Source organism: Myroides profundi (assembly GCF_000833025.1).
Taxonomy (GTDB): Bacteria; Bacteroidota; Bacteroidia; order Flavobacteriales; family Flavobacteriaceae; genus Flavobacterium; species Flavobacterium profundi_A.
The window spans coordinates 2,133,842-2,249,184 of record NZ_CP010817.1 but is presented as its reverse complement, the minus strand read 5'-3'; the positions used below and the strand labels follow the sequence as shown (position 1 = coordinate 2,249,184).

Sequence of the window (115,343 nt, the reverse complement as noted above, 5' to 3'; positions counted from 1 at the left end):
GTAGGGGTACAAGTATTCGTAGCTTTATTTATCAGTATTTTGGTAGCGGGAATTATTGGGCTTGTTCAAGCAGATTTTGATGTATTAGGTTTTGCTAATTTGACGTATGAAGGCTTTGTTTCTATGAATGAGATATTCTTATTGTCTATGTTGACAGGAGGTTTAGCGAAGATGGTAGAAGATCAGGGGGGTATTCAATGGCTGTTAAAGCAAATGAAGAAGCTGATGAAATCTCCTAAAGGGGCTGAGTTCGGTATCGCAGGATTAGTGTCATCGATAGGAGTGTGCTTAGCTAATAATACAGTTTCTATCTTGGTAGCAGGTAATCTAGCTAGAGATATTGCTACAGAGTATGAATTAGACAGACCACGTGTTGCTTCTATATTAGATATTTTCGCTTGTATTATTCAAGGAATCTTACCTTATGGAGCACAGATACTGATCTTACTAAGTTTTACTAATGGACAGATAGATTATCTAGATTTGATGAAATATTCGTATTACTTTGTTGCTCTGTTGATTATCACGTTAACTTATATGATTTTTTTGAGAAAAAGTACACAAACAGCATAAAAGGGGCGTGAGAAAATACAAATTGTTTATATTTGTCCTCGGTTCAAATACAAAAATTGGATTTACACATGAAATTATTAGAAGGTAAAATCGCTATTATCACTGGTGCTACAAGAGGAATCGGTAGAGGAGTAGCTTTAGCATATGCTCAACAAGGAGCAAGTGTTGCATTCACATATAGTTCTTCTGCTCAAGCAGCTGTAGAATTAGAGCAAGAATTAACAGCTTTAGGTGTTAAGGCAAAAGGATATCAATCAAATGCAGCTGAATATACAGCAGCAGAACAATTGGTAGAAGAGATTTTAAAAGAATTCGGAAACATTGATATTTTAGTTAATAACGCTGGTATTACTAAAGATAACTTATTAATGAGAATGTCTGAGGCAGATTTTGATGCTGTAATTGAAGTGAACTTGAAGTCTGTATTTAATATGACGAAAGCTGTTCAACGCACAATGCTTAAAAACAGAAAAGGGTCTATTATCAATATGAGTTCTGTAGTAGGAGTAAAAGGAAACGCTGGACAAGCGAACTATGCTGCTTCTAAAGCTGGAGTTATCGGATTCTCTAAATCTATCGCATTAGAGTTAGGTTCTCGTAATATCCGTTGTAACGTTGTTGCTCCTGGATTTATCGAAACAGAGATGACTGGTAAACTTCCTGAAGATGTAGTAAAAGGATGGAGAGATGCTATTCCATTAAAACGTGGAGGTACTCCAGAAGATATCGCAAATACTTGTGTATTCTTAGGTTCTGATATGTCTGCTTATATCACTGGTCAAGTGATTAATGTAGATGGTGGAATGCTTACTTAAGAGTGAACACATAACCATATATAAAGGCTATCTGAGTAATCAGGTAGCCTTTTTTAGTTTATGAAGAGTTTTATAGTAGTGTTTTAAGAGATTGCTTTTGAATGTGTCCGTTTTGAGTCCGATGTGAGTCCGTTAAATGGTATAAAATAACGGAGTGAATATGGATTGACGTCTCAATTACTTATTTATTATACCAAATGAATTATACGCTAAGTATTTATATGACTGAATAAAGGGAGAGTGACTGTTCGTTTTCATAAAATAACTGTCCGATAATGAACATAGGTAAGATAACTTTTTTTGTAAATGGTTGTTGTATTGGTGTTTATGGATAATAGGTTATTTGGTATGTAATTGGTGTTATTGTGTTTAGATATAATCTGATCTATATGAATTAGGCTAAACTACAAGATATTTTATATAAATGCATAGCAGGCTAAGGTAGATCGAAGTATACAAAACTATACAAAGGGTGCAGCAACATTCTAATACTTGTAACGTAACAACCAACTAAATAAAATGATATGAAAGTATTCAAGAACTTTCTACTTACTCTACTTATTTTGACCAACTGTAGTCTAAGTATGGCTAATAATACAGAGCCTAAAGCTAGAAAAATTGTCGGATTAGTAGTCGATAGTGAGACTTTATTACCTCTGGCTAATGTCAAGATTACAAATGAAAATAAAAAAACATTAGCAACTACAAATGACGAGGGATATTATGAAGTCACTGTCCATTCTACTAGTAAAGAAGGGTTTAAATTTTCGTTGAATTTAAAGAAAGAAGAGTATTCTACTTTTAGGCAAAATGATAATTGGGGAGAGGACAATGAGAAAAACCCTGTTATGTACTTTGCTTTACAAAAGCGAAAATCATCTAAAGGAGGGAGTTTCTCTGAATTATACCTTCATAAAGGTGAGGTGACTACTGCTGTTGTAGAGAGTTATTTTAATGATAAAGTAAAGGCTAGAAGTATCTTGAATAATAAGATTGCAAAGTTAAGAGCCAATAACAACCATGTGTTTTTTGAGGTAGATGGAGGGTATTACTTAGTGAATAACTATGCATGGATTAAGCTAAACAGTAAGGATGACAAGGTCTCTATTAATCAAGATAGAGTAGTCAATGCTAGTGAAGTGAATAACTATGTACAACGCAATAACGTACAGAATATGTCATCAATAGATTCGCCAGAAGCTTCTTTTAGTATAGAGACGTTTAAATAAAATAAACAATATATAAAGGCTATCTGCGTAATCAGGTAGCCTTTTTAGTTAGGAGTATAGGTTAGAGGAGGTCTGTTGTTTTTTTAGGAGGAATGGTTAATGTGTTAAAATACTGCTGTTTATAAAGTATTAATGATTACTTTTGTATATAAACTGATAGTAGTATGAATACATTGAATTTTAAAAAAACAACTTCTTTACGCCTTGATAATGATTTATACAATTATATTGAAATGTTAGCTAAAAAAGAAAATAAAAGCATTAATAACTTTATAGAGAAAACATTAGCTGAAGCTATACATTTTCACGAACTTAATGAAGAAACGATTCAAGCTATAGAGGATGCACAGAAAGAAAAAATGTCATCAAAACGTTTTGACAATACTCATGATTTGTTAAATGATTTAATGAGAGATTAATTTAGTTAGTAATGAGTGCTTATCAATTGACATATTCCAGTAAGTTTAAAAAAGACTTTAAGAAGATTCAAAACAATGCTAAAGCACTTGAAAAAACGACAACGGTATTTAAATACCTTTTAGAAGGAGGTGTTTCTTTAGTACCAAAGAAGATGAGACCTCACCTTCTGATAGGTAATTATAAAGATCACTGGGAATGTCATATATTACCTGACTTACTCTTAATTTGACAACAAGATGAACTAAATAAAGAAATTATATTAGTTCGGATAGGTTCTCATGCCGAGTTATTCAAATAACATTATATATAAAGGCTATCTACGTAATCAGGTAGCTTTTTTAGTTTCGGCACTAATTATTTTTTGTCTTTTAGGGAATACTCAGTACTTTTAAATAAAAAAATGAAGAAGGTATTAGATAAAGGAGTAGCAGTAGGAAAACAAGGCCTTAAGTCATTTAGAATCGTGTTTATATGTTTGATTCGATGGCTAGGCATGATGGCGGTAGGTGTATTTTTGTCTCTTTGGATTTTTTTCTATTCGATGAGTAAGATTTATCAGTTGAGAAAAGGAAGTGAGGCACGAGGCTTTTGGGATAACTTCACAGCCTTTTTTAGCGATATAAACTATTCTGTGATTATTATCTTTCTTCTACAAGTTGTGATGATTATCGCCTATTTCTATGTAGCTAATAAATATGCTATTCAGAAGGCAATCTCTTTATTATGGGAGAAGCAAGGAAGTGTATTTATTACCAATTACGTGGCTCAGTTGATGGAATATCTACATCAGAAAAAGCCTACACTGTTTGGAAGCCAACCTGATAAAGAAGCGATACAGAGAGAGCTAATAGCACTTAATGAAGATAATCATGTAGCGGGTATGGTACAACGAAAAACGACAAACTACGTCCTTTCAAATGCTAAATTAGGTAATGGGCCTTCTACCTTGTTACAACAATTGACAACACTTCGTTTTAACCCTTTAGCGTTACTTCCTGGGCTATGGATGTTTTATGCCTTAGTAGGGATACAGATCTTGTTTATATTGTATATTTACTATAGATATTAGATGGTTTAAATAATATAGAAATAAATGTTATGAAAATAGGAAATGATACAATAGGTATAAGTAATAGTGATAAGATAACAATACTAGTTTTCTTCTTTACAGTATATGTGTTGATAATGCTTCTTTTTGATTGGTTATTCGATGGAGCTATTAAAAGTTGGGAAAACTATCTTTTAAAAGGGTTGGTGTATAGTATTGTACTATCTGTATTGATGTATTACGCTATTAAGACCTTGACCAAAAGAGTGGAACTAAAGCTACAAATACCATTAGCAGAAGGAGAAGAGCTAGAAGTATACGGAGTAGCTAATATGTTTTTAGGTAAAGAAGCCTTAGGGGGTAAACTAGGCTTGACAGAAGACACCTTAGTGTTTCACTCTCATAAGTTTAATATACAGAAGAGTACAGTGCGTATTCCTTTTGAAGATATTAAGACGATCAAGCCTTGTAGAGTGATGTGGTTGCTTAATAATGGAATAGAAGTACAGACTGCCACAGACCGATGTGTATTTGTGGTCAATGATAGAAAAACGTGGTTAGAGGTTATTCAGAAAAAGATAAAGTGATTCAAGTTATTCTTTAAGTAAATGTGCGGTTGCTGCATGTGTAAGCTTTTCAAAATCAGCGAAACAGCAAGAGAAGTCTACTTGGTTGCCATGATGATCTTTTAGTTTAAGAGAGGTGTATAGCCCTAAGTCAAAATAATTAATCTCTTTTATAGACGCACTATGTGTGGAAATAAATTGATTAATAAATGCTTGATTTTGAGTCTTTTTGTAAATAGAAAAAATACTTAGACCAATGATACTAAATATAATTGCATAGGTAATAAAGTGCTTGTTCATCGTAGTAAGTGATTTAATAAGAGTAAGATACAATAAATATTTTGATAGAGAATGACTATATACATTATAGTCGTTTTTTTATGCCTGTATGTGAACTATAATTTAATAGATTAAATCTAAAAGATTAGCTAAAAAACTTAGCAAAGTGATGTTTTTTGTAAGTAGGCTAATAGATTATCATCAAAAAAGACTACCTTAGCTATTATGATTACAATACTTCGATGAATAAATTTACAGCTATAGATTTTGAGACAGCTCAGCCTCAGCGCAATAGTATTTGCCAAGTTGGCTTAGTTGTATTTGAGAACGGAATTATAGTAGATTCCTTAAACATTCTTGTACAACCTCCTCAGAATGTTTATTGGAGTAAATTTATTGACGTACACGGTATCACACCAGAAGATACACAGTATGCACCTACATTCGAAGAAGTTTGGCATAAGATATTACCCTTTATACAATTTCAGAATGTAGTAGCACATAATGGCTTTGGCTTTGACTTTCCAGTCTTAGAGAAGACATTAGAGTATTATAACTTGGCTGTGCCTGAATACGAGAAGCATTGTACTTATAGATTGTATAAAAAAGGGTTAGCTTCTTTGGCTGAGAAGTATAATCTTGCATTAAATCACCACGATGCTCTTAGTGATGCTAAAGTATGCGGAATATTGTTTGATCAATATTTAAAGCAAGGAGGTCTAATTTAATAATAGCAAATTATGACGAAGAGTAAAGAGTATTTAGAACACAATAAGAAGTCTTGGGATAAACAGGCGTTAGCTAATCAGCAATGGTCTATGCCTGTAAGTGCAGAGACAGTAGCAAAAGCTAAAGAAGGTGAATGGGAATTATATGTGTTGCCAACTCCAATAGATAAACAATGGTTAGGAGAGGTAAAAGGGAAGCGTGTATTATGTCTAGCATCTGCTGGAGGACAACAAGCACCTATTTTAGCAGCTATAGGAGGTAAGGTAACTGTGTTAGATTTATCTACAGAGCAACTTAATAAGGATAAACAAGTAGCACTTAGAGATAATTTAGATTTGACAACTGTAGAAGGGGATATGACGAATCTAGAGATGTTCGCAGACAATAGTTTTGACATTATTGTACATCCGATATCGAATCACTATGTAAGTGATGTGACGAAGATCTGGAGAGAGTGTTATCGCGTGTTGGACAAGGGTGGACGACTAATCAGTAGCTTTTATAACCCTGTAATATTTATACATGATAGAGATCCTAAGTATACAGTAGAGGGGATTGTGAAGCCGATGTATAAGATTCCTTATGCGGACTTGACAGATATGACACAGGCTCAGATAGAAGAAAAAAGAAATAAAGAGGAGGCTTTCGTCTTCGGACATAGTCTTCAAGATTTAATAGGAGGACAGTTAAAAGCAGGTTTTCTGATTAAGGAATACGAAGAAGCTTTTCAACCTAATCCAAGGTTTGTAGTAGATCATTATCTACCTACATTTATAGCGACAGTAGCAATTAAACTTCAATAGTATGGAGAGAAATATAGTCTGGACAGGTATCGATAATCTTTCAATAGAGAAATGTGTCTTGATTGATAAAGAAGAGACAATTCACTGTAAAGGGGAATTAGTAGGAAATAAGAATAACCAAGTATATGGTGCAGAGTATCAGGTAGTCGTAGACCAGAGATGGGAGACTAGATTCTTTGATATCACTTGTAAAGTAGGGCATAAGCACTATACTATACATGGGTATAAACTAAATAATCAATGGATTATAGATGAACAAGAGCATCCAGAGTTACACGATTGTTTAGATATAGATATTTCTGTGACACCTTTTACGAATGCATTACCTATTAATAGACTTAACTTAGCGATAGGAGAGTCTAAGGAAATAGCAGTGTTGTATATTAATCCTATAGAAGAGCGTTTTACTAGAGTAGTACAGCGTTATGAGAGACTATCTGAAACCACTTATCACTATAAAAACTTGTGGAGTGATTTCGAGTCTACGATAGAAGTAGATACAGATGGCTTAGTGACTAATTATCCGAAGTTATTCAATAGACTATAAAAAATACAAAGCCCCGATCTCTATCGGGGCTTTTTTATATATTGTTCAGAAGAAGATTATTTCTTTTTCTTTTTATTGTTTTCAATCATTTTTAAATCCTCAGCTTGTTCTATTGCGTTTCCTTCTAGGTCAAACTTAGTTTCTTCTTCAGTAGGGACAACAAACTTATCCTTCTTAGACTTGTATAGAGGGAATAAGTAAGAGATGGTATAATTAAATCCTACTCCTATATTACCACTGTGTTTTTTGTTATAACCAGGAATATATAAGTTTTCGAAATCATCAGGTTGTGTCTGAGACACTAGCCCATTTAGTCTCATGGTGAATCCCATAAAGACATTGCTAAATACTCTTGTTTTAATACCTGCTACAAATTCTACCCAGTGTGCACTAAGTCCACTTTGTTTTCGATCTACTTCTATTCTTTCTTTAGGGAAATATGGGTCAGTAGTATATGACTGATACCAATTAAGAGTTTGAGAGAAGGTCGCAAAACCGTATCTAAAACCTACATAGATCATATCTTCTCTATCTAACCAGTTTTCGTATAGGTTATAGTTACCTCCTATACGGATGTAGTTCCCATTGGTTGTAAAACCATAGCTGCTCTCATCTCTATCCATCTTATCATGACCTATCTCTGCTGCTGCATACCAGTTTTTAGTAAGACGATAATCTCCGACTACTTCAAAACCTTGATAGGTGTTATCATAGAATGAACGCGTAATTCTAAACAAATCAACTCCTACACGCAGTCCATATCGTTGAGGATAGTAATGAGGAGATTGTTCTGAAGAATCAGTAATCGGGGTAGTGGTCTCTATTTCTTTTACAGTATTCTCTTGAGCAAATGAAGAGAAAGCTAAAAGTAGAATACCACAATTAATAATATATTTTGAAGTGTGCTTTTTTACTATCTTGAATTTCATTTGTTTCAGTTGTATAATGTTTGATCCAGTTACCACTCGTTTGTTGAGATTCTCCATTTAGCATAGGAGATGTACCATCTTGATTTAGAGAGAATGTAGAGACATATCCACACGCTTTATTCAGATACTTCGTATTGATTTTATATTTAAATGTCAATGTATCATAAAGGGTGTCCGTCTGATTCTGAGTTCGTCTTATTGATTTTAAGATCCATTCAGACTCCTGGTTATCTAATCGAAGAGGAATCAGTAATTTGTTTGCTTTACTTTTAATAACATCTTTTTCTCTACCAGCTACAAAAGCTTCAACTAAGTCATTTTTAGCAATTCCTTGGTCTTCGAAATTATAGAATTCAATTAGAAAGTTAGGGGTAGTAGGTTCTTCCGTACCACAAATGTCGTCTTTCTCGCAAGAGCTAAACACAAAACTTCCTAAACCTAGAAACGCAACTGCCAATATTAGTTTTTTCATATAGATTTTTTATCTCTGTATATAAGTTGTCAAAAATACTAAAACTAATTCAGAACTCTTTAAAAAAGTTCGAAGTGAACTTCTATACTTTTAGAGTATAAATGTTTTAGAATAAATGTAGAGAAAATGATTCGTTTTTGCTTTAAAGATTCTAAATAGTGACGTTTGTTGGATTTTTATGACTGTAATTAACATAGTAATTGTAAATAACGCCTTATATTTAAAGTTCTAAGATAAGTAAAGATTAAGTAAAATGTTAGAAACTGTTTCAGGTTTGCAGGTAATATTAGCAGTTACCCCTGTTATATTGTTAATTGTATTGTTAGGTTTTTTAAAGTTACCAGGTGAGAAAAGTGCCAGTATTACTTTAGTTGTTACAGCATTAATAGCGTTATTTGGTTTTAATCTCTCTTTGATAGATACTTCTTTATCAGTAGTATATGGGATAGTGAAAGCTGTTTTTCCCATCTTGATTATTATCTTAATGGCTATTTATAGTTATAATGTACAAGTAGAATCTCAGAAAATAGAGATTATTAAACAACAGTTCTCGGCTATTTCAACAGATAAATCTATTCAAGTATTACTACTGACTTGGGGATTTGGAGGATTGTTAGAAGGAATGGCAGGTTTTGGTACAGCAGTAGCTATTCCTGCAGCTATTTTGATTAGTTTAGGTTTTAAGCCCATGTTCTCAGCCGTTGTTAGTTTGATTGCTAATAGTGTGCCTACAGCCTTTGGAGCTGTTGGTATTCCAGTTATTGTCTTGGCTAGAGAAGTAGAGATGGTAGAGCAGATTACTACGATTAGTGCTCATGTAGTTTGGCAGTTAGCAGTATTGATGTTTTTAGTTCCATTTTTAATTGTAACATTAGCAGATAAATCTGTAAAAGCTATCCCAAAGAACATTATTTTAAGTCTTCTGGTAGGAGGTGTTACCTTAGCTGTTCAGTATTATGCAGCGGTATATATAGGAGCAGAGACTCCTGCTATTTTAGGAAGTATAGCCTCAGTGATTACTATTATCCTATTTGGAAAAATCACGGCAAAGAAAGAAGGTAAAATAGAGAAGCACAGCTTTAGCCTTCTAAGTATCTTTCAGGCATGGAGTGTATATGGGCTGATCTTATTACTGGTTTTATTGACTAGCCCTCTGTTTCCTTTTGCAACGATGATGAAATCTAATTGGGAGATATTTCAAACGAATTTTAATTTTAATATAGCTGGTGGTATCCGTACTGTAGGGATATATTGGCTAACAGATACAGGAGTGCTCATCTTTGTGAGTTCTTTAATAGGAGGACTTATACAAGGAGTTTCTCTAAGTGGGTTGTTTGCTTTATTAGGCAAGACAACTGTCCAATTAAAAAAGACTGTTATCACAGTATGTTGTTTAATCGCCTTATCTACTTTAATGGATTTGTCAGGTATGATCACTGTTCTAGGGTTAGCCTTAGCGACAGCGACAGGAGCATTTTATCCATTCTTTGCGCCTGCCATAGGAGCATTAGGTACTTTTCTTACAGGTAGTGATACTTCGTCTAATATCTTGTTTGGTAAGTTACAGGCTACAGTTGCCGATAAGATTGGAGCAGATAAAGGATGGTTGGCAGCAGCGAATACAACAGGTGCTACAGGTGGAAAGATTATTTCTCCACAGAGTATTGCTGTAGCTACAACAGCTTGTGGAGAACAAGGTAAAGAAGGTATTATCCTTAAAAAAGCTGTCGGTTTTGCATTGTTATATATTTTAATAGCAGGCTTGATAGTATATATTGGAAGTTAAGAATTAAATAGATAGATATATGAGAGTTGGGTTGTTTATCCCTTGCTATGTGAACGCAGTTTATCCTGAGGCGGCATTAGCAAGTTATAAAATATTGACACATTTTGGGGTAGAAGTAGATTATCCCGTAGATCAGACTTGTTGTGGTCAACCTATGGCTAACGCAGGTTTCGAGAATAAAGCTTTGCCTTTAGCGAAGCAGTTTAATAATTTATTTGAAGAGTTTGACTATATAGTTGCTCCTTCGGGTAGTTGTGTTGGGTTTGTAAAAGATACTTACCCGAGATTAATGGAGAAGGAAGGCTGTACGAGTAAAGTAAGTGGTAAGGTGTATGATATCTGTGAATTCTTACACGATATCCTGAAGATTGACAAATTGCCAGGTAAGTTTCCTCATAAAGTAAGCCTTCACAACAGTTGCCATGGATTAAGAGAATTAAAGCTAGGAGCAGCTAGTGAATTAAATATAAAACCTTATTCTAAGGTAAAAGCCTTGCTTAGTCTTGTAGAAGGTGTAGAAGTAGTAGAACCTACTCGAGTAGATGAGTGTTGTGGCTTTGGAGGGATGTTTTCTATAGAAGAACCAGCTATTTCTATCCGAATGGGGAATGATAAGGTGAGTTGTCATGTGGCTACTGGTGCAGAGTATATAACAGGGCCAGATAGTTCATGTCTAATGCATATGGGAGGGATCATAGATAAGAATAAGATGCCTATCAAGATGATTCATGTTGTAGAAATTCTAGCTTCAGGTTTATAATTATGAGTAGTACAAAACATGCACAGAATGCTGACGCGTTTCAGCAGAATAAAGAGAAAGCTACTTGGCATGATAATGCACTGTGGTTTGTAAGAGAGAAAAGAGATAGAATGTCTAAGACGCTTCCTGAATGGGAAGACCTTAGAGCAATGGGTGAGAAGATAAAACTACATAGTGTTAGTAATCTAGCGATGTACCTTGAGCAGTTTGAAGCAAATGCTATAGCTAATGGAGTGATAGTACACTGGGCTAAAGATGCAGATGAGCACAATGCTATCATGGCAGAGATCTTAAATAAGCACAATGCAAAAAAAGTAGTGAAAAGCAAGTCTATGCTGACAGAAGAATGTGATCTTAATCATTACTTAGAGACCAAGGGTATTGATGTTGTAGAAAGTGATTTAGGAGAGCGTATCTTACAGTTGAATGGGACTGCACCTTCACATATCGTACTTCCTGCTATCCACATGAAGAGAGAAGAAGTAGGAGATTTATTTGCCGAAAAACTAAATACAGAGAAAGGCAATAGTGATCCAACTTATCTTACTCGGGCAGCAAGAGCTTCTTTGCGCAATGATTTTCTTACTGCTGATGCAGCAATTACAGGAGTGAACTTCGGTATAGCAGCCACAGGAGAGATTGTTGTTTGTACCAATGAAGGAAATGCCGATATGGGAACTTCATTGTCTAAACTACACATTGCCTCTATGGGGTTAGAGAAACTAATACCAGATTATGAGAGTTTAAGTGTGTTTACTAGATTATTAGCCCGCTCTGCAACAGGACAACCAACTACTACGTATACTTCTCATTTTAGAAAACCAATCGAAGGAGGGGAGTTTCACATCATCTTAGTGGATAATGGAAGAAGTGAAATATTGAGCAATGAAGAACATATCAAATCTCTTAATTGTATTCGCTGTGGAGCATGTATGAATACTTGCCCTGTGTACAGACGTAGTGGAGGATATTCTTATACTTACTTTATCCCTGGGCCAATAGGAATTAACTTAGGAATGCTTAAGGATCCTGTTAAACACAGTGAGAATCTATCTGCTTGTTCTCTATGTTATTCTTGTAATAATGTATGTCCAGTGAAAATAGACTTAGCTGATCAAATCTATAAATGGCGTCAAGATTTAGATTCTTTAGGCAAGGCTAATTCATCTAAAAAACTAATATCAACAGGAATGCAATTTTTGTTTACTCATCCTGCTTTGTTTAGAACGAGTTTGAAGTTTAGTTCATTGGCAAAATATGCACCGCGTTCTCTGACTTTTGGGTTAAAAGAATGGGAAGACGGGCGTAACCTACCGAATTTTGCAAAAGAGTCGTTTACAGAAATGTGGAAAAAAGGAAAAGTAAAGAAACAATAGGGGAGTTATGAGTAGTAGAGATCAAATATTAAATAATATAAGACGCAATACAAAACAGGTCTTTGACAAGCCGCAAATGAATCTGTCTGCAATTGAGTTTGACGATAAATTAACCCAATTCATAGAAGTGTCTAAAGCAGTTGGAGGTGATGCTATAATCTTAAAAGAGGGTGAAGATATCAATGAAGTGATTCGCGCTCTTTATCCAGAGGCAAAAGAAATTGCTTCAGTGGTAAATGGTATTCACTTGACAACTTTAGATCCTGATAGTGTAGAAAGCCCTAATGACTTAAATAATGTGGATTTAGCTATTGTAGAAGGAGCCTTTGGAGTATGTGAGAATGGGTGTATATGGCTTCCACAGCAACTTAAGCACAAAGCTCTATACTTCATCACACAGTATTTAGTTATTGTCTTAGATCGTTCTAAATTAGTGAATAATATGCATGAAGGATATAAACTGATTACACCGAGTGAGAAAGGCTTTGGGGTCTATATATCAGGTCCTTCTAAGACTGCAGATATTGAACAAGCTTTAGTAGTAGGAGCACATGGACCAAAAGGTCTGACTGTGATTTTAAGATAGTACGTAATAAATAAAGAGAGAGGCTAGCCTCTCTCTTATCGTTTATATCTTTTCAGTATGGACTGAAGAATCTGTTTACTCTATAATTTCTGTGAATGTTACATCTCCAACGTAGTCAATACGTTTATCTTTTAGTTTAAGTTCGAAGTAGCTTTTATTTAGTACTTGTTCTTTTACATCCTCTTTAGGAGTTGTTAAGAAATAGAATTCAAGGTCTGTATTTGGATAAGAATTAATAATGCTAATCATGCCATTTTCTATCTCACTATATGTTACGATACTAGTTAGTTGGGTTTCTGCTATTTCATGTGGATATATACGTTTTCCAAAGTCAGTAATTTTTCCATCAACACTCTTAACAGAAGCATTCGGAACTAAAAAAGAAACTGTCATAGTAGCGCTTACAGGTTTGCTTGCTTCTAATTTTAAAATATATTCATTGTGGTATGTGTTAGCAGGTTCTGAAACAATGACATCGCTAATAACCTCTTTTCCAGACTCATCTTTATACTGTGTTCTTACGATGCTTAAGGTAGCTTTATCTACCTGGTAGGTAGTACCATTGAGATAGAATGTTTTTTCAGTAGGTTCGGTTACTTTAACAGTGACAGTATTACTGTCATGGTATAAAGCCTTTCCATTACTAGCTTTAGCTTGAAAAGTATATTCACCAACTTTTAATGGTTTAAAACGCCCTTGTTTAGATACACTTTCATCACTAGTTAGATTGGTTATCGTAGCTTCTGTTGTGATATAGTCTCCATCTTGATTTTTAACAAGGAAGTACAGAGGTTTATTTACGCGAGTTTCTAGTGTTCTAGCCTCAAGGATAAGACGTCCACTTCGTTCTTGCTCTGCGTTATTATCATCGCTACTACACGAAATTAAGGTTAGCATAGGTAGTAAAAGTGCAGTTAGAATTTTTTTCATCTTTTGGTTGTTTTTATATTGAAGTAAAAGTAATCTATAATTAATATAAAATTAAGACAAATTTCGACAATGTTAACTTTAACCTTGCATTTATTTAATTTAGCGAGTATTTGGTTCGTGTTTAAAGTGAAGTAAGTATTACGTATTAGTAATTGAGTAAGATCAATTCAGTATAATTAATTTATCTTTATTCTTAACATTGATTAGAGTTGGATTAAGATATAATCTATAGTTAAAATATAAAAAGCTCTTCAAAAGAGAGCTTTTACATCATTTGTAGAATTAATTAATCTAACACTTCGAACTCATCCGTTCCTTCTACACGACCTAGTTCACTTCCTACAGGAGCGTTTAGATAAGGGATAATAGCTTTGTCATTATGAGCTACAGCATTCACACTATAGATATCTGTATTGTCAGGATTATCTAAGTATGCTTCATCTTCTGTATTGCTTAAGAATCTCCATCCACTATCAGTATCAGAGTTTGGTTCTTCTCGGTACATATAGTCTACTTTCTCGCCTTCGATCATGATTTTAGCAGAGACTAGACAGAATCCGATATCTCCTACAAGATTCTTTAAAGCTTCGGCAGGAATATTATTATCTTGGTTCATCGTTATCGTTTTATAAGATAAAAGGCAACCAAGATGATTGCCTTTTGTTGTTAGTTTATTATTTGTTATCTCAGTTCTAATAGAACTACGTTTTCTACGTGATGCGTCTGAGGGAACATATCCACAGGACGTACTTTGATCACTTTATATTTGTGATCCATAAGAGCTAAGTCACGTGCTTGTGTAGCAGAGTTACAGCTTACGTATACGATGCGTTTTGCACCTACTTTTAATAGCATTTCTACTACATCTTTATGCATTCCATCACGAGGAGGGTCAGTAATGATAACGTCTGGATGTCCATGTGTCGCTATGAACTCATCGTTAAATACATTTTTCATATCTCCTACGAAGAAATCACAGTTCGTAATATTATTGCGTTCAGCATTCAGTTTAGCATCTTCTATTGCTTCTGGTACAGCTTCAACACCGACTACTTTACCAGCCTTTTTAGAAACGAACTGAGCGATAGTACCTGTACCTGTATATAAGTCATATACTAATTCGTTACCTGTAAGACCTGCATAGTCTCTTGTGATTTTGTATAGTTCGTATGCTTGCTCAGAATTAGTTTGGTAGAACGACTTAGCATTGATGCTAAATTTAAGTCCTTCCATTTCTTCTAAGATATAATCACGTCCTTTATAAAGCACTACATCTTGATCATAGATAGTATCATTCGCTTTACCATTGACTACATACTGTAATGATGTAATCATAGGGAAGCGCTCTGCTAAGAAGTCTAATAATAACTCGCGTTCTTCTTTGTTGTCATAGAAGAATTGAATCATCACCATTACTTCACCTGTAGAAGCAGTTCTGATCATCAATGTACGCAACAGACCTTCTTGCTCACGTGGATTAAAGAAAGCTAAATTATGCTCGTTAGCGAATCTTCTGATTTCATTTCTGATTTCATTAGAAGGATCTTGTTGTAAGTGACATTTTTTGATGTCTAAGATTTTGTCCCACATTTTAGGGATGTGGAATCCTAATGCATTTTCTTTACCCATTTCTTCTCCACTAGCTACTTCTTCTGGTGTTAACCAGCGAGCGTTAGAGAAAGAGAATTCCATCTTGTTTCTGTAGAACAATGTTTCTTCAGATCCTAAGATAGGTTCGAATTCAGGTAATTCAATTTTACCTATGCGCTTTAAGTTATTAAAAACCTCTTGGTTCTTATAGAATAACTGTTGTGCATAGTTCATATTTTGCCATTTACATCCACCACAAGCTCCGAAGTGTTCACATACTGGCTCTATTCTATGTTCAGAAAATTTGTGGAATTTCACAGCTTTCCCTTCATAATACGCTTTGCGTTTTTTGAAAGTCTGCACATCTACCACATCTCCCGGAACTACGTTAGGAATAAAGATTACTTTCCCATCTGGAGCTTTAGCTACCGAAACGCCTTTTGCACCTGCATCAAGGACTTCTACGTTTTCGAATACGATTCTTTCTGTTCTTTTTCTACTCATGCCGCAAAAATAAGTTTAATTTCATTTGATAAGTATAGTTGATGCTTATTCATAATGAGTTTATATAAGCGGTGTTTTGTGTGTAAGTGATTGAATATTAGTTTAGTGTAGTTATTGGCGAAATTATGGTGTTATAGTCGTTAGTATAAGTAGTTAAATAGGAATCTTAAGGAATAGAAAGTTTTTGTGATCTCTGGTTGTCTCTACCTAATTCTGTTTGTTAAAAAGCATGTGTATTAATCATAATTATAGAAAAGGGATTGATAAATTATCTAACTTAGGGTATTAATCAATTTATATTATATGAAAGCTTTAAAACTGATTTTCTTCTTCTTTTTAGTGTCTATAGTGGGCTATGCACAGACTATTCGTTTGCCTTATGACGATGAGTCTGGTTGGATGCTCGTAGACTTGCAGGTTAATAATAAGCCGATGAAGTTCTTATTTGACACAGGGTGGGATGGATTGTCTATTAGAAGTAGTTTGCTTTCAGAATTCTATCATGGAGAAAATATAGCTGCAGTAGATGCTAATAATGTTGTACAAGCAGTTCAGACCATATATGTAGATAGTCTAAAGGTGGGAAATTATACTTTTCGCCATTTGCCGTTTACAGACTTTGAGAGCTTTCCGATGATTAACGACCCTATATTTAGTTGTTATAAAATCGATGGTATCTTAGGGAATGTTATCTATAAGGATAAGATATTAGAGATAGACCCTATCAAAAAGGAAATCTTATTACACGATTTGTCACCAGAGTTAGTGAATACTATATTGACTAATAATTTTACCCCTGTCGATACTTATCCTACGGAGCAAAAAAGTAGAATTATGGTTCCGGTAGAAATGGGGGGAAGTGTGAAACGACTATTCTTATTGGATACAGGAGATAATGGATATCTAACCATGACAGCAGATAGAGGTGTGATCGCTTACTTAAGAACTTTAAAGTTTAATTCGTACATCAGTGTAGGGAGTATAGGAGCCTTCGGTATGAATGAAATGGTGAATCGTACACTGATCACGCAAGAAGCTAAAATCAAGATGGGTAAAATATCGTTAGAGAATGAAGAGGTCACCTTTAATATGAATGATAATACCTATCAGATGGGAGTGGAGTTTATAAAACAGTTTCACTTGTATTATTTGCCTTCTTTAAATCTAGTTTATTTTAAAAAGGTTAAGGAAAGTAATGTAGTCTCTAATTTAGAGAAGATAGGATACGGTATTGCTTATATAGATGGGCAGTATATGGTGGCTGCCATTCATGAACGTGAGAATGTAGTGCGATTAGGAGACGTAGTGCTTTCTATAGATGGTATTCCCATGGAGAAGTTATGTCACTATAGAAAGTATCTTCAACAACACAAGGGGCAACCTAAGCTAGAGGTAATGAGAGAAGGCAAGAAGATTACTTTATAGGTAATTATAATATAAATGAAAGCGATAATAGGTTATGTCTCTATTATCGCTTTTTTTATGCCTATAGGTTAGAGAATATAGAAAGTGTAATGGGTGTCTCCTGTTTAATTATGGAGTGTATAAGTAGGATGCTAGAGGAATGCTAGGGGTGTTCTAGCACATTCCTTCGAGAAAATGCCTCTCTAGGCTAGGAAACTCCAAGGAAAGTGCAAGCAATCTGCAAGAATCAGCAAGGTACACGATAAAGAAATAAATAGAGTAGGAAAGGTATATAAACAAAAAAAGCGACCTATTGGTCGCTTTTTTAACTAGTGGGGAGAGCAGGATTCGAACCTGCGAAGGTTTCCCAACGGATTTACAGTCCGTCCTCGTTGGCCGCTTGAGTATCTCCCCTCCTAAGAGGTAACCTAGATAATGTATTGTATAAAAAGTCTTCGTGGGGAGAGCAGGATTCGAACCTGCGAAGGTTTCCCAACGGATTTACAGTCCGTCCTCGTTGGCCGCTTGAGTATCTCCCCTCCTAAAAGGTTTGTTAGACTATATTTTTATACAATAGATAAGACTTTTTGTGGGGAGAGCAGGATTCGAACCTGCGAAGGTTTCCCAACGGATTTACAGTCCGTCCTCGTTGGCCGCTTGAGTATCTCCCCTCCTAAAAGGTTTGTTTATCTAGGTAATATTTTCTTGTTAATGAACGTTTGGTGGGGAGAGCAGGATTCGAACCTGCGAAGGTTTCCCAACGGATTTACAGTCCGTCCTCGTTGGCCGCTTGAGTATCTCCCCTAAGCTTTTGCTTATCTTGTTTGTTTAGAACGGTGCAAATATAGGGCTGTTTTCTTAATCTGCAAGACTTGCAAGGCTTTTTTTTCTTCTTTTTTTTACCGAATTTATCTAACTGATTGGTTATAAAAAAAGTAGTGTTGAAAATATTTTTTAAAATTTATTGATTGTTTGTCTAATGTCAACCAATTTCTTCATCAAATCTTCAAAGTAATCTAAGTGTAGCATGTTTGCTCCATCACTTTTTGCATTTGCTGGATCGAAGTGTGTTTCTAAGAATAGTCCATCTACACCTACAGCGATACCTGCTTTAGCAATAGTTCCGATTAGATCAGGACGTCCGCCTGTCACTCCAGACGATTGGTTTGGCTGTTGTAGCGAGTGCGTGATGTCTAATACTGTAGTAGCATACTGTTGCATAGTAGGGATTCCTCTATAATCTACGATCATGTCTTGGTATCCGAACATCGTACCTCTATCTGTCACCATTACGCTTTCGTTATTACAGTCTAATACTTTCTGTACAGCATGCTTCATACTCTCAGGACTCATAAACTGTCCTTTCTTCAGGTTTACTACCTTACCTGTATTCGCAGCAGCTACTACTAAATCTGTCTGTCTTACTAAGAAAGCAGGGATCTGTAAGATGTCTACGTACTCAGCAGCCATAGCCGCATCAGAGTTCTCATGGATATCTGTTACAGTAGGTATACCAAACTCTTTTCCTACTTTTTGTAAGATTTTAAGTGCTTTCTCATCACCGATACCTGTGAAGCTATCTATACGTGATCTGTTTGCTTTCTTAAAAGAACCTTTAAATACATAAGGAATCTTTAGTTTGTCAGTTACTGTTACGATGTGCTCTGCGATACGCATAGCCATTTCTTCACCTTCGATAGCACAAGGCCCAGCTAATAAAAAGAAGTTATCAGCCTCAAGGTTCTTAATTAGGGGGATATTATTTAAATTCATAAAATTCGATTATTTATTATTTTTTCGTTTGTTGTTCTTTTTTTGTTTATTATTTCTATTCTCTGTTACTACAGGTTCTGCTATGTTTTTAGACTGTATAAAGTACGAAATAATCGCGATAAATACAACTCCAAAAGACAGATTATTTGTGACACCATTTCTTAAGAAAATATCGAAAGTAGCATTCTTAGTTGCTTCTTCTAGAGACATACTAGTCTGTGTCGCTAGTGCCTCCTGTAAGGTAGCCATAAAGTTAGGACTAACTTGGTTAAACGTAATGTACTGTATAATCGGGAAGAAGAATGTAATCATAATACAGATTACTAATCCTGATAAGAAAGCACGTTGCCAAGAAACAACACCGTTATAGAATTCGCGTTTCTTCTGTCTTATTCCCAACCAATAAAAGATAATCAACACAAGGTTAAAAAGTAGTTCAAAACCGACCTCATATCTAATCTTTTCTAAGTCGTGAAAACCAAGAGATTTGACAATAAACATCCAAACTAAAGCTGCTAACGTAGCATAAGAAGCCCATTTAAATTCTATAGAGAAATTTCTCATTATTCTATTTTATAATTAATAGCTCAAAAGTAAAGTTTTTATTTTATAGCTTAAAATATATTTTATATTGATATTTTTTATTAGATTTAGATATGTTTATATAATTCTTGGCAAGGATTGTGATGCATAAATTAAAAAAATACAATAAACCACCCGTAAATAAAACTATTATGAAAAAACTAATCCTTATTAGACATGCAAAATCATGCTGGAACGCTATAACAGATGATTTGTCACGCCCAATATCGACCAGAGGGGTTAATGATGCGCATTTAGTTTCGCATACTTTAATGGGACATTTACCTGCTAAAGTTATTGTATGGAGTAGCCCTGCAAAAAGAGCTAGTGAGACCGCCAAAATATTCTGTCAGAATATGGAGATTAACCTAGATTGTATCATTCAAAATCCAGAAGTATACACTTTTGAACGGTCAGGATTAACAAAAGCGATAAAAAAATGTAAAAATGAGCATGACACCCTAATTCTTTTCGGGCATAATGAGGCAATAACAAAATTTGTTAATAAATTTGGTAGCGAAACCTATGAGAATGTACCAACATCAGGCGTTGTAATCATTAACTTTGATACGAATGATTGGGGGGATATAGAAAAGGGGACAACTGAATTAACTATTTTCCCAAGAGACTTAAAGAAATAATGAATAATAATAACACAACAAAATACAAGTATATCGACCGCGAGAAAAGCTGGTTGTCATTTAATGAGAGAGTACTTCAAGAAGCAGGTGATGAAACAGTCCCTTTATTAGAAAGGCTGAGATTCATCGGTATATTCTCAAATAATTTGGATGAGTTTTTCAGAGTTCGTTATGCCACTATACGTAGAATGACATTGACAGGGGAGAGTAATCGAAGACTGGGAAGTGGAGTTATCGTAAAAGATCTATTGGCTCAAATTACAGAGAGGGTTATTCAACTTCAGAAAGAAAGTGTACGCATCTTACATGATGTAGAGCGCAAACTAGAAGATGAAGGAATCTTTATGGTCAATGAGAAAGAGATCAGTGAGACACAACAAGCCTTTGTCAAAGACTTTTTCTTACATCAAGTATCTCCTGACTTAGTGACTATTATCCTAAGTGATTTGGCTGAGTTCCCTCTTCTAAGGGATACGCATGGGTATTTAGTTGTGAAGTTAGAAGTAGACGAAAAGCTTGTAGAGAAGCATTGTACTAATAAACAAAGACGTGATAATAGCTCAGTTCGCTATGCTATTATTGAGATTCCGAATATCATTAACCGATTCGTAGAAGTACCTTCTGAAGATCCTGGGAAGAAGTATATCATGATGTTAGACGATATCATCAGATATAACCTAGATTCTATCTTTAATATCTTTGATCTAAAAGCAGAATCTGCTTATATGATTAAAGTAACACGTGATGCGGAGCTAGATTTCGATACAGATTTACACAAATCTTTTGTTGAGAAGATTTCTAGTGGAGTACGCGATAGAAAGCAAGGGGCTATCGTGCGTTTCGTTTACGATCAGGAGATGGATGATGAGCTGTTAGATTTCTTATTAGAGAACGTAGAGATTGAGCTTAACGATAGTATTATTCCTTCAGGGAGATACCATAATAGACGTGATTATATGGGCTTCCCGACTACGGGGAGAGTGGATCTTACCTATCCAAAACAGATACCAGTAGCTGTGAAGGGATTAAGTCTTGAGGATAGTATTATTCAGCAGATACAGAAGCGTGATTATATGATCTACACTCCTTATCAGTCTTATTCATATTTAGTTAAGTTCTTGCGTGAAGCAGCTTTAGATCCACAAGTATTATCTATTAAGATAACACTGTATCGACTAGCTAAAAATTCGCAGATTATTAGCTCTCTTATCAATGCTGTAAAGAATGGTAAGAAGGTAATCGCTCAAGTGGAATTGCAAGCGCGTTTCGACGAAGCGAGTAATATTTATTACTCTGAATTAATGCAGGCAGAAGGAGTTCAGTTAATATTCGGAGTGAAAGGACTGAAAGTACACAGCAAAATCTGTGTAGTAGAGCGTCTGGAAAATAAAAAGGTAAAACGTTACGGATTTGTCTCAACAGGTAACTTTAATGAGAGTACAGCTAAGGTATATACAGATGTGACTGTATTTACTAGCCATAATTCGCTAATGAAGGATGTGTCTAAAGTATTTGAGTTTCTTCAAGTGAACTATCGTGTACATCGTTATAAGCATTTATTAGTATCTCCACACTATACGCGTAAAGGGTTTTATAAGTTGATAGAAAGAGAGATTAAGAATGCTAAGAATGGATTGCCTGCTTATATTCGATTAAAGATGAATAGTTTATCAGATCTGAAGATGATCGATAAACTATATGAAGCGAGTAATGCAGGAGTTAAGATACAGTTGATCATTAGAGGAATCTGTTCGCTAATACCTGGAGTACCTGGTATGAGTGAGAATATAGAAGCGATCAGTATTGTAGACCGTTTCTTAGAGCACTCTAGAGTTTATATATTTGGGAATAATGACAATCCTGAGGTGTTTATCTCTTCAGCGGACTTTATGACTCGAAATTTAGATGAAAGGGTAGAGGTAACTTGTCCTATCTACGATGATTTAGTAAAACAAGAGTTGATCGATACATTCGATATCGGGTGGAAAGGAAACTATAAGACGAGATATCAGACAGCAGACTTGTCTAATAAGTATAGAGGATATACGGCTGAAAATATGTTTCATGCTCAGCAAGAAATGTATAAGTATTATCAAAATAAGTTAAAGTAAAAGAAGAAATTATATATGCTAAAAATAAAGAAGTATGCTGCTATAGATATAGGTTCTAACGCCATGAGACTGTTGATTATGAATATCATCGAGGAAGAGGGAAGAGAGACTATATTTAGTAAGAGTTCATTAATACGTGTGCCTATTCGATTAGGACAAGATGTTTTCACTACAGGAAAAGTATCTCCTGAGGCGGAAGACCGTATGGTGGATGCAATGAAGGCGTTCTTTTTATTAATGAAGGTAAATAAGGTAGATCGATTTATGGCATGTGCTACTAGTGCCATGCGAGAAGCTACTAATGCTACATCTATCGTAGATAGAGTGTATAAAGAATCTGGAATAAAGATCAGTATCATAGATGGTAAAAAAGAGGCGATGATCATTGCTTCATCAGATTTAAAGCACTTTATCAATAGTAGCAATAGTATTCTGTATATCGATGTGGGAGGTGGAAGTACAGAGTTTACGCTGTTCTCTAATGGTAAACAATTGAACTCTAGATCGTTTAAAAACGGTACTGTACGTCTATTAAATAATATGGTAGAGCCTCAGGTATGGACAGATATAGAGCAGTGGATCAAGAAAGAGACTAAGGAGTTAAAAGACTTAATCGTCATCGGTAGTGGTGGGAATATCAATAAGATCTTTAAAATGTCTGGAAAGACGCAAGATAAGCCTCTTACTTACTTCTATCTACACAAACAATTACTACGACTAAGTAAGATGTCTTATGACGATAGAATCTCTTTATTAGGATTGAACCCAGATCGTGCTGACGTTATTATACCTGCTATAAACATCTATAATAACGCCATGAAATGGAGTGGTGCTAAATACATCTATGTTCCTAAAATAGGGGTGTCAGATGGTATCGTAAAAGCACTTTATTACAATAAAGTAAAACTTGATTATCAAGTTATAGATTATTAAAACTTCTCAATAGCTCCTAGGCCAAATAGGGCAAAGTCATATTTGACTGGGTCTATAGGATCGAAACGACGCAAAGCCGCATCTAGTTCAGCGAGTGCCTTTGCGTCGTTTTGTTTTCGCTTTAGGATACCTAGCTTTCTAGCCATATTACCAGAGTGTACGTCTAATGGACAAGATAAATCAGCTGTACTGATTTGTTTCCATATCCCTAGATCTACTCCCTTATGATCATCCCTGACCATCCAGCGCAGGTACATATTGATTCGTTTCGCAGCAGATCCTTTGAGCGGGTCAGAGATATGTTTCTGTGTTCGCGACTGATGTTCTATCTCGAAGAATAGTTTTTTGAAGTTAGAAATTCTCTCTTGCATATTCATTTCTTGGTTTGCAAAGACATTTTCTAGTCCATTGTGGTTGGTATAAATATGTTTAAGCCCTTTTATAAAAGTTGCAAAATCGACACCATTGAAAGTTCTGTGCACAAAGCTGTTTAAACTTTCTAAGTGGTCATCATGGTGCTCCATCACGAAGTCATAAGGAGAATTTCCCATGAGTTCCATCATGCGATGTGCATTCTTAATAATCATTTTTCTATTTCCCCATGCGATAGTAGCACTTAAGAACCCAGCTATTTCTATATCTTCTTTTAGTGTATATAGATGAGGGATTTGTATAGGATCGTCCTGAATAAAAGTAGGGTTGTTATAAAGAATTACCTTTTCATCAAGGAACTCTTTAAGTTCTGCTTTAGTCATGTAAGTTTTGTTTTTGTTTAATTTGACCATCTACCATGGTTAATTTGCGATCAGCCATATTCGCTAGTTCTTCATTATGTGTAACAATGACGAATGTCTGCCCTAATTCATCTCTTAGTTTAAAGAATAACTTATGTAAGTTCTCTGCTGAGTGTGTGTCTAAGTTACCTGATGGCTCATCTGCAAAGATGACAAGGGGTTTATTGATTAGCGCTCTAGCTACAGCTACACGTTGCTGTTCTCCTCCTGATAACTCAGATGGGAAGTGATGGATACGGTGAGATAGTCCTAAATATTCTAATAGACGAATAGCTTCTTTCTCTGTCTCCTGTTTGTTTTTATTAGCAATAAAAGCTGGGATACACACATTCTCTAAAGCCGTAAACTCAGGTAGTAACTGATGAAACTGAAAGATAAAGCCAAGGTGTAAGTTTCTAAACTTAGATATTTCTTTGTCTTTAAGACCTAGAATATCTTGACCATTTATAGAAAGAGTGGTTTGACTTTCTATAGAAGGCTTGTCTAATGTTCCTAGTATCTGAAGTAAGGTTGTCTTACCAGCTCCAGATGCTCCTACAATAGAAACAATCTCTCCTTTTTTTATATGTAGATCTACTCCTTTTAAAACCTCAAGTTTATCGTAGTATTTATGAATATTAGTTGCTCTGATCATTTACTTAAATTTAGAAATACAAAGTAACGCTTTTTACCTATTTTAAAAACCTAAAAATGATTAAAAGACGAGTAATATATTTTTAAAATAAAAAAGTATCTTTATACTGCTGATGTATATAAGTCTAATATGGCTTATGATTAACTAGATAAAGCAATTAACGAATAAAAAATAGAAAGTAAGACAATGGAAAATAATAAATTAGAAACGGCAATATTCGGAGCAGGATGTTTTTGGTGTATTGAAGCTATCTATAAAAGCTTAAAAGGGGTAGAAGAAGTGCTTCCAGGATATATCGGAGGAAAAAAAGAAAACCCTACCTATGAAGAGGTATGCACAGGGGAAACTGGTCATGCAGAGGTAGTGAAGCTAGTGTATAATCCTACGGCTATTAATTATAATGAATTATTAGAGGTGTTCTTTACGAGTCATAATCCAACTACTTTAAATAGACAAGGAGAAGATGTAGGGACACAGTACAGAAGTGAGATATTCTACACGACAGAAGCTCAGAAAGCTGCCGCTAAAGAGTATTTAGATATTTTGCGTAGTGAAAAAGTATACGATGATCCTATCGTAACTAAAATATCAGAAGCGACGAAATTCTATGTGGCAGAGGATTATCACAAGAATTATTTTGAAAAGAGTGGAGATAAGAACCCTTATTGTCAGTTAGTGGTAAAGCCTAAATTAGACAAGTTTAAAGCAAAGTACAATGCGAAGCTTAAGTAAGTAACGATGATTACGAATAATAAAATTAAATATAGACAGCTGTTTATTGGGATATTTATGGACCTTATAGGGTACTTATCCTATGCTATACCTGGGGTGGGAGAGATAGCTGATGTGGTGTGGGCACCAGTGTCAGCCTACATTCTAGCGAAGATGTATCCTGGTAAAGTAGGTAAGGTAGCAGCTGTGGTTAACTTCATTGAGGAGCTGTCTCCAGGTCTAGATTTTATACCCACATATACTATAACTTGGTTTTATACATATTTTGGTAAAAAACAAGAATAGTTAATTCTTTGCAGGTAATTTGTGTAAATCATTATTATTTATTAAATTTATGTAAAATAAAAAGATCAGGAGAGTTTTAGAATTTAACAATTAATTAAAAGTATTTCTTATGAGAAAAGTTTTTACACTATTATTCGCAGCGTTAGTTTTTATGTCTTGTACCAATGCAAAAAAAAGTAGAGAATTGGGGGATCAACAAGCTGGTGAGAAGATTATAGGATGGTATTATTACAACGTTAAACAAGGGTTATACGATTCTATCCCCAACTTAGTAGATGATGACTTCTTCAATAGCGACCAAAAAGCAAAACTTGTAGAAGACTTAAAAGCTAAAAAAGAGAAATTTGGAAAGTTAGATAGCTTTACAATGGATAAATGGGAGATGACTGATAGAGATAAAAAAGCGAAGACTAAAGATTTCTATTTTGAGTACAAAGTAAAATATGAAAATGAACCAGAAACAATTACAGAGAAAATTTACCTAAGCCAAGAAGGTAATGATCTTAAGATTTCAAAGTTCGAATTCAGTAAATAATACAAAAAGAAAGCTCCTCATATTGAGGAGCTTTTTTATGCGTACTATTCTGAATCTGAGTCTAGAAAGTCTGTAATAATGCTTTGCATTTCTTCTAAGCTTACAACTTTTAGATCAGGGTGTGTTTTTAGCCAAGAGGAATTAAGTGCTCTTAAATCTTCTGTAATTTCTTTAAACGAGTTGTCTTCCAGTAGAGAAGTCGTTTCTTTTTCTTTGCCTAAATCTAGTTCGAAGAATTTCTTTAGTTTGATATTACTAAATGCTTTTACTCTGCGCATTTGTTTTTCGAAATAGTCTAAGTGTTCTTTTGCTTCCATAGCAGTAAGCCCAGCATGGATAATCTCTACTAGGTCTAGATCCCATTTACTCTTCCAAATAAAGGAAGCTAGTCCTTCTGTTTCTAATAGGTTTAGATAATAATCCACACAGTAACTAGCGAAAGCATCTGGATGTAATTCATCATCACCTACTTCTGAGTTACGTAGATAATTTACTACAGAGATATTAGAGTTAATAATATCTAATGGATTCTCACTGTTAAAGGTGTTCTCTGATATTAAGATATAGTTGAATTCTCTCATATTATAAGGTATTAGGTATAAAAAAAGCGATTCCAAATCAGTGTGGAATCGCCTTGATATGTCTTTAATTAAGATTTTTGCTCTTTGTTAAAGTAAACTAGGTAGTAATACATTTGTTTCTCCTCGTCCCATCCTTTTTCTACGAATTTATCAGCACTATCAGGGTTGATAAAATCAAGTTTAATCTGAATGTTAGTATCAAGGTTGATTACATTCTTCAGTTTCTTTCTAGCATCTGTCACTGCATTATTTGCAATAGGGAAAGATGTAGTGTCTTCGATACTGTATTTTTCTCCTTTGTCCACTTTGTAGTTTTTAAACTCCGCAGCTAAATCAGGATTGTCTATTACTTCGTTTAAGAAATTCGTTTCTTCGAATTCGTCATTTTTAGCAAAGTAGTTTACAGAACGGTTCATAAACATCACCTCTTCTTTTTTATCCTCAGCAGGAAGAACTACGTCTTTAGCGAAATCTTGACAGAACTTAAGGTATTTCTTAGTCATAAACGCTTCGTCTTGGAAGATATCTACATTTAAGAAATGCTCTAACCAATAACGTGCATCATATTTATTACTGTCTATCGTTAAGATTTTATATCCTTCTTCTTTTTTATAGTTGAAGATAATACATCCTTTATCTAATTTGTTTAAGTTGATTCCTTGTAGAAGAAGCATTTCTAGATTAGAATCTTTTTCTTGTAATTGTAAGAAATCAGTTTTAAGTTCACTCTTAAAGATACCGATAGCATCTACAACATTATTATCAATAGATAAGTTCGTTAAGTAAGTAACGTATACTTCTCCATTTTTAATGTGTGGGTGATTAGATTGCTCGTATAAGTGACGTGTGATTTTTTTAGAAACTTCTTGTACATTATCTGCTGAAGGAGCATTGAAAATCTCATTTGCAAAGTTGTACATTTCGTTGAATTCTAAATCAACATCATGAGCAAATTGGTAATAGCTTTCTTCTTTTTCGCGGAACGGTTTAAAGAAATACTCTTTTAATAAAGGAGCTATTTCATCGTTTAAATTATAAGGTTCTGCAGATAAGAAGATAGCTTCATTTCTACTCTTATTCCCAACTCTATGGATAGATAGAGTTTCAATGTGCGTATTAAATAAGTTGATCATAATGGCAATAATATATTAAGCAGTAGTATACCACTTAAATTATAAATTAAAAAATGAAATTAATAGTTATTAGTTCCAAGTGTCTTCGTATCCGAAGTCTTCAAAACTATCATCTCCGTCGAACATATCGTAGTCTTCGTCATCGAAGTCATCGTCAAACTCTCCATAAATATCTTCATTCGATACAGGATTGGCTGTGAATGATTTGCCTGGCATACTATCTGGTAAGATACCGTGAGAGAAAAGTAATTCTGGGTAAGCTGCACCTGGCTCTTCTTCTTCGATAGCTCCTAATTCAACGAAGAAAGTCCACATATTTAAAAAGTCATATACATATATGATTTTTGTGTTTTCTTCATCTAAGATAGAACCGATAGTAGTAGAGCTCATTGTTTTGTGCTCTCCAGGAGTATCTCCCATATCGAACAACGAAATTTCCTCTTCTAGTTGAGTCCATTGATCATCACACGCATAAAAAGAAGCAGCCTCCATTCCGTCAAAACCAAAAGCATTAACGATAGCATTGTGTAAATCTTCTAATGAGTCATCTTCTAAAATAGCAATGTCTCTAAATATATCTTCCTCAGTATCAAGGATTACTCTGAACTTATAAACCATAACTTTTTTGTGGATTAGAAACGCAAATTTAAACTTATTATTCATTATTGAGGAATAAAAACCAGTCTTTTTACCTACATTTTAACGAAATAGCTACACCTAGTTGAGAGCCAGTTTTTTAGTGTAAAAGCAAGCGTTTTACAGTTCATCCCTTAAACTTGACAATTCGGTAGTCTTCTTTTTTTTAGTTGTTGGTTCTGTTACATCTTTGCTTCAACAAAAAACACCAGAGATATGAAAATTATTATTACCATTACTTTATTTTTGATAACATTCTTCTTATCTATGTTTGGAATAAACAGAACAGGAGATTCAAAAAGTGTTTTTCAAGAAAAACAACAGTTTATAAATGTAAAGACTAATCTTGTTTTAAAAGATGAAGCAAAAAAATAGTATTGTAAAGATAGGAGCTGTATTACTGATAACATTTTTAATGTTTAGAAGGGTACTTAATCTCCATTACTTAGATATTTATTTATTTATATTTTATTTCAGTATACTTATTTCAATGGTATTTGGGGTAAACTACTATTTAAAGAAGCGATATTTTGGTAGACTGAATATGTATCTAAGAGAAAATGAACGAAACATCGGATGGGCTACGGTGATTACTACAGCTATCAACTTTGTAGTAATTCTCTGTGTCGCTATTCTTCTAAAGATGATTAATAGTTTCTTTGTAGAGGGGCAGCATATTGCTACTGTGTTTATGGATGGACGCTTTAGGTCTGTTTTAAACTTCACTGTGTTTTATTCTATTTTATTAGCAATCTATTTTCATATTACTTTTTCTTCTTTAGTTAAAGATCAACAAATAGAAGAACAGAAAGTAATAACAGGTAATGTGTCTGCTCAGTTCGAAAGTCTTAAGAACCAGTTAGACCCTCACTTTTTGTTTAATAGTTTAAATGTATTAGGGGCATTAATAGAAGAGGATCAAGAAAAAGCAGTAGAGTTTAACCATTCTCTTTCTAAGACTTACCGCTATATCTTAGATCAGAAGAATAAAGAATTAGTTCCTTTAGAAGAAGAACTAGCCTTTGCGAAGACTTATATTGAGCTGTTACAGATGCGATTTGAAGATAGTTTAATCTTTGAATTGCCAGAAAAGGTAAAACAAGAAGGTGCTAAAGTAGTTCCATTGTCTTTACAGTTGCTATTAGAAAACGTGATCAAACACAACAAATCTTCTTCACAAAGACCAATACATATTCTAATCAAAGAAAGTCCTGACGGATATCTAATAATCCAGAATACATTGAATAAAAAACAGGCTTTAGAGAATAGAAAAGGAATCGGGTTAGAGAATATAGCCAGTCGATATGCGCTATTAACTTCTAAACCAGTATTTATAGAAGAGTCAGAAGAATATTTTACAGTAAGAATACCAATACTAACTAAAATTATAGAACAGATGAGAATCATAGATGTACCTGAGAACGAACAAGAAATCTTAGTAGAAGCTAAGAAAAATGTAGAAAAAATAAAGAAGTTTTATGCTCATTTAACTACATTCATCATGGTTAATGTTTTTTTAATCGTGATCAATATGATTACCAATCCAACTTTTCCATGGGCATTGATTCCTTTATTTGGATGGGGAATAGGCTTAGCTGCTGATGCGATGAGAACATTTAATTACAGTCTGTTCTTAGGTAGAGATTGGGAGGATAAGAAAATCAGAGAGTATATGGATAAGCATAATAATGGAGGTACACAAAAATGGAACTAACAGGATATGAAAGAGTCAGCCATATCACCAGAAGCTTTAAGGAGTTATCAAAGGCTTCAAAGAAAGCGTTATAACAGTTTAATTTGTATTGGTATAGAGATTATTGTTTATATGGCAATTATTGCCTTTGTATTCTTTGCTAATTATTATCAGTTTAAACGAGTACGAGTACAAGTAGGTAATGATAATCCAATGAATGCATATTTACTTTTTTCTCTATTAATTCTATGTGCATTGGTAAGAGTTATTATTCTATACATAGATAAGATACCTGTGTTATCAAAGTTGCAAGAGAGAATGGAAAAGAGAGAATTCGAAAGATTAAAAAAAACATATCAATACCAAGTAAGATTAAATCATCATGATTAGTATAGTTATTATTGAAGATGAAAAGCCTGCAGCTCGTTCACTAGAGAGGAAGTTAGATAAGTTAGGTTATAGTTCTATGATAAACCTTTCTAGTGTCGAAGAGGCAGTATTATGGTTTGGTTCTAATAAGGAACCAGACCTCATCTTTTTAGATATTCAGTTGTCTGATGGATTGTCATTTGAGATATTCGAACAAGTAAAGATTAATAGTTCTATTATTTTTACAACAGCCTACGATGAGTATGCTTTGAGAGCATTTAAGTTGAATAGTATAGATTATTTACTTAAACCTATTGAAGAGAAAGAATTAAAACAAGCCATTGAAAAGTTTGAGAATAATCGAGCTGTGTTTTTTGGATTTAATCAACAATTAGATCTCTTTAAGCAGTTTATGAACTCGAGTAGTACAGGTACAGTGGAGTATAAAGAACGCTTTGTGGTAAAGGTAGGAACACAGATAAAGATAGTGATGCGCTCTGAGGTTGTTTGTTTTTATAGTGAGAATAAAGCTTCTTATGTACAGACCACAGAAGGGCGTAATTATATTATCGATTACAGTCTTGAGGAATTAGAAAAGATGGTAGACCCAACAGATTTCTTTAGAATGAATAGAAAGTTTATTGTCTCTATTCACAGTATTAAAGATATTTATTCCTATTCTAACTCTAGGTTAAAGCTAAACTTGATTAATCTAGAATCAGAAGAGCTAATCGTGAGTAGAGAGAAGGTAAATGACTTCAAAAAATGGATTGAAAAATAAGACTAAGGTTTAAAAAAAATAAATAAAACTAATAGTAATCAAATTATAAATGCATATGTATTGTAAAAAATGTTAATTTAGTTTTTAATTAAAAAATTAAGTATGAAAAAGTTAAGTGTTTTATTCGCATTGGTTTTACTGATGGTTTCTTGTCAGAAGAAGAATATTATAGAGATAATGACAGAGAATCTACCAGATAACACTAAAGTAGAGGTTTATATTAGAAGCTTAGATTTCAATGAACCTGAAGTTGTAGCTACGGGAGATATAGTAGGTGGTAAGGCTGTATTAGATAATCCTTTTACAGAAGGGGAATGGGCTTATCTATCAATAAAAGAGTCGGATGAAGTAAATCATATTGTTCTTTTTGTAGGAGAGCCAGGTGCAATTACAATTCGATTTGATAAGAATAACCCAAACAAAAGTACAGTAGAAGGGACACCTAATAATAAGAAAGTACAGCAGTTTATGGAAGATACTCGTCCCATATCAGAAAAGATGAATGCTTTCGTTGAAAAAAATATGGCGAGAATGCAAGAGTTATCAGAATCAACACTTGCTGAATCAGATCAAGAAGAACTTAAAAAGTTAAGAGAAGAATATAAAGGCTTTGCAAATGAATTTGATACAACAATCAAGAAGTATGAAGCAGCCAATAGAGATAATGCATTTGGATTGATCATGTTTGTAGAATTGATGAATATGCAAGAGAAATCATTAGTGGAGTATAAAGCTGATTTTGACAAATATCCAGAAGCATTGAGAACATCTAAATTTGGTAAGAAAGTAGAAGCACGTATTACTGATTTAGTAGAGAATGAAGGGAAAGAGGTTGTACAGTTCAAGATAGGAGATAAATTACCTGAATTTAAAGGACTTACTCCAGAAGATAAAGAGTTAACACTATCTTCATTCTTAGAAGGCAAAAAACTAGTGCTTGTAGATGTGTGGGCTTCATGGTGTGGTCCTTGTCGTCAAGAGAATCCAAATGTTGTCAAAACGTACGAAGAGTATCATAAACTTGGTTTTGACATTATAGGATATTCTTTAGATAAGGATAAAGCGGCTTGGGTTAAGGCTATCGCAGCTGATAAACTAACTTGGGCACAAGTTTCTAATCTACAGTTTTGGAAAGACCCTATCGTTGCGGATTATGGTATACAAGGGATTCCTGCTAATTACCTAATTGATGGTAATGGTGTTATTGTTGCAATGGATTTAAGAGGGAATGAATTAGGAGATAAAGTAAAAGAATTATTGGTAAAATAATTTACACATTAATATATCTTAGAACTGCTATGACTTTAGGTTATAGCAGTTTTTTTTGAAACAAAAATTAGCTCTTTTAAGACACTTATTTGTAAGGTTGAAGGGCGATAGACTCGTTGTAATTCAAGTTTTTAGCAGAATAATACAAGTTTTTAGCCAAATTTGTTAATATATTTATATGAAAGGTTAATTGTGATTAAAAGTATTCAAATGAAGAGGGTTTAGTCCTATATAATATCTATTTTTAACCGATGTAAAAACAAAAAATATCTAAATGAAGAAGTTAAGTGTATTGCTTTTTGGCGCATTGGTATTTGTATCGTGCCAAGATAAAAATGTAATTGAAATTACGACGAAGAATATCCCAGATAATGCAAAAGTAGAAATTCTGTCTAAAGAGATTGGTCAAGATACGCCGTTTGCAGTAGCAGAAGGAGTTATTGTGGATGGTAAGGTGAGCCTTAAGAATCCCTTTACAGAAATAGATGAAGCTTTTCTTTCTATCCAAGAGGAAGGACAGGTAGGTCATAGCGTTTTCTTTATGGGAGAACCGGGTAAAATTACAATTGAATATGATCAACATCATCCTGATCGTCCTATCATTGGTGGAACTGAGAATAATGTAAAGTTACAGCAGTTCTTAAATGAGATGAAGCCTTATTCTGATAAACTGACACAGTTTCTAACGGAGAATGGAGCGGTACTTAATAATGTATCTGGTGATAACGATCCAGCAGTCATAGAAAAACTGAAACAACAATATAATGTATTGACAGAAGAGACTTCTAGAGTAGTGGATAGATTTGAGATAGAGAATAATAGAACTGCTTTAGGGTTATTAATGATTTCTCAAAAGATAGGTTCGAAAGAGAAGTCATTAGACGAACTAAAAGAGGAGTTTAGTAAATATCCTGCTCAATTAAAAAAGACTAAACTTGGAAAGAAAGTACAGTCATTATTAACAGGAGCAGAAGGAGATTTAGCGATAGGAGGTAAATTACCTGACTTTAAAGGACTGACTCCAGAAGGAAAAGAATTAACGTTAACTACTTTCTTAGAAGGGAAGAAGTTAGTCTTAGTAGATCTATGGGCTTCATGGTGTGGACCATGTCGTCAAGAGAATCCTAATCTAGTAAAAGCGCATGAAGCTTATCACGATAAAGGTTTTGATATTATAGGATATTCACTGGATAAAGACGCGGTTGCTTGGGAAAAAGCAATTCAGGTGGATAAGCTAACTTGGACTCAAGTTTCTAATCTGATGTATTGGGATGATCCTATTGTACCAATATATGGGATAGAAGGGATTCCTGCGAGTTATCTAATAGATGGTAATGGTACTATTTTAGCAATGAACCTAAGAGGTGAAGAGCTAAGTAAGAAGATAGAGGAAGTCTTAGCAAAGTAATTATAAAAGATAAAGCTGTTGTGATTTAGTTCATTACAGCTTTTTTTTAGGGCATATTTTTAGCAGATCATCGATATGTGATATAGGAATAGTAGGATTTAGTTAATCATTTTAAAAAGTATATAAAAATAAGGGGTTTCGTTTAAAATAATTTCTATTTTTAAGGATTAAAATAAAAACATATTTAAATGAAAAAATTAGGAGTTTTTCTTGTAGCTGCACTTGTATTTGTGTCGTGTGAGAAAAAAAGTGTTATTGAAGTGACTGCGAGTAACTTCCCTGATAATACTGAAGTAGAAATATTAGCTATAGAAATAGGTAAAGATGTACCTACTGAGGTAGCTAAAGGAACTATCGTAGGTGGGAAGGTATCTATCGAACATAAGTTTACAGAGCTAGACGAAGCTTTTTTAAGTATTAAAAGCGAAGGAGAACAAGGGTTTAATGCCTTTTTCTTAGGTGAACCAGGAACGATTACAATTAAGATCGATAAAGAAACACCAGAGAAGACTGTTGTTGGTGGAACTGAAAACAATGAGAAACTTCAGAAGTTTCAAAATGAAATCAATCCTTACGCAGAGAAGATCATGAAGTTCTCTGATGATAATGGAATGCAAATGATGATGATGGCTCAGAGTGGTCAAACAGATTCAGAAGAGTTTAAAAAATTACAAGCTCAGTACGAAGAATTGTTAGTAGCTCCTAAAACTATTTTAGACAAATACGCTAAAGATAATGAGGGAAATGCTTTCGGAATGTTTTTACTAAATCAAATGATTCCTGCAGGAGAAAAAACACCAGCAGAATTTAAAGCAGAGTATGATAAATATTCTAAAGAATTAAAAGAATCTAAGATGGGTAAGAGAGTTGCTGAACGTTTAAGTCAATTAGTAGACGAAGGTGAAGAAGCAGAAGGATTATCAGTAGGAGAAAAATTACCAGAGTTTAAAGCACTTACTCCAGAAGGAAAAGAATTAACTCTATCTTCTTTTTTACAAGGAAAGAAGTTAGTGTTGGTAGATGTTTGGGCAGCATGGTGTGGTCCTTGCCGTCAAGAGAATCCTAATGTTGTAAAAGCGTATGAAGCTTATCATGCAAAAGGATTTGACATCATTGGATATTCTATTGATAAAGAGGATGCTGCATGGAAGAAAGCGATTGCAACAGATAAATTAACTTGGACTCAAGTATCTAACCTAAAGTTCTGGGAAGACCCAATCATTGCAGATTATGGTATCGAAGGGATTCCTGCTAACTATCTTGTAGATGGTAACGGAACTATCCTTGCGATGAACTTAAGAGGTGAGGAGTTAAGTAAAACAGTAGAAGAATTATTAGCTAAATAATCTTCATTTACAATATACAAAAAGGGCTGTTATGACAATGTCGTAGCAGCCCTTTTTGCGAATTAAAAATTAGGAATTACTGCCCTTCGGCATTAGGATAACCACCCCGCCTTTCAGGCACCCCTCCACAGGAGGGGAATGCGATGCGTGGTAAGCAGCGTGTTTGTAGTTTGTTTATGCGGTACTACTATTCCCCTCCTTAGGAGGGGTGCCCGCAGGGCGGGGTGGTTTCTTCGTTTAATTACGAATTTCAAAATTAGGAAATACGAATGTTTGCCTACGGCAGTAGGTACGTACATCACGTTCATTCGGCGCCAGTTCGCGCGGATTTGCAATCCGTGCGGTTATCACATACTCCCGACAACGCATATCACGTTCAGTATGTCATCCTGAGTGTAACGAAGGATCTCATCCTATGAGTCACGTGTGGGATCCTTCCTATTGTCAGGATGAAATACTGTATGTTTATGCGGTACTACTATTCCCCTCCTTAGGAGGGGTGCCCGCAGGGCGGGGTGGTTTCTTCGTTTAATTACGAATTTCAAAATTAGGAAATACGAATGTTTGCCTACGGTAGTAGGTACGTACATCACGTTCATTCGGCGCCAGTTCGCGCGGCAATCCGTGGCGCGATTACATAAAAAAAAAGACCGTTATATCGCTATAACAGTCTTTTCTATCAGGATCTAAAACACTTTTTAGAAATTTGGTTTCAAATTGTACTTTTTGTAGAAAGCATCAATTACCTCTACAACTTCGTCAGCTGAATCAACGATCTTGATTAAGTTCATATCTTCAGGAGAGATATTGTGGTATTTATCTAAAAGAACATCTTTTACCCAATCAATTAATCCACCCCAGAAAGCACTACCTACTAATACAATAGGGAATTTAGCAATCTTTTTCGTTTGGATCAATGTGATCGCTTCGAATAATTCATCTAGCGTACCGAATCCTCCAGGCATAACTACAAACCCTTGAGAATATTTAACGAACATTACCTTACGTACGAAGAAATAATCGAACTGTAAGTTCTTATCGCTATCAATATATGGGTTGAAGTGTTGCTCGAAAGGTAGCTCTATGTTTAGACCTACAGATACTCCCTTACCTAAGTGAGCTCCTTTATTACCAGCTTCCATGATACCAGGACCACCACCAGTAATAATACCGTAACCTGCTTTACTTACTTTAAAAGCAATTTCTTCTGCTAATTTATAGTAAGGATCATCTGTTTTAGTTCTAGCAGAACCAAAGATAGATACACATGGCCCGATACGACCTATTTTCTCATACCCATTAACGAATTCAGACATGATTTTAAAGATTCCCCATGAATCATTAGTCTTAATCTCATTCCAAGATCTTTGTTTGAACTTGTCTTGGATCTTAGCCTCTTCGCTTTCAAATGCTTCTTTCATATTCTTAATTTTTTAATTCCATTTTTAAAAACTTAGCTGTATAGCTTTTCTCATTTTTACATATTTCTTCAGGTGTTCCTTTAGCAACTATCTGACCACCTTGACTACCTCCTTCATATCCCACATCGATGATATAATCTGCTGTTTTGATAACATCTAGATTGTGTTCGATAATTAAGATAGAGTTCCCTTTATCCACTAATCTATTGATTACCTCCATCAGCACTCGTATATCTTCGAAGTGCAGACCTGTCGTAGGTTCGTCTAAGATATAAAACGTATTACCTGTATCTTTCTTAGATAACTCACTCGCTAGTTTGATACGTTGAGCTTCTCCACCAGATAGCGTAGTGCTCTGCTGACCTAGGGTGATGTATCCAAGTCCTACTTCGTTTATCGTTTTAATCTTTCTATATATCTTCGGAATATTCTCAAAGAATCCTACAGCTTCTGCTACAGTCATATCTAGTATATCTGATATAGACTTTCCTTTATAGCGAATCTCTAGTGTTTCTCTATTGAATCGTTTTCCTTGACATGTTTCACATTCTACATAGACATCAGGTAAGAACCCCATCTCTATGGTACGCACTCCAGATCCCTCACAGGTATCACATCGTCCCCCTTTTACATTAAAGCTAAAACGCCCTGGTTTATACCCTCGTATAGCTGCTTCTGGCACTTGTGCAAATAAGTTTCTTATATCAGAGAATACATCTGTATAAGTAGCAGGATTAGATCTAGGTGTTCGCCCTATCGGACTTTGATCGATAGAAATCACCTTGTCAATATGTTCTAGACCTACTATTTTTTTATAAGGTTGTGGTTTCGCTACTGCATGGAAGAAGTGCGTGTTTAAGATCGGGTATAATGTACCGTTGATTAACGTAGATTTACCAGATCCTGACACTCCTGTCACACAAGTAAGTGTACCTAGAGGAATCTCTATGGTCACATCCTTTAAATTATTTCCTGTTGCGCCTTCTAACTTCAATGTTTTACCATTTCCTTTTCTGCGTTTTTTAGGAACTTCTATTTTAAGCTTACCGTTTAGGTAATTCGCTGTTAATGTATCTTCTTTTAATAATTGAGCAGGTGTACCTTCACTTATAATCTTTCCTCCATTCTTACCCGCTTTAGGACCGATGTCGATAACGTAATCTGCGCGTTCGATCATATCCTTATCATGTTCTACTACTAAGACAGAGTTACCGATGTCTCTTAGTGATTCTAGCGATTTGATCAACCTTTCATTGTCTCGTTGATGTAATCCGATACTCGGTTCATCTAAGATGTATAATACACCTACTAACTGAGAACCTATCTGAGTCGCTAATCTGATTCGCTGCGCTTCCCCACCTGATAAAGTACGAGAGCTTCTATTCAAAGATAAGTAAGTTAATCCAACATCTTGCAAGAAAGATAGACGAGTAGTGATTTCTTTTAATACTTCAGACCCAATACTCTTTTGTTTCTCGGATAATTTGCTTGGTAATTCTTTAAACCAATGGATTAGTGTCTCCACATCCATCTGTATAAGCTCACCGATATTCTGATCACCTATTTTAAAATAAAGGGCTTCTTTTTTAAGGCGTGTACCATTACACTCAGGACAGTCGATCTCATCCATAAACTCCTTTGCCCATCTTTTGATAGTTGCACTATCACTTTCTTCAAATTGGTTTTTGATGAAATTGACGATACCCTCGAAGTCTATCTTATAGTTCTTCGTGATACCCGCTACTTTAGATACTACAGAGAAACTCTCTTGTCCACCATTTAGAATAATATCCATAGCTTCTGCTGGGATTTTTTCTATAGGATCATTTAGAGAGAAATTGTATTTCTCAGCGATAATCTCTAATTGTTTGAACATCCAAGATTTCTTCTCCGTTCCTAGAGGAATAAGTCCTCCACCTTTAATAGAAATCTTAGGGTCTGGGATGATCTTAAGATGATTAATCTCATTGATCGTACCTAACCCATTACAGCATGGACATGCTCCCTTAGGAGAGTTAAAAGAGAAATTATTAGGTTCTGGTTTAGAATAAGAGATACCTGTGGTAGGACACATCAGGTGACGACTAAAGAAACGAGCCGTATCTCCTTCATGCTCTAGTACCATGATGATATCATCTCCATAGTGCATGGCTACTTTGATACTCTCTGTAAGGCGTTGCTTAGTCTGTTCTGTATCATCTATAGCTATTCTATCGATTACTGTTTCGATATCATGCGTCTTATATCTATCCACACGCATACCTGAAGTGATGTCTTTAATCTCTCCATCTATGCGCACTTTTAAGAATCCTTGTTTAGCTATCTGTTCAAATAGCTCTCTATAATGTCCCTTTCTAGCGCGTACTACAGGGGCTAGTATATTGATGCGTTTACCTTGATATTCACTGATAATCAGCTCTAGAATCAGCTCATCAGAGTAACTCACCATTTTCTCGCCCGTATTATAACTATACGCTTCACCCGCTCTAGCGTATAGCAGACGCATAAAGTCATATATCTCAGTGATCGTACCTACAGTAGATCTTGGGCTTTTATTGGTTGTCTTCTGCTCGATAGCAATCACAGGAGACAGACCGTCTATCTTATCCACATCAGGTCTTTCTAGTCCTCCTAAGAATTGTCTAGCATAAGCAGAAAAAGTCTCTATATATCGGCGTTGGCCTTCTGCATAAATAGTATCAAAGGCTAGAGATGATTTTCCCGAACCGGATAAACCTGTGATAACCACCAGTTTTTCACGAGGGATAGACACATCTATATTTTTAAGATTGTGAACTCTAGCTCCTAGTACTTCTATTGTTTCTTCTGTTTTAGACATATTTTTTGGCAAAGGAACAAATATACAATTTTATCTCACCAAAGAGAAGGACATCTGTCATTCTGCGATAGAGATTAGCAATTTTTTATTTCGTTGTTTTGTGAGTTTGTGATTTTGTTGTTTTGTAATTTTGCTTTCTCACCTCTTCACAAATAACACCTTCACAAAATAGCACCTTCACCTCTTCACAAATAACACCTTCACAAAATCACCCCTTCACGATTTACCAATTTTTTTGCTTAAAGCATATATCTGATTAGTAATAAGTCCTATTTTCTCGCGTGTGTAGTTGTATTCCTCTATAGTTAAGAACTCAAGGTCTAAACTAAGTATTAAGAAATTAATAACTTCCATAGCGGAAGAATAGGCTATATTTAAGAACCTTAACTTTTCTTTACTGCTGTTTCTTGACATTCCTTCTGCTATATTAGCTGGTATACTATAAGTTGCACGTCTTAATTGAGAAACTAAACCAAATAATTCTTCTTTTGGAAATCTATTAGTAAGAATATGTATGTCCTTGCTTAAACTTCTGGCGTTCTTCCATACTTCTAAGCGTTCAAAGTAGTATATAAACATGAATGTCTTTTTTGTGTTCAATAAATGAATTAATCAATAAATATTCCATGATCATGGATTGTTTATTATGAAATTGTTATTTCGTTGTTTTGTGAGTTTGTGATTTTGTGATTTTGTGATTTTGTGAATTTGTTGTTTTGTTATTTCGTTGTTTTGTGAGTTTGTTAGTTTGTGATTTTGTTATTTCGTTGTTTTGTGAGTTTGTTGTTTTGCTTTCTCACCTCTTCACAAATAGCATCTTCACAAAAAAACACCTTCACACCTTCACAAAAAAACACCTCCACAAAAAAGCCCCTTCACAAAAAAAGACAAAAAAAATAAGTACTTTTAGAGCTAAATTATAACACACAACAATGAAAGCGGCAATATTATATAAATCGGGTAGCACACCCAAATGTGGAGAGATAGACTCCACACTCACTGTGGAAGAGGGGCATAGGATCATTAAGGTTAAAGCTTCTGCGGTAAAGAATCTAGATAAATCTAGAGTAAGTGGAAAACACTATGCAAGTTATAAAGAGTTTCCTACTGTAGTGGGGACAGATGGAGTAGGAGAATTAGAAGATGGGACTAGAGTATATGGATTTGGTATAACAGGGATGTTAGCTGAGCAAGCCATAATCGGAGATAATTATACCCCTATTCCTCATACATTAGATAATGTGACCGCTGCAGCATTACCTAATGCCGTACTAGGATCAGCTATGCCACTGCTGATTAGAGCGAAGTTAGAAGCAGGACAGACAGTCTTATTCAATGGCGCTACGGGAGTTACAGGTCAAGTAGCGGTACAGATAGCAAAACACTACGGCGCTAAGCATATCATAGTCACAGGGAGAAATGAAAAACTCCTAGAAGAATTAAAATCTTATGGAGCTAGTCATACGATTAATTTAAAAGATACGGACGAAAATATAAAGCAGCAATTAAGTGCAATTCACAAAGAGACTCCTATCGATATTGTAATTGATTATTTATGGGGAAAGCCTATTTCACTTATCATGGAGGTATTAAAGGGAGAGTCTATGACCGACCTTGCTCATACTACTAAGATCGTTACAGCAGGTGATATGGCAGGTAAAGAAATTGCGTTATCATCAGCCATACTTAGGAGTTCTGCTATTGAGATTTTAGGTTCTGGTTTTGGAAGCCTTTCTCCAGAAGAACTTATAGTATTTAATAAAGTTATACTACCAGAGATGTTTTTATTAGCATCGAATAATAAACTACACATCCAGACAGAAGCACATGCGATAGAAGATATCGAGCATGTATGGAATAAGCAAGTCCCATCAGGTACTAGATTGGTGATTACTATTTGATATATAAAACTTAAAAATTTAAAGAGCTACTTTATCCGAAGTAGCTCTTTTTTTGTGTTCTTATTCTTTGGTATGATTAACTATAGCTGTACCGTTATAGTAGGACGAGACACCTCATGATAGTTGTGATAGGTTAACTCCAAATCAAGCTCATTTAAAGACAGGTATTCTAACTAAGAGATGGAAGAATTATTACAAGACTAATAAACAAAAACAACAACCTGTACAGTAATAAAAGGATTAATAAAAATCTGTACAGTATTAAGTAGGATTATTAACTATAACTGTACAGTTATAGTAGGACGAGACACTTTTTCTTTTGAATGAGTCCGTAGTGAGTCCGTTATGAGTCCGTAGTAAGTCCGTTAATTAGCACAAAATAACGGAGGGAGTAGGGACTTACTTCTCAAGCTTATAAGTATTGTCAAAAAGAATAGCAATACGAACTATGAACTAGGTTAGAAATAATTTTTGTTAGTATTTATTTAAGAAAAATAAATCTATTAAATAATAAATGTGTAGTATTATCGTTTATAATTTGTATATTAGTCATATACTTTAGTTTAATATTAATTTTTTAATACAGTATGAGAGTAACTGTAGATTGATTTAGCTGTTGGTATTCGAATAATCCAACAGCCTATTGTTTAACATTTAAAATAAATAATTATGGCAAAGAATGATTTGTTTAGAAAAGATTGGTTGGATATCGTCTTTGAGCACCGCAATAAGGCGTATGGAGCGTATAATTTGCGCAAAAACAGTTCGTGTACCACCGTTTTATCCTTAGTAGCAGGAATGTTTCTCTTTAGTGCCGTATTTATTGTTCCTACAGTGATCTCTAATTTATTTGCAAGTAATGATCCAGGTTCGGTTATAGTGATTATTGATGAAGTTATTAAACCTACAGCAGTAGAAGAAGAAATCTTTACACCTAAGGAGGAGCCAATCGTAGAACTCCCTGCCAACAAGGTAGAAACAGTATTAAGCAAGACTAAAGAAGTAGAGTTTCGCGAGTTCGAGGCAGCAGATGCGAATGAGGTTACTACAGTAGCCCCTACAGTAGATGAGTTTATAGATGCTAATCCGGGCGCACATAATCTAGATGCTAATCCAGATGGGGTAATTGCTATTGATGAAGCTAGAACAGATAATCCGAATGAAGTGGTGGATTCTAGTGACGCTACAACAGGAGAAGCGCTAGAAGATACGACAGTGTATATAGGAGTATCTACTAAAGCAGAACCTTATGAGACAATGGCTAAATTTAGCAGCCGATTTGTGGGTTCATTTAGAACACCAGATTTAGATGCTAGCGTGAAGGAAGTAAAAGTTATTATGTCTTTTATAGTAGAGAAAGACGGTAGTCTAACAGATATCAAAGTGATGAGAGATCCAGGATATGGAGTAGGACAAGAGGCTATCAGAGTCTTAAAGAGAATGCCAAAATGGAAACCTGCCCTAAATAAAGGAAAGGCAGTTCGTTCTCAGTTCACACTACCTGTTACGATTAGAGTTCAGTAAATTGTTTAGACTTTTCTATATTAAGCAGTATTCAGAGATGGATGCTGCTTTTTTTATTAAATTTAGTTTTTACTTAGTTGATTATGAAGACAAACATTGTGCAGTACTTATTTTTAGTACCCCTAGTGCTTATTGGAGGGATGACAGGCTGTTTAGATAAGAACAGGAATATTAAACCTTCTGTTGAGGAAAGCAAACAAATTGTGTTTGTGTTTGAGCCACAAGAGATAGACTGGAGTAGTAATCGCTTAAAGAGTAATGCAATTATATATTTTGATAAAGATAGCTTACAAGTAAAGAGCTATACGGTAAACAATTATTTAAAAGGAGATACAATTGTGATTACTGTTAAAGATCAAGAAGTGTATTTTAACTATTATCTATCTAATGGTAAGGATATTAAACAGAATCTGTTTTATAATTTTCAACGTGGTGATACTATAGATATCAGATATGTTGATAATCTACCTTTAGTTGATATTCGACATAGAAAAGAAAATCTTGAGGAGATAAATATTCAGCAACACTTATATAGTAAACAACCTTTAGAACAAAGCTTGTTTAGAAATAGATATGACAGGAATCGCTCTATTGAGGAAGAAAAGAGATATTTAGTAGAAGAAGATAACTATTATCATGATGTATATTCAACTCTAGATTCTCTTAAACTAGTAAATCAGATATCACAACGAATGTATGATGTACTGTTTTATAGTAATTACTATTATAGAATCAATACGCGTAAAGATACTTATGATTTTAATAGCATAGGTACAGAGGATTTGAGACGTGATGATTTATTAGTGTCAGGAGCTTACCGCTTTTTCTTAGAAAACTATGTACAGTATTATTACGATATAAGAGTTCCTGATCCTCAAGTTCCTTTTGTAATTGATTACGAAGATGCTTTTAATAAAGTAATAATAAGTACTGAGTTTAGCGAAGTGATCAAGGAGTATCTGCTTCTGTATTATTTCGAACAAATAGTACATAATGGAATTTTAAAGAAAGACTTAGTAAATCTATATGAGAAGCTGAAGGCTGGTGTAAAAAATGACAAAGCATTGTCTGTAATACAGCATAAGTACGGAAGTAGATTAAATAGTGTGTTGGATGATAAAAGTGTTCTATTGCTGGATTCTAATAACAATACGTTTTCATTAGCAGACTTAGTAAAAGAGAATAAAGGTCAAGTTATTGTAATTGATTTTTGGGCTTCGTGGTGTGGTCCTTGTCTTCAGATGATGCCTTATTCTAAAGCTTTAAAAGAGGTGTTAGGACAAGAACCAGTAGTATTTATTTACATTTCGATTGATAGTGATAAGAGAGCTTGGACTACTGCTTATAATAAAATAGGATTACCTATTGGTAGGCATAATGTTTTGGCTATGAACTACCCTGAACATTCTTTCTATGAAGAATTAAATTTGACAGAAATACCACGTTATATCCTATATAATAAGGAAGGAAAATTAGTGAATGCTAAAGCTGCATATCCTAATAGTGATGTGCTTAGAGAAGAGATTTTATCTTTGGTGAAAGAGTAATACAGTTTTATTTTAAATAATTGAATTTTAATTAGTTATAATGATTTATACTTAAAATGTGAAATGCCATTGTAATATAATGAAGGATATCAATTGATATTGACTAATAAGATTGGTACAAGTATACTATCATTGTTTATGATGTATTACATTTAGTAATATAGTTTCTGATGGATAATTTGAGTTAGATATGTTTTTTAATAATTGATTATGTTATATTATTTAATCGTTTTGGTAGTAATTATTCTTATTGGAAGTAATAAGAAGTGGGATCTGAAAAAGAAGATATTATTGATAATATCATTTCTAGTACTATGTGCCGTACTGTTTTTTATTGCGATTATTTGGGGTTTTGATAGAGGGAGAGAGCCACTAAATGTAGAAGAAGTTGGTTAAGAGAAAGTTGATAGTTTAGATAAAGAGGAATAAGTCATTGACTTAGATAATAATGTAGAAGAATTGGTATTAGAAGAAGAGCATAATGGTGATGTGTCAGAAGGAGTGATGTCTATAAATAAAAATATAGGGTCAAGAATATATGGTGATTTTAATGGTGATGGAAAAAAAGAGTATGCTTACCGCAAATTGGTTAAAGAGGGGTATGGTGGTAGTCGTGTAGATGGTGGGGTTCCAGAGGAATACGAAATACAGTTTAGCGATAGTTCTATAAAGCCTATAGCAGTTGGTTGCTGTTGATTTACACTTATTAATAAAGGAGATTTAGATAATGACGGAGCGGATGAAATCATAATAGTTCAAGATCCTCATAATGGATGTTTAGGAAGGGTACAAACGTATACGATTAAGAATAATGAAAGTAGGTACTTATTTGATCCTTTTTATTTATTTATATGTGATGGAGTAAGCGATGAGAATATGTTTGGTTTGATAGTCAAAGAAGGTAGTAAAGTTTATTACTATGAAGTCGATCTCAATGATCTGAAGCTGTTAAAGAAAGAAGCTGTTTTTTATTAGATATATTTAGGATGAAGAGTTCTTATGGTTTATATACAACACCTTTTGATTTGAAGAGGCATTGCAGATAGTTTGGGTTTTGGTGTTTAGTTTTAATAAATATTATTTATAATTTAAATTATATTACATTATTCTTTGTATATTCGGGTTGAAAAAAGAAAAAGAAAAGTTGTAAATGGCAAAGAAGAAGAAAACCCTACCCAAGGACTTTCAAGAATTAGTAGACGCTAAGGATATGAAAGCGCTAAAGAAAGTATTTGACACTTGTGAGATAGATGCACGAGGTGGTTATAGTAAGCATACTGCCTTGAGTTTTTATAACGTAAAGGATGAGTTTGTCCGTTGGATGGTGGAGAATGGAGCTGATCTGGAAGCTGTAGATACGTATAAGCGAACAGCGTTACATGAACATGCTAGTAGACGCAATGGAAGTATAGCGGTTTTCTTAGAATTAGGGGCTAATATACATGCTGTAGATACGTATGGTACTACGCCATTACACTTTGCGGCAGGGTATGGATTGAATAAAGATGCTGTAAAGAGATTGATAGAAGTAGGTGCTAATATTCATGCTCTAGACTCTTATAAAGAAACACCTTTAAAATGTGCATTGAGACGTGCTAGTAATATTGACTTACCTGCTTTAGTAGAAATCGCTAAGTTACTTTTACCATTTACAAAAGAGATTACGCTAGGATTAAAAGATGATGTTACTCGTATAGGAGAACGCTTTGAATTTCATAGAGAAAATTTTAATAAAGAGTTTATAGAAGAAAGCGATACAGCTTTGACTGCTTTATATGAACTATTCGATGTTACGCCTGTCAAAAGACGTATTATGCACGATGGAGTGTCTAAAATAGAAGTAGCAGGTACTACGTGGGAAGAGCAGTTTGAGGAACTGTGGGATTACTTAATTCCTTCTAAGGGTAAGGCAAAGACTGTACAAGGGGAAGTAGTGCGTATAGCGGGGAAGGTTCGCGATGAAATTTATAGAAATGGAGGAGGCAATTGGGATGCTGATTTTAAAAAGATGTTGGATGCTTTCTTAGTGTATGTGTCTTCTTCGAATGCATTGTCTAAAAAGGAATTAGCTGATATCACTGCATTAGTAAAGGAAATTCGAAAAAGTGGAGATGGTGAAACGAGAGAGCTTAATTATCTATGTGAATCGGCGAATAATTGGGTACTTAAGAATAGCAATCCAATAAAATTAGGTGAAGTGAAGTATAAGAGATAATCTTTAATGATAATTGATATGAAGTATTGGTATTTGTTACTGTTTTCTAGTTGTATTCTATCTGCTCAAGAGTTTAAGGAAGTAGAAGTGATGAGATATTATTATGAAAGCAAGGTCTTAACAGATAAATCTGTAGGTAAAATTAAGGATGGGACAGCTGTTGTAGATGTACTAGAGGATCAATCTCGATTTATGGATTATGCATCTTATGAGAGAGAGCGATGGCGACTAACCAAATCAGAGAATACTTCTAAAGAAGAGATTATGCAAAAAGTAGTGTCTTATGTACCTGTTTTTAATTGGTTTGTCATGACAGATAAGGATACCAATACCTTTTATGATAAGATAGGGCGATTACATAACTACTATAAAGAAGATAGAAATGAAATCAAGTGGGATATCAAAGCAAGTAAACTAAAGTGGTATGATTATGACGTGCAAGAGGCAACTGCTACGTATGGAGGAAGGGAGTGGACAGTATGGTTTACACAAGGTATTGCAGGGCAAGTAGGGCCTTATAAGTTCAATAATTTACCAGGATTCGTAGTAAAGGTTTGGGATACCGAAGGGCAGTACTCTTTTGAATTCTTAAATAGTCAAAAGATTAAAGTGATTTGGGATGTAAATGAAATAGGGACTTATACAGAATCTTCTAAAGAGAAGACAAAAAAGGCTATGAGTATCAATGCTAATAAGACCTATTTAAGTGATTTAGAAGGGACTGGTATAACTATAGATGAAAAAGGGCAAGAGCTTTTTAATAAAAAGAAGGTAAATTATATAAATCCTATAGAACGCGATTATTAGATATAAAGGCCGATATAATTCTTTATTTTAATTAGAATTGGTTAAATCTTCTTATTTTTGTATGCTTTAAAAAGCAACAACACAACACAATGAAGAATTTTCTTGAACGCTACTTTCAGTTGAGTAGCAATGGTACTACTATTAAACGAGAGTTTATAGCAGGTATCATCACGTTTCTGACCATGTCTTATATCTTGGTCGTTAACCCTAATATCTTAGCAGATGCTGGGATGGATAGAGAAGCGTTATTTACCACAACTGCCTTAGCTACAATCGTAGCAACCTTATTAATGGGGTTTTATGCAAAGTTACCCATAGCGCAGGCACCAGGAATGGGACTGAATAGTTTCTTTGCTTATTCAGTAGTTTTGACCTTGGGATATACTTGGCAGTTCGCTTTAACGGCTGTATTTATAGAAGGGATTATCTTCTTGTTATTGACGTTTTTTAATGTACGAGAACTTATTGTTAGAAGTATACCGAAAGTTTTAAAAGAAGCAATACCCGCAGGTATTGGGTTATTCATTACTCTTATAGGACTGAAGAGCGCAGGTGTAGTTGTATCAGATCCTAATACCTTAGTGAGATTAGGAGATTTTGGTCAGCATACTGTATGGATGACTTTCATTGGACTTATTGTGACGGGTATTTTATTAATCCGAAATGTGAATGGAGCTATTCTATTTGGTATTTTGAGTGCTACTATTTTTGGGTTGATCTTAGGGGATGTAGCATTGCCGACTAGTATTGTCGCGTTGCCACCTTCTATAGAGCCTATCTTTGGAGAGGCGATTAAACCTATGTTTACAGCAGAGGGATGGAATCAGATACTGTCTATTGATATGGTGGTAGTGGTGTTTACATTCTTATTCGTAAATCTATTCGATACCGTAGGGACGTTAATTGGAGTTATTTCTAAGACTAATTTGGCCGATAAGAATGGTAATTTCCCTCAAATGAAAAAAGCCTTATTTACAGATGCGATGGGAACTACTGTAGGATCTATCTTAGGAACGAGCTCTGTTACTTCTTATGTAGAGAGTGCGTCAGGAGTAGCTTCTGGTGGGCGTACAGGATTAACCGCAGTAAGTGTGGCTGTAATGTTTGCACTAGCTTTATTCTTAGGACCTATCTTTTTGATTATTCCAGCTGCCGCAACAGCTCCAGCTTTAATCATAGTGGGGTTATTCATGATTTCGTCTGTGACTAGGATCAACTTTGAGAAGCTATCAGACGGATTGCCTGCATTCTTAACGATCGTTTTTATGCCTTTTACTTACAGTATTGCTGAAGGGATTGTATTCGGTATGTTGAGTTATACCATACTAAAAATAGGAGCAAAAGAGCACAAGGATATTACGCCAACAGTCTATGTATTATCGATGCTTTTCTTAGTAAAGATTGTGTTGGATGTAGTAACGAAGTAAGTTTAAGTTATATGTCACGGATTATAAGTCTGTGGTAAGAAGATAAAGATTACTCAAAGTCGGGAGACTTTGCCTAGCGAGTAAATGTCACGGATTGCTAAATCCGCGACAACAGCTGACTTTGCCTAGCGAGGTCGTAAATATGCGTCCTATGTGGGGTGCAAATACATGAAAAAATAATAGATTAATAAATGAATATAGAAATATTACATATAAATGCTCAATCTGCAGAAGGACAGCCAACTGTTTTTAATCCTGTGGTAGTGGGGTTTGCTGATGGAACTTCTTATTTAATAGATTGTGGTTTTACTTATAATTTTCAAGAGTTTAAACAAGAGTTAATGCATCTAGGATTAATGATTGCTGATTTGAAAGGGATTATTATTTCTCATGATGATATTGATCATTTAGAAGGGATACATTTATTTAAAGAGGAATATGTTTCTTTAGAGGTTATCAGTAGTGCTCTGGAGGCTGACTCTGTTTCTGGTAAGGTAGAGTCTGAACGTCTTATACAAGTTAAAGAGAGCCTTACTCATATCCCTGAGGAGATGAAAGGATGGGTAAATGACTTCATTAAACAACTTGAGGGTATCAAACGTTTTGAGGTTACTCAAACTTTAGAGGATGGACAGTTCTTTAAAGATACTTTACAAGTGATAGCAACACCAGGTCATACGAAGGGGCATATCTCATTCTTTGATACAGAGAGTCAGACATTAATAGCAGCGGATGCTATAGTGGTAGAGGATGGAGAGTTTAATATTGCCAATCCTCAGTTTACTTTAGATATGGAGGCTGCTTTAGCTTCTGTAGAGAAGATTAAAGCTTTAAAACCTAGTCGTGTAATTTGTTATCACGGAGGTGTGGTGGAAGAAGGTATCGAGGAGAAATTAGAGCGATTGATTCAGCGATATAATTAAAGTTTTATGTTGTCACGGATTAGAAATCCGCGCCAACTGTAGGGGTGTATTACCATACGCCTATACAAAGTATAGCACACGTAGTTTGTCATTCTGACGTAAGGAAGAATCACATCCTTTAAAGCTGGGAGACCTTGTGCAGTGAGGGATGTGTGTTACAGATTACAAACCTATACCAACGGTTTGAGTATATACTTACACCAATAAAAAATGCTACTTAAATCTAGTTTAAGTAGCATTTTTTTATGTGTAATTCTATATCTCGTTTTCTATAAAAATGTAATAAACACATTTAAGATTAATGCATTTAGAATATCAATAAAGAATGCTCCTACCATAGGGATAATTAGGAATGCTTTAGGTGATGGTCCAAAGCGACTTGTCACAGCTTGAATATTAGCCACAGCTGTTGCGGTAGCTCCTAAACCAAATCCACAGTGTCCAGCACTTAGAACGATAGCGTCATAATCTTTGCCCATGGCTCTATAAGTAATAAAGTAAGCAAAGAATAACATCATCGTAACTTGTATTAATAGAATTAGTAGGATAGGTAATGCTAAGTCTGTTACGGTCCATATCTTTAAAGACATTAAGGCACAAGCTAAGAAAATAGATAGTCCAGCATTTCCTAAAATTTCTATTGATTCGTCATGCATTTTTACTTTAAAAAGGTGAGGTAATACATTTCTAATTACGACTCCGATGAATAAACACCATACAAATGTAGGTAGTTTAAAAGCGTATTGGGTATTCCACTCAGCTAGATATTGTCCTACAACTAAACAGATTGAAAGAAAAGTAATTGTAAGCATAATACTTTTATAGTTTACTTTCTTATCTGTTACTACAGAAGGAACAGAGATTTCATGAGTCTCATCGTTCTGTTGTATTTGTTCAGGAGATAGTTCTTTAAAGTTGTTTTTACGCAATAATTTGTATGCTAATGGCCCACCAATTGTACCCCCTAAGATTAGTCCAAAAGTAGCACATGCCATACCGATATCTTTAGCTCCTATAAGTGGGTTTGCACTAGCCATAAAGGTATCTGCCCATCCACCTGCTGTTCCATGTCCACCAGTTAATGTAATAGATCCAGCGATTAATCCAAATCGAGGGTCTAGTTCTAATAAGTAAGCTAAGGTCACTCCTAAGAAGTTCTGACAGATAATAAATACTGCTGCTATAACTAGGAATATGATTAATCCTTTTCCACCTTTAATAAGTGTTCTAAAATCAGCATTAAGACCGATAGAGGAAAAGAAGATAAACATCATTCCTTGTTGGATATTTTCGTCAATTGTAAATTCTTTGCCAGTAACGGAATAGGCAATCCAAGAAAATATAGCAACAATAAAACCACCTACAACAGGTTCGGGGATATTAAATTTTTGAAAAAAGTTTACTTTTTGAACTACGAAGTGTCCTAATAATAACACGAAGCAGGCAAGCATTAACGTTTCATAAATTCCAAAATCCATATAAGTTTGTTCTATTTAAGGTGAAAAAATAATGATCTAAAAGGTAGACCTTCGTTCGCAAATATAAATAAACTAGGATGTAGTAACCTAAAAAACTTGTTTTTATTCTTATCTAAATGATGTTTTTTATTCTTAAGTTGTTTGTTTTGTAGCGGTTACTGCGTTCGGGAGTGGTCATAAATAAGAAGTAGAAAGAAATTCTAAAAACTTTTTTGAGATACGTAGATTATAACTATTTTTGCGCATGCAACACAATGTACTTATTTTAGATTTTGGATCGCAATACACACAGTTGATTGCGAGAAGGGTTCGCGAGTTAAATATATTCTGCGAAATCTTACCTTATAATGATATGCCTAAGGATTTGACAGAATATAAAGCTGTTATTTTATCAGGTAGTCCTTATTCAGTTCGCTCAGAAGAAGCGTTACACCCAGATTTGTCGAATATCAAAGGAAAAATGCCTCTATTAGCAGTATGCTACGGTGCTCAGTACTTAGCTCATTTCTTTGGAGGAGAAGTAGCACCATCTGATACACGTGAGTATGGTAGAGCAAATTTAGACTTTATAGCAGAGGATGATTTCTTTAAGGATATTCCTCATAATAGTCAAGTTTGGATGAGTCACAGTGATACTATTAAACAATTACCTACTAATGGAGTATTGTTAGCTAGTACTAAAGACGTAAAGAATGCTGCTTATAAAGTAGAAGGAGAACAAACTTATGCTATTCAATTTCACCCAGAGGTTTACCATTCTACAGATGGAGCACAACTGTTGAAAAACTTCTTAGTTGATATCGCTGGTGTTAGTCAAGATTTTACTCCAAATGCTTTTGTTGAAGAGACAATAACAGATTTAAGAAATAAGATCGGATCAGAGAAAGTTGTTTTAGCTTTATCTGGAGGAGTAGATTCTACGGTAGCTGCTGTGTTATTACACAAAGCAATTGGAGAGAACTTACACTGTATCTTTGTAAATAATGGATTATTACGTAAAAACGAGTTCCAAAATGTATTAAACCAATACAATGGAATGGGACTAAACGTAAAAGGAGTAGATGCTACAGATCGTTTTATGGAAGCTCTTGCAGGTTTAGAAGATCCAGAGCAAAAACGTAAAGCTATCGGTAAGTCTTTTATCGATGTATTTGATGATGAATCTAAATTAATCGAAGATGCTACTTTTTTAGGTCAAGGTACTATATATCCTGACGTAATCGAGTCTATCTCTGTAAAAGGGCCATCAGCTACTATTAAATCACACCATAACGTAGGAGGATTACCTGACTTTATGAAATTAAAAGTAGTAGAGCCTTTACGTATGTTATTTAAAGATGAGGTACGTAGAGTAGGAGCTTCTTTAGGAATAGATCCTGAGTTATTAGGAAGACACCCTTTCCCAGGACCAGGTCTTGCTATTAGAATCTTAGGAGATATCACTCAAGAAAAAGTAAGATTATTACAAGAAGTAGATGCTATCTTTATAGAAGGACTTAGAGAACATGGTCTTTATAACTCAGTATGGCAAGCAGGAGCAATCCTTCTACCAGTAAACAGTGTTGGTGTAATGGGGGATGAGCGTACTTACGAAAAAGTGGTTGCACTAAGAGCAGTTGCTTCTACAGATGGTATGACTGCAGACTGGGTACACTTACCTTATGAGTTCTTAATGGAGATTTCTAATAAAATAATTAACCGCGTAAAAGGTGTAAACAGAGTGGTTTACGATATTAGTTCAAAACCGCCTGCAACAATTGAGTGGGAATAATTTAAATAATTCAATAAGTCGCTGTAACTTTGTTATAGCGACTTATCGTTTTTTATAAATTGTATTGCTAATGAAAAAGAAGATATTTATAGCCTTAACGGCATTTGTTTTTACATCGTCTGTTCTAGCTCAGTCGGGCTCATTTATTCAGTATAGAGTGAATAAAGGGGATACTGTAAGTAAGATCTCTAGAGATTATGATATACCTGTAAGTGAAATACTAAAGTATAATCCTGATGCAAAGAATGGGATTAATGAGAATAGTTTTTTATTAATTCCTACAAAGGATTTTATAACTAAAGAAAAAAATAAAGGATCTAATCCTCTATTAAAAAACGATGAGAAGACAAAGAATACTTCTGCTTCTAAAGGAACGCATACTGTGCAACCTAAGGAAACAATGTATAGTATTAGCAAAAAATATAATGTGTCTATCAATGATCTACACGCATGGAATCCTTCTTTAAAAGAAACAGGTTTACTAGCTGATAGTGAAATTATTGTTGCTCCCAATGCTAAGAAATCATCTTCTATGGATGTGACTAAGTATGAGCAAGAAAAACCAAAGAAGATACCAGCTACATTGCCATCGTCTACAGCAGATACTATTAAAGATATTAATAATATCTATTATAGAAATATAGATGTAGAACCTAAAGCAACACTTTATAGTCTAGCTGTAACGTACAATACTTCTGTACAGAGACTACTAGAACTGAATCCAGAGCTAAAAGATGGTCTTAAAAGTGGGCAAACGATAAAAGTACCAGCTTATGGCTTTCAAGCAAAGGCTAAAGTGGTAGAGGTAACTCCAGAAACTCCTAAAACTGCTGAGACAAAGTTTGTTCGCTTAGTAGTAGAGCCACAACAAACGCTGTATAGTATTAGCCGTAAATATGATGTGCCTATTAAGGAGATTATTAAACTTAACCCAGATCTTCAACAAGGATTAAAGAGTGGTATGGAGTTAATATTACCTTATAAAGAAGGTCTAGATATTGTTGTAGAAGAAAATATACCTAAAGAAGAAAATGAAGGATACTTAACACCTGATACAACAGGAGGTTATGTTGATTTGAGTAATTCTATTAGTCGATTAGATCATAAGGAGTTAGCGTTATTGTTGCCTTTTAATATTGATAAGTTAGGAGATAATGTAGATGCTAAGTTGAGTTCTGATGGATTCTTGAATATGACTTTGGATTTCTATTCAGGAGCTAAGATGGCTGTGGAGTATGCAGAGAGTCTTAATCTACCTTTAACAGTAAATGTCTATGATTCTAGTGAAAGCAAGAATAGTAGTGGTGTGAAGAGTTTATTTAACTCTAAAGACTTTAGTAATACAGATGTTATTATTGGGCCATTTTATCAGAGTAATGTAGATGCTGCTGTAAAAGCATTGCCTAATGACAAAGTAATATTAGTATCTCCATTGTCAAATGAGAAAGCTACTGCGTCTAATAGACTTGTACAGACTATGCCTTATAGCAATGTACTTAAGAATCAGTTATTAGAGTACTTTAAGAAATCAGGTGCTAAGATTACCGTGATTGTAGATGATAAGAAACAATCAACAAAGCAGTTTATGAATCAGTACTTTCCGGAGATAAAAATGATTAGTACTAGTCAAATCGGAGAGATAGATAAAACGTTAGTAAAAGACAAGAAAAATGTCTTTGTACTAGATTCTAATAGTATAGCATCAGCATTGTTATTCACTGATAAGTTAAAGAATAGAACAAAGGATTATGATATTCAGATTGCTTCTTTTGACAAGTCAGATGTATTTGATTACAGTGAGATTAGAATAGAGACCTTGGTTGATTTAAAATATACTTTCCCTTCAGTGACAAGAGATTCTCAAGAGTCTCGATCTGAATCATTATTTGGTCAAGAATATAAAAATAGATATAATGTCTATCCTAACCGCTTTGCAACAAGAGGATTTGACGTGACATTAGATGTGATTTTTAGAATGTTCCAAAAAGATGGATTTATGCAGACTACTAATAAGAAATCTCAAGAAATAGAGAACAGATTTAGCTATAGCCGTAATCCAGAAGGAACACTTAGAAATAGTGGAGTATACTTACTACAGTATGATACAGACTTAAATGTAAAGGTGCTTAACTAATGATAGATAATGAAAAATACTTAGTAGAACTCGCTCATACTAAAATGCCTTATGGTAAATATGAGGGAAGATACTTGATTGATTTACCAGAGCACTATATCGTTTGGTATCATAATAAAGGCTTCCCAAAGGGTAAACTAGGAGAACAATTAGGTTTAATCTATGAATTAAAATTAAATGGATTAGAACCTTTAATACGAAATATTAGAAATAACTTTAAATAATCATTGATTATTAAATAGAGAAAAGGCAAGTTGTGAATAGCAGCTTGCCTTTTTTTATAAGTGTATACTAGGTAAAATTATAAAGTTCAAGTCTTTGTCAAAAACTTATGAAAATTATTAAAATAATGTAATTATTAGTTTTTTAGCATTAGAAGTAAAAGTTCTATAATTAGAGTAACTCATATTGTCAAATCAATAAAAATAGGGCTTTAAATTTCCTATTGTCTTAAAATATAACGTGGATTAGGGGGATTTTAGAAAACTGAAATTTTTATCAATGCGAATTAATTATTGTAAATTTGCATTGTAAAAATCGAGTGATTATGATGAATATTCCTACTTCAAAACGCCCACGTGTTGTTATTATTGGTGGAGGTTTTGGGGGTTTAGCACTTGCTAAAAAACTAAAGAACAAAAATTTTCAAGTTGTGCTTTTAGATAAGCATAATTATCATACGTTTCAACCACTGTTGTATCAAGTAGCAACGGGAGGATTGGAGTCAGGATCTATTGCATATCCTATTCGTAAAGTTGTACAAAATTACGAAGAGATATATTTCAGATTAGCTAATGTACAACGTATAGATACAGAAAATAAAAAGGTAGTTGCTGATATTGGTACGATTTTTTATGATTATGTTGTAATTGCTACAGGATCTAAAACTAATTTCTTTGGTAATGAAAATATTACTAAGAATAGTATGGCCATGAAGACTATCCCTGAGTCATTAGATATCCGTAGTTTAGTATTAGAGAACTTTGAAGAAGCTTTACAGACTACAGATGATCAAGAACAAAAGGCATTAATGAACTTTGTGATCGTTGGTGCAGGACCTACTGGAGTTGAACTTGCTGGTGCTTTAGCAGAAATGAAGAAGCATGTATTGCCTAAGGATTACCCAGACTTAGACTTTAATAAGATGGAGATCAACGTAATTCAAGGAGCTAATAAGGTTCTTGATGCAATGAGTGAGAAATCATCTACTAAAGCTCAAGAGTTCTTAGAGAACCTAGGTGTGAAAGTATACTTAGGTGAAATAGTAACAGATTATAAAGATAAAAAAGTATATACAAAATCAGGTAAAGAGTTCACAGCAGAAACTGTGATTTGGACAGCAGGAGTAATGGGAGCTACTGTAGATGGTTTTGATGCAACTGTTATTCAAAGAGGAAATAGAATCAAAGTAAACGAATACAATCAAGTAGAAGGCTTTACAGATATCTTTGCTATTGGTGATGTCGCTACTATGATGACAGATAAAACTCCTATGGGACACCCTATGATGGCCCAGCCTGCTATACAGCAAGGAGAATTATTAGCGAATAACTTGATTAGATTAAGAGATGGACAACCTTTAAAATCATTCGTTTATAATGATAAAGGATCTATGGCAACTATCGGACGTAATAAAGCAGTAGTGGACTTACCTAAGTTCCAGTTTAGCGGTTTCTTTGCGTGGTTTGTATGGATGTTTGTTCACTTGATGTCTCTAATCGGATTTAGAAACAAATTAGTTGTATTCTGGAACTGGATGTATAACTATATGATGTTTGACAGACAAGCTCGTTTAATCATTCGTCCATTCAAAAACAAAGTGGATGAAAGAGAATAAAATCTTATAGAATAGGATTTTTTAAATCATAATTTATCAGAAGGTCTACAAACTTATTATAAGATTGTAGGCCTTCTTTTTGATTATTAAGTTTTAAGAAACCATTGTAAAATACCTTGAAGAAAGAATCTGTGATATTCTTATAGTCACTCCAGAATATAATATTCTCGTTTAGGTTATCTTTCACTCCAGGATGTATTGTTTCAAATAAAGCTTTAACTTCTACAGATTCTTTGTCATTGATATTGGACACACAGTATCTAAGGGCATAGATAATAGCTGCATATTGATAAGCAGTATCTTTTTGATTATATGCCGCCATAAAGCCTATAAAGTTAGCGTCACTTTCTTTTGCAAACCCTAACTGATGAGACATTTCATGAGATGCTGTGACAATCATGGTAAGGGTAGGTATTTTATTGTTTACCTGCGCTTCTAGTGTAAAAGGATTGATATATCCAGAGAACCCCATATAAGTCAAAGGAAGGCTAAATAAAGACTCTTTGATTGCTAATGAGTTGGTATTATCTATTTGATGCAAGAAGGTTATTTGTTCAATTCCTTTTTTTGAATCAACTAATATTGTATTGATGTCTTGTTTTAACTTTACAGCTATCGTACTGTCATTTGTAATAACTAGTTGTAATAGATTAGCTCTTTGTATTAATTTGGTTGTTAGATTTAATAACTTCTCTTGATCATAGCCACGTTCTATTCCTAATTGGCTTTCTAGAGTTGGCCTAAAGTTGTTTAATCCCCAGCCGATATTAAATAGAATATAGAAGATCACAACACATTTAAAAGTTAATGCCGTACAAGTCATTGTGATTTTCTTCCATCCATTCTGTGTCTTAAAAACTTGGTAAAACTTATAGATAAGAAATAACCCTATAATCATATACAATACATCTCCTACAGAAAAAGGGAATAGACTCGTAATCGTATTGAAAACTTTACATAAATAGAAATAAAAACCATTTGTATAAAAGGCTTCAATAGCATCAGGAAAACGTGTAATAATATTAAAAGTAAGAATAGAACAAACAAATAATATCAACCAATATCTTAATTTCATAAAAGTGTGCTAAATTTCATTTGATTAATTTAGAATAGATAAAAATAAATATATTTGTATCAAATTCTAAAACTATGAGTAAAGTTAAGAAAGGTGAGAGAACTATCTTCGTTTGTGACGGAAAAAAATGCTGTAGATATAATGAAGAGACTAAAAGTTGTTTTAAAGCTTTATTAGAAGAGAGTGGGCTTTCTAACGATTACTCTGTGTGTAAGATGAAATGCCAAGGGATGTGTAAGAGTGCTCCTGTGGTGTATATCTCTTCTCATGACAAGTACAAGAAAGAAGTAGGAGCAAAGAAAGCAAAGAAGATCTTTCAAGAATATATAATCGCTTAGATCTAGACACTATTGCTATTTATTTTATTACCGTAATATAAATCGTGTCTGATCCAAACAAGAACAAGGCTATTTAGTATACTAAGTAGCCTTGTTTTTTATATGCTTGATAGTAAATTGAATTTAAAATGTCTATGTTTGAAGCCAACTAATTAATTTTATATTTATGAAGCGTGTTTTATTTACCCTTGTCATTTGTTTAATGACTATTACTTCTTTTGCACAGAAGACTATAGATAATCCTAAGAAATTCTTAGCGTCTCTCGCTGCTCACTGTGGCAAGGCTTATGCAGGTCAAATCGTGTCTCCTAATGTACCTGCTGATTTTAAAGATAAAGAGTTATTGATGAAGGTAATCTCTTGTAAGGAGGAAGAAGTGAAAATCTCATTCTTTGTAGGGGAAGATTTATCTCGTACTTGGGTATTTACACTAGAGAATGGACTAGTAAAGTTAAAACACGACCATAGACATCAAGATGGAACACCAGATGATATCACGATGTATGGAGGTACTGCTACTAATACAGGCTTTGCTGATATGCAATTCTTTCCATCAGATCAAGAGACAGTAGATATGATGAGTACGATAGCAGGGAATGTATGGTGGGTGACGATTAAAGATAATAAATATACCTATAATCTAAAGAGAGTAGATAGTACAGGTTATTTCAGTGCTTCTTTTGATTTGTCTAACGAGGTGAAAACAGATAAAATGCCTTGGTAATATCACTGTGAATATCTTCTTTATAAATGGCTAAATTTTGTTACTCAATTTTCTATCTTGCAGGCTCAATAAGGCTTTGAGGGAATCAAAGTAATAAGAGAAGTATAGATGAAAATAAATAGAATAGCAAAAAGAGGATTATTTGAATATCAAAAAGACCGCAACGAAGAAGGGTTAATGTTATATGACTTTCTAGAAGAGCGAGTTATTCGCTTTGCAGATTATAAAGAATGGCGTATTAATGCTATTTCTCCAGATGGGAAGTACATTGCTATAAATAAGATATCAGAGACGACTAGAGCGTTTAAAACAGATTTTGCTATTCTACGTGTGGATACACAAGAACAAGTGTTTTTTACGAATACTTATTTTGTATATGATGCAGAGTTTAGTTTAGACTCAGATAAAGTACTGATTGTTGCTCATAATAAAAAACCTTTTTGTTTAGATTTAGCTACCAAAGAGATTATAGCAGAGATGCCTAAAAATATCCGTACTTATCAAGGGAGTTTTAATAAAGAAAAGAATCAATTCATTGCTCCTTCAGAGACTTTTAAGGATACACTTTATCTATTTGACTTTGCCTCAGGCGAAACAGAGAAGATAAAAACTAGTCTAAAAGAAAAGATAGGTAAGGTAGAGTATACTAATGATAGTCAGCATTTAATTGCGTTGACAGAAAGTAGTATTGTCTATTGTCTTGATTTATCATATAAGGTGATTTGGTCTGTTGATTTTAATACTTTATTAGGATCACCTGTACGTATTAATTCATCAAGTATGTTATTGTCAGAAGATAATCAATATCTAATGTTAGAAGCATCCTCTACTGAGACCAATAATTGGGGAGCAGAGTTTGTTCTAGAAGTAAATACAGGAAAATTAGTAAATACTATAGAAGGATATCAATATAGAGGTAGAATACAAGATGCACTCTTCGATAATAAGGTATTATTATATACTTATCATACCTTAGATATGCTGACAGGAGAGGTTAAGGAGTTAGAATTAAAGAGATAAAATAAAAAAAGCCTCATTAGACATTCGTCTTTTGAGGCTTTTTTCTCATAGCAATTTAATTTATTTTCAATTGTGGGGCAATATATATTCAATTTAGGATAGATCTTTATTACCAACTTGTGTTTCGAACAAAGAAAATAAAGCTTTTTTTATCTTTAAAAGCAGTGCAAATGTATGTGTATCTCATAAAATATACAATCTTATAGATGCGGTATTAACATAAAGTATACCTTTAGTATACAGGTGAAGCTCAGTATAATAGCTTTTTGAAATTTTATAAGATATCGTTTTGACTATAAATGTCTTATTTTTAAATAGATACTAGCTTTTTATCTTGTTTAAATCAATATGATTGTACAAAACGTGTATTGCGTTGTGTTTTTTATAAATGTTAAAATTTATCATTATGTTAAGGGTTACTTGTGCCATAATTGAGTCTAATCAGAAGGTTTTGATAGCTCAGCGAAATCAAAATATGTTATTGCCTTATAAATGGGAGTTTCCAGGAGGAAAGGTAGAGAAAGGGGAGCAAGACGAAATGTGTATTGTGAGAGAGATAAAAGAAGAGCTCAATCTAAATATTGTAGTACAATCTAGGCTCACACCTGTAACTCATCACTACGATACATTTTCTTTAGAATTATTTCCCTTTATTTGTCATACAGATTCACAAGAGTTTGAAGTTAAAGAGCATGCTCAAGTTTTGTGGATAGAAGCTCAGGATTTATTAAACTATGATTGGGCAGAAGCGGATACCCCTATTGTGAAAGAGTATTTAGCACTAAAGTAAGTTTACAGAGGATTTAACTTAAACTTTTTATTGTTTATAAGAACTCCAACTTTATATTCTTTACAACCGCTGAGATTACTTAACCTAATTTATAAAATTTAATAAAATACCAAAATCTATAAATAGAAATAGGTAATATTGTAGTGTGACGATATCCTATAGGTACATTAAATAGAGAAGGATAAAGATATTTGTCATCAAAAGGAGGGAGGTACTTCTTTTTGAAGATTTAAAAATATGTGTGAATATGGCTTTATTTATAACCCTTGATAATGTTTATAGTCTATATGATCTTGATGCGGCAAGGAAGATAGATGGTATCGTTGTTTTTCATCAATACAGTAAGGCAAATCAAAACTATAAGAAACATAGCCGTCTGTTTGAAGGACTACTATTAGGTGTTGTATTAAAAGGGGCAATGAAAACTCAAATTCACTTTTCTGAATATGAGGTTAATGAAGGGGATATAGCAGTTGTTCCTCCGCAGGTGATGATCGAAACAAAGTCTTTAAGTGAAGATGCAGAAATAGTAACTATTGGTCTTTCATTAGATTTTATTTCAACTTTTCCCATATTAAGAGAATTTGTAATGAATGACCAGATTCGTTGGCAGCCAATTATAAGATTAGATCCCGAAGAGCTTCTTTTACAACAGGAGTTAATCAAGCTTATTGAGAAAGTATACAATAAGAAGCAAAGCTCTAATAAAATAGAAATGCTCAAACATCTTGTTATGGTATTGATTAATTTGATTATCGAAAAGTATCAAGATGTGCCTAATACTAAAAACCAAACGAAGAATCGAACACACGAAATCATCGATAACTTTTACTCTTTGGTATCTAAATATGCTCACAAGCAACGCAATGTACAGTTTTATGCAGATAAACTACATTTAAGCACGCAGTACCTCTCGTCGTTTCTTAAACAAAATACGGGAAGATCTACTTTGCAATGGATTGATCATGTACTTATATTACACGCTAAAACACTACTTAAATCATCAAGTCTATCAATAAAAGAGATTAGTAATGAGCTAGAGTTCACAGACACTAGTGTGTTCTGTAGATACTTTAAGCGAAATACAGGAATGTCTCCTAAGTTATACCGAGAGGAAGAGTAATCATCAAGAAGGCTTAGAAATAGTACTTAAAACCTCTTAAATCGTCAATACCCTGTTTTGTCACTCTGTTTACTTTTACCACATGAAAAAAACAGATAAAAAAGCAGCAGTAGGGTTTATATTTATTACCCTATTGCTAGATATAACAGGATGGGGTATTATACTTCCTGTCGTTCCAAAACTGATTGGTGAGCTTATTCAAGGTGATATTAGCGAAGCTGCTAAGTATGGTGGATGGCTTGGTTTTGCCTATGCATTTACACAGTTTGTGTTTTCACCCTTAGTAGGTAATCTTAGTGATAAGTATGGTAGACGACCTATTTTACTTATTTCTCTTTTTGGCTTTTCGATAGATTATATTTTATTAGCTCTTGCACCTTCTATAGGATGGTTATTTATAGGACGTATCATAGCAGGACTGACTGGAGCTAGTATTTCTACAGCAAGTGCTTATATTGCTGATATATCTACTGATGAGAACAGAACAAAGAACTTTGGGGTAATAGGAGCTGCTTTTGGACTAGGGTTTATAATAGGACCTGTGTTGGGAGGTTTATTAGGACATTATGGAGCGCGAGTGCCTTTTTATGTAGCCGCTGTATTATGTCTTCTGAATTTCCTTTACGGGTATTTTATGCTTCCTGAGAGTCTAGATAAGAGTAAGAGAAGGTCATTTGAGTGGAAACGTGCTAATCCGATAGGTTCTTTTCAGTTTTTATTTAAACATCCTAAAATTTCCAATCTAGTATTTGCTTTAGTGTTCGTCTATATTGGACTACATGCAGTTCAGAGTAATTGGCATTTCTTTACGATGTATAAGTTTAGTTGGACAGAAAGGCTAGTGGGTATCTCATTAGGGATATTAGGATTGTTAATTGGGTTGGTACAAGGAGTATTGATAAGATGGAGTGCGCCTAAATTAGGAGAGCAAAAAAGTATCTATTTAGGACTTTTATTTTATGCATTAGGGCTATTATTGTTTGCTTTTGCAAATCAAGGATGGATGATGTTAGTCTTTTTAATACCGTATTCTTTAGGGGGTATCTGTGGTCCTTCTCTTCAGTCTTTAATTAGTAAAAGTATCCCTTCTGATCAACAAGGTGAATTACAAGGAGCCTTAACAAGTTTAGTGAGTGTTACTTCTATAATAGGTCCACCTGTTATGACTAACTTATTCTATTATTTTACTCATGAGAATGCACCTTTTGAGTTTTCGGGAGCTCCATTTTTATTGGCGTCGCTATTGATGTTTATCAGCGCAGTGTTTATCTATTATAGCTTTAAAAAATATAAAAGCTAAGTGTTTATGGGGGATGGAATTACTATCAAAAGGATATTGCATAGTATAAGTACTTTATAATGTCTTTTGATCTTGAAAGATTAGAATAATGAAGAAACACCTAGGCTATGTTAGTATTAATTACTTATTTTATTGCTGTTATTTTTACAAATGTCGCAAAAAGCCCTCCTTGTTTTTAGCATATTGTAACCGTTATTTTTGTGTAGAGTTCATAACTTTATATTCAATTTAAAAACATAGAATATGCCTTGGAATCCAACAGTATACAACAAGTTTAAAGACGTTCGTTTTTTACCATTTTTTGATTTGAGCAGTATGATTCAAGAAACTAAATCGATGAAAGCAGTTGATTTAGGATGTGGTACAGGAGAACAGACAGCTTTATTAGTAGAGAAGTTTAAACATGCTATATTTACAGGGATTGACTCCTCTTTAGAAATGCTTGAGAAAGCCCATCCAGTAGAGTCAGATAGACTAGTATTTAAACATCAGACGATAGAGGAATTTACCTCAGCTGATGAGTCTTGGGACTTGATTTTTAGTAATGCTGCTTTACAGTGGTCAGATAATCATGGAGAGTTATTTCCTCATCTTATTTCTAAGGTAAATGCAGGAGGACAGTTTGCTGTACAAATGCCTTGTCAGGCTGAAAACATACTAAATAAATTGCTCTATGATTTAGCAGATCAACAGCCCTATAAAGCGCAATTAAAAGGATGGAACAGAAGACCTCCTGTTTTAACTCTAGATCAATATGCACAGATTATGTTTGATGGAGGATTAAGTGAACTTCATATTTCTCAACGTGTTTATCCTATTATAGCAGAGGATCACGATACTTTATATGAATTTATTGCTGGTTCAGCCTTGATTCCGTACCTAGAGAGATTAGATGAAGAAGAGAAAGTCTTATTTATCAAAGCATTTAAAGAAAAGATAGCTGCTACATTTCAACAGTTGCCAGCTTTATATGCATTTAAGCGAATATTACTCTATGGTATAAAAAAGTAGAGTAAAACAACAAAGCCTAATTACGCATTTCTCGTAATTAGGCTTTGTTATTAATTGATATGGTATAAACTAAACTATTTTCTTCATTGGGTACATCCGCTAAAGCTCGGTCTTTCTAAGATTAGATTTGTAGTTTTTACCTTAGTACACGACAAAAGTATTAATTAGTTGATTTTAAGAGAAATAAAGGGAGGAGTGATTTGCAAAAAAGGCTGATATTCAGTATATTAAAGTTTTCCTCCTACAGAATGTCTTTAAAAACGAACAACAGCCTAGAGTACAAAAATACAGAACTTCTAACAACTATAAAAGCCAATTTTAAAGGTAAATTAGGGTTAGCTAGGATCCGACTTATTTGTTTGTTTATCGTCTCTCTATGCAAAGTAAAGTCTGTGAATTTTTCTAAAGTATCAACTGGATTTGACAACTGTGCTGAAACTAGTAGTAACTATAGACGTATTCAGCGCTTTATATCCTCAGTTGATTTAAAATTGGAATGGATTTCAAGACTTATCTTTGGGCTTATTCCTACCCAGGAATCCTATGTTCTTGTAATGGATCGCACCAATTGGAAGTTTGGTAAACAAGACATAAACATCTTAATGCTAGGTATTAGTTATAAGAATATGTGTTTTCCAATACTGTTTAAAATGTTAGATAAACGAGGTAATTCAAATACAAATGAGCGAAAAGAACTCATTAATACTTTTATTGATTGGTTTGGTAAAGATTGTATTAATTGTGTATTAGCAGATAGAGAATTTGTTGGAGAGGATTGGATTAGCTATCTAAATGATAAGCAAATTAAATATTACATTCGTATTAGAAATAACTTCAAGGTTTACTTGTATAGTAAACAGAAAGAAATAACAGCTTCTCATCTATTTAATAACTTAAAACCTGGTCAAACAAGACAGTATCACAAGATTGTTAGAATTCATAATCAGCTATGTTATATCTCTGGAACTAAAGTGATAACAGATGGTAAAATAGACTTCTGTATAATCATAGGTTTTAATAAACCAGAGAAAGCTTTAGATACTTACAAAATAAGATGGCAGATAGAAACACTATTTAAAGCCTTCAAGTCTAGTGGCTTTAATATAGAAGATACACACTTGAAAAAAATAGATAGAATTGAAAAACTACTCATGTTAGTGATGATCGCTTTTGTGTGGTGCTATAAGATTGGGGACTATATTGACACTATAAAACCTATCAAAATCAAGAATCATGGCAATAGGCTTATTAGTGTATTTAAACTTGGACTTGACTACTTATCAAGATTATTACTTTCTAAAAATGAATACAACCCTTTAAATATCAATTGCTTTAGTTTTTTGTCGTGTACTTAGAGTTTTTACCTATTTTATTTTGAATAACTAAGACAATTTAATAATAAGTAGCCCAAGTAATACACTGACTATTAGGATGCCGCTTATGATAAGTACTCCTTGTCCTATATGCTTCATATATCTTTTTCCATCGAAGGTAAAGTATTGAGGATGAATACTAAACTCTTTAAATACAGACGGGTCTATTCTTAAATCAGGTCTAAAGCGAACAATACCTTCTATGAATTTTGCTCTTAACGCTCTTGCATTTTTGATTTGATATACGCTCCCAACATCTGCACCGTCAAATACAACTTCAGTTTGAACGCCATCTATTCCTACAGCTAATCTCCATGTCTTATTTACAGGTACTAAGTATACATCATAGTACTCTGAACGGTAAGAATGCCCTAATTGATGATAAAGAACTTCAGCCGTACTTCCATCTTTTTTAGAAAAGTGGATACCTTGATCATCTACTTTGATATTTCTTATGGCTAGAGCCATTTTACTTTTTATATAACGATAAAAGCGGTACAATACTATAGCCCATATAGGGTAGTAGAATAGACCTATAATGACTAATGTCTTAATTTGTGTTGATACCAATAAGGGTAACAAAGCCAGAAAGACAAATAAGCTCACTAGCAGCGCACCTCCAGAAATATTGAAGATCCAAGTAAGTAGTACATTATCCTTAGAGTATAGTGGTGAAAAATCTTTTTGACAATTCTTTTGCATTCGTCGAATATACAAAAAAAGCATAAAAGGAGACTTTTTGAAAGGTATTTTATTAAACGAGTTAATGATTAGTATTGATCGTTATTGGGCTTACTCTTTTACTTCTTTCAGTAACAGCTATTCCTGTATATAGAAAAGGATAAGAATTTTTGGTGATGGGAATATTTTAGAGCTTACAATAATTTATTTTAATATATTGAATTTGATGTTTTTACGGTCTTATTTGAATATTTTAATTCTATCTTATCCCAAAATAGTATATAGTTCATAAATTAAGAATTGATATAATGTTTTGAAATTATTTAGTTGTGATTCTATTTTGTTTTTATAAAATTATTTAACAATATTTATTTTATTATTGGTAATTATTGTTTATTATTCAAACTAAGTCGGGTGTTGTTTGCATTTTGTTTTGATAATTTAATTTAACATATTATGTTTGTTGTTAGAAAGAGAAAGTCGAATAAATATTTCAATTCATATCATCTATTCATGTCTCGAAATTCTCTCAAAATAAGTTAGGTATTTAAATAAATATATTGTTAAATGATAAAATATATCTTAGTCTTTTTTTTATCTCCTTTGTTTTTGTTTTCACAAACTAAAATAAAAGGACAAGTTCTTACTACAGACAGTAATTCTATTGAATTTGCAACAGTATTATTAACTAAAGAGGGGAAGCTATTAAAATCCGATATTTCTGATGAGAATGGATTCTTTCAAATAGAAGAAAAACAAGGGGAATACCTATTTAAAATAGCCTATTTAGGTAATGAACTCTTTGAAAAAGAGATCAACTTAAAAGAGAATGTTGATTTAGGGGTGATTAGAATCGACTACGGAACTGAATTGAAAGAAATAATGATAGAGTCGAAGCTTAAAATGAAAAAGAACTTCGATAAATATGAAGTGACTAATATTTCTAATTCAATATTAGCTAAAAATAAATCAACACTAGAGTTTCTAAATACTGTTCCTATTGTAAATGTTGCTCCAGATGGTAAATCAGTTAAGATTAAAAATAGCAAGAGCGTATCGATTCTGATTAATGGTCGAAATGTAGGAGGAAATGATGTTGCGTTGAGTATGTTACAGTCTATCCCTGCAGTAGATATAAAGAAAATCGAAGTGATAGAGAATCCTGGGAGTAGTTACAGGGCAGGTGATAATGGTATCATCAATGTGATTGTAAACAAAACAAAGGAACAGCCTTTTAAAGTAGTTTTAAATGCTAAGTCTACACAATCATTTTATAATACACAAGACGGTTCAGCTTACTTAGCTTTCTCTAAAAATAAATGGGCGGTCACTTCTGGAGTCAAATTGGAAAATTCTAAAAATAAAGCATATAGATATGATTCTTATATTGACTTTAAAAGTAATGACGAAACTCAAATAGAAAGTAATGCTATTACAAAAGGAACAAATTATACTCCTTATGTAAATATTGATTACACTCTTAGCAAAAATCAGACTATAGGTATGAGTTTAAGCTCTAGGTTTAGTAACAATGAAACCAATAGAGATATTGTTAGTTCTTATTACAATGTAACAAACAATCAATTAGATTCCTTGAATATTGCAAAAAATAAAGATAAAATAAGTAATTACCACGTAGTGTATTATAATTTAAATCATAAGATTGTATTAGATACTTTAGATAGTAATATAAGCTCAGATTTTAATTATTATAACTCTAGGAATAATAGAGATATGTTTAATACGTTCTCTTACGCGAACGGCAAAGAAAAGAGGTTTCTACAAAATCCTGACAATACTACTGAGTTAATAGAGTTTAAGACAGACTATGAGAAAAACTTCAAAGACAGTAGTAAACTGACTACGGGGATTAATTATTCTAAGAGTAATATTAACAGTGATAATTTTTTTGGAAATTACAATGGTGTTGAATATGTATCTGATGATAGACAAACTAATGTGTTTAAATATAAAGAAGACTATTTTGCTTTATTTGCGAATTACCGTAAGTTGTTTTCAGAATCTTTTGGAGTACTTATTGGTTTGCGCTACGAATATTTATCAGCAAAAGGTACTTTAAAATCAGACTCTGAAACTGTGAAAATTAGTAACTCAAACTTGTTTCCATCTTTAGCCCTTTTGTATGGAATAAATGATGAACACCAATTGACTCTAAATTTTGCTAGTTCTATAACTCGTACCCCTTATAGCAATCTTAATCCGTTTATATATATAAACTCACCGAATTCAATTAGGGTGAATAACCCTTACCTTAAAAATACTAAAAAATCATTTGTAGGCTTGACTTATACCTTTTTTGATGATTATAACTTAGAATTAGGTTATGCGAAGACCCATAATCTATTTAATAATTTTGATGCTGTAATTGATAATGTAATTGTGAATACGATAGATAATTTTGGAAACGGAGACGGTTATGGAGGTAATTTCTATTTTAATAAGAATCTCTTTAAGAACCATTGGAGTTTTTCGTTTAGTATGTCTTTGGAAATGTATAAAGTTAGAGGAGAGTATAATAATATTCCAGTAAAAATCGACAATACAAACTTTTATTTCAACATCAAAAACAACCTGTTTTTTGACAAGAAAAAGAACACTGTTTTAACCTTAACTTACGGTTATGACAATGGCTTTGAGGATATATTCGGTAAAGTGAATGCTCAACACTCTCTTAACCTTGATTTAGGAAGATCGTTTAATGATTTTTACGTAAGTATTGGAGCGTATGATTTATTGAAGCCAGATACTAATATGAGGTTTAGTAACTCTGCCTATAGCTTTAATAAAAAGCAAGAATATTTTAAGAGCTATTTTATAAGTATGAGATATACATTAGGTAATAAGAGAATAAAGAATGTAATTTCAAAAGAACAAAATGAACGATTAAATTAAGAGTATAAGGTAGTCTAGATATAGATTAATTTATATTGAGACTTGAGATAATATGATATTTATACGAAAGAAGCTGCTTCAATAGATCTATTGAAGCAGCTTCTTTATATATTCACTTTCCTACACGAAATAGAGTAGAGGTATCCTTGTATATAGTACATTAGTCTTAAATTAAAATATTTTCATATCACCATCTTTGATCAACTGTTTCTTTTTCATGATATAGTAGATTAGGTATGACAAAATCATAGGTAATATAATCTGTAAACCTAGTATAGCCAATATAATATAGGAAGTAGAGTAGGCCTCTTTCATCGCATTAAAGGTTCCTATCTGACCGACTAACCCACAGCTCCCCATACCTGATTCTAATGCCGTATTTTGCATATCAAAGAACAAAATAGCTATTGGACCTAAAATAGCAGAGGCTAAGGTTGGTGGGATCCATATCTTCCAATTCTTATAAATATTAGGTACTTGTAACATACTAGTACCGATACCCTGTGCTAGTACTCCCTTTAGCCCATTATCTTTATAACTGATGGTCGCAAAACCTATCATTTGAGCACAGCATCCGATGGTCGCCGCTCCTGCTGCCAATCCATCTAGTTGTAACATCAAGCATAAAGCAGCTGAAGAGATTGGTAAGGTTAGAACCATACCCACTACCACAGCGATAACCATACCCATGATTAGAGGATTAGCCTCTGTAGAAAATATAATAACCTGCCCAATCCATTGCATCAACTGATTAACACTAGGTCCAATCCATTGTGCTAAAGCTACTCCTACTAAAACTGTGACTATTGGAGTTATCACTATATCTATCCTTGTTTCGCCTGCTACAGCTTTCCCGATTTCTACAGCAATAATAGTCGCAATAAACACACCTAATGGGCCACCTAATTGATACGCTGCTACACCTACCACTGCAGATGAGAATAACACTAGCTGCGGTGCTCTTAAACTATAGGCAACGGCTAATGCGATTACAGGGCCTGTCGCCTGATTCGCAAATGGCCAAACGACCTCCTTTAAAAACGAAATACCAAATTCTTCTCCTATCGTCTTTAGAATAGTTCCTACTAGTAGAGTAGCGAATAACCCGTAGGCCATAGCCCCCATAGCATCGATAAAGTATCGTTTGCTTGAAATCTGTATGTCTTTTCTTTGAAGAAATTGTTTCATTAAGTATTTAATTTAATAAAGTACCTATTATAAGGTACTATAATCGATGCGAAAGTATTAATAATTATAGTAGCAATGTTAATGTTATTCTTAAATTAGTGTCTTCATTAACAAATTAAAGAAATGAATATTTTCAATACTTCTATTAAATCAATATTATTGCTATTCATCTTCCTTTTTCCTTCTTTTATAATGGCTCAGTCACCCGTTATACTAGATAAGATTACAACATTGGATAGTTATAAGAAACTGTATGAAGCGAATACTTTTGATCATAATAACAGTTACTTTAAGTCTAATGATAAAGGGCAGTGGAATAATATACCTATTAAGGAGGTATATTTTTATAAAGATTACTTTATGTGTTCTATTGATACTTCAGTTAAAAATACAGCCAAAAGGTTAGCCTCTTATTTAGAAAAAAACTATCCTGATAATCTAATAGTTGAAGAAGGATACTACGAACGCACCTACACAGTTGTCACTCGTGCTTTTCGCCTTGATTTTACAGCAAAAGTGAAAGAAGATACTGAAGTACTCGAAAATACTAAGGGAGAACTAAGTATCAAATTTAAAAAAGTAGAGGACAATCCTTTAGCTAATTTGTCAGATGAGTTAAAGGTCAACAGAGATGGTATTATTTGCTTACTAAAAATAGAGTGTTATAATGTTGTTCCTGCTATTTTTGCAGATGGCATTCCCGTACTTTCCAGAAATACAGAAGACAAGTATTCTCGCTACGAGACCATTGAGCTAAATAAGTATATCCTAACCCCTGATATACCTATTGATTTGTCTTTTATCTTTACACCTGGTATTGATAAAAAGGGGCAAGTCATGTCTAAGGTTCCCAAGAGTTCATACGCTAAAATTGCTATTGAATATGTAAATGTGAAAGGCGATCTTTTAAAAACGGTCAATCTATTTGACAACGAAGCTTATGTCACAGATACTATTGTCAATAATGGCAAGACACAATACTACCATTATACAGGGACAAATGACTATACGAAAAAAAACATCCAGTTTAGTCATCAATTAAAAGCTCCTGTAGAGTATAAATTAACAGGGTGGTCTGAGGGTAAAGATCTCCGCAAAGAAAAGAACTTAGAAGAGCGAATAAAGCAGTTCTATGCAGATTATGCAGCACTGATTATGGATAAGAACATCGCTAGAATCACTCAGTTATTATATCCTTCTTTTTTAGAGAAATATACCTATAACTACAATGGTACGAAGTTAAAATCTTATACAGAATACAGCTATATAAAGTATATGCTTAATAATTCATTTAAGGTAGTGACAGCACAGACTACTAAACTGCACATTAGCACTAATGGGCAATTAGCTTTTTTAGAATCTCTTGATAAAACGACTTACCTAAAAGCGGTAGGCTTAGATCAAATAGAGAATATATCCTTTCTGTTTTATATAGATAAAAATACAAACGAACTAAAAATCATTCGATGAAAAAATATCTCACTATACTTATATTTTTTTTAGTAAACCAACTAGCGATAGCACAAGTTGATTTAGATAAATATAACGCTGCTACTACTAACCAAGAATATATGGACTTACTGAAAAGCGATTTGCAACAGCTTAAAATGTTTGTGAACTTGTTTGGTAAAAGCAGTGATAAATCATCCTCTATCTCTAAAATAGCTCCCCTAAAAGTGTCCTTTAATCAACGCGATTACGATGCTACTATTGATGAATTAAGTAAGGCTAATATTCAGTTTACTAATTTTATAGTTAAAGATTCTTTTTCTATAAAGCTGACCCAGGACCCTTCTATCTATCGATCGCTAGAAGATATTAAAGCTCCTATCTATCTAAAAAAAGTATATTATAACGATGGCACTACTCAAGATATAGAAGTTAAAGAGAATATCAATACCCACTTTGCTCCAGAACTAGGGCTTAGTAAGGCTGTCAATAAGGTAGAAATAGAAATAGCTTTCTCTACAGTACAGAAATTAGATAGTGTAGTACTGCCTGCTAAAGTTAATCAGAAAGTAAACTATAGAGGAGTAGAACTAGAAGTAGTAGAAGTATCTGATAAAGGAGTTTTGATAAAAGCATTGTCAGATGATATAGAACTTGACGAGATACAAGCGCTCTTAAAAGATAAAAGAAGAGTGAGTAGCTATAGATCACAACGAGCGGGAACGCACCCAGACAAGTTTAATCTTTTTTTGAAGAAATGCTTGGATAAAATAGAAAATATCATGACTTATTCTAAGGCTAATATAGCTATGGTACATGCTCAATTCAAGAGTGAAGTAGGAGCTAAGCTAATCGAATTAGAAAGCGAAATGTCTGCTGAATTTAATAAATCAGAGGGGGTTAGTTATTTGTATTACGAGTTTGGCGCACCTATGGATAAGCTTGTTATTTATGACCAGAGCCAGACGTATAATAGAACTATTGTCAAAACATTAATTAACCAAGAGCCAAAATCTCGTTTTATTGTCAATAGAGATTCTAAAACATTTATATACAACGCAAATCTAAAGTTAATAACAGAACTTGCAGATAAGTATTATCCTTTAAATGATTACTTCTTTGAGACTGATTTTCAATATTTCTATTTAAATGACAAATTTGAAATGCTGCCTCTAACTTATTACAAGTTAACCAATGTGCTAAACAATTATGTGATAATAGAAGAAGATGATGAGTCGCCTCAGGAATTAGTTGATCCTGCGAATAAAAAGATAATGAATGTAGATAAATTTGATACTAATAAAGATTATAATTACTCCTTGATAACAGCAGATAATGCACATTATATACTAAGCAATAAAAGTCTAGTGCCTCAGAAAATAAACCAAGTAGACAAGGTAAGCAGTGCTAATGGTGGTTATTTTGTGGTGACTAAGGATGATAAGTATGGCTTTATGAATATAGAAGGTCAGCTTGTTATCCCTGCGCAGTATGATGACGTAAAAGAGTTTTCTAGCATGACAGACCTATTGCCAACAGATTTGCTATTTGCTGTAAAGCAGAATGACAAATGGGGATTTGTAGATATACATAATAAAACGGTTATTCCATTTATGTATAGTGATATCAAAAGTACTTTCTCTTACGGACTAGCATTAGTCTATCTAGATGATAAGCTAGGGTTAATTAACCTAAAGAATGAAAAGAAATCTAAGTTTATTGATAGAAATTACTCTGCTTCAAGTAATTTCGGAAAGAGAACAATAAGTTTAAGCGATGGTACTTATAATTATAAGGGAGAAAAAGAAAAGGAATAAGGGACAGTATTCGATAGATACTATACCTCCGTAAGTTATTACAGACACCCCTCCATTGATTTCTATCAATGGAGGGGTGTCTGTTTAGTATAATGTGGTTTTATGTATTATCTCTTAATTCCCACTATTAAGTAGGTGTCTTTTTTTAGACTATTGATCAGAACTTTTTTAGGTTTTCTGTTGTTTTGCTTGAGGATTGCTAGGGGTATTCTTGCAGGTTTCTTCGACAAAACAGCCTTCTAGGCAAGGAAACCCCAAGGAAAGTGCAAGCAAACTCCTAGAAAGTGCAAGGAAAATAGATTATTAACCTCTTATAGCTATAGTAGACTAAATTATCACAAGAGTATATTATACTTCAAATATATCTAATTATATTCTTTTTTAATTAGAATAGAGATGGTATTCATCTCATTTATATTTTGGATATTTCCTTTAAATGACAGTATTATATCTAAAGAATTGGGAAGATGATATCTGATTTTGAAGAATTAATTCTCTTGGGGGTAAGATTTAAAAATTGTGTAGGAGATTAATTTATTATATATTTTAATATGCTCTTAACACATATGGAGTGAAAACACTCATATTTATTAAACTTAGCATTCTTATTAGATAATAAAAGTTATTTAGTACTAGATTTAGTACTATATATAAACAAGTAAGGTAGTTGATAATATGTAAATCATTATCACTATAGATAAACTTTAAATCTCAAGCTATATGATAATGAAAACTTTTTTAAAAGTATTGTTGTTTTTAACTCCTATGATATGTTTCTCACAAGTAAAGCAGACAGTACGCTTTCAAAATTTGTATGAGAAGGAATCTTTAGAGAGTAACTGGTATATAGAAAAAGGAGTTACTGAGTATAGTTTAGTAGTAGATAGCTTAAATAAAAAAGAGAAGTCTCTGTATATAAAATCTTTTGGTGATAATCATTCCTATTGTAGTGTGTTAAGCAAAATACCGAATGGGTATCAGGGAGATACTCTTATGCTATCTGCGCTTATTAGAAGTAAAGATATTGAAAAAGGTGATGCTAAGATTATGATTAATCTTTTAAAGAGAGGAAGTTCTATAAAATATGCTATGCTAGAACATAATGAGATAGTAGGAACGACAAATTGGAAAAAGTATAGTGTAAAGCTTCCACTCGATACAGCTACAGATACGATTTTTATTGTTGGAGGATTACAAGGAAAAGGAGAGGTGTGGTTTAAAGACTTTGAGGTGACACTAGATGGTAAGAATCTAAAAGAGCTAGAAAACGTTAAAAAAGCACCTCCTAAAGCAGAACTAGATAATGAGTTTGATACTGGTTCTAAGTTTACAGTGGATAAAGTGAATGAGACGAGTGTAAAGAGGTTAGCAGAATTATGTAAGGTGTGGGGGAGACTTAAGTATACTCATCCAGATATCGCAAAGGGTAATTACAATTGGGATTATGAGCTCTTTAGGATATTACCAATTGTAAAAAGAAATGACTTCCAAGAACAATTAGTACTATGGAAAAATCGTTTTGGCGAAGAGTCCTTGACAATTCCTAGCAATCACTATTATGTGGATTTTTTTCCAAATGTAGGTAATGCAATTTTTGAGAATGAGAAGAGTTATAAAGATATTAGCTTTGATGATCACGGTTATCGTTTATTAGCGCTATTTCGTTATTGGAATGTGATAGAATACTTTTATCCTTATAAAAATTTGATTTCTAAAGATTGGGATACAGTATTAGAAGAATATATCTTCAAGTTATTGTCTAGTAGAGATGAGTTAGAATATAAGATGGACCTGATGAAATTGACTAAAGAACTGGGGGATGGACATTCTTTCTTTAATGCAAAAGGAGATAGGCTGATGGGGGAGTATTTAGGACTAAAGATTATACCTCTTAAAGTTAGGTTTATAGAAGGTAGATTAGTGGTCACAGAACTAATCAAGGAAAGAGAAGATGAGTTTAAAGTCCGTATTGGTGATGAAATAAAAACAATCGGAGGAAGAGATGTTAAAGAAATAATGCAGGAAAGAGAAGGGTTCTATCCTTATTCTAATAATAACGCTAAGCTATATAATTTAGCAAGTTTTATGTTGAGAACGAATAAAGCAGAGTTAGAATTAGGATTGTGTAGTGAACAAGGCGATTTTAAAGAATCATTACCTACTGTTGATTTACATGACTTTGCTTTTTTTACTGATCCTTTAATTTCGCATCAGGACTTAGATAATAATCTAGGTTATATCAATATTGGAGCTTTGAAGAGTGGAGAGTTGACTGATATTATGTCGCGTTTTAAATCTAAAAAGGGGATTATCTTAGACTATCGTTCTTATCCGATTATTAGTTTAGGAGAGTTAATGAAATATTTTACCCAATCAGGTGTGCCTTTTGTTAAATATAAAACACCAAGTAAGAATGAATTAGGTAAATTAAATGACGATGAAAGTAAGACATATGGCGATCCTAATTATTACTATCCAGGGAAAGTGTCTATTCTAGTAGATGAAAGTACAATGAGTGCATCAGAATTTAATGTTATGGGATTACAGACATCACCTAATGTAAAAGTAATAGGTACACAGACAGCTGGTGCAGATGGTAATATCAGTATTCTAATATTACCAGGGGATATACAAGTTATTTTCTCAGGTATCGGTATATATTATCCTGATGGCTCTGAGACTCAGAAAGTAGGTGTGAGAATAGATGAAGAAGTTATCCCTACTGTACAAGCTCTAAAAGAAAAGAGAGATTTAATACTAGAAAAAGGAATTGAGAATTTGCTTTAAAAAAGAAATATTTATGATTAGAGAATTTATAGCTACATTATTTGTCTGTTTTGGTCTTTCTGTATCCTTTGGACAAGTACAAGAATTAAGTAAAGAAGATTTTATCAATTCTAATTTTGAATCTTTAACTACGTTGAAGTCAGATTTAAAAGATGTCAGTATTGTTGGGCTAGGAGAGTCTTCTCATTTTATGGGAGAAACTTATAGAGCTAAAGTAAAGATGGTGAAATATCTTCATGAAGAATGTGGTTTTGACGTATTGGCGATAGAGTCACCATTATATGATTCGAAGGAGTATTATAATGATAGTATTAGCCAAGGAAAAGTAACAGGCGATGATTTTCTAAGAAGTGGAGCAATAAGTGGAGTATGGCTTTCAGATGATATGCTTGAGTTATTTAATTATATCGTTGAAACACAAAAAACAGAGAGACCATTGATTTATACAGGTTTTGATAATAGCTTCTTCCATTTGGACAGTCAAATTGATGAAAATTTCAGAAAGTTTATAACAAAGCTAAATGAAGCAACTATCTCTGAAATCACCACAGATAGTATTTTTATTTCTTCTTTAAATCATGCAGTAAGAAAATCATATTCAATTAAGACACTACCAGTTTCTGATACTTTAGTGCTTTACAGTAAATTTGAAGAAATAAAAAAATCATTAGATAAATTAGAAGTTAAAGATAAATACTTTAAGTACTGGGAACAGATTTTAGTTAATCTAGAGTCTAGATACCGTATGAATTATAAGTTATATGACAGGGATTACATGATGGCTAAAAATGTTGACTATTTAGTTAACAATGAATATTCTAATAAAAAAATGATTTTATGGGCTGCAACAGTCCACTTATTGGCAGATAAAAATTCTACTCAAGACACTAAAAAGAGGGACAAACAGTTTATGGGATATTTTTTAAAACAGAAATATAAAGAGAAGTACTACCATATTGCTTTTGTACCAGGTAGTGGTGTTACTGGTCTTAAAGGGTATTTAGGTATAGGAAAGAAAAGAGCTGTTGCGACTAAAGGCAGCATAGAAAGATATATAAAAGAATCAATAAAGGAGGAGTACGCCTTTATGTCTACTAGAACTGATTTGAGTAAAGAGATAGTTAATAACCATAAGATTAATAAGTCATTATTAATAGGTTTAACCTCATATAAGACCAATATATCTACTGTAGTGGATGGTTTTTTCTATATGAGACAAGAGTATTTACCAGAATTTAAAGAAAGGAAAAGAGTGTGGACTGAATTTAACGAAAGTAATTCTATCCCTTTGTAGGATGAAAATAATTTTAATAACACAAAAGTATGTACTTTTAGTATTGATCATTTGTTGTTAATTTAGACAAGCCTTAAGGAATACTTAAGGCTTGTTTTTTTTATGATTATTCCAAAATATGCAATAGACATATAAACGATAAGTAATTGTACAAAATAGATCTGAATTCGGGATACAAACATACACTAGCATAGTTCTACAACTGATGGAGGAGTTATGAAGTAGTATTGCTTAGCAGTATTTGGTTAATGTGGATTTTGGAATTATACCTTATTCCTCCGAAAATAGGGGACTTCTATTTACATTTTTAGGCTATTGATTTATATAAACAATTCTAGATTTTGTAGATTGAAAAAATAGTTAGAATTTTGTACTCGTGAAATTTGCAATCGTCATATTATCCCTATTCATGTTATTCAAGCCAGTACTTCCGGTTGTTGAATATGTGGTGCTATATGATTATATCAAGGATGAACTTTGTGTGAACAGAGATAAGCCAGAGTTAGAATGTAATGGAATGTGTCATCTATCTAAAGAGATGGCTAATGCTTCTGATACAGGTAAAGATAAAAGCAAAAGCAATTTTGCTTCAGCAGAAATACAGCTTGTTTATTTTCAAGATATTGTAAATAACACATCTATTCATTTATTTAAGAATTATACGTTTAAGGCGTTCTTTAGCCTTGATAGTGTATATACTTATACTTTCAACAATTTCCTTTTTAGACCACCTGTCTAATAAACTATTGAATTTTAGTAGATTATTTGTTTCTATACCTAACGTGATTGTTGGTCTAGATAGTAAGTAATCATATCTCATTTCATGTATAGTGGATCATATATTGGTATAGTACATTGATCTGTATACGCCAGTATAATCAGTTGTATCTTTTTGGTATGAGGTGTCACTCTTTTGTGGTATGTACTGCATGGTGCTAAGTGATTTTATAGGAGAGTTTCTATATCTACTTAGAAATACGATGTCTATATCTCTATGATGATAAGCATCTACTGTATGCTTTTGGGGTAAAATAAGTAAAATAGTTTAACCGATGATATTGTCAATACACTTGATGATGTCCTTAATGCTGTACACTGATTTTGGGTTAAAAGATCAGGTGTATGATTTGATCTATAAAAGAGAATCATACAGATTCGCCTAGTCATGTACACACTTTTATGTAACAATGAGAATCTTAACGTGGATAGTAGTACTGTTTCTGTTTACTACAGCTTGTACTATTGATAAAACAGATTATGAATCAGAAAGTAATATTACGAATCCTGAGCATAATGAATTTAAGGAAGTAGTCTCAATCCAAAAAGACAACTATACAATAAGCCTAGAAGCCCTTAATGGACATCTGTACAAAGGGTATAATGAAGTAAGATTAAAAATCACTGATGCAACTACAAAGCAAGTCGTAGAGAATGCAAAAGTGACATTCTTACCTATCTATACTACCGCAGAAGGGAAGATAGAGTCATGCCCTAATCTATATGATATGGTGTATGATAAAGGAGAGAAAGTCTATAAAGGTTTTTCTGTTTTTACGCAAGAGAATACTCAAGGAGACTGGAAAGTGGAGATTATATTTAAGGATAAGAATCAAAGTATAAAAGCGAGTCAGCTTGTTTTCGTTGAAAAGCAAAACAATAAGAACCTTAATATGACTTCTTTTAGAGGGATTGACAATGAGGACTATATTATAGCATTAGTTGCACCTATAAAGCCAAAGGTAGCAGAAAATGAACTTGTAGCCGGAATATATAAACTTAATGCTGGAAATAGTAGTTTAAAAGATGCTTATACGGTAGTTGATAATTATACCTTATTACTAGATCCTAGAATGCCTGAGCCTTCGATGGGGAATCACTCTTCTCCTAATAATAAAGATCTAGTACAACGTGAGGATAAGTTCTATTATGGTGTAGTGAACTATACAATGACAGGTAACTGGACATTGAACTTTATTATGCTAAACCAACATGGTCGTATTCTAAAGGGAACGAATGTACCTAGTGATTTTACACCAGGTGTAGAAGGCAAGAAAAGTGAACTACATATAGATACCTTATTTTAATTATTATGAAACCTTTTATTACCATATTAGTCTTAGGGGTTACAACAGCGAGTGTAGCACAAGATAATAAAGGCCTACAAGATAGTATACCAACTGTATTAGACGAAATCTCTATGCTAGTTCAAGCGAAGAAGAGAATAGAGACAGAGATGAAAATGGCTGTGTCTGTTGATGAGTTTTTGGCTTCTTCAGAACAAATAAGTTTTATCAAAAGAGGGGCTTATGCATGGGAGCCTATGCTGAATAATATGAGTACAGAACGCTCTACCTTGACTATTGATGGGATGCATATTTTTGGTGCTTGTACAGATAAGATGGACCCTGTTACTTCTTATGTAGAGAGTAATAATCTATCTACTATAGATATTAAATCTGGTCAAGAAGGAGGGATGCATGGAGCTACTGTGGCTGGGAGTATTGACCTTAAACGAAAAACTACAGCCTTTGGGATAGGACAGGTATGGACTGGAGCCTATCAAAGTGGGTTCGAGTTTAATAATAAACAATTCTTTAATCTTGGTAATGTTTCGTTCTCAAGTGAAAAACTAGCTGGTGACGCTAGTATTGCTTATCGAGAGGCGAATAATTATAAAGATGGAAATAACGATGAGGTAAAGCACTCACAGTACAAAAAGTTTAATGCAGCTTTAGGATTGGCTTATAAGACAGGTGGATTATCTTCATTGCGAGCAGATGTTATTTTTGACGTTGCTAAAGATGTTGGTTTCCCTGCTTTACCAATGGATTTATGGCTTTCTCGTGCATTGATTACTTCTGTATCTTATAAACAGTTATTTGAGGACAAATTTATACGTGTTTGGGATACCAAGGCTTATTTTAATGCGATAGAGCATTATATGGATGATACTACACGCCCAGAGAATTTGGTGCATATGGATATGCCAGGGTGGAGTACTACTTACGGGTTACTGTCTAAAGCAAACTTTAAAAGTGGAAAGTATTCTTCTGAATTACAATTGAACGCTTATAATAATCTCTCTATTGCAGAAATGCGTATGTACCCACAGGATCGCTCTAAACAAACAATGTTTGCGTATAGTTGGCCATGGGTAACGACGACTTATGCAGGGGTATCATTGAATAATACGATAGAGTTCTCAGATGATCATAGACTGAATTTCGGAGGATCAGCAGGAATAAACTATAATTACTCAAAGTATATAGAGTTTAACTGGATTTTCCATCCAGGAAGCCCACAAGAGAAGACAAGGTTCTTACCAAGTCTACACACCAGTTATGAAATGGATATTAATCGATTTAATTTTTCTGTTGGTGTAGGGTATGGGCATAGAGCGCCTTCTGTGTCGGAAGCTTATGGATATTATATCTACAATAGTTATGATCGCTATGATTACATCGGAAATCCTAATTTAAAAAACGAGATTTCTAATGAGTTAAATGCAAGTGTTGGGTATAAAGGAGATAAGTTTTCACTACAAGCTAAGGTGAATTACTTCTATATCAAGAATTATGTTATCGGAAGAATATTGAGCTTAGGTAGTCCGATGAATTATCAATCAGTAGGGGTAAAAGGATATACCTCTTTAGACTATGCTACGCTGTTTAACTTCGCTCTTAATGCAGACTATCATATTATGGATGATTTGCATTGGAAAGGTGGTGTGACGTATGCTAGAGGCCAAGATAACGAGAAGGGAAACTTGCCTTTCATTAGACCATTTAGTTATCAAACGTCTTTACACTATCTCTTCAGAGATTTTAGTATACAGACTTCTATCAATGGTGATGCGAAACAACGAGATTTTAGTCCAGAATACGGAGAGAGTTTGACTCCATCATACACGGTTTGGAATGCTTCAGTTGATTACACATTTTATATCAAAAACTTTAAAACAGTGTTTCAAGTAGGAGCAGAGAATTTACTGAATGAGTACTATAGTACTTATGCAGATTGGGGTAATATCCCTAGAATGGGACGTAATGTATTTACGTCTCTAAAAATAAACTTTTAAAAATAAAACCTAATAAATAAGACAAATGAAAAATTTAACAAAGAGCTTTTTACTATTTGCAGCTTCATTAGCTGTTGTTTCTTGTTCTAATGATGATAGTAACGCTGTTGCTAATAATGTGACTTTAGAGTTTACAAATACATTCAAGGATAAAGTAATTGTTCTAGGTGATGCTAGTTCTTCTTCTGCTACTGTTAATAAATCTGCAGAGGGGCAAGAACATCAATTTTCTGAATTAAAATATGTGATTAGTAATATTCGCCTAATTAAAAATGATGGAAAAGAGATTCCTTATCATGTGAATGACTTAGATAAAGGAGCGACTGTTGTGAATCAAGCAAAGACAGAGACACTAAATTACTTATTAACTAATATCCCTAGAGGAGAGTATAAACAAATCAAATTTGGTCTAGGTGTACGTAATGATCTAAATGTTCTTAATCAAATTAAGTTTCCTCTTTTTTATGCTAACGCTGGAGCTAATGATACTGGAATGATGTGGGAATGGGGAACAGGATATCGTTTTACTAAGATAGAAGGATTCTACGATGCTGATAAAAAACAGATGTCTATACACACAGGAAGTACAACAGAAAAAGATAATGATGGTAATATAGTACAAGGTGTGGATGCGTATAGAGAGGTAGTCTTAAACTTACCAACACATGCAGTAGTGGGAAGCTCTGCGCCAACGATTAAGATTAAAGCTGATTTTGATAAACTATTAACAGGGAAATCAAATACAATTAAGTTAAGTTCAGGTACTAGTCATAATGACAATGCTACACCTAATGTTCATACATCACTACAAATGGTGAAGTTCGTAGATAATTTAGGAGGAAACGGAACGAGTGATGTTACTGGAATGTTCTCTATTATCAGTGTAAAATAAGAAGTACAAGTATAGAAGAGCTGTTATGGAGATAACAGCTCTTTGTCTTCTAAAGGGTTTTATATAATTGCTATTACAAATGAAAACAATAACAAAAATAACTGTACTATTACTTCTACTGTGTTTCATCTCCTGTAATAAGGATGAGTATGAAGATATTGTGATTGACAATCCAGAGATAGAGTTAGGAATTCCTACTAGTTTTCCAGAGTGGAACTCAGCTGCTTTAAAAAATAAACCTACAAAATATGGAGTTGAATTAGGAGAAAAGCTGTTTACAGACCCAAGGTTGAGCAAGGATAATACAATCTCCTGTTCTAGCTGTCATATACAAGAATCAGCTTATGCAGATCATCATGCCCAAGCTATAGGTATAGAAGGAAGGGTAGGGCTTCGCAATGCACCTCCTATTCAGAACTTGCTCTTTATGAAATATTACAATTGGGATGGTAGTAAACTTCAATTAGAGAATCAACCTATCGTGCCTATTATCACACATGAAGAAATGAACTCTTCTATCGTAGAAGTACTAGATAAAATAGGAACTGATGTAGAGTATAAAAAGCTGTTTAAAAAAGCTTATGGAGATGAGTCTATGACTCCAGAGAGAATATATAAAAGTATCGCTCAGTATGAGTATACGCTGATCTCTGCTGATAGTAAGTACGATCGTGTTCAGTTAGGACAAGAGGAATTTACTAGTCAAGAGGCTTATGGGTACAAGGTGTTTACTCAGAAGTGTAGTAGCTGCCATAGTGGAGCGCTTTTTACAGATCAAAGTTTTAGAAATATTGGTTTTCCTATCAATCCCGATAGTAATGAAGCTGGGAGAGCTAGGGTAACAGGTGATTTAAAAGACTATATGAGCTTTAGGGTACCTTCTCTTCGAAATATTGAATATACTGCACCTTATGGAAGCTTTGGGCAGTTTAGCTCTTTAAAAGAGGTGTTGGATTACTTTGATAGAGGTGTATTAGATGCAGATAACTTAGACCCTATTTTCAAAGAAGCAAACAACCGTATCGCACTTAGTGAAGAAGAGAAAGAAGCTTTAATTGCTTTTATGTCTACTTTAAGTGATTCTAAGTTTATCGGTAAGTAATTTGTTAGTTGTTGATATGGTGTGTTTTATTTGTTTTTATGTAAAGTGTTGGTTTATTGGTAGGGATGCTTCTTGTTCTCTTGGTGTTCTTGGGATATAGAGCTTTGGCAAAAGGCTTCAATGCCTTAATAGCTGTTCCTTTTGCACTTTTGCCAACTGTGATAAACTTATTCACTACTGCTAAAAATATTAGAAAAGAGATAGAATCTAGACAAGAGAAATAACTTGCTACACTTGTTTAGTTTCTTCTTCAAGGTTTTTATGCTCAGCTCCCCATTTGCCTAGTGCTTTAATGATGGGAGCTAGTTTTAGACCTATAGGTGTAAGTTCGTATTCTACTCGTGGCGGTACTTCTGGATAAATAGTACGGATAATAACCTTATTCTCTTCTAATTTGCGTAGTTGAAGTGTAAGCACTCTTTCTGTAATATTTGGTAATACCTTTTTAATCTCTCCAAAACGCATCTTCCCTTCAAGTAAATAACAACAAATAGCCATCGTCCATTGCCCTCCAATTATACTTGTGGCATATACCTCATTACATTCATTTTCAAGGGCTTTTTTGTTTTCGAAGTGAGTAGAAGTCTCCTTAATTTTGGTCATACTTACTTTTTTGATAGTATCTAACAATTGGGCGCTAAGGTACAAAAAGCTGTTTGAACTCCCTATTTTTGCGGTAGTAATAACGATTAATGCTAAGAAATGATGCGTACATTAGTGATCTTAACCCATCCTAATTTTGGAGAATCTATTGTAAATAAGTTATGGATAAAGGAGTTAGAACAATCTCCTGAACGATACTGTATTCATAATTTACACAGTGAATATCCTGACGGAATACTTGATATTCAAAAAGAACAGGAATTGATAGAATCCTATGATCATATTGTATTTCAATTTCCCTTTTACTGGTTTAATTGTCCTCCTTTGTTTAAAACGTGGTTAGATGAGGTACTGACTTATGGCTGGGCTTACGGTAGCCAGAGTGGGTATAAGATGAGTAATAAGAAAATAGGATTAGCCATATCAGCAGGAATTGATGAGCAGGAATATAGCGCAGAAGGAAAATATAAATATACTCTAGAACAACTGTTAGCCCCTTTTGAAGTAACCTTTAATTACATTAAGGCTGACTATCAAGGATTCTATGCATACTATGGTATAGAGCAGGATAGCTCAGTAGAAACTATCAAAAACAGTGTAATTCCTTACATACAATTTATAGAAACAATATAATATTTTAAAAAGTAGATAATGACATTAGAACTATATCAAATAGATGCCTTTACAGAACATATTTTTCATGGAAACCCAGCTTGTGTTGTACCCTTAAAAAGTTGGTTGCCTGACGAGGTATTATTTAAAATAACAAGAGAGAATGCGGTTGCAGAGACAGCATTCTTTATTGATAACGGAGATAGTATTCATTTGAGATGGTTTACTCCTGAGATAGAAATGGACTTATGTGGTCATGCTACATTGGCTACAGCACACTGTCTATCAAGTATATTAAACTATCCAAAGGACAGAATTGTATTTGATACCAAGAGTGGTGAGCTAATTGTAGAGGTTAAGGATGGGATGTACTATATGGACTTCCCATCAAGAATGCCAGAAGCTTCAGCATTACCAGATGTTATCGCTAAATCACTTAATATACAGCCTAAAGAAGTCTTCAAATCTAGAGATTATATCTTAGTCTATGAGTCAGAGGAGGATGTAAAGAATATTAAAGTGAATCAATCTGTTTTAGATTTAATCAACTTAGATCCAGGAGGAGTGGTGGTAACCTCGGTGGGAGAAGAGAGTGACTTTGTTTCTAGATATTTCACACCTCAATCTACTATTCTTGAGGATCCCGTAACTGGATCAGCACATTGTTCTCTTATACCATTCTGGTCATCACGATTAGGAAAGCATACGCTTTTTGCAAAGCAAATATCAGAAAGAGGTGGTGAGTTATACTGTGAGAATAAAGCCGAAAGGGTAATCGTAGCTGGTAAAGCAAGAGTTTATTCTAAGGGACAGTTTTGGATAGAATAAAGTAATGATAATACAAAAGAGGATAGGTATATACTTATCCTCTTTTGTATTTTATGGAACCTACTGATTACTAACAGTAGATTTCCTTGTGGCAGAAGGAGATTAGTTCTAAATTATTATCAAGGCAATAATTAATATTGTCTAAGATACCTTTTAGATGCGCATAAGTGAATTCTCTATCCTCAGGATCATCTTCTAGTTCTTCAATTTGTTCTTCAGTAATATTAAGGGATAAGAGTTTTGTCTTTAACTCCTGTAATTGAGGTTGTCTAATCAAACCAATTAGTGGCCATTCCACTATTTTTGGAATAGGAAAAGGATGACTATTGTCTGCCAAAAGGTATTTTTCAATCTCGATATCTTTTATAGAAAAGTCTTCTGTTAAGACCTTGTTAATCAGGTCTGTTTCATACCCTAGTTTAATTTCTTGGCCATAAGGAAGTTCTTTTCCTAAAGTATCACAAAGCCCTATTAGAGCATATCCATAAGCATAGTTGGACTTATGATTGAAAGGATTTTTTTGGATAATGTCAATTAAAGCTTGATTCGTTGATGTTTTAGAATCATCTACTTCAAAATCACTATAGTCTTGAAAGACATCATTTTCTTCTACTTCTTTTTGTAGTTTGGAATCTTTAGAACCAAAAGCATTTAGTATTTGATCTGTTTTAATGCCATAAGAAAAAATATAATATCCCATATCTTGATTAGTTTTTTTTGTTTTTAACAAAAATATGTATTAATTAATATTCTTTTTGTTTAAATTGTAAAATAATAGATTGTTATGCTTATGGTGCTATAAAAGATAATAAAATCAATATTAAATATCTTATATTAGATATTTAGGAGGTAATTAGAAGTTTTTTTATATGTTTACTAGTCTAGTAACAAACACTTAAAAAACTAAATATTTATCATGAAAAAACTTTGCCTTATTTTAACCTTAGCATTGGTAGGTAACACTTTTGCACAAGAATCTAATGATTCTATTGCTATCAGTAGATTCTTTTATAGTACAAAAATCGTAAAGGATCCTCAAAAAACAGATCAGATAACGGAAGGGGTAGCTATTCTAGATATTAATCAAAGTAATTCTCGCTTTACTGATTATGGAAGCCTACAGCGAAGTGAATTTATGGCAACTTCGAAGACAGATAAATCATTGTCTAGAATGGATATAATGAATAAACTAAGGCAGTTTAAATCAGGTTTTGCTTGGTCTGTATATAGTAATGCTGATGAAAATAAGTTTTATCTTGAACAAAGCAGACAAAAGTATTATTATAAAGAGGATAAAAATAGTATTAAATGGACAATTGCTCCTGAAGTAACTCAATGGGAAGGATATAAGGTACAAGAGGCAACAACAAGCTACGGTGGACGTGTGTGGTATGCTTTATTTACAACAGACATTCCTGCATTAAATGGTCCTTATAAGTTTAATAATCTACCTGGTTTTGTAGTTAAGGCATGGGATGCGGCAGGAGAGTACGTTTTTGAATTTACCAACAGCCAAAATATAAAATTAGCTAAGGATGCTTTAGATGGATTAGCTAATTATGAAGAGGTATCTAGAAAACAAGCAAAGAAAGCAGATAAGGTTTTTTATAATAAAACAGCAATAGATTTACTGATAGAGTTAAATCCTGGAAATGCAAAAAATATAGATCAATATCCAGCAGAGATGAAACAGAAACTGATCTTAAGTAGTAATCCTATAGAAAAAGATTTTTAATTAAATCATATTTATTACTGCTAGAAGTAATGCTGATTGATAGGAGTATGATAACTTTGCACTAGAGTATATAGTAATACAGATAACAATGGGAAGAAATACACCTGCCAATAGAAAGGCTGTCAAGGATAAAATAGATAAAAAGAAGAAGAAAGAACAGGAAGCAGCTGTTAAGCGAAAAGCACTTCTAAAAGAAATAGTGAACCAAATGGCTAATAAGAAGTAGTTATTTGGACATAAAATATAAAGCCTATATCAAAGGGATTACTATTGATATAGGCTTTTTTATACTTATTAGTTATAATCTTTATAAGAATAGATTATCTTAGATAAAGTATTAATAAATTCAAAAAGGATGAAACAACTTTTAGTGTTATTTATGGTGTTTTTTGGTATAGGGGCTACTTATGCGAAATGTGGATCATTTGGCTTAAGTGCTTTTCCTAATGGGTCGACCATTAATCAGAACTCTATCTTTATGATAGAGGGCTATGCTGACAGTCAATCAATCATTAAAGCGCTTAATAAGGAATATCCCATATATCTTAAAAGTGGTGATAAGATAGTGCCTTTAATTGTGACAGAGACTTACGTAGGTAGTTTTAATCTGACACAAGCTATCTTAAAGCCTGATACCGAGTTAGAGGCAGGACTTGAATATACCTTAGTAATTGATAATCTACCTCAACATGACAAATTAGAAAGACGTAATACAGAGTCGGGTAAATATGAAGCTATAACGTATAAGGTATTGCCTACTGTAGATACTGATAAACCTGTGGTTGCTTCTAAGCCTAAGATAGAAAAGAAAGAAAACGTTATGTATGGATGTGGTCCTTCTTCTAATGTGATATTTTCTAATCCTGCCAAAGATGATTCAGAGTTCTTAGTAAAGACTACAATGAAGAATGTAAAGACAAAAGAAGAAACTACTTATTATTTAGTTGCTTATAAAGATACTATTAGTGTAGGGCATGGTATGTGTTCAGGGGCTTTTAGTTTTAAAAGAGATAATGATTATGAAATAGAGTTTGCCTTTATGGATAGTTCTGGTAATATAACTGAATGGGAAGGAAAGCGAATTAAGTTTAGTCCTCCTACGTTTAAGGGAATATTTTAATGTATTAGAAATAGGTGATTACATATTATGTTCTGTTAGGACACATAGGTAGGGGCGTAAAACATTACGCCCAAATAAAATATATGTCAATAACACAATACCAACATCCTATCGGCACACACAGGTAGGGGCGTAAAACATTACGCCCACATAATATACATCATATTTGTTTATTGTATTGATTTTGTTTCAATTATTTGATTTTCAATCTATTATTTTAGCCTGTATTTTAATGAATAGGTTATCTTTAAAATGATAGTATTCTAAGCAATTATGAGTAAAAAAAGATTATATAATAGGCAGTCGTATCGTTTTAATCAATATGATTATTCTCAACAGGGATTGTATTTTATAACAATTTGCACCAATGATAGAGTATGTATTTTTGGAAGCATAAATAATGATGAAATGTATCTAAGTGATATTGGAAAGATCGTTAAAGATTGTTGGTTAAAAATAGACACTTTTCATCCTTATGTTGTTTTACATGATTTTGTGATTATGCCCAATCATATACATGGTGTTATACAAATAGTACAAGAAACGGTTACAATCAAGAAAGAAGGTTTTGAATCTACCTCTAAAACGATTGGTTCTATTATAAGAGGATTTAAATCAGGTGTATCATGTACAGTAATCAAGAGCGTAGGGATTAAAAATATTTGGCAAAGAAATTATTATGATCGTATAATACGTGATTACAATGAATACCAAAACGTAACGAATTATATAATTAATAATCCAAGAATGTGGTCAAAGGATTCATTTTATAAATGAATGGTGTGGCGTGACATATATTGGTGGGCGTAACGTTTTACGCCCCTACAGTGACGCATACACAACTTGATATTGGACGTTTACGTTGTGTTGTAATATGCACCATATGATACAAATATGTAATATGATTTTAATACAATATTCATATAAAAACCACCTACAGCCTGTGCATTAAGACATGCCCCAATAAGGTAAATACTTATTGGGGCATGTTTAAAGGAGAGCACTATTGATATAGGCTTATTTTACTCGAATTAATTCGACTCTTCTGTTTTTAGCTTTATTGCTGTCAGAGTCATTAGTAACTAATGGGTTATCTGCACCCAAGCCTTTAGCAGATAGATTCTCTTTAGCGATGCCTTGTTTTATTAGGGCATTCATCACTGCATTAGCTCTATCTGTAGATAGTTTTTTGTTGTGAGATGCTTCGCCTGTGTTATCTGTATGTCCTTCAATTGAAATTTTTAAAGAGGGATCTTTCTTTAAAGCTATTGCTATTTCGTCAACTGTTTTTTCTCCATCTTGAGTAAGTGTAGACTTATCGATATCAAAGTTGATATATAAGATAGATTTACCTTTCTCAGTTAGGTCTTTTACTATTTTGTCTGCTGTAATTTTAGTAATTGTCTGTTGTAGGGCTTCTTCTTGTAAGATATTAAGCTTACCACCTGCATTATTAGCCGTGTATTGGATATAAACGTTTCCTTGATTATGTGTACGGATAATATAAAGTTTAATTAATTCTCCAGTATATCCGATATCTCCTTCATCTCCTTTATTCGGATCTTGTTTATTATAACGTTCATATTCTTTCTCTGTGATTTCTCCTTCAAAGACTTTTACTGCTCCTATAGAATTTAAATAATCCTCTAAGCTTTTTTCAAAGTAGCGTTGAGAAAACTCTTCTCCTGCTACAGCAGTTACATTGGTTTTATACAGTTTTCCTTCAATAGGAGTCATTACTCCATCAATAGGGAAGTAACATACATCAAAGTTTTTCTGAAATGGTTTGTTCATTTCTTTTAATCCTTTAGGTAAGGTAAAGAATGGGAAAGTACCTATATCTGCTTTGCTATAAGCTATATCTTCAATATTAAATCCAGCTTTAGGTGTGTCTATTTCTTCAACATTTGTTGAGGTTTGTTCAGTTGTTATTTCGGGGTTATTTTCTTCTTTGTTCTTTTGGTTACAAGACATAACGATTAATGCCATTGCCAATAAAAGTGTGGTTTTTTTCATGATCTGAGCTTTTGATTCTATTATTGTTGTTTTTTGACAATTCAAAAATCGGTAAAAAAATGATAGATAGGATATTAAATTTTAAAAAGGAATGAAAACTTAATATAGATAGACCTTTTTATTCAATAATAAGTGTTGTTTAAAATAATTCTAAATAATATAGTTGTATTAAAAGTAGTTTTTTTATTTTTGATAAAACTCAAAATGTACTAATTATGAATTACTTTATTCGTTTCAGTTTATTATTCTTTTGTGCAACCTTCTTAATGTCATGTAATAATAGTGATATTCCAGAGAGAGCTACACCAGTTACTAATTTTGATGTAGAACGTTATTTGGGAACGTGGTATGAAATAGCTCGCTTTGACTTTCGATTTGAAAAAGATTTGAATAATACTTCAGCTCAGTACAGTCTAGATAAAGATGGGAATGTAGAGGTTCTTAATAGTGGATATAATTACGTAGAGAAGGAGTGGTCTGTAGCAAAAGGAGTAGCAAAGTTTAGAAAAGATAAAGGAACAGCAGCTTTAAAAGTTAGTTTCTTTGGTCCTTTCTATTCTGGTTATAATGTCATTGCTTTAGATGAAGATTATCGATATGCTTTAATAGCAGGAAAGAATCTTGATTATTTATGGATTCTATCTAGAGAAAAAACTTTGCCTGAAGATGTGAAAGTAAAGTATTTAGAAATTGCTAAAGAAGTTGGATATGATATTAGCAAACTTATATGGGTAGAACATGATAAGGATAATAATCCCTATTTAAAATAATAGGAAGAGTAATCTCTAAAGAGGCTTTATAGATATAGTTTAGGAATATGTAAGTTACGTTTATTATTAACACAGTTTTGAGTATCTAACCATTATTTACTGTAGGATATGTTTTTTTAAATGTAAATCGTTATATTACAGGTAAGGCACAAATGATAATGTAATAAAAACGTTTAAATCTATGACTATATATAGTTATCACTTAGTGAAAGTATCTTTATGGATGAGACTAAAATTGCTATTTAATTCACATAGATTAAAGAGACAAAAAGGTTTATTACATATTGAAGTAATGTCTAGCATGGTGTTAGGTTCTCCTATTTTTTCCCTATCCAGATTAAAACTTAGGCATGTAGTTATATTTGCCCAATGGGAAGATGAGTGTGTATTAGATTATTTTTTAATCTATAATAAGGTTGGTAGAACACTTGCAAAAGGAGAGTATCTCAAGTTAAAATTAATTAGACAATGGGGTAATGTCTCAGGGTTTGTACCAGAGGAGCTAGAGAGTATTAGTGAAGACCAATCTGCTTCAGTTGTAGCAGTTACAGTGGCTAGGATGAAGTTCTTACAGATACCAAGGTTTATTAAATGGGGAAGACCAGTAGAGATGTTGGTACGGGATCACCCAGGAGTACTATTTGCTACAGCTTCTATTGGTTTTCCACATAGAGTCTCTACTTTCTCTATATGGAATACACAGAAAGATATGTTAGACATGGTCAAGGGACATGGCAAAGTAGATGAACCTAACCGTCATATAGACGCGATGAAAGAAAGAGAGCGAAAGGACTTTCATTATGAATTTACGACTCTTAGGTTTAGTGTTATTTCAGCATCTGAGAAGTGGGGTAGTAAGGTTAAAGAATAAAGGATATATAAAAGCACTGTATAGCTACATGGATATAGTTTAAGAATATGTGGATTACAGTACAATATAAGATGTTACGATTAGTAATCTTAGAGATATACCCAAAGAAAAGCGAGGCAAAGAATACTAGTATAAAAGCTAGTATGGCATTAGGTAATGGCATAATATAAAAGAAGCCTAAGTGCGCAATAGTCATTAATGCTGCGGTGATGATGTTACCTGGGCTGATACTTTTTGATGAAGGTCTGATGTATTTGTCAATGTAGTTTTGGATTAACCCTCTGTATAAGACTTCTTCACCTAAGGCTTTTATTGGAAAGCATATCAGAATAAAGAACCATATCTGTTCTAAGTAATCATAGCGTATATCCGATGAATCAGATAAGAATATCTGTAGACTATTGACTACCAAAAAAATAACAGCAAATAGACTAGTGTATTTGATTAGATCTCTCTTAGACTTGCTGTCTGTATTTAGTTTTAGAGAAATGCGAATAGGTAATTTATGTTTCTTGATAAAGTAGATACTTAGAAGAATTAAAGGAACAGAGGCTAATACTGATTGATACTCTGTATTACCTATAAAGTTTAAAGAAAAATAGGTAGCTGTAATAACAGTATATAGTAAACAGTATAGTAGAATCGGATAGATAAGTTTATGCTGTATCTTCATCATAATTATTTAGTTAATAGTGTTTTTCATTATCTTTACTAAGATAGAGATAGTTTTTTCTGTAAAGTAATGTAAATGAAATAATTGTATAGTGTTTTTTAATATGAGAGTTTGTTTTTTATTATTATAGAATACTTTAAAGATAATCCTAATGAAATACCTTAAATATATATCGAAATGAGCAGGCAATTGTTTTATATCATCTTGTTCTTCTTGCCATTTTTTTGTTATGCACAATATACGGTACAAGAGTATTATGAATTCTTAAAAGAGTCAAAACAATCCCCTAAAGATTATATTTTTGAACTATTTAAGACTAATGATATTGTTATTCTAGGTGAGCGTGACCATAGAGAGTCTACACAGTACGATTTGATTCTAGAGATATTAAAGGATAATAGATTTATCAATGAAATCGGTCATGTATATACAGAAGTAGGTGTAGTTAATCAAACAAATAGGGGAAACATTGTTGTTAAAGGAGATTATAATAAACAAGAGGAGTTCGAAAAGGAGTTCGTTTTATTATATAGAGAACTTGATTATAATGCTCTGTGGGATAAGTTTAATATGATTAAATATCTAAAAGGTATCTATGATATAAATAAAGATTTAAGTACTCAAAAGAAGATAACTATAGGTTTTACAGATTGTGCTTTTGAATGGGAAGGAATGACGAGAGAGAAGTATTTAGATTTTGAACGGAAGTATTTATCTACGTCAAATACACGAGATAGTATTATGGCTTACAACTTTATAGAGTTATATGAAAAGCAGCGTCCAATTAATGGACATAAAAAAGCTTTGTACATACAGAATAGACCCCATGCTGAGAAAATAGATGATATCATTGGTAATCTTAAAGTAAAGACTGTTGGAGGTTATTTAAAAGAAAAATATAGGCATCAAGTAAAGATAGTAGCTTTGAACTGGTACAATTATGAATCAGAAAACTCTAAAAGTCCCGAATATGGTAAAGGGCACAAAATAGAATTATCTAATGATGGTAAATGGGATGCTGCTTTTGAAATGACAGGAAATAAACCTATTGGTTTTACTCTAAAAGGAACTCCTTTTGGACAAACTCACTTTGATTATCCTTATGGTGATGATGATAAAGTCTTGTATCAAGACAGATTAGATGGAATAATTTTTTATAAACCTTTTTATCAATTTAGTTGTACACGTGGTCTACCTAGAATAGTAGATAAACAATTTGCAAAAGAATTGATACAAAGACAGATTATTACAGGTGTTTATGAAGAAGGAGAACACTATGCCATAGAAGATGAAATAGAAGATTGGGAATCCTTTAGGACTTATGATTGTGTAGATTACTCTACAATGATCCAACAAATGAATAAATGGTTAAGTAAAAAGTCTGAATAGTATCTACCTCAACGCCATCCACATACTCATATTATCATAGTACCTATCATTGTCCTTAATAAAGTTAGGTATAATACCTATTTCTTTAAATCCTTGTTTTCGATATAGTGCTATTCCTGCTATATTCTCACTATAGACCTCTAATGTAAGTATCTCAAGTGTATTATTTCTTTTAGCCCATTCTACTGCACTGTTTAGTAATGCTGTGCCTAACCCTGTGTTTCTCCATTCTAGTAATATTCCCATTCCTAATATAGCTGTATGCTGTAGTGTCTTTCTATGATGCCCTGTTAGATCTAAATTCCCTATTAGTTGCCCATTATGTTCTGCCACTAACATTATAGAATTATTAGCACTATTTAGTTTCTCAATCCAAGCTTCTATTTCTGCTACAGTCTTATTAAAATCACTACTAGTAATAGGAATATACTCTGAGGTGTCTAAGTATTGTTTGATAAGATCTAATAATGTACTAGCATCATTTGAGCTTGCAAGGCGAATAGTTACTTGTTTATTGTTCTTTAAAGAGGTCGTTATAGGGGTAAATAGCATACTTAAGTCAATTAGAATATAGGTAACAATATAGTAATAAGTAGAATAAGACACAACGTTAAGATATTCTAATAATAGAAGAGATATACTTTCCTTTTTTGTACTTTTCCTATCGAAAAGAGAGTATATCTAATGGTTTTTCTACTCTTTTAAAAATAAATGATTTACAGGGTAAATCTATAAAACTCAACAGAAATGAAAATAACGATATTAGATGATTATCAACACGTCATCAAGAACTTAAAATGCTTCGAACTACTAAAAGGACAAGACGTTACTGTCTTACACCAATCAGAAAAAGATATTTCTAAATTGGCAGACTTGCTACAACAGACAGAAATCTTAGTTTTAACAAGAGAGCGAAGTGAGATAACAGAAGAGTTATTGAGTAAGTTACCGAATCTAAAGTTAATTAGTCAGACAGGTAAGATATCAAACCACCTTAATCTAGATATCTGTACGCAATATAAGGTAGCAGTAGCAGAAGGGATAGGATCTCCTATTGCACCATGTGAGTTAACGTGGGCATTGATCTTAAATACGATAAGGAAAATCCCTCAGGCTATACAGGGAATGAAAGAAGGGAAGTGGCAAATCAATATTGGTACTAATGTAAGTGGTAAGACTGTCGGTATATGGGGCTATGGTAAGATAGGGCAGAAGCTAGCCCAATATGCTAAGGCTTTTGATGCAAAAGTATTAGTGTGGGGGAGTGAGTCCTCTAGAGCTAAGGCAGTAGAAGATGGTTTTATGAGTGCAGATACTAAAGAAGAGTTCTTTAGTACAGCAGATATTATCACTGTTAACCTTAGATTGAATAAGGATACTTATGGTATCGTGAAAGAACAGGATATAAGACTAATGAAAGAGAATGCAGTACTAGTGAATACTGCTAGGGCAGAACTAATCGAACGCGGAGCATTGCTCAATGTGCTTCAGAGTGGGCAGAAACTATTAGTCGGAGTAGATGTATATGAGCAAGAGCCTATCTATGATACTAATTATGAGTTACTACATTTTGATAATGTTGTATGCACACCTCATATAGGGTATGTGGAAGAGTCTAGTTATGAATTATATTTCGGAACAGCTTTCGAGAATGTGATCAGTTATATTAAGGGTAGACCACTTCATATTGCTAATCCAGAAGTCTTGTAAATAATAAAAAACGGATACCCTTATAAGGTATCCGTTTTTACTCTAATAAGTCAGACTTATTGATGACGAAGTAGGTAAGTGGTCTACTTGGCATTTTTATTTTTTATCCGAAAACACCGTTGATATAATTCTTAGTCATTTCGTGTTTAGGATTCTCAAAGATATCTTGTGTCAAACCGCTTTCTTTTACTTCACCTAGATACATAAAGTAAGTTTGATCAGCGATACGCTGTGCTTGTTGCATATTATGTGTTACAATAGCGATTGTATATTTCTCTTTTAAATGAAGAATAAGTTCCTCGATTTTAATTGTACTTACAGGGTCAAGTGCAGAACACGGTTCATCCATTAAGATTACTTCTGGACGAAGCGCTACAGCTCTTGCGATACACAGACGTTGTTGTTGTCCTCCTGATAAGCGATGAGCTGGCATCTTTAAATCATCTTTTACTTCATCCCATAAGAAGGCTTCCGTTAATGCTTTTTCGATTACACTTTTATCATGAGGGAGATTATTGATCTTTAACCCATAAGCGATATTGTCATAGATGCTTTTTGGAAAAGGATTCGCTTTTTGGAATACCATCCCGATGCGCTTTCTAATCTCCGTTACAGGTATAGTCTTAGAATAAATATCCATATCTTCTAACTTGATAGTTCCATTTATTTTAGCATAGGGAACTAAGTCGTGCATACGGTTAAAGCTTCTTAGTAAAGTACTCTTACCACAACCAGAAGGTCCGATAAGGGCAGTTATTTTATTTTCTTCGAATTCTACACTTACATTTTTTAAAACTTGTTTGCTTCCAAAGCTAATATTTAAGTTCTCAGCAGATAATTTAGTTTTCATTTTTTCTGAATTTATAACGGATATAAAATGCGCTTAAGTTTAATAGGAACACTACGATAATCAACACTAATGCTGTTCCATAAGCAATAGGTCTTACTTCTTCTATTGACTGATGTTGCGTCGATAGCATATATAAGTGATAAGGCAGAGCCATAAACTCCTGGTTTAGGTATCCATTCGTATCACTGATATAAAACGCTGCCCCTGTGAATAAGATGGGAGCTGTCTCTCCAGCTGCTCTTGATAGTGTTAGTACTACACCTGTTAGAATACCCGGTACAGCAGAAGGGATCACCACATCTTTAATAGTCTCAAATTTAGTAGCTCCTACTGCTAGTGCTGCTTCTCTCGTACTATTTGGTATTTGCATTAATGCCTCTTCTGTAGTTGTGATAATATATGGAAGTGATAATAGTCCTAATGTTAATCCTGCAGCTAGTAAAGAAGTTCCTAGAGATAGCGTCTGAACAAATAAGGCTAATCCGAATAGTCCATAGATAATAGAAGGAACACCTGATAAATTACGTATAGCTGCTCTAATCGTTCTTGTCAGCCAGTTGTTTTCTGCATATTCATTTAAGTAGATCGCACAGAATACACCGAATGGAATACTGAATAAAGCCGTGATAAGGGTAATAAGCACTGTACCTATAATCGGTGTAAGAATACCTCCCTTAGTCATTCCTTCTTTAGGAATAGTAGAGATAAACTCCCAAGATAAACTTCCCATTCCTTTTGTCACAATCTCTAGGATGATTACAACAAGGAAAAAGCACACGATAAGAGTGGTTCCTACTAATGTTCCCCATTCTATGATAGAGGATAGTTTTAGTTTATTATGCTGCATGGTATTTTCTTAATCTATTTATAAAATATTCTCCTACTAGGTTTGCGATAAGTGTCATGAAGAACAAGACTGTCGCTAGAGCATATAGCCCATAGTAGTGTGTTGTCTGATAAGGAACTTCCCCCATTTCGATAGCGATAGTCGCTGTCATTGTTTTTACAGAATCAAAGAATCCAGTAGGGATTAACGCTGCATTACCTGTTGCCATAAGTACAGTCATGGTCTCTCCGATGGCTCTACCTACTCCTAACATGACTGCCGAGATAATACCTGGAGCTGCTGCCGGAAGGATTACTTTGCGAAGAGTCTGCCATTTAGTAGCGCCTACACCATAGCTTGCTTCTTTATATGTTTTGGGTACTGCATGTATAGCATCTTCTGCAATCGTAATAATAGTAGGTAGTGCCATTATCGCTAGTAAGATAGCTCCATTTAGGGCATTAAGACCATTAGGTAAACCTGCCATATCAGCTAAGCCAGGGCTTACCACTACGATTCCTAAGAAACCAATAACTACTGAAGGAACCGCAGCTAACATTTCTATAGCTGGTTTTAAAATATTCTTTAGTCGTGTACCAGCATATTCAGATATAAAAGCAGCTGTACCTATTCCTAGAGGAATAGCGATAAGCATCGCTCCTAAGGTTACTATGGTAGTACTTAGTATAAGAGGAAGCATTCCATATACAGGGTTCTTTGCTGTAGGATTCCATTCCATCCCTGTGATAAAGTCAAGGGGCTTTACATCCATAAAGAAGGAAATAGAATTGTATATTAACATGGCTAATATTCCTCCTAATAAACAAAGCACTAAAAGACCAGTCGCTTTAAAGATGTATTTAAAAGTAACATCTAATCCTATTCTAACGTTATATTTCATATTATGGTCGTTCTATTATATAATAACCGTGTTCTTTGATCAGTTGTTTTCCGATCTCTCCGTTTTCAAAGTCAATGAATGGTTTTACCTTTTCCCACGAATCTTCTAAGATGAACTGATACAGTGGTCTCTGGAAGAAGTATAGACTGTTATTGATTGCATTGGAGTCTATAGGAGAATAAGCTTGTGAAGTAGGAGTTTCTTTAATACTCAATATCTTTACAGTAGGATTAGTAGCTGTCTCGTGAGAGATATAACCTGCACCTACATAGCCTATCCCAGATTTGTCCGTTTTAATACCTTCTAAGATTTGAGCATTTCCTGTCATTTCTTTAGCTGCATTAGAAAACTCTATCTTTAGCTTTTTCTTAATAAAGGAGTGAGTACCTGAGCTACTTTGACGACCATAGATATTAATAGGTAGGTCTACAGAAGTAAGTTCTTTCCAATTGGTGATTTCTCCTTTCATTATTTTAGCTAAAGTTTCAAGATCTATTTCTTCTATAGGTAGATCCTTATGTACTACAAAGGCAGTAGCATCTTCAGCAAATATGACAGTACGAAGCTTTATATTCTTGTTTTCGAACTGTGCAATCTCTTTGTCTGATAAAGGGCGAGAAGAATTAGCGATGTCAGCTTGACCATTTAGTAAAGAGGTAATACCAATACCTGAACCACCACCAGAAATAGCAATACTAAAGTCAGAATCTATTAGAGTGTATTTCTCTGCTAGGTTTACTGCTAAATTTACCTCTGTGTCAGAACCTTTCATCTTGATAGAATGATCCTTGTTTCCACAAGAAAGTAATAATAAAGAAGAAAAAATAACTAGACTTTTTCTCATAGATAAATAGTGTTTTTTCATTGAGACAAAGTACCTATGTGATTATGACCTATGAGTTACTGCTATGTTATCAAAGGGTTAAGATGGGGTATTTATTGATAATATAATAGATGTGATAAAAAATCAGTTATCTATCATTAATGATAAGGGGAAATATTGAAAGTTGATAATTTTTTAGGGACTTTCTTATTTTGTGCAATGAAATTGCAGTATTGATTAAACTTTTCAATGTTATCACAAGGTTAATAATAGAGAAAGGTTAAACATAGGTAAATAGAATACAACTTTATTTCTTCTTGAATATTGTACACTTACTTAAGAAAGATAAAGCCTTTAGTAAGATAAGTAAAGTTCTAATTCTCTTTTATGATGTAAGGCTTATCTATTTATTGAAAATGAAAGTCATCTTTAACACAATAATTTACTTCATAAATACAGTGATTTAATTAGTGAAAATACAACTATTTGTTGAGGTATTATGCTCTATTTGAATGTTATGTTTTCAAAGAGTTTAAAAGAAATAATCCTAAGGTGATATTTGATTTATATAAGTTTATAGGCATTTTACTATTGTTATCTTATTGTTTTACATAGATTAAGGGATTGTTGTTTTGTAGTAATTACTTAATGTTTATTTAATTCTTTACAATGCAAGCTAAAGAGTGATTGGCAGTACGTTTAGAACATAAAAACTAAACATTTGTAATTATGAAGAAATTTAAGGTCTGTTGCTACATAGCATTCCTATTTTATTCAGGTTTTCTTGTCGCTCAAGAAAGTAAACCACCAGTAAGTTCTCCACTTATTTCTATTGTCATAGAACAGGATGAGACTTTAGGAAAAGTAGTAACAGAATTAGCGAGCAAAGTTGCTGCTAAGGTGAACATTGAGGATTCTACTTTAAAAGAGACTCCTTTAATCGCTTATGAAGGCAAGGCTGCTAGACTTCAGGATATACTAGAAGTAATCGCTATGCAGACGGGGTATACAGTGAATTATACCAATGGGGTAATTACAGTAAAGAATGACCAATTCAACACACATTTAGAAGACATCACACTTGTGGCTATTGGTTATGGAGACAAAAAGAAACAGAATATTACTACCTCTGTAACAGAAGTAGATACTAGAGCTTTAAAAAATAGGCCTCTTTCTAACGCTGTGTCTGCTTTACAAGGAACTACACCAGGTTTAAACATTACCAATTCAAGTGGTAAAGAAGATGCAGAAGCGAATATTAATATTAGGGGATTTAACTCTGTTAATGGAGGTGGACCGTTAGTATTAATTGATGGAGTAGAAGGAAGCCTTTCTAATATCAATCCAGATGATATCGAAAGCATAAGTGTATTAAAAGATGCTGGTGCTGCTGCAGTATATGGTGCTAGAGGTGCCTTTGGGGTAGTGCTTGTCAAAACAAAGAACCCAGGTGTAGGAGAAATAAAGGTAAGTGTTAACTCTACGATGAATATACTTTCTCAAACGCAAAATACAGATTTTGTAACTGATCCTTATTTAGCGGCTAAGATTGTTGACCAAGCTTTTATTACAGGTAGTGGGCGAAGTTATACAGGGTATAACGAATATGATTATGAACAATTAAAAGCAGTCTCAGAGAATCCTGCATTAGCTCGTGTTGAAATCCAAAATAGAAATGGTCGTGATCAATATGTACATTATGGTAGTACAGATTGGTGGAATTACTTCTGGAAAGATACGCGATATTCTTATATCAATGATATCAGTATTTCTGGGGGAAGCGAAAAGGTCAAAGGTTATTTTTCGTATAGAAACTATTCTGCAGATGGATTATTGAAAGTACAGGATGATAAGTATAAGAAAAATAACTTAAGAGCTAAATTTGATATTAAAATTAATGATTGGATTAGTTTTAGTACAAACAATCAGTATTTTAAATCTTCTGACTTAGTACATGGAGGAACACAGTATGGATGGAGAGATCCATGGACAAGTGAAATGTTGGTACACGCTTTACCTTCTTATGTTCCAGTGAATCCTGATGGAGGAGCGCTATGGCGTACTGAGTTAAATAATTACACTATCGGAGATGGATATTTTGCGTCTTTACTACATGGTAAGTCAAATAGAACTGCTGTAAGAGATGAGTTTTCGACGATTAATGCATTTCATTTTAAACCACTCAAAAACTTAGACGTTCACGCTAGTTATGCTTACAAGAAGAATACTAGAGATATTAACGAACGTTCTACTTTAATTCCATATTCTATTCTTCCAAATCAGATCCAATACTTTGGAGAGAATAAATTGAATGTAAATGAGACCATAGAGGATTACAATGCTCTAAATATTTATGGACAATATCGTTTAGACTTTGGAGATCATAATTTTGATTTCATGGCAGGATATAACCAAGAATATTTTAAAAATGATAACAGAATCATGAGTATTCAGAACCTAATCTCTGATGATTTAGATAATCTAGGTTTAGGATCTTCTAATCCTACTGTAGTTGGTAGTGCTTATGAATGGGCTTTAAGAGGGTATTTTTATCGATTCTCTTATGATTATGCAGGGAAGTATCTTTTAGAGCTTAATGGTCGATATGATGCGACGTCTAAATTCCCTAGTGAACAGAGATGGCAATTCTTTCCCTCTGTTTCTTTGGGATGGAATGTAGCGAATGAACCTTTCTTTAAACGCACTTTCGGTTTTTGGAACCAATTTAAGATACGCGCTTCTTATGGAGAGTTAGGTAACCAAGCTATAGGTGCTTATGCTTATATTCCAACATTGAATAAAGCTATTGATAAAGGGTATGCATTAGATGGAGCATTGTTAGAGTATATGCAAGCCCCTTCTTTAAACCCAAGAGATATTACTTGGGAGACAGTAGCTACTTCTGATATCGGTTTTGATTTAGGTTTCTTCCAAAACAAACTGAATGTTAGTTTTGATTATTTTCAAAAGGATATAGATGGGATGTTAACTAAAGGAAGAACACTACCAGGTGTATTAGGAACAGATTCTCCACGCGAAAATGCCGCTGATCTACGAACTAAGGGGTTTGAAGTATCTGTAGGATATAATGACTCGTTTAAATTAGCAGGTAGTGATTTTAATTATTCTGTATCAGCAGGTTTATCTGATTCTAAGACCAAGATTACGCGCTTTGATAACCCTACAGGATTACTGACAGATTATTATGTAGGTATGGAATTAGGAGAGATTTGGGGATATTCAGTAGAAGGATTGTTCTCTAGTCCAGAGCAAATCGCTAATCATGCAGATCAATCTCGTGTATCTGCTCATATCATAGCCAATGGAGGACTACAACCTGGAGATGTTATGTTTAAGGATTTAAATGGAGATGGTATAGTAAGTGAAGGAGCAAATACTTTAGAAAATCATGGAGATATGCGTAAGATTGGAAATACAGCTCCTAGGTATCAGTATAATTTCCGCTTAGCATTTGATTGGAAAGGAATTGATTTTTCTGCATTCTTCCAAGGAGTAGGAAAACAAGATTGGTATCCTGATACGGATAGTAGAATGTTCTGGGGACCTTATAACAGACCATATAATTCATTTATTCGTCAAGATTTAGCGAATGATATTTGGACTCCAGAGAATACAGATGCCTATTTTCCACGTCTAGTAGGATATACATCATTAGGAAGTAATAGACAGTTAGGTGTACAGAATGATCGTTACTTACAAGATATTTCTTATTTACGTCTAAAGAATATTACATTAGGATATTCTCTTCCACAGGATTTAGTAAAGAGAGTAAAGATGGATAAAGTAAGAATCTATGTAAGTGGTGAGAACCTGTTTACATTTACTAATTTAACGGATTATATCGATCCTGAAGCAGCTAGTAATTCTTTTGACTTTAATAGTCCAAACTCTGCTCGTAAGCGCACTAATGCACAAAGTTTTCCATTCTCCAAAATTATCTCTTTTGGGGTACAACTTAATTTCTAAACAATTAATATGAAAAGATATAAAATACTTGCCATACTCATGGCAACAGGATTTTTGGGTTCTTGTAGTGAAGATTTCTTAGAGAGAGATCCGATATCGTCTGTGACAAGTGAGAACTTCTTTAAAAAAGAAAGTGACTTAATTCTTTTTTCTAATTCTTTTTACAGAATGTTTCCAACTACCTCTATATATAATGGAGATTATAGAACCGATAATATTATTCAAAATATTTTATCTGATGAAATGAGAGGAGGGAGAGTCGTACCTCCATCTGGAGGCGGATGGTCTTGGAATAATTTGAGAGATATTAACTATTTCCTAGTCAATTTTGAAAAGGTAGGAGACGAAGCTCTTATTAAACATTATGGAGGATTAGCAAGATTCTTTAGAGCTTATTTTTACTTCGAAAAAGTGACGCGTTTTGGAGATGTGCCATGGTATGATTATTTATTAACAGCAGAGGATGAGGCCGCTTTACAGAAGCCACGTGATCCACGTAAGCTATTGGTAGATAATATGTTGAAAGATTTAGATTACGCAATCGAGAATATGCGTTCTACTAAAGATGTATATAGAGTATCTAAATGGACTGCTCTTGCCTTAAAAGCGCGCATAGGCTTATATGAAGGAACTTATATGAAGTATAGAGGCTTACCTGGATATGAGACTTATTTAGAACAAGCTTATCAAGCAGCAGAAGTATTAATAAAAGAATCTGGTTATAAAGTTTTCTCTACAGGAAATCCTGATAAAGATTATCAGAATTTATTTGCTTCTCATAAGGCTATTGGTGATGAGATTATTCTAGCTAGGGAGTTTTCTACAGAACTGAATGTTCGTCATAATGTGAATTACTATACAGTAGCAGCTTCGTATGGTAGACCATCTATGCCAAAAGATTTGATCAATAGTTACTTAATGAAAGATGGTAGCCGTTTTACAGATCGATCAGATTATAATAAGATGTTATTCCAAGAAGAAGTAAAAGATAGAGACTTGAGATTGAGTCAGACTATACGTACTCCTGGTTATACCAGAATTGGAAGCACTATCCAGCTCACACCTGATTTCTCTGCAGCTACTACAGGTTATCAGTTAATTAAGTACGTCGCAGAAGCACAGTATGATACGAATAATGCATCTATTGTTGATTTGCCACTATTTAGATTTGCAGAGGTTTTATTAGTATATGCAGAAGCAAAAGCAGAATTGGGAATTATTGATCAGAGTGATTTAGATCTATCTGTAAATATGCTTAGAAAGCGTGTCGGAATGCCTGATATGGTAATGGCAGAAGCAAATGCAAAACCAGATGCTTATTTAGCTAAACAATATGTAAATGTAAACGGAGCTAATAAAGGATTACTACTAGAATTAAGACGAGAGAGACGCATAGAGTTATTTATGGAAGATCATAGATGGGATGATATTGTACGTTGGAAAGAAGGACAAAAGTTAGTTCAGAATATTGAAGGAATGTATTTTAATGGCCCAGGTAAATATGATTTGGACAACAATGGTAAGACAGATATTTACCTATACGAAGGATCTAGACCAACAGAAAATGTACAAGGAGTCTATTATGCTAAACTAGGATCTGATATTCATTTAAATCAAAATAATAGTATAGATCCATTTCCTAATAATAAGAATAGAACATGGAATGAGAATAAAGACTATTTATACCCTCTACCTATACAAGAACTTCAGTTAAATACAAATTTAAAACAAAATCCAGGATGGTAAGATCTATATTACTAAGCGTCCTATTTATAGGGACTAGTATTTTTGCTCAAGAGAAAGAGCCTCAGACTTTGAAGGCAATGACTTTTAACATTAGGATGGATACTTCTAATGATGGTATAAATCAATGGAGTAATCGAAAAGAATGGGTTGCAGAAGTTGTCTTTTTTAATGATGTGGATATTGTTGGTATGCAAGAAGTACTTCATAACCAGTTAGTCGATTTAGAAAATTTACTTCCACAATATGACTATGTAGGAGAAGGAAGAGAAGGAGAAACGAAAGGAGAGTACAGCCCTATTTTTTACCTAAAAGATAGGTTTAAAGTTTTAGAGAGTGGAACATTTTGGTTATCAGAAACACCTTATGAAAAGGGAGTTAAGTCTTGGGATTCTTCTTTACCTCGTATAGCTACATGGGCTCGTTTTGAAGATAAAAAGTCAGGAAAAACATTTATCCATTTAAACACCCACTTTGATCATAGGGGTAAAGAGGCTCGTCAACGAAGTGTTGAAGTTATTAATCAGGAATTAGCTAAAATCACTAAAGGAGAAACAGTGGTATTCACAGGTGATTTTAATTTACCTCCAACAGACTTACCTTATCAGAAGATAATAGAATCGAAGTTTGTCGATACTAGAGATGCAGCAATGTATCGTTCAGAATTAGGTTATACGCATAATGCTTGGAAAATAGAAGCTCCTAAATCAAGTAGAATTGATTATATTTTCTTGAGAGGGCTTGACTTAGCTCCTATTAAGTATAGAGAGCTAGATATTCAGCGAGGACCTTTATTTGCCTCTGACCATTATCCAGTCTTCACAGAGTTTAGATGGGTAGAATCAACTACCAAAGCATCAAAAAAAAAAGTGAAGTAAGAGTTCTTAATTACAATGTACATCATTTTGCAGCAGCTTATGATAGCTATCATAAGATAGATCTTAATTCATTAGCTGCTGTAATCTTAAGAGACGAAGTAGATATCGTTACTTTACAAGAAGTAGATGTACATACTATGCGCTCAGGTCAATATTTAAATCAAGTAAAAGTTTTAGCAGAAAAAACAGGAATGTTTTATGCTTTTGGTAAGACAATAGATTATGAAGGGGGCGATTACGGCATTGCTATCCTGTCTAAATTTCCAATTGTAGAACAGCATTTCTATAAGTTACCTTTTGTAGATAACAAGGAAGAACAACGAGGTTTATTAGTATGTAAAATAGATTTAGGTGAAGCACAAATGATAAATATAGGAACAACTCATCTGTCTAGCTCTAATGAACAAAGTCGTCTATTACAAACGAAACGCATAGCAGAATTACAAAGAGAGTCTACTTTTGATTTTCTGACAGGGGATCTTAATGCAGAAATAAACTCTAAACCAGTAGAACAACTTAAAACGACTTTTGATTTAGATACCCGATTTATGAATCAGATGACTATTCCAGCTTATAAAAGCGATAAGAAAATAGATTTTATGATTAGATCAATTAATAGTACAATAAAAATCATTCGTCAAGATACTTATCAGATGAATGCATTATCAGATCATAATTTAATGATTAGTGATATTACCTTATAAAGTACTTTAGTATAGTCACAAACAAAAACACTCCTTATAAGCATAAGGAGTGTTTTTTTATTAAATTAAGGTTGCTTAAATAAGTAATAACCTTGCTCGAACCAATTAGCTTAGCTTCCTTAATTTAGTCCAGAATCTGTCAGTAAACCTATCAGCAAAAAGTAAGTATACACAATAGGTATGAATTAGTGATAAAAACATACTAAAGTATTGTCTGTGAACTAATGCAGAAGTGATTATATAGAATCTCCTTGTAGAATAAGCTACTGTAGAAACTAGATTAGTCTTTCTACCAATGATTTTTTGACAAGAAATACGTTATTATGGATAGAAAATAAGCAGTGTAAATACAGCAAATAATACTAAGTGCATAATACCCATGATAGGAGTAGTACGTTTGCCTAAGAAAGTCATTAGACTTAATAATAGGGTGATCACGAATAGAATAGTCTCTGTACTAGTCATCCCAAACAATACTGTTTTGCCCGTAATTAATCCAATGATTAGTACAGAAGGCACAGTTAATCCTACTGTAGAAACGAAGGCACCATGGCACAGGTTGATAGCGCGTTGAAACTCATTGTTTAATGCTGCTTTTACTGCCGTCATTGACTCTGGGGTGAACACGATGATGGCAACTAACACACCTCCTAATAGAGTAGGGAGGTTAGCGGCTTTAATCCCGTAGTCTACTACTACGGCCATATTATGAGAAAGAAGTACAATAGGTAATATCATCCCGATTAGGATAATAGAACGTATCCATATCTCTCCTTTATTCCCTACAGAAGTTTGGTGCTCATCTGTAGATTGAATATCTGCAATGGCTCTATCTTTATATGGAATTTCCATTGACCCTTTTTGAGGTTGTACATAGAGATGTCTATATCCTTTCATCTGAAAGAATAAGAATACAGCATAGAGAATAATAATAAATAAAGCCAAGACAATAGCCTGTGTATCACTAAACATCCCTCCACCAGCACCTTGAATGAAGTTAGGTAACATTAACCCGATACCTCCTAGCATAATGATCATTGCTAAGTAAGACATTGTTCCCTGTGCATTATACTCTTGCTCACCATACTTTAGTCCACCTAATAGAATACACAGCCCTATGACTAGATTCATAATGATCATCATTACAGAGAAGATCGAATCCTTTCCAATAGTTGGGTTTTCTCCAGGGCCTAACATTACGGCAGAAATTAAAATTACCTCTATTGATACAATCGAAAGAGTAAGAATCAATGTTCCGAAAGGTTCACCTAATTTATGAGCGAGTTCATCCGCTTCTTTTACTACACCAAAAGCAGCTCCTACTATCGTAAATAGTAAGATCAAGAAAATACTAGTAGCTAATAGAGGGGATAGACTATCTCCAGTAATAGAACTTCCGAATAACATAAATAAGATGACAATCAACCATACCACAGCTAATCGAATTCTTGTTTTCGTTGGAAAAATACTCGCTAAGGATAACCCTTTGTTTACATTGTCTTGTGTCATAATCAATCTCGTTTTTTAACAGGTCAAAATTATCATCTCTATAAATTTAATAATTTATCATTTGATAAAAAAAAGTAGTTGATATGTTAAACCCAGATTCCGCATTAGCCAAATACTACAAAGCAATTCTACTTCACATCTCTTTCATTAGTTCTAAAACCATACTGTAGTATGCTTTACTCACTAATTCAGAGCTATTTTGTATAATTACTTTTCGTCTATATGTCTATCGCGGAATTTGGGTTAAAAGTGAAGTGCTTTTAGAGTGTAAGGGTACTTCTTTTTTTGCTATGATGATATAGGTGTGGCTTCTTATAAAGCTTGTATGCTATATTAGTTAGTATCTATAAGATTTTGAAAATACTTTACTATTCATTGCAGATGAATATTTGTTTACTAAAGGGTAAGTTCATAATCAGTCCGTTATTTTGTGCAAAAAAACGGACTCATAACGGACTCACTACGGACTTAAACCGATTCGTTAAAGTAACTTATTGAAAGAAAAGGTTATAGTAAATAGACTATAAAACGACAAATAATCGATCTTATTATTTATGAAATAGATCGAATTATAAAGTAGTTATGAGAAGGTAGCTACTTTATAATTTCTATGCTTAGTACATATTATAAAAGGTAAATGGTGTTAACTACGATACTAGTAGTTAAAATAAGGTAGTACTTCCTTAGCCAATTCATCAAGAGTTTCTCCTATATCTCGTTTTCCAAACTGTATACCTATAGCAGCATGATTTACACCTATTTCTTGCCATTTATGTAAAAGCTCTATAAGTCCTAATCTACCTGTTTTAAGAACAAAACCTCCTCTTAATGGGGTTCTAGGATAGTGAGGATCTTCATCTAGTTCTATCCATTCATTTGTCATATGTGGTTTAAATGTTCCATTGGGAATTAAATCTCTAAAAGCTTTTATTTTTTGTTCTAAGTGTAAGGTATCCTCATTCGTGGTAGTAGGTCCTGGATAAGTAATCCAACCATCAGCATGAGTAGCAATCCAATCTAATGACTGTTGACTAGCGCCTGTCACTAATGTAGGAATATGCTTATGCAGAGGTTTAGGGACTAAGTCTAGGTTTTGCATTTGTGTAATACTAGAGTTTATTTTAGGAGAGTCTGTAGTATGTAAGGCTTGCATATCCTGAAGAACTTCTCGGAATAATTCTCCTCTTCTTTCAAAAGATTTATTAAAAGCAGGAAACTCAGCATAGCGATCACCAGATCCAACACCTAGTAATAAGCGACCATTAGAAAGCTGATCTATAGATGCTGTTGTCTTTGCCAACGAAATAGGGTGGTGTAAGGGCAATACTATACTCGCTGTACCAAGGGCAATATTTGTAGTCTGACCTGCTATATATGCTAGATAAGAAAGAGGATCATATACTTGTCCTACGTCTCTAAAACTGGGATCATACACAGGTATGTCTCTAACCCATAAAGCTGCGAAACCGCTAGTGTCTATCTGCTGTATATACTTTAGGTGTTGATTAAAAATGGCGATATTATTATCATATACCTGTAAAGGTAAAAATATACCCAAGGATAGCTTTCCTGGTGTGAAGACGTTATTGAAAGTCTTGTGGTTTTTAAAATTATTATTCATTTTTATAGGTATTTAGATATCTGGAATTATAGATATATTGTAATATAATACTTTAGTGATTGCATTGTAGAGTGTTGTTATAGAGTGTTTTGAATATAATTGGCTAACTCAGCAATTTTATCTTCATTGCGTTTATAGTAAGTCCATTGCCCATTTCTAGTAGAAGTAAGTAGTCCAATATTTACCATATTCGTTAAATAAGCTGAGGTGGTAGATTGAGAAAGACCTGCTTTTTTTTGGATAACACTCATGCATACCCCAAACTCGTGTACTTCAGGTTCGATGTCTTCTAGTTCAAAGAAATCGTGTGGAGCCTTAAGCCACTTTAGGATTTGCACTCTGTGTTCGTTTGATAAAGCTTTAAATAGTTCAGTCATTTCTATATATCGAGAATTTACGATACAAAGAAAATGAAAATATTTGAATTAATAAAGTATTTGTTTGTACTATATCTTAATGAATTGATTTGTATTGTGATAAATAGGATTATTTTTGTACAAAATGAGATGTAATGACCACCAAACTATTTACTTTCTTTCTATTTCTATTTATAGTTGCTTGTACAGACACTAAGCATTTAGATAATCAGCAATACGACATTTTAATCAATGAGTACTATAAGACAGGTACTGTTGAGGTAGACGATATTGGAAATATTACAGAGCGCAAGGTGATTGGAAATATTCTTAAGGGATTATCCCATTTAGAGGTAACTGATAGTATTAATGATATTACTACTTCACTTTTTTTAGAAAGTGTATCTATGGTAGAAAAGTCTTCTAATGTAGCATTGAAGGAATGGGTGTATAGTGAGGTTGGGTTCTATTATTATTCTTATAACTATTATTACGAAGCTTCTCCCTATTTTATCAAGATTGCTAAAACTTTAGAGAATAAAAGCATTGTATTAGATGTACAAGCAAAAAATATTTTGTTGCGTACAGCTTATTTCTTTGAGACTATGAATATGAATGAGAGCGCTCTCATTTATTATAGAAAAGCTTTGGAAGAAGGGGAAAAGGAGCAGCTAAATAACAGTGCTGTTTTATGGGGCTTAGGAACAGTATATTCTAAAGTAGATAGTCTAGATCAATCCATGCGTTACTATGAATTGGCAAAAGAAACATCCTTATCGTATAAGGACACCCTTAGATACGCTAAAAGTTTAGGAGGTATAGCATCAGTTTATCAAAAACAAGGAGACATAGAGAAAGCAGAGTTATACCTGAAAGAAGATATAGAGATTAGTCAACAATTAGGTGAAGAGAGGAATCTAATGTATAGTCAGATACAATTGGGGAAACTATACATGGATCGCAAGCAATATGATCTTGCAGAAGAAGTTTTAAAAAACTCTTATGAGATTACTAAAACTAAAAGCTACTTAGCAGGCTTTGAAAGAGAAATTATATCTTATTTACTCGATATCGCTAAGGCTCGTGGGATAGACACAGAAGAGCTCTCTTATAGAAGGGAGTTAGATCAGATAGACAGTGTGATAGAAGCTAGGGAAGGAGAAGAGGTCATTAATAAAATTAATTGGAATACTAATCTTGAGAGAGTAAACTGGGAGCTAGAGGCGGAAAAAAGCTTCTCAGAAAGAGTGAGATATCAACGACTACTCTTGCTGAGTACCACTGTTCTTCTGACGCTTATCTTGTGTATGGTGTACTTCTTTTCTAAACGAATTCTAAAGCTTCAAAAATATGCTTATGAAGGGAAGCTATTGGATTTTCAGTTATCTAAAATAAATTCAGAGAATAAGTTAAAAGAGACGAAAGCATCATTAGCATCTTATCAAGTATATCTGAGTGAAAAAACCGCACAAATAGCAAAATTAGAACATGAGTTAAATAAGGCTTCTCACTCTTCTAAGGAGATCTTCAAGGAAAAGCGTCCTGCTATAGAAGAATTACTTCGTTCTCATCTGATGACAGAGGAGAATTGGGTTTTATTTAAAGAAACATTTAGAGAAGAACAAGCAGTCTATTTTAATGAAATTATTACTCAGTTTCCTGACTTGACCGAGTCTAATCTACGTATTGTGTTGTTGCAAAAAATGGAATTGACTAATCAAGAAACTGCAAATATTCTAGGTGTAACTATTGATGCAGTTAAAAAAGCAAAACAGCGATTAAAGAAAAAATATGAAGATGATTACTCTGCTTTATTTAGTAAAGAGTAGTCTAACCGAAGTAAATAAAATACAATTTTTAAAAGCATTATCTGTATAGGTAATGCTTTTTTTGTATGTGTTAAAGGCTTCATTTTAAGGATGGTTATTTTTTGTCCACCCTATTGTCCACCCCCTTTAAACACTAGAATTTACCTACTTATAATACTTTTACCTACTGAAGCTAATTTTTGAATTTCGCCACACTCAATGAATAGCATATTGTAGAGATTTTAATTTCTCTAGTTGCCTTAATAAATTGTATTTATCTTCAATTTGTTATTGTTAAGTGTGGTTGGAATATCGTATAATTCTAACACACCACATTATGAAGAAATTTCTACTCTTATTCTTTCTAATTTTTAGCCCGATGCTCTTCGCGCAGACGAGTACCGAAGCTTTTGAAACAGAGTCAGCTGGTTCCACTAGTTTTACTGATAATGGGGTAACTTTTAATATTATTTCACATACTAGTACTTTTAATATAGTTAACTATCCGGCGACAGGCTGGAGTGGAACAGTTAATGATAATCAGTACATAGACAATACAAATAATGTAGGACCTGCTAGCTCTTCATTCTCTATTAAAACTACTTCTAATTTATTTAAGGTAAATCGCTTCTGGGTATATGTAGCAGATCAGTTTAATAACCAAAATACAATAGGAACATTGACTATCACTGGTAAATTAAGTGGTGTAACTAAATTTACTCAAACTAAGACCAATAATTTTGCTATTTCATTAGGAACGACTAATGGCTATACATTAATAGATTTGACTAATCTGAATGGTCAGAACTATAGTAATATAGTCATTGATGAGTTACAACTAACTTTAGGAGGTAATTATTACTATCTAGGCCTTGATGCATTTACTTGGGTGAAGGATTCTAATATAGTTACTACAGACTCTCAATCATTTATCACTACTTGGGAAGTGCCTAATGATAACGGTAGTATTAAACTCTATACAGATACTAATAAGTATAAGTATAATTATAATGTGAGTTGGGAGAATATAGATGACTCCGATAAGAAAAGTAAACCTCTACCTAACTTCAAAGGTGATTGTGTCATATCTAATCTACCTAAAGGGAAATATAGGGTAATGATAACAGGTGATTTTCCATATTTTAACGTAGCTAAGGATTTCGAAGATCCAAATGCAAAGCAGTTACTTACTGTAGAGCAATGGGGGACGCAACTTTGGAAAAGTATGCATAAAACTTTTCAGTCTGCTTCTAATCTTATTCATATAGGTAAAGATATTCCTAATCTTACTCAGGTGACAGATATGTCAAGGATGTTTGATTTTGCAATCTCTTTTAATGGAGATTTGAGTAAATGGGATGTATCGAAGGTGACTGACATGCAGTATATATTTTCCGGAGCAAGTTCTTTTAATGGTGATCTAAGCAAATGGAATGTATCTAGTTTAAAAAATATGCAGAGTATGTTTCATGCCGCAGTTGCTTTTGATGGTGATTTGAGTCAGTGGAATGTATCTAGTGCTACTAATATGATTCAAGTATTTGCTTACGCAATGAGTTTTAATAGAGATTTGAGTAGATGGAATGTCTCTAATGTGACAGATATGCAGTCGATGTTTTTAGGAGCGAGTTCCTTTAATAGAGATTTGAGTAAATGGAACGTTTCTAAGGTTATAGGACCGTATGGTATGTTGAGTATGTTGGAATATTCAGGCATGTCTGTAAATAATTATGATGCTACATTAAAAGGATGGGCTAATTTATCAACTGTACCAAGTAATGTAACTTTAGGAGCTACTGGATTAAAATACTGTACAGCGAATACTGAACGAGATAAGTTAATAAAAGAAAAAGGATGGAAGATAAATGGGGATATTAAATTAGGTAGTGAATATATTTTAAAAGATAAAAGTGTAGTGTATGATGGGAAGGCACATAAACTAGAATTAGAGTTACCTCATAGTTTTAGAGGTACTTATGAAATAGTAGATTCTTCAAATAATGTAGTATCTGATGCTATCAATGCTGGTATTTATACAGTACGTGCAATTAGTGAATGTGATCAAAGTGTACTTCATACTGCAACTTTAACAATTACTCCTGCTGTCTTAACAGTAACAGCTACTCCTCAGTCTAAAGTATATGGAGCAGTTGATTCTAAGCTTGATTACACAATATCAGGATTAGTAAATAATGATAAAGAGATTGATGTCTTATCAGGTAGCTTATCTCGTGTTGCAGGAGAGAATGTAGGAAGTTATGCTATTACTCTAGGTAGTTTAGCTGCAAATAATAACTACATACTTTCTTTTACAGGAGCAAATTTAACTATAGCTCCAGCTGTATTAATTGTAAGTGCTACTGCTCAGTCTAAGATATACGGAGCAGTTGATCCTAGCCTAAGCTATGCGGTATTTGGATTAATAGAAGGAGATTTATTATCAGGTAGCTTATCTCGTGTTGCAGGAGAGGATGTAGGTACTTATTCCTCAGTCTAAGATATATGGAGCAGTTGATCCTAAACTAGATTATGCGGTATTTGGATTAATAGAAGGAGATTTATTATCAGGTAGCTTATCTCGTGTTGCAGGAGAGGATGTAGGAGTTTATGCTATTACTCAGGGAACGTTAATAGCTAATAGTAATTACT

General features: G+C 33.6%; 106 protein-coding genes, 4 tRNA genes and 1 pseudogene (1 of these 111 cut by a window edge). 75 read left to right on the top strand and 36 right to left on the bottom strand.

Going from position 1 to position 115,343, the window contains the following annotated elements:
* The 7 genes from MPR_RS09910 to MPR_RS09880 form a co-directional block, all read left to right on the top strand.
* On the top strand, positions 1-573 hold the final stretch of the coding sequence (locus MPR_RS09910) for a Na+/H+ antiporter NhaC family protein (RefSeq protein ID WP_041892131.1). The gene continues 729 nt to the left of window position 1, outside the view; 573 of the gene's 1,302 nt are visible here — the last part of the coding sequence; its start codon lies beyond the left edge, outside the window; its stop codon occupies positions 571-573.
* Between the two features lie 68 nt (positions 574-641).
* Complete coding sequence (fabG, locus tag MPR_RS09905) at positions 642-1,388, top strand: 3-oxoacyl-[acyl-carrier-protein] reductase (protein WP_006260004.1); 747 nt, start codon at positions 642-644, stop codon at positions 1,386-1,388.
* Positions 1,389-1,912: 524 nt separating this feature from the next.
* A complete protein-coding gene (locus tag MPR_RS09900; RefSeq protein ID WP_041892128.1) occupies positions 1,913-2,617 on the top strand; it encodes a peptidase associated/transthyretin-like domain-containing protein in 705 nt (234 codons plus the stop codon).
* A gap of 164 nt (positions 2,618-2,781) precedes the next feature.
* Positions 2,782-3,036, top strand: coding sequence for a toxin-antitoxin system HicB family antitoxin (locus tag MPR_RS09895; RefSeq protein ID WP_041892126.1), 255 nt, complete (start codon positions 2,782-2,784; stop codon positions 3,034-3,036).
* Positions 3,037-3,047: 11 nt separating this feature from the next.
* A complete protein-coding gene (locus MPR_RS09890) occupies positions 3,048-3,266 on the top strand; it encodes a type II toxin-antitoxin system mRNA interferase toxin, RelE/StbE family (protein ID WP_349267110.1) in 219 nt (72 codons plus the stop codon).
* A gap of 171 nt (positions 3,267-3,437) precedes the next feature.
* Complete coding sequence (locus MPR_RS09885; protein ID WP_041892123.1) at positions 3,438-4,106, top strand: hypothetical protein; 669 nt, start codon at positions 3,438-3,440, stop codon at positions 4,104-4,106.
* A gap of 29 nt (positions 4,107-4,135) precedes the next feature.
* Entirely contained in the window at positions 4,136-4,672 is a 537-nt protein-coding gene (locus MPR_RS09880; protein ID WP_006265476.1) for a GRAM domain-containing protein, read from the top strand.
* Positions 4,673-4,678: 6 nt separating this feature from the next.
* On the opposite strand, the gene MPR_RS09875 is transcribed toward MPR_RS09880, so the two are convergent.
* Positions 4,679-4,951 carry a hypothetical protein gene (locus MPR_RS09875; protein ID WP_041892108.1) on the bottom strand — a complete coding sequence of 91 codons (273 nt, stop codon included), beginning with the start codon at positions 4,949-4,951 and terminating at the stop codon, positions 4,679-4,681.
* Positions 4,952-5,172: 221 nt separating this feature from the next.
* On the opposite strand from MPR_RS09875, the gene MPR_RS09870 reads away from it, so the two are divergent.
* The 3 genes from MPR_RS09870 to MPR_RS09860 are packed head-to-tail and all read left to right on the top strand — an operon-like array spanning position 5,173 to position 7,009.
* Positions 5,173-5,658 carry a 3'-5' exonuclease gene (locus MPR_RS09870; protein ID WP_006260008.1) on the top strand — a complete coding sequence of 162 codons (486 nt, stop codon included), beginning with the start codon at positions 5,173-5,175 and terminating at the stop codon, positions 5,656-5,658.
* Positions 5,659-5,670: 12 nt separating this feature from the next.
* On the top strand, positions 5,671-6,462 hold the full coding sequence (locus MPR_RS09865; protein ID WP_041892105.1) for a class I SAM-dependent methyltransferase: 792 nt from the start codon (positions 5,671-5,673) through the stop codon (positions 6,460-6,462).
* 1 nt (position 6,463) lies between these two features.
* Positions 6,464-7,009 (top strand): putative glycolipid-binding domain-containing protein, encoded by a 546-nt coding sequence (locus MPR_RS09860; RefSeq protein ID WP_041892102.1) that lies wholly within the window; start codon positions 6,464-6,466, stop codon positions 7,007-7,009.
* A 56-nt stretch (positions 7,010-7,065) separates the two neighbouring features.
* Here the strand turns inward: MPR_RS09860 and MPR_RS09855 are convergent, their stop codons facing one another.
* Together MPR_RS09855 and MPR_RS09850 are read right to left on the bottom strand one after the other, a co-directional pair.
* Positions 7,066-7,938, bottom strand: coding sequence for a DUF6048 family protein (locus MPR_RS09855; protein ID WP_041892093.1), 873 nt, complete (start codon positions 7,936-7,938; stop codon positions 7,066-7,068).
* Complete coding sequence (locus MPR_RS09850) at positions 7,892-8,410, bottom strand: DUF6452 family protein (protein WP_041892090.1); 519 nt, start codon at positions 8,408-8,410, stop codon at positions 7,892-7,894. The genes MPR_RS09855 and MPR_RS09850 overlap by 47 nt, the downstream gene beginning before the upstream one ends.
* 253 nt (positions 8,411-8,663) lie before the next feature.
* Here MPR_RS09850 and MPR_RS09845 point away from each other — a divergent pair, with 253 nt between their 5' ends.
* The 4 genes from MPR_RS09845 to MPR_RS09830 are packed head-to-tail and all read left to right on the top strand — an operon-like array spanning position 8,664 to position 12,918.
* Complete coding sequence (locus MPR_RS09845; RefSeq protein WP_082027827.1) at positions 8,664-10,196, top strand: L-lactate permease; 1,533 nt, start codon at positions 8,664-8,666, stop codon at positions 10,194-10,196.
* 19 nt (positions 10,197-10,215) lie between these two features.
* Positions 10,216-10,956, top strand: coding sequence for a (Fe-S)-binding protein (locus MPR_RS09840; protein WP_006261368.1), 741 nt, complete (start codon positions 10,216-10,218; stop codon positions 10,954-10,956).
* Positions 10,957-10,958: 2 nt separating this feature from the next.
* Entirely contained in the window at positions 10,959-12,332 is a 1,374-nt protein-coding gene (locus MPR_RS09835) for a lactate utilization protein B (protein WP_041892088.1), read from the top strand.
* Positions 12,333-12,339: 7 nt separating this feature from the next.
* Positions 12,340-12,918 carry a LutC/YkgG family protein gene (locus MPR_RS09830; protein ID WP_041892085.1) on the top strand — a complete coding sequence of 193 codons (579 nt, stop codon included), beginning with the start codon at positions 12,340-12,342 and terminating at the stop codon, positions 12,916-12,918.
* Positions 12,919-12,993: 75 nt separating this feature from the next.
* On the opposite strand, the gene MPR_RS09825 is transcribed toward MPR_RS09830, so the two are convergent.
* The 3 genes from MPR_RS09825 to rlmD all read right to left on the bottom strand — a co-directional run bounded on the left by MPR_RS09825 (position 12,994) and on the right by rlmD (position 15,942).
* Entirely contained in the window at positions 12,994-13,848 is an 855-nt protein-coding gene (locus tag MPR_RS09825; protein WP_041892084.1) for a hypothetical protein, read from the bottom strand.
* 286 nt (positions 13,849-14,134) lie between these two features.
* A complete protein-coding gene (locus tag MPR_RS09820; protein WP_006265470.1) occupies positions 14,135-14,464 on the bottom strand; it encodes a DUF2185 domain-containing protein in 330 nt (109 codons plus the stop codon).
* 65 nt (positions 14,465-14,529) lie between these two features.
* The gene (gene rlmD / locus MPR_RS09815) at positions 14,530-15,942 is read right to left on the bottom strand and encodes a 23S rRNA (uracil(1939)-C(5))-methyltransferase RlmD (RefSeq protein WP_006260021.1); all 1,413 of its coding nucleotides are present in this window, start codon (positions 15,940-15,942) and stop codon (positions 14,530-14,532) included.
* A 303-nt stretch (positions 15,943-16,245) separates the two neighbouring features.
* On the opposite strand from rlmD, the gene MPR_RS09810 reads away from it, so the two are divergent.
* Positions 16,246-17,367, top strand: a complete 1,122-nt coding sequence (locus tag MPR_RS09810; protein ID WP_041892083.1) for an aspartyl protease family protein — start codon at positions 16,246-16,248, stop codon at positions 17,365-17,367.
* A 312-nt stretch (positions 17,368-17,679) separates the two neighbouring features.
* Here the strand turns inward: MPR_RS09810 and MPR_RS09805 are convergent.
* The 6 genes from MPR_RS09805 to MPR_RS09780 all read right to left on the bottom strand — a co-directional run bounded on the left by MPR_RS09805 (position 17,680) and on the right by MPR_RS09780 (position 19,683).
* Positions 17,680-17,760: transfer RNA gene (locus MPR_RS09805), tRNA-Tyr, on the bottom strand.
* A 44-nt stretch (positions 17,761-17,804) separates the two neighbouring features.
* Positions 17,805-17,885, bottom strand: a tRNA-Tyr gene (locus MPR_RS09800).
* A 51-nt stretch (positions 17,886-17,936) separates the two neighbouring features.
* Positions 17,937-18,017 (bottom strand) — tRNA-Tyr (locus MPR_RS09795).
* Positions 18,018-18,066: 49 nt separating this feature from the next.
* Positions 18,067-18,150, bottom strand: a tRNA-Tyr gene (locus MPR_RS09790).
* Between the two features lie 150 nt (positions 18,151-18,300).
* On the bottom strand, positions 18,301-19,119 hold the full coding sequence (gene kdsA / locus MPR_RS09785) for a 3-deoxy-8-phosphooctulonate synthase (RefSeq protein WP_041892082.1): 819 nt from the start codon (positions 19,117-19,119) through the stop codon (positions 18,301-18,303).
* Positions 19,120-19,128: 9 nt separating this feature from the next.
* Positions 19,129-19,683, bottom strand: coding sequence for a DUF4199 domain-containing protein (locus tag MPR_RS09780; protein WP_041892081.1), 555 nt, complete (start codon positions 19,681-19,683; stop codon positions 19,129-19,131).
* A 170-nt stretch (positions 19,684-19,853) separates the two neighbouring features.
* Between MPR_RS09780 and MPR_RS09775 the strand changes: the two genes are divergently transcribed.
* Genes MPR_RS09775 through MPR_RS09765 form a run of 3 tightly spaced genes read left to right on the top strand, consistent with a single transcriptional unit; the run spans position 19,854 to position 23,386 of the window.
* Complete coding sequence (locus MPR_RS09775) at positions 19,854-20,342, top strand: SixA phosphatase family protein (protein WP_041895350.1); 489 nt, start codon at positions 19,854-19,856, stop codon at positions 20,340-20,342.
* Positions 20,342-22,453 carry a polyphosphate kinase 1 gene (ppk1, locus tag MPR_RS09770; RefSeq protein WP_041892079.1) on the top strand — a complete coding sequence of 704 codons (2,112 nt, stop codon included), beginning with the start codon at positions 20,342-20,344 and terminating at the stop codon, positions 22,451-22,453. The genes MPR_RS09775 and ppk1 overlap by 1 nt, the downstream gene beginning before the upstream one ends.
* Positions 22,454-22,468: 15 nt before the next feature.
* Complete coding sequence (locus MPR_RS09765) at positions 22,469-23,386, top strand: Ppx/GppA phosphatase family protein (RefSeq protein WP_041892078.1); 918 nt, start codon at positions 22,469-22,471, stop codon at positions 23,384-23,386.
* Here the strand turns inward: MPR_RS09765 and MPR_RS09760 are convergent.
* Together MPR_RS09760 and MPR_RS09755 are read right to left on the bottom strand one after the other, a co-directional pair.
* The gene (locus tag MPR_RS09760; protein ID WP_041895348.1) at positions 23,383-24,141 is read right to left on the bottom strand and encodes a TIGR02757 family protein; all 759 of its coding nucleotides are present in this window, start codon (positions 24,139-24,141) and stop codon (positions 23,383-23,385) included. The genes MPR_RS09765 and MPR_RS09760 overlap by 4 nt on opposite strands.
* Complete coding sequence (locus tag MPR_RS09755; protein ID WP_006260029.1) at positions 24,134-24,814, bottom strand: ABC transporter ATP-binding protein; 681 nt, start codon at positions 24,812-24,814, stop codon at positions 24,134-24,136. The genes MPR_RS09760 and MPR_RS09755 overlap by 8 nt, the downstream gene beginning before the upstream one ends.
* 186 nt (positions 24,815-25,000) lie before the next feature.
* Between MPR_RS09755 and msrA the strand changes: the two genes are divergently transcribed.
* The 3 genes from msrA to MPR_RS09740 all read left to right on the top strand — a co-directional run bounded on the left by msrA (position 25,001) and on the right by MPR_RS09740 (position 26,366).
* Positions 25,001-25,546, top strand: a complete 546-nt coding sequence (msrA, locus tag MPR_RS09750) for a peptide-methionine (S)-S-oxide reductase MsrA (protein WP_041892076.1) — start codon at positions 25,001-25,003, stop codon at positions 25,544-25,546.
* Between the two features lie 6 nt (positions 25,547-25,552).
* Positions 25,553-25,831: a hypothetical protein gene (locus MPR_RS09745; RefSeq protein WP_041892074.1), complete on the top strand. Its 279-nt coding sequence runs from the start codon at positions 25,553-25,555 to the stop codon at positions 25,829-25,831.
* Positions 25,832-25,940: 109 nt separating this feature from the next.
* Positions 25,941-26,366 (top strand): hypothetical protein, encoded by a 426-nt coding sequence (locus tag MPR_RS09740; protein WP_006263714.1) that lies wholly within the window; start codon positions 25,941-25,943, stop codon positions 26,364-26,366.
* Positions 26,367-26,410: 44 nt separating this feature from the next.
* On the opposite strand, the gene MPR_RS09735 is transcribed toward MPR_RS09740, so the two are convergent.
* The 3 genes from MPR_RS09735 to MPR_RS09725 all read right to left on the bottom strand — a co-directional run bounded on the left by MPR_RS09735 (position 26,411) and on the right by MPR_RS09725 (position 28,698).
* Positions 26,411-26,947, bottom strand: coding sequence for a DMP19 family protein (locus MPR_RS09735; RefSeq protein ID WP_041892073.1), 537 nt, complete (start codon positions 26,945-26,947; stop codon positions 26,411-26,413).
* 68 nt (positions 26,948-27,015) lie between these two features.
* On the bottom strand, positions 27,016-28,080 hold the full coding sequence (locus tag MPR_RS09730; protein ID WP_041892072.1) for a nucleoid-associated protein: 1,065 nt from the start codon (positions 28,078-28,080) through the stop codon (positions 27,016-27,018).
* Between the two features lie 69 nt (positions 28,081-28,149).
* The gene (locus MPR_RS09725; protein WP_006263712.1) at positions 28,150-28,698 is read right to left on the bottom strand and encodes an IS1096 element passenger TnpR family protein; all 549 of its coding nucleotides are present in this window, start codon (positions 28,696-28,698) and stop codon (positions 28,150-28,152) included.
* A 234-nt stretch (positions 28,699-28,932) separates the two neighbouring features.
* On the opposite strand from MPR_RS09725, the gene MPR_RS18740 reads away from it, so the two are divergent.
* From MPR_RS18740 to MPR_RS09695, 7 genes are all read left to right on the top strand, one after another.
* Positions 28,933-29,091 (top strand): hypothetical protein, encoded by a 159-nt coding sequence (locus MPR_RS18740; RefSeq protein ID WP_167541464.1) that lies wholly within the window; start codon positions 28,933-28,935, stop codon positions 29,089-29,091.
* The gene (locus MPR_RS09720) at positions 29,075-30,430 is read left to right on the top strand and encodes a 2TM domain-containing protein (protein ID WP_041892070.1); all 1,356 of its coding nucleotides are present in this window, start codon (positions 29,075-29,077) and stop codon (positions 30,428-30,430) included. The genes MPR_RS18740 and MPR_RS09720 overlap by 17 nt, the downstream gene beginning before the upstream one ends.
* A gap of 6 nt (positions 30,431-30,436) precedes the next feature.
* Entirely contained in the window at positions 30,437-30,799 is a 363-nt protein-coding gene (locus MPR_RS09715; RefSeq protein ID WP_041892067.1) for a hypothetical protein, read from the top strand.
* Complete coding sequence (locus tag MPR_RS09710; protein WP_041892065.1) at positions 30,792-31,559, top strand: LytR/AlgR family response regulator transcription factor; 768 nt, start codon at positions 30,792-30,794, stop codon at positions 31,557-31,559. The genes MPR_RS09715 and MPR_RS09710 overlap by 8 nt, the downstream gene beginning before the upstream one ends.
* 102 nt (positions 31,560-31,661) lie before the next feature.
* Positions 31,662-32,828, top strand: coding sequence for a redoxin family protein (locus tag MPR_RS09705; protein ID WP_041892062.1), 1,167 nt, complete (start codon positions 31,662-31,664; stop codon positions 32,826-32,828).
* Between the two features lie 274 nt (positions 32,829-33,102).
* Positions 33,103-34,236: a TlpA family protein disulfide reductase gene (locus tag MPR_RS09700; RefSeq protein WP_041892060.1), complete on the top strand. Its 1,134-nt coding sequence runs from the start codon at positions 33,103-33,105 to the stop codon at positions 34,234-34,236.
* A 188-nt stretch (positions 34,237-34,424) separates the two neighbouring features.
* Positions 34,425-35,582, top strand: coding sequence for a TlpA disulfide reductase family protein (locus MPR_RS09695; RefSeq protein ID WP_041892056.1), 1,158 nt, complete (start codon positions 34,425-34,427; stop codon positions 35,580-35,582).
* Between the two features lie 698 nt (positions 35,583-36,280).
* Here the strand turns inward: MPR_RS09695 and MPR_RS09690 are convergent.
* The 3 genes from MPR_RS09690 to MPR_RS09680 form a co-directional block, all read right to left on the bottom strand.
* Positions 36,281-37,003 carry an LOG family protein gene (locus MPR_RS09690; RefSeq protein WP_006260044.1) on the bottom strand — a complete coding sequence of 241 codons (723 nt, stop codon included), beginning with the start codon at positions 37,001-37,003 and terminating at the stop codon, positions 36,281-36,283.
* Between the two features lie 4 nt (positions 37,004-37,007).
* Positions 37,008-39,842, bottom strand: a complete 2,835-nt coding sequence (gene uvrA, locus MPR_RS09685) for an excinuclease ABC subunit UvrA (RefSeq protein ID WP_041892051.1) — start codon at positions 39,840-39,842, stop codon at positions 37,008-37,010.
* A 216-nt stretch (positions 39,843-40,058) separates the two neighbouring features.
* Positions 40,059-40,421, bottom strand: a complete 363-nt coding sequence (locus tag MPR_RS09680) for a four helix bundle protein (protein ID WP_041892049.1) — start codon at positions 40,419-40,421, stop codon at positions 40,059-40,061.
* A gap of 353 nt (positions 40,422-40,774) precedes the next feature.
* Here MPR_RS09680 and MPR_RS09675 point away from each other — a divergent pair, with 353 nt between their 5' ends.
* The 8 genes from MPR_RS09675 to MPR_RS09635 all read left to right on the top strand — a co-directional run bounded on the left by MPR_RS09675 (position 40,775) and on the right by MPR_RS09635 (position 50,186).
* Positions 40,775-41,743: a quinone oxidoreductase family protein gene (locus tag MPR_RS09675; RefSeq protein ID WP_041892047.1), complete on the top strand. Its 969-nt coding sequence runs from the start codon at positions 40,775-40,777 to the stop codon at positions 41,741-41,743.
* A 669-nt stretch (positions 41,744-42,412) separates the two neighbouring features.
* Positions 42,413-43,267, top strand: a complete 855-nt coding sequence (locus MPR_RS09670; protein ID WP_041892045.1) for an energy transducer TonB — start codon at positions 42,413-42,415, stop codon at positions 43,265-43,267.
* Between the two features lie 83 nt (positions 43,268-43,350).
* Positions 43,351-44,814 carry a TlpA family protein disulfide reductase gene (locus MPR_RS09665; protein WP_041892041.1) on the top strand — a complete coding sequence of 488 codons (1,464 nt, stop codon included), beginning with the start codon at positions 43,351-43,353 and terminating at the stop codon, positions 44,812-44,814.
* Positions 44,815-45,273: 459 nt separating this feature from the next.
* The gene (locus MPR_RS18900; protein ID WP_041892038.1) at positions 45,274-45,510 is read left to right on the top strand and encodes a hypothetical protein; all 237 of its coding nucleotides are present in this window, start codon (positions 45,274-45,276) and stop codon (positions 45,508-45,510) included.
* Between the two features lie 454 nt (positions 45,511-45,964).
* Positions 45,965-47,029, top strand: coding sequence for an ankyrin repeat domain-containing protein (locus MPR_RS09650; protein ID WP_041892037.1), 1,065 nt, complete (start codon positions 45,965-45,967; stop codon positions 47,027-47,029).
* An 18-nt stretch (positions 47,030-47,047) separates the two neighbouring features.
* Complete coding sequence (locus MPR_RS09645) at positions 47,048-47,836, top strand: GLPGLI family protein (RefSeq protein WP_041895344.1); 789 nt, start codon at positions 47,048-47,050, stop codon at positions 47,834-47,836.
* An 89-nt stretch (positions 47,837-47,925) separates the two neighbouring features.
* Positions 47,926-49,263 carry an NCS2 family permease gene (locus tag MPR_RS09640; protein ID WP_041892035.1) on the top strand — a complete coding sequence of 446 codons (1,338 nt, stop codon included), beginning with the start codon at positions 47,926-47,928 and terminating at the stop codon, positions 49,261-49,263.
* Between the two features lie 191 nt (positions 49,264-49,454).
* On the top strand, positions 49,455-50,186 hold the full coding sequence (locus MPR_RS09635) for an MBL fold metallo-hydrolase (protein WP_041892033.1): 732 nt from the start codon (positions 49,455-49,457) through the stop codon (positions 50,184-50,186).
* Between the two features lie 269 nt (positions 50,187-50,455).
* Here the strand turns inward: MPR_RS09635 and gltS are convergent, their stop codons facing one another.
* A complete protein-coding gene (gene gltS / locus MPR_RS09630; protein WP_041892031.1) occupies positions 50,456-51,664 on the bottom strand; it encodes a sodium/glutamate symporter in 1,209 nt (402 codons plus the stop codon).
* A 244-nt stretch (positions 51,665-51,908) separates the two neighbouring features.
* On the opposite strand from gltS, the gene guaA reads away from it, so the two are divergent.
* From guaA to MPR_RS09610, 4 genes are all read left to right on the top strand, one after another.
* Positions 51,909-53,435 (top strand): glutamine-hydrolyzing GMP synthase, encoded by a 1,527-nt coding sequence (guaA, locus tag MPR_RS09625; protein ID WP_041892029.1) that lies wholly within the window; start codon positions 51,909-51,911, stop codon positions 53,433-53,435.
* A gap of 70 nt (positions 53,436-53,505) precedes the next feature.
* The gene (locus MPR_RS09620; RefSeq protein WP_041892027.1) at positions 53,506-55,569 is read left to right on the top strand and encodes a LysM peptidoglycan-binding domain-containing protein; all 2,064 of its coding nucleotides are present in this window, start codon (positions 53,506-53,508) and stop codon (positions 55,567-55,569) included.
* Positions 55,569-55,793: a DUF3820 family protein gene (locus tag MPR_RS09615; RefSeq protein ID WP_006259000.1), complete on the top strand. Its 225-nt coding sequence runs from the start codon at positions 55,569-55,571 to the stop codon at positions 55,791-55,793. The genes MPR_RS09620 and MPR_RS09615 overlap by 1 nt, the downstream gene beginning before the upstream one ends.
* 323 nt (positions 55,794-56,116) lie before the next feature.
* The gene (locus MPR_RS09610; protein ID WP_041892025.1) at positions 56,117-57,406 is read left to right on the top strand and encodes an NAD(P)/FAD-dependent oxidoreductase; all 1,290 of its coding nucleotides are present in this window, start codon (positions 56,117-56,119) and stop codon (positions 57,404-57,406) included.
* 4 nt (positions 57,407-57,410) lie between these two features.
* On the opposite strand, the gene MPR_RS09605 is transcribed toward MPR_RS09610, so the two are convergent.
* A complete protein-coding gene (locus tag MPR_RS09605; RefSeq protein WP_041892022.1) occupies positions 57,411-58,481 on the bottom strand; it encodes a DUF3810 domain-containing protein in 1,071 nt (356 codons plus the stop codon).
* A gap of 74 nt (positions 58,482-58,555) precedes the next feature.
* Between MPR_RS09605 and MPR_RS09600 the strand changes: the two genes are divergently transcribed.
* The 8 genes from MPR_RS09600 to MPR_RS09565 all read left to right on the top strand — a co-directional run bounded on the left by MPR_RS09600 (position 58,556) and on the right by MPR_RS09565 (position 66,142).
* The gene (locus MPR_RS09600; RefSeq protein ID WP_041892020.1) at positions 58,556-58,819 is read left to right on the top strand and encodes a (2Fe-2S) ferredoxin domain-containing protein; all 264 of its coding nucleotides are present in this window, start codon (positions 58,556-58,558) and stop codon (positions 58,817-58,819) included.
* A 166-nt stretch (positions 58,820-58,985) separates the two neighbouring features.
* Complete coding sequence (locus tag MPR_RS09595) at positions 58,986-59,543, top strand: hypothetical protein (protein ID WP_041892018.1); 558 nt, start codon at positions 58,986-58,988, stop codon at positions 59,541-59,543.
* Between the two features lie 108 nt (positions 59,544-59,651).
* Positions 59,652-60,563, top strand: a complete 912-nt coding sequence (locus tag MPR_RS09590; RefSeq protein WP_041892016.1) for a WD40 repeat domain-containing protein — start codon at positions 59,652-59,654, stop codon at positions 60,561-60,563.
* 406 nt (positions 60,564-60,969) lie between these two features.
* Positions 60,970-61,353 carry a (deoxy)nucleoside triphosphate pyrophosphohydrolase gene (locus MPR_RS09585; RefSeq protein WP_041892013.1) on the top strand — a complete coding sequence of 128 codons (384 nt, stop codon included), beginning with the start codon at positions 60,970-60,972 and terminating at the stop codon, positions 61,351-61,353.
* 247 nt (positions 61,354-61,600) lie between these two features.
* On the top strand, positions 61,601-62,476 hold the full coding sequence (locus MPR_RS09580; RefSeq protein ID WP_041892011.1) for a helix-turn-helix domain-containing protein: 876 nt from the start codon (positions 61,601-61,603) through the stop codon (positions 62,474-62,476).
* An 82-nt stretch (positions 62,477-62,558) separates the two neighbouring features.
* Positions 62,559-63,776: a TCR/Tet family MFS transporter gene (locus tag MPR_RS09575; RefSeq protein WP_041892009.1), complete on the top strand. Its 1,218-nt coding sequence runs from the start codon at positions 62,559-62,561 to the stop codon at positions 63,774-63,776.
* A gap of 243 nt (positions 63,777-64,019) precedes the next feature.
* Positions 64,020-64,787 (top strand): methyltransferase domain-containing protein, encoded by a 768-nt coding sequence (locus MPR_RS09570; RefSeq protein ID WP_041892007.1) that lies wholly within the window; start codon positions 64,020-64,022, stop codon positions 64,785-64,787.
* Between the two features lie 248 nt (positions 64,788-65,035).
* Entirely contained in the window at positions 65,036-66,142 is a 1,107-nt protein-coding gene (locus MPR_RS09565; RefSeq protein ID WP_041892005.1) for an IS4 family transposase, read from the top strand.
* Between the two features lie 27 nt (positions 66,143-66,169).
* Here the strand turns inward: MPR_RS09565 and MPR_RS09560 are convergent, their stop codons facing one another.
* Positions 66,170-66,862: a hypothetical protein gene (locus MPR_RS09560; protein WP_235280424.1), complete on the bottom strand. Its 693-nt coding sequence runs from the start codon at positions 66,860-66,862 to the stop codon at positions 66,170-66,172.
* Positions 66,863-67,408: 546 nt separating this feature from the next.
* Between MPR_RS09560 and MPR_RS09555 the strand changes: the two genes are divergently transcribed.
* Positions 67,409-69,754, top strand: a complete 2,346-nt coding sequence (locus MPR_RS09555; protein ID WP_235280423.1) for a TonB-dependent receptor — start codon at positions 67,409-67,411, stop codon at positions 69,752-69,754.
* A 171-nt stretch (positions 69,755-69,925) separates the two neighbouring features.
* On the opposite strand, the gene MPR_RS09550 is transcribed toward MPR_RS09555, so the two are convergent.
* Entirely contained in the window at positions 69,926-70,942 is a 1,017-nt protein-coding gene (locus tag MPR_RS09550) for a PTS sugar transporter subunit IIC (RefSeq protein WP_041892000.1), read from the bottom strand.
* A 123-nt stretch (positions 70,943-71,065) separates the two neighbouring features.
* Between MPR_RS09550 and MPR_RS09545 the strand changes: the two genes are divergently transcribed.
* The 9 genes from MPR_RS09545 to MPR_RS09505 all read left to right on the top strand — a co-directional run bounded on the left by MPR_RS09545 (position 71,066) and on the right by MPR_RS09505 (position 84,361).
* The gene (locus tag MPR_RS09545; protein ID WP_041891998.1) at positions 71,066-72,412 is read left to right on the top strand and encodes a hypothetical protein; all 1,347 of its coding nucleotides are present in this window, start codon (positions 71,066-71,068) and stop codon (positions 72,410-72,412) included.
* A complete protein-coding gene (locus tag MPR_RS09540) occupies positions 72,409-74,208 on the top strand; it encodes a WG repeat-containing protein (RefSeq protein ID WP_041891995.1) in 1,800 nt (599 codons plus the stop codon). Before MPR_RS09545 ends, MPR_RS09540 begins: the two co-directional genes overlap by 4 nt.
* 720 nt (positions 74,209-74,928) lie before the next feature.
* Positions 74,929-76,995, top strand: a complete 2,067-nt coding sequence (locus MPR_RS09535) for a S41 family peptidase (RefSeq protein WP_041891994.1) — start codon at positions 74,929-74,931, stop codon at positions 76,993-76,995.
* Positions 76,996-77,008: 13 nt separating this feature from the next.
* On the top strand, positions 77,009-78,289 hold the full coding sequence (locus MPR_RS09530) for an erythromycin esterase family protein (protein ID WP_041891993.1): 1,281 nt from the start codon (positions 77,009-77,011) through the stop codon (positions 78,287-78,289).
* Positions 78,290-78,698: 409 nt separating this feature from the next.
* Positions 78,699-79,028, top strand: a complete 330-nt coding sequence (locus tag MPR_RS09525) for a hypothetical protein (protein WP_041891990.1) — start codon at positions 78,699-78,701, stop codon at positions 79,026-79,028.
* 448 nt (positions 79,029-79,476) lie between these two features.
* A complete protein-coding gene (locus MPR_RS09520; RefSeq protein WP_041891988.1) occupies positions 79,477-80,373 on the top strand; it encodes a hypothetical protein in 897 nt (298 codons plus the stop codon).
* Between the two features lie 5 nt (positions 80,374-80,378).
* Positions 80,379-82,367: a TonB-dependent receptor domain-containing protein gene (locus MPR_RS09515; RefSeq protein ID WP_041891986.1), complete on the top strand. Its 1,989-nt coding sequence runs from the start codon at positions 80,379-80,381 to the stop codon at positions 82,365-82,367.
* A gap of 25 nt (positions 82,368-82,392) precedes the next feature.
* Positions 82,393-83,259, top strand: coding sequence for an MbnP family protein (locus MPR_RS09510; RefSeq protein ID WP_041891984.1), 867 nt, complete (start codon positions 82,393-82,395; stop codon positions 83,257-83,259).
* Between the two features lie 79 nt (positions 83,260-83,338).
* Positions 83,339-84,361, top strand: a complete 1,023-nt coding sequence (locus MPR_RS09505) for a cytochrome-c peroxidase (RefSeq protein ID WP_041891981.1) — start codon at positions 83,339-83,341, stop codon at positions 84,359-84,361.
* Positions 84,362-84,589: 228 nt separating this feature from the next.
* Here MPR_RS09505 and MPR_RS09500 read toward each other — a convergent pair whose 3' ends face one another.
* Positions 84,590-84,964, bottom strand: a complete 375-nt coding sequence (locus MPR_RS09500) for a winged helix-turn-helix transcriptional regulator (protein WP_041895342.1) — start codon at positions 84,962-84,964, stop codon at positions 84,590-84,592.
* Positions 84,965-85,066: 102 nt separating this feature from the next.
* On the opposite strand from MPR_RS09500, the gene MPR_RS09495 reads away from it, so the two are divergent.
* A complete protein-coding gene (locus MPR_RS09495) occupies positions 85,067-85,597 on the top strand; it encodes an NAD(P)H-dependent oxidoreductase (RefSeq protein WP_041895340.1) in 531 nt (176 codons plus the stop codon).
* A gap of 18 nt (positions 85,598-85,615) precedes the next feature.
* A complete protein-coding gene (locus tag MPR_RS09490) occupies positions 85,616-86,404 on the top strand; it encodes a PhzF family phenazine biosynthesis protein (protein WP_041891979.1) in 789 nt (262 codons plus the stop codon).
* Positions 86,405-86,474: 70 nt separating this feature from the next.
* Here MPR_RS09490 and MPR_RS09485 read toward each other — a convergent pair whose 3' ends face one another.
* A complete protein-coding gene (locus tag MPR_RS09485; RefSeq protein ID WP_041891975.1) occupies positions 86,475-87,104 on the bottom strand; it encodes a DUF7691 family protein in 630 nt (209 codons plus the stop codon).
* A gap of 216 nt (positions 87,105-87,320) precedes the next feature.
* On the opposite strand from MPR_RS09485, the gene MPR_RS09480 reads away from it, so the two are divergent.
* The 4 genes from MPR_RS09480 (at position 87,321) to MPR_RS09470 (ending at position 90,036) form a co-directional block, all read left to right on the top strand.
* A complete protein-coding gene (locus MPR_RS09480; RefSeq protein ID WP_041891973.1) occupies positions 87,321-88,139 on the top strand; it encodes a GLPGLI family protein in 819 nt (272 codons plus the stop codon).
* Positions 88,140-88,227: 88 nt separating this feature from the next.
* On the top strand, positions 88,228-88,365 hold the full coding sequence (locus MPR_RS18735) for a hypothetical protein (RefSeq protein ID WP_006260146.1): 138 nt from the start codon (positions 88,228-88,230) through the stop codon (positions 88,363-88,365).
* A gap of 129 nt (positions 88,366-88,494) precedes the next feature.
* Positions 88,495-89,259, top strand: coding sequence for a hypothetical protein (locus tag MPR_RS09475; protein WP_041891970.1), 765 nt, complete (start codon positions 88,495-88,497; stop codon positions 89,257-89,259).
* Positions 89,260-89,667: 408 nt separating this feature from the next.
* On the top strand, positions 89,668-90,036 hold the full coding sequence (locus MPR_RS09470; RefSeq protein ID WP_139177151.1) for a transposase: 369 nt from the start codon (positions 89,668-89,670) through the stop codon (positions 90,034-90,036).
* 240 nt (positions 90,037-90,276) lie between these two features.
* On the opposite strand, the gene MPR_RS09465 is transcribed toward MPR_RS09470, so the two are convergent.
* Positions 90,277-91,275, bottom strand: a complete 999-nt coding sequence (locus MPR_RS09465) for an OmpA family protein (protein WP_041891965.1) — start codon at positions 91,273-91,275, stop codon at positions 90,277-90,279.
* Positions 91,276-91,490: 215 nt separating this feature from the next.
* Between MPR_RS09465 and MPR_RS09460 the strand changes: the two genes are divergently transcribed.
* Both MPR_RS09460 and MPR_RS09455 read left to right on the top strand, forming a co-directional pair.
* Positions 91,491-92,045 carry a lipocalin family protein gene (locus tag MPR_RS09460; RefSeq protein ID WP_041891962.1) on the top strand — a complete coding sequence of 185 codons (555 nt, stop codon included), beginning with the start codon at positions 91,491-91,493 and terminating at the stop codon, positions 92,043-92,045.
* 181 nt (positions 92,046-92,226) lie between these two features.
* Positions 92,227-92,916 carry a hypothetical protein gene (locus tag MPR_RS09455; protein WP_041891960.1) on the top strand — a complete coding sequence of 230 codons (690 nt, stop codon included), beginning with the start codon at positions 92,227-92,229 and terminating at the stop codon, positions 92,914-92,916.
* Here the strand turns inward: MPR_RS09455 and MPR_RS09450 are convergent.
* Positions 92,906-93,592 carry a CPBP family intramembrane glutamic endopeptidase gene (locus tag MPR_RS09450; RefSeq protein ID WP_235280422.1) on the bottom strand — a complete coding sequence of 229 codons (687 nt, stop codon included), beginning with the start codon at positions 93,590-93,592 and terminating at the stop codon, positions 92,906-92,908. The genes MPR_RS09455 and MPR_RS09450 overlap by 11 nt on opposite strands.
* A gap of 174 nt (positions 93,593-93,766) precedes the next feature.
* On the opposite strand from MPR_RS09450, the gene MPR_RS09445 reads away from it, so the two are divergent.
* A complete protein-coding gene (locus tag MPR_RS09445) occupies positions 93,767-94,978 on the top strand; it encodes a hypothetical protein (protein WP_041891956.1) in 1,212 nt (403 codons plus the stop codon).
* Positions 94,979-94,981: 3 nt separating this feature from the next.
* On the opposite strand, the gene MPR_RS09440 is transcribed toward MPR_RS09445, so the two are convergent.
* Positions 94,982-95,530, bottom strand: coding sequence for a GNAT family N-acetyltransferase (locus tag MPR_RS09440; RefSeq protein WP_041891954.1), 549 nt, complete (start codon positions 95,528-95,530; stop codon positions 94,982-94,984).
* A gap of 195 nt (positions 95,531-95,725) precedes the next feature.
* Between MPR_RS09440 and MPR_RS09435 the strand changes: the two genes are divergently transcribed.
* Positions 95,726-96,688, top strand: coding sequence for a D-2-hydroxyacid dehydrogenase family protein (locus tag MPR_RS09435; RefSeq protein ID WP_041891951.1), 963 nt, complete (start codon positions 95,726-95,728; stop codon positions 96,686-96,688).
* 103 nt (positions 96,689-96,791) lie between these two features.
* On the opposite strand, the gene pstB is transcribed toward MPR_RS09435, so the two are convergent.
* From pstB to MPR_RS09415, 4 genes are read right to left on the bottom strand one after another with little or no spacing between them, the layout of a single operon-like run.
* Positions 96,792-97,538 (bottom strand): phosphate ABC transporter ATP-binding protein PstB, encoded by a 747-nt coding sequence (gene pstB / locus MPR_RS09430; RefSeq protein WP_006260157.1) that lies wholly within the window; start codon positions 97,536-97,538, stop codon positions 96,792-96,794.
* A complete protein-coding gene (gene pstA, locus MPR_RS09425) occupies positions 97,528-98,385 on the bottom strand; it encodes a phosphate ABC transporter permease PstA (protein ID WP_041891948.1) in 858 nt (285 codons plus the stop codon). Before pstA ends, pstB begins: the two co-directional genes overlap by 11 nt.
* The gene (gene pstC / locus MPR_RS09420; RefSeq protein WP_006260159.1) at positions 98,375-99,265 is read right to left on the bottom strand and encodes a phosphate ABC transporter permease subunit PstC; all 891 of its coding nucleotides are present in this window, start codon (positions 99,263-99,265) and stop codon (positions 98,375-98,377) included. Before pstC ends, pstA begins: the two co-directional genes overlap by 11 nt.
* Position 99,266: 1 nt before the next feature.
* A complete protein-coding gene (locus MPR_RS09415) occupies positions 99,267-100,109 on the bottom strand; it encodes a substrate-binding domain-containing protein (protein ID WP_041895336.1) in 843 nt (280 codons plus the stop codon).
* A gap of 708 nt (positions 100,110-100,817) precedes the next feature.
* Between MPR_RS09415 and MPR_RS09410 the strand changes: the two genes are divergently transcribed.
* Genes MPR_RS09410 through MPR_RS09395 form a run of 4 tightly spaced genes read left to right on the top strand, consistent with a single transcriptional unit; the run spans position 100,818 to position 107,400 of the window.
* Complete coding sequence (locus MPR_RS09410; RefSeq protein WP_041891945.1) at positions 100,818-104,075, top strand: SusC/RagA family TonB-linked outer membrane protein; 3,258 nt, start codon at positions 100,818-100,820, stop codon at positions 104,073-104,075.
* Between the two features lie 9 nt (positions 104,076-104,084).
* Complete coding sequence (locus MPR_RS09405) at positions 104,085-105,821, top strand: RagB/SusD family nutrient uptake outer membrane protein (protein ID WP_041891943.1); 1,737 nt, start codon at positions 104,085-104,087, stop codon at positions 105,819-105,821.
* Positions 105,815-106,696 carry an endonuclease/exonuclease/phosphatase family protein gene (locus MPR_RS09400; protein ID WP_041891940.1) on the top strand — a complete coding sequence of 294 codons (882 nt, stop codon included), beginning with the start codon at positions 105,815-105,817 and terminating at the stop codon, positions 106,694-106,696. The genes MPR_RS09405 and MPR_RS09400 overlap by 7 nt, the downstream gene beginning before the upstream one ends.
* Complete coding sequence (locus tag MPR_RS09395) at positions 106,651-107,400, top strand: endonuclease/exonuclease/phosphatase family protein (RefSeq protein ID WP_041891937.1); 750 nt, start codon at positions 106,651-106,653, stop codon at positions 107,398-107,400. Before MPR_RS09400 ends, MPR_RS09395 begins: the two co-directional genes overlap by 46 nt.
* A gap of 321 nt (positions 107,401-107,721) precedes the next feature.
* On the opposite strand, the gene MPR_RS09390 is transcribed toward MPR_RS09395, so the two are convergent.
* From MPR_RS09390 to MPR_RS09380, 3 genes are all read right to left on the bottom strand, one after another.
* Positions 107,722-108,909 carry a calcium:cation antiporter gene (locus MPR_RS09390; RefSeq protein ID WP_041891934.1) on the bottom strand — a complete coding sequence of 396 codons (1,188 nt, stop codon included), beginning with the start codon at positions 108,907-108,909 and terminating at the stop codon, positions 107,722-107,724.
* Positions 108,910-109,564: 655 nt separating this feature from the next.
* The gene (locus MPR_RS09385; RefSeq protein WP_041891932.1) at positions 109,565-110,530 is read right to left on the bottom strand and encodes an LLM class oxidoreductase; all 966 of its coding nucleotides are present in this window, start codon (positions 110,528-110,530) and stop codon (positions 109,565-109,567) included.
* A gap of 77 nt (positions 110,531-110,607) precedes the next feature.
* On the bottom strand, positions 110,608-110,907 hold the full coding sequence (locus MPR_RS09380) for an ArsR/SmtB family transcription factor (protein ID WP_041891929.1): 300 nt from the start codon (positions 110,905-110,907) through the stop codon (positions 110,608-110,610).
* 134 nt (positions 110,908-111,041) lie between these two features.
* On the opposite strand from MPR_RS09380, the gene MPR_RS09375 reads away from it, so the two are divergent.
* From MPR_RS09375 to MPR_RS19045, 3 genes and pseudogenes are all read left to right on the top strand, one after another.
* Entirely contained in the window at positions 111,042-112,715 is a 1,674-nt protein-coding gene (locus MPR_RS09375; RefSeq protein ID WP_041891927.1) for a tetratricopeptide repeat protein, read from the top strand.
* A gap of 316 nt (positions 112,716-113,031) precedes the next feature.
* Positions 113,032-115,191: a BspA family leucine-rich repeat surface protein gene (locus MPR_RS18150; protein WP_082027826.1), complete on the top strand. Its 2,160-nt coding sequence runs from the start codon at positions 113,032-113,034 to the stop codon at positions 115,189-115,191.
* Positions 115,178-115,312: pseudogene (locus MPR_RS19045) on the top strand (MBG domain-containing protein); the annotation flags it as partial. The gene MPR_RS18150 and the pseudogene MPR_RS19045, both read left to right, overlap by 14 nt.
* Positions 115,313-115,343: the final 31 nt, after the last annotated feature.

Bases quoted from the DNA above. Each gene is read 5' to 3' on its own strand.
- MPR_RS09715 (WP_041892067.1), top strand. From the start codon at position 30,437: ATGAAAGAGTCAGCCATATCACCAGAAGCTTTAAGGAGTTATCAAAGG.
- MPR_RS09840 (WP_006261368.1), top strand. From the start codon at position 10,216: ATGAGAGTTGGGTTGTTTATCCCTTGCTATGTGAACGCAGTTTATCCT.
- MPR_RS09380 (WP_041891929.1), bottom strand. From the start codon at position 110,907: ATGACTGAACTATTTAAAGCTTTATCAAACGAACACAGAGTGCAAATC.
- MPR_RS09690 (WP_006260044.1), bottom strand. From the start codon at position 37,003: ATGAAAGAAGCATTTGAAAGCGAAGAGGCTAAGATCCAAGACAAGTTC.
- MPR_RS09560 (WP_235280424.1), bottom strand. From the start codon at position 66,862: ATGCAAAAGAATTGTCAAAAAGATTTTTCACCACTATACTCTAAGGAT.
- MPR_RS09650 (WP_041892037.1), top strand. From the start codon at position 45,965: ATGGCAAAGAAGAAGAAAACCCTACCCAAGGACTTTCAAGAATTAGTA.
- MPR_RS09490 (WP_041891979.1), top strand. From the start codon at position 85,616: ATGACATTAGAACTATATCAAATAGATGCCTTTACAGAACATATTTTT.
- MPR_RS09900 (WP_041892128.1), top strand. From the start codon at position 1,913: ATGAAAGTATTCAAGAACTTTCTACTTACTCTACTTATTTTGACCAAC.
- MPR_RS09580 (WP_041892011.1), top strand. From the start codon at position 61,601: ATGGCTTTATTTATAACCCTTGATAATGTTTATAGTCTATATGATCTT.
- MPR_RS09415 (WP_041895336.1), bottom strand. From the start codon at position 100,109: ATGAGAAAAAGTCTAGTTATTTTTTCTTCTTTATTATTACTTTCTTGT.
- gltS (WP_041892031.1), bottom strand. From the start codon at position 51,664: ATGGATTTTGGAATTTATGAAACGTTAATGCTTGCCTGCTTCGTGTTA.
- MPR_RS09850 (WP_041892090.1), bottom strand. From the start codon at position 8,410: ATGAAAAAACTAATATTGGCAGTTGCGTTTCTAGGTTTAGGAAGTTTT.
- MPR_RS09400 (WP_041891940.1), top strand. From the start codon at position 105,815: ATGGTAAGATCTATATTACTAAGCGTCCTATTTATAGGGACTAGTATT.
- MPR_RS09830 (WP_041892085.1), top strand. From the start codon at position 12,340: ATGAGTAGTAGAGATCAAATATTAAATAATATAAGACGCAATACAAAA.
- MPR_RS09635 (WP_041892033.1), top strand. From the start codon at position 49,455: ATGAATATAGAAATATTACATATAAATGCTCAATCTGCAGAAGGACAG.
- MPR_RS09890 (WP_349267110.1), top strand. From the start codon at position 3,048: ATGAGTGCTTATCAATTGACATATTCCAGTAAGTTTAAAAAAGACTTT.
- MPR_RS09885 (WP_041892123.1), top strand. From the start codon at position 3,438: ATGAAGAAGGTATTAGATAAAGGAGTAGCAGTAGGAAAACAAGGCCTT.
- MPR_RS09480 (WP_041891973.1), top strand. From the start codon at position 87,321: ATGAAAAAACTTTGCCTTATTTTAACCTTAGCATTGGTAGGTAACACT.
- MPR_RS09825 (WP_041892084.1), bottom strand. From the start codon at position 13,848: ATGAAAAAAATTCTAACTGCACTTTTACTACCTATGCTAACCTTAATT.
- MPR_RS09845 (WP_082027827.1), top strand. From the start codon at position 8,664: ATGTTAGAAACTGTTTCAGGTTTGCAGGTAATATTAGCAGTTACCCCT.
- MPR_RS09390 (WP_041891934.1), bottom strand. From the start codon at position 108,909: ATGACACAAGACAATGTAAACAAAGGGTTATCCTTAGCGAGTATTTTT.
- MPR_RS09855 (WP_041892093.1), bottom strand. From the start codon at position 7,938: ATGAAATTCAAGATAGTAAAAAAGCACACTTCAAAATATATTATTAAT.
- MPR_RS09640 (WP_041892035.1), top strand. From the start codon at position 47,926: ATGAAGAATTTTCTTGAACGCTACTTTCAGTTGAGTAGCAATGGTACT.
- MPR_RS18740 (WP_167541464.1), top strand. From the start codon at position 28,933: ATGAAAATTATTATTACCATTACTTTATTTTTGATAACATTCTTCTTA.
- kdsA (WP_041892082.1), bottom strand. From the start codon at position 19,119: ATGAATTTAAATAATATCCCCCTAATTAAGAACCTTGAGGCTGATAAC.
- guaA (WP_041892029.1), top strand. From the start codon at position 51,909: ATGCAACACAATGTACTTATTTTAGATTTTGGATCGCAATACACACAG.
- MPR_RS09525 (WP_041891990.1), top strand. From the start codon at position 78,699: ATGTTATTCAAGCCAGTACTTCCGGTTGTTGAATATGTGGTGCTATAT.
- MPR_RS09530 (WP_041891993.1), top strand. From the start codon at position 77,009: ATGATTAGAGAATTTATAGCTACATTATTTGTCTGTTTTGGTCTTTCT.
- MPR_RS09405 (WP_041891943.1), top strand. From the start codon at position 104,085: ATGAAAAGATATAAAATACTTGCCATACTCATGGCAACAGGATTTTTG.
- MPR_RS09585 (WP_041892013.1), top strand. From the start codon at position 60,970: ATGTTAAGGGTTACTTGTGCCATAATTGAGTCTAATCAGAAGGTTTTG.
- MPR_RS09720 (WP_041892070.1), top strand. From the start codon at position 29,075: ATGAAGCAAAAAAATAGTATTGTAAAGATAGGAGCTGTATTACTGATA.
- MPR_RS09735 (WP_041892073.1), bottom strand. From the start codon at position 26,947: ATGAGAGAATTCAACTATATCTTAATATCAGAGAACACCTTTAACAGT.
- MPR_RS09680 (WP_041892049.1), bottom strand. From the start codon at position 40,421: ATGTTTATATACTACTTTGAACGCTTAGAAGTATGGAAGAACGCCAGA.
- MPR_RS09725 (WP_006263712.1), bottom strand. From the start codon at position 28,698: ATGGTTTATAAGTTCAGAGTAATCCTTGATACTGAGGAAGATATATTT.
- MPR_RS09435 (WP_041891951.1), top strand. From the start codon at position 95,726: ATGAAAATAACGATATTAGATGATTATCAACACGTCATCAAGAACTTA.
- MPR_RS09670 (WP_041892045.1), top strand. From the start codon at position 42,413: ATGGCAAAGAATGATTTGTTTAGAAAAGATTGGTTGGATATCGTCTTT.
- MPR_RS09485 (WP_041891975.1), bottom strand. From the start codon at position 87,104: ATGGGATATTATATTTTTTCTTATGGCATTAAAACAGATCAAATACTA.
- MPR_RS09470 (WP_139177151.1), top strand. From the start codon at position 89,668: ATGTATCTAAGTGATATTGGAAAGATCGTTAAAGATTGTTGGTTAAAA.
- MPR_RS09745 (WP_041892074.1), top strand. From the start codon at position 25,553: ATGATTACGAATAATAAAATTAAATATAGACAGCTGTTTATTGGGATA.
- pstA (WP_041891948.1), bottom strand. From the start codon at position 98,385: ATGCAGCATAATAAACTAAAACTATCCTCTATCATAGAATGGGGAACA.
- MPR_RS09665 (WP_041892041.1), top strand. From the start codon at position 43,351: ATGAAGACAAACATTGTGCAGTACTTATTTTTAGTACCCCTAGTGCTT.
- pstB (WP_006260157.1), bottom strand. From the start codon at position 97,538: ATGAAAACTAAATTATCTGCTGAGAACTTAAATATTAGCTTTGGAAGC.
- MPR_RS09375 (WP_041891927.1), top strand. From the start codon at position 111,042: ATGACCACCAAACTATTTACTTTCTTTCTATTTCTATTTATAGTTGCT.
- MPR_RS09545 (WP_041891998.1), top strand. From the start codon at position 71,066: ATGAATATTTTCAATACTTCTATTAAATCAATATTATTGCTATTCATC.
- MPR_RS09565 (WP_041892005.1), top strand. From the start codon at position 65,036: ATGTCTTTAAAAACGAACAACAGCCTAGAGTACAAAAATACAGAACTT.
- MPR_RS09465 (WP_041891965.1), bottom strand. From the start codon at position 91,275: ATGAAAAAAACCACACTTTTATTGGCAATGGCATTAATCGTTATGTCT.
- MPR_RS09870 (WP_006260008.1), top strand. From the start codon at position 5,173: ATGAATAAATTTACAGCTATAGATTTTGAGACAGCTCAGCCTCAGCGC.
- MPR_RS09865 (WP_041892105.1), top strand. From the start codon at position 5,671: ATGACGAAGAGTAAAGAGTATTTAGAACACAATAAGAAGTCTTGGGAT.
- MPR_RS09505 (WP_041891981.1), top strand. From the start codon at position 83,339: ATGAAAACAATAACAAAAATAACTGTACTATTACTTCTACTGTGTTTC.
- MPR_RS09535 (WP_041891994.1), top strand. From the start codon at position 74,929: ATGATAATGAAAACTTTTTTAAAAGTATTGTTGTTTTTAACTCCTATG.
- msrA (WP_041892076.1), top strand. From the start codon at position 25,001: ATGGAAAATAATAAATTAGAAACGGCAATATTCGGAGCAGGATGTTTT.
- MPR_RS09760 (WP_041895348.1), bottom strand. From the start codon at position 24,141: ATGACTAAAGCAGAACTTAAAGAGTTCCTTGATGAAAAGGTAATTCTT.
- MPR_RS09610 (WP_041892025.1), top strand. From the start codon at position 56,117: ATGATGAATATTCCTACTTCAAAACGCCCACGTGTTGTTATTATTGGT.
- MPR_RS09605 (WP_041892022.1), bottom strand. From the start codon at position 58,481: ATGAAATTAAGATATTGGTTGATATTATTTGTTTGTTCTATTCTTACT.
- MPR_RS09895 (WP_041892126.1), top strand. From the start codon at position 2,782: ATGAATACATTGAATTTTAAAAAAACAACTTCTTTACGCCTTGATAAT.
- MPR_RS09445 (WP_041891956.1), top strand. From the start codon at position 93,767: ATGAGCAGGCAATTGTTTTATATCATCTTGTTCTTCTTGCCATTTTTT.
- rlmD (WP_006260021.1), bottom strand. From the start codon at position 15,942: ATGAGTAGAAAAAGAACAGAAAGAATCGTATTCGAAAACGTAGAAGTC.
- MPR_RS09570 (WP_041892007.1), top strand. From the start codon at position 64,020: ATGCCTTGGAATCCAACAGTATACAACAAGTTTAAAGACGTTCGTTTT.
- MPR_RS09675 (WP_041892047.1), top strand. From the start codon at position 40,775: ATGAAAGCGGCAATATTATATAAATCGGGTAGCACACCCAAATGTGGA.
- fabG (WP_006260004.1), top strand. From the start codon at position 642: ATGAAATTATTAGAAGGTAAAATCGCTATTATCACTGGTGCTACAAGA.
- MPR_RS09740 (WP_006263714.1), top strand. From the start codon at position 25,941: ATGAGAAAAGTTTTTACACTATTATTCGCAGCGTTAGTTTTTATGTCT.
- pstC (WP_006260159.1), bottom strand. From the start codon at position 99,265: ATGAAATATAACGTTAGAATAGGATTAGATGTTACTTTTAAATACATC.
- MPR_RS09710 (WP_041892065.1), top strand. From the start codon at position 30,792: ATGATTAGTATAGTTATTATTGAAGATGAAAAGCCTGCAGCTCGTTCA.
- MPR_RS18735 (WP_006260146.1), top strand. From the start codon at position 88,228: ATGGGAAGAAATACACCTGCCAATAGAAAGGCTGTCAAGGATAAAATA.
- MPR_RS09450 (WP_235280422.1), bottom strand. From the start codon at position 93,592: ATGATGAAGATACAGCATAAACTTATCTATCCGATTCTACTATACTGT.
- MPR_RS09455 (WP_041891960.1), top strand. From the start codon at position 92,227: ATGACTATATATAGTTATCACTTAGTGAAAGTATCTTTATGGATGAGA.
- MPR_RS09775 (WP_041895350.1), top strand. From the start codon at position 19,854: ATGAAAAAACTAATCCTTATTAGACATGCAAAATCATGCTGGAACGCT.
- MPR_RS09385 (WP_041891932.1), bottom strand. From the start codon at position 110,530: ATGAATAATAATTTTAAAAACCACAAGACTTTCAATAACGTCTTCACA.
- MPR_RS09410 (WP_041891945.1), top strand. From the start codon at position 100,818: ATGAAGAAATTTAAGGTCTGTTGCTACATAGCATTCCTATTTTATTCA.
- MPR_RS09880 (WP_006265476.1), top strand. From the start codon at position 4,136: ATGAAAATAGGAAATGATACAATAGGTATAAGTAATAGTGATAAGATA.
- MPR_RS09595 (WP_041892018.1), top strand. From the start codon at position 58,986: ATGAAGCGTGTTTTATTTACCCTTGTCATTTGTTTAATGACTATTACT.
- MPR_RS09515 (WP_041891986.1), top strand. From the start codon at position 80,379: ATGAAACCTTTTATTACCATATTAGTCTTAGGGGTTACAACAGCGAGT.
- MPR_RS09555 (WP_235280423.1), top strand. From the start codon at position 67,409: ATGATAAAATATATCTTAGTCTTTTTTTTATCTCCTTTGTTTTTGTTT.
- ppk1 (WP_041892079.1), top strand. From the start codon at position 20,342: ATGAATAATAATAACACAACAAAATACAAGTATATCGACCGCGAGAAA.
- MPR_RS09575 (WP_041892009.1), top strand. From the start codon at position 62,559: ATGAAAAAAACAGATAAAAAAGCAGCAGTAGGGTTTATATTTATTACC.
- MPR_RS09540 (WP_041891995.1), top strand. From the start codon at position 72,409: ATGAAAAAATATCTCACTATACTTATATTTTTTTTAGTAAACCAACTA.
- MPR_RS09860 (WP_041892102.1), top strand. From the start codon at position 6,464: ATGGAGAGAAATATAGTCTGGACAGGTATCGATAATCTTTCAATAGAG.
- MPR_RS09395 (WP_041891937.1), top strand. From the start codon at position 106,651: ATGGGTAGAATCAACTACCAAAGCATCAAAAAAAAAAGTGAAGTAAGA.
- MPR_RS09500 (WP_041895342.1), bottom strand. From the start codon at position 84,964: ATGACCAAAATTAAGGAGACTTCTACTCACTTCGAAAACAAAAAAGCC.
- MPR_RS09620 (WP_041892027.1), top strand. From the start codon at position 53,506: ATGAAAAAGAAGATATTTATAGCCTTAACGGCATTTGTTTTTACATCG.
- MPR_RS09520 (WP_041891988.1), top strand. From the start codon at position 79,477: ATGAGAATCTTAACGTGGATAGTAGTACTGTTTCTGTTTACTACAGCT.
- MPR_RS09730 (WP_041892072.1), bottom strand. From the start codon at position 28,080: ATGATCAACTTATTTAATACGCACATTGAAACTCTATCTATCCATAGA.
- MPR_RS09765 (WP_041892078.1), top strand. From the start codon at position 22,469: ATGCTAAAAATAAAGAAGTATGCTGCTATAGATATAGGTTCTAACGCC.
- MPR_RS09615 (WP_006259000.1), top strand. From the start codon at position 55,569: ATGATAGATAATGAAAAATACTTAGTAGAACTCGCTCATACTAAAATG.
- MPR_RS09475 (WP_041891970.1), top strand. From the start codon at position 88,495: ATGAAACAACTTTTAGTGTTATTTATGGTGTTTTTTGGTATAGGGGCT.
- MPR_RS09600 (WP_041892020.1), top strand. From the start codon at position 58,556: ATGAGTAAAGTTAAGAAAGGTGAGAGAACTATCTTCGTTTGTGACGGA.
- MPR_RS09835 (WP_041892088.1), top strand. From the start codon at position 10,959: ATGAGTAGTACAAAACATGCACAGAATGCTGACGCGTTTCAGCAGAAT.
- MPR_RS09780 (WP_041892081.1), bottom strand. From the start codon at position 19,683: ATGAGAAATTTCTCTATAGAATTTAAATGGGCTTCTTATGCTACGTTA.
- MPR_RS09590 (WP_041892016.1), top strand. From the start codon at position 59,652: ATGAAAATAAATAGAATAGCAAAAAGAGGATTATTTGAATATCAAAAA.
- MPR_RS09875 (WP_041892108.1), bottom strand. From the start codon at position 4,951: ATGAACAAGCACTTTATTACCTATGCAATTATATTTAGTATCATTGGT.
- MPR_RS09495 (WP_041895340.1), top strand. From the start codon at position 85,067: ATGCGTACATTAGTGATCTTAACCCATCCTAATTTTGGAGAATCTATT.
- MPR_RS09550 (WP_041892000.1), bottom strand. From the start codon at position 70,942: ATGAAACAATTTCTTCAAAGAAAAGACATACAGATTTCAAGCAAACGA.
- MPR_RS09645 (WP_041895344.1), top strand. From the start codon at position 47,048: ATGAAGTATTGGTATTTGTTACTGTTTTCTAGTTGTATTCTATCTGCT.
- MPR_RS09705 (WP_041892062.1), top strand. From the start codon at position 31,662: ATGAAAAAGTTAAGTGTTTTATTCGCATTGGTTTTACTGATGGTTTCT.
- MPR_RS09440 (WP_041891954.1), bottom strand. From the start codon at position 95,530: ATGCTATTTACCCCTATAACGACCTCTTTAAAGAACAATAAACAAGTA.
- MPR_RS09820 (WP_006265470.1), bottom strand. From the start codon at position 14,464: ATGAACCAAGATAATAATATTCCTGCCGAAGCTTTAAAGAATCTTGTA.
- MPR_RS18150 (WP_082027826.1), top strand. From the start codon at position 113,032: ATGAAGAAATTTCTACTCTTATTCTTTCTAATTTTTAGCCCGATGCTC.
- MPR_RS09700 (WP_041892060.1), top strand. From the start codon at position 33,103: ATGAAGAAGTTAAGTGTATTGCTTTTTGGCGCATTGGTATTTGTATCG.
- MPR_RS09810 (WP_041892083.1), top strand. From the start codon at position 16,246: ATGAAAGCTTTAAAACTGATTTTCTTCTTCTTTTTAGTGTCTATAGTG.
- MPR_RS09695 (WP_041892056.1), top strand. From the start codon at position 34,425: ATGAAAAAATTAGGAGTTTTTCTTGTAGCTGCACTTGTATTTGTGTCG.
- uvrA (WP_041892051.1), bottom strand. From the start codon at position 39,842: ATGTCTAAAACAGAAGAAACAATAGAAGTACTAGGAGCTAGAGTTCAC.
- MPR_RS09460 (WP_041891962.1), top strand. From the start codon at position 91,491: ATGAATTACTTTATTCGTTTCAGTTTATTATTCTTTTGTGCAACCTTC.
- MPR_RS09510 (WP_041891984.1), top strand. From the start codon at position 82,393: ATGAAAAATTTAACAAAGAGCTTTTTACTATTTGCAGCTTCATTAGCT.
- MPR_RS09755 (WP_006260029.1), bottom strand. From the start codon at position 24,814: ATGATCAGAGCAACTAATATTCATAAATACTACGATAAACTTGAGGTT.